The sequence below is a fragment of the Paraburkholderia lebeckiae genome, from assembly GCF_050436325.1.
In the GTDB taxonomy this organism is placed as follows: domain Bacteria; phylum Pseudomonadota; class Gammaproteobacteria; order Burkholderiales; family Burkholderiaceae; genus Paraburkholderia; species Paraburkholderia tuberum.
This window is the reverse complement of record NZ_JBNDLZ010000002.1, coordinates 2,155,750-2,269,373: the sequence shown is the minus strand read 5'-3', so window position 1 is coordinate 2,269,373 and position 113,624 is coordinate 2,155,750. Positions and strand designations below refer to the sequence as shown.

Here is a 113,624-nt window from a genome sequence, read left to right as displayed (position 1 = left end):
GACTGAAATGACCTGTCAAGACGCCTGTCTGTCCACAGGTGCAGCGCAGGCTATTCCGCCATCGCCCACGGATGGTCGACAAGACATCGCATCGCCGAACCTTCCAGATTGAATGGCACATGAACCGGATTCTGGACGGCGTCCACTCTTCGTCAGCCTATGACACGACGACTCTAAATTCGACCCCTGATTCAAAATCCAGCGTCGTGGTCGAAAAGCGGGGATCGTCGTCGAGGTAGTGCTTGTATGGCCGAACGGCGTCCTCGGCTGTGTACATATTGTCGGCGAGAATGATAGATCCGGGACGCAGCAGGCGCTCAATCTGTTTGAACAGCTCCAGATAGGCGTCGGCCCATACGTCGATAAACACCATGTCGAAAGCACCGTCCAGTCCGGCAACGGTCTGGAAGACATCGCCCTCCCGCAGTTCAACATAAGCGCCCACGCCCGCCGTTCCGACGTGGGCCCGAAGTTGTGCGCACTTAACAGCATCGAGTTCAGTCGCTACAACCATGCCACGGCCTAACGTGCGAAGGGCCTCGGCGAAATACAGCGTGGACACGCCGCAGGAACTGCCGAGTTCGAGGATTCGAGCCGGCTTGTGCGAAAGCACCATGTTGCGTAAGAACCGTCCCGTTTCCGCCGACACGGCTAACGATAGAGGAGTGCCTTGTGAGGATTCGAAATCTTCGCTCGATAGTCCGAGCGTTTCGAGAAACCGTCCACGGAGTCGAGGTGCGAGCGTTTCGTATTCCTCCGCGAGAGTCAGAAACTCCTCGCTCGATCCCTGAAATTGCGCCCGTGCGCGGGCTATCACTTCTGTCTGGCTCTGTTCGTGAAGCTGTCGCAGAAGATCCGTGGTTGATGAAGCCATGAGCGCTCCTTGAAGAGATCGATAATACTGACGACGTAGACAACGACCGACCACTGCGCCAGACGGGCTGCGCTTTGCTTAAAACGCGTGACGCTATGCCGTTCTGGCGAGCTTGATCGCGCGTTCAGGGCATGCCGTCACGCAAAGACCGCACGAGCGGCAGGCGTGCGCGTTCGGTGTGTAGGCGACTTTCATTCCGTGCACGCGTAGCTTGAGGCGGTGCATCAAATCGAGGCCGAGATAATCGACCTCATCGATGCGCCGGATCTCAAACACATTCTCGGGGCAGACTTCCAGGCAATCGCCCTTGCCTTCGCAACGTTTCAGGTCGACGACTGGCGCAATCACGCCCGGCTTCTGTTTGCAGTCGTCCGTTGATTTCTCGCGCATGTTCAGTCTCCCACGCGCCGGTCGTGGCCCGATCGCCATGCCGTCCGGAAATGCTCGCGTTCTTCAGGCGTCATCGCTTCCCATTTGCGCCAGTGACGCCGTCCGCGCCAGCCGCCGTGTCCGCGGAATCCGCCAAACAGGATACGGCTCAGAACCAGCAGGCCCAACGCATGCGCGAAGTCGATCGCACGGGCGCCAACGAATAGCGCCGGAATCACCCAATTCCATAGCGTCATGACCACCCACCCGAGCACGGCTATGGCAACCACCACGAGCAGCGCTTTACCCGCGCATCTGATTCGAAACTTCATCCCTCGACTCCTCTATATATCCAGTTCGTCATAAATGGCCTGCAGTCGGGCGCGCAGATGCAAGACCGCGTAGCGTTTGCGCGCGAGCAGCGTATTGAGCGCGACGCCGCTTTCCGCCACCATGTCTTTGAAGGACCGCCCCTCCAGCTCGTGCGCGATAAATACTTCACGTTGATTCGGCGGCAACTCATCGAGCGCATCCTGCAAGGCCTTGAGCAATACAGCGCGAGCGTAGAGGGCTTCGGGGCCTGCATCGTGCGCCGGCAGGGCGAGGTCGAGGCGATATTCACCGCTGGCGTCGTCCTCGGCCTCAGACACCTCGGTCAGCGGCTGCTCCTTCTTCTTGCGAAAACGATCGATGATGCGGTTGCGCGCGGCACGGAAAAGCCACGCGCTCGCCTGTTCGATCGGCGCGGGAAGCCGGTAAGCCTGCACGAATTCGTGGAACACATCCTGCAGGATGTCCTCGGCATCATCCGGGTCGCGTATTCGACGCCGGATAAAATTGACGAGTCTCGTGCGCTCACGCACCACGGTCGCGGTGATCTCGCTGTCTCGGTCGGTCATCGGGTGCGAGGTGGGTGGCGGTTCCATGCGCCTGTAGACGTTTCAGGAGCGCGAATATTGTGGCGAGCGCGAAAAATCTTTCCTTGCGCGACTGCGGGTTCGCTTGAGGCGGTGCGGAACAGAATTGTGGCCATTAAGTAACCGCAAGAAGTGGGTGCGTTTCCGTAGCGATGCCGCGCAATTCAACGAACGTCCATAAGACCGACACCCGATCCAGCATAACCGCGTTCGTTTCGGAGAGAGCCGCCGCAACGACAACGGCGCATGTAAGTAGAATCGTCAACATTCGGCCCTGCATTTGATGGCCGTTCCCAATTGACGAGACACAGCGATGAAGGTAACGATTGCGTACATCGAAGAACCCCCGTTCGGTTGGACGGAAGCAGATGGTACCGCCACGGGCGCTGACATCGATCTGGCCGACGCGGTTCTTCGGGCGATCGGCGTAACCCGGATCGAGCATCATCTGACGTCGTTTAGTGAACTCCTGCCCGGCGTTGACGCGGGCAGGTGGGATATGAACGTTCCGCTGTTCGTCACACGCGAACGCGCCAATATGGTCGCGTTCAGCGTCCCGGTATGGGGAATCGCAGACGGTTTTCTGGTTCGGACTGGAAACCCGAAAGCGCTTGACTGCTACGTGTCGCTTGCCAAACGCGCTGATGCGCGCCTTGGCATCATAGCCGGACAGGTGCAGCACGACTCAGCGAAAGCGTCTGGCGTAAGCGAGGACCAAATAGTCGTCTTCGAGCATCAGGGCGACGCTGTCGAAGCGGTTCTCTCTGGCGCCATCGATGCGTATGCGAGCACGGCCTTAGGGAATCGGATAGTCGAGAACCGGATCGGAGGCTCAATGCTCGAGGCCGTCGAGCACGAACCGGGAACGAAGGGCAAGCAGCAGAAGCCTCCGCTCGGGGCATTCTCGTTCAATAGAAGTAACGGCGATCTGATCCAGGCGGTAAACAAAGTTCTTCGTTCATATCTGGGCTCGCCAGACCATCGTGCTCGCATGGCGGAATTCGGCCTGACACACAACGAGATCGATCCCGCTCTCGCGGGTCGGGTATAAGACGGGCGTCGGCCAGGTGCTGCATCGAACCGCAAAATGCTACGATTGCCCATCGTTATATCCCTTGCGTCTCGCCCACATTCATGATCAAGCCCGCCTCTCTGCTTCTGTCGATCGCACTCGCCACGCCGCTTCCGGCTCTGGCGCTCGGCACCGATAATCCAGACTACGATCAATGCATTCTGGGTTCGCTAGGAAATAGCCAGAGTACTTTCGCGGCACGCGTGATTAACGATTCGTGTAGCGCGCTTTACAGAAATGGCGCACTGCTTCTGCCGCGGGAAAAGTCGTATCACGTGTGTGTGCTGCAGAATGTGCAAACCGTGCGAGGCGCATTTGCAGTTCAGCAGATATTGCGGGCATGCCGGCGTCAGAATCAGATGTGAGTCAGGACAGTCAGGACCTGACATCGCTGGTGCTCGACCACGCGTGGATCTGACGATCGTCACACACACTGCTCGAGCGCACATTGCCTCGCATAAGCAATACCGCCGTTCTCGCTTCGAGAGCGGCGCTTCTCAATTGCGCGCTTAGCGCTACATTCCAACGCTCATGCCGCCGCCCGCGCTTGTGCCGGTGTTCGTACCCGTGTTCGTGCCTGAGCTCGACGTCGTATTCAGATCGATTCTTCCGTAGACGCCATCGGCTTCATCATTCGGCCCCGCCGCGAAGAAGAGTGTGCTGGAAGGCTGATTGCTGAGATCGTTGCCGAACGCGATACCCCACACGCCCTGCTCGACGATCGGACTGCCGTTCGGTCCACTGATCTGTCCCATCGACTGACCGCTCGACGCGTTGAACGCATTGATCATGCCATCGCCGAAATTGCCGATCAGTATTGCGCCGCTCATCGAGCCGAAGTTCCCGGGCGCTTGCGCAATGCCCCACGGCGCGTTCAACGAACCGCCTGTCGCGAAGCGTTGCTTCAGGTTGCCCGCGGTGTCGTACACATCGACCATGCCGAGCCCCGCGCCCGGGACATCGTCGTGTTTGGCTGCGTCTTGCATCGCGTAGGTGACGAACAGATTCGAGCCGATCGCCTGAATGCCGAACGGCGCGAAGCCGGCTGGAATCGCCGGGTCCGTGAAGGCGCCGGGCATCGCGACCTTCGTGAACGAGGTATCGAAGACGTCGATCTTGTTGTTATGGAAGTCCGTCGCATAGAGGAAGTTGCCGTTGTTCATCGCGGCGAGCGCGAGACCCTTGTAGACGGCACCGCCCGTACCGTCGTCGTACATGACGAACGCATTGGTCGGCCCTACGGCGGGCGCCCACGCGGTGATGGTGCCGCCTTCGCCCGCGAAGATGAATGCAGCGACTCCAGACTTGCCGTTTTCCGTGACGCGGAAGCTTTGTGTTCCATTGAAAACGATGCCCGTGGGCGATGCGGAGCCGTTCTTGCCGTCGGGTATCGTGACGACCAGCGATTGCGGCACGCCATTGCCGTCATAGAGCGTCGCGACGTCGGTGCCGTTGTCCGCGACCCAGACGAAACCTTTGGGATTGAAGGCCACGCCCCAAGCGTTTTTCAGATTTGCGTCGGTGTGTGCAGCGGGCACCGCGCCATCGGATACGAGGGCCGTCGCTGCGAATGACGACTGGACGGGTGGGTTCGCGCTGCTCGAACTCGAGCCACCGCCGCCACCGCCGCCGCATGACATCAGAGTCGCGATGGCCGCGCCGCATGCAACGACGCCGAATATAGCGAGTAGAGACTTCATGACCGCACTCCTTGTTCTGCCCAAAGGACCTAACGGTCAATGAACGAGAACGTCGCGGGGTTTATTCCGGCGGAGAGCGGCTTATTTCGCGGCAGGTCTCGTGAGATCCAATGGCTGGATTCGCCCCCCACGACCGCCACTCCGTGCGCCGCCGATCGCTTCGCTACCTACAAAAGCACGCGGCACGCTGTTTGCGACATTCCTGTAGCGCAGGCGGCAACTGTCTGCGTCTATCTTCCAGTCCAATTAAGGAGGGGCGGATCATGAGCAAGGCAACCATCACACTAGTCGCGGCCGTCGCCGCACTCTCGCTGTCGGGCGGCGCTTATGCGCAGGCGGCCGGAGGCCAGAGCGGCAGCGGTTCGACCGGCACAGCCGGCAGCACGGCTAGTCCGTCGAACCAGATGAACGGCGCAACAACGGGCGGCTACGGCATGCCAGGCACCACCAACACGGGCAGCGGCATGGGCGCCAAGGCGCCGAACTCGGGCCTGCCGAGCAACGATAGCAGCTCGACGTCTGACACCACCGCCGCTCCCAAGAGCAACAACACGCTAGCGACCCCGAGCGTGGTGTCGCCAGCCGCTAACGGCCATTAACAGCTGGTAAAAATGACCGTGAGCCGCGAATCAGCGCAAGCACGGAGCGCTCCAATCGCAGCGAGGTAGATGTAACTGCGACCGACGCGCAGTTTCCCGGATATCAGGCACTAGCTAATGCGACCGATCTACGCGGTTTCATACGGTCGCTATTCGACACTTCTCCACCGGGAATTACGCGCCGGGTTTCCAGGCAACGCGTGAACTCCCAGGATTTACGGCTCGCATCAGAAGCCGCAGAGCAGGTAGGTCGCGCGTTGCCGGTCACTCGCATGCGGCCCACCGCCTCCCTATTGAAGCCTCATGGAGAGGCTCAAAGCCACGTGCCCCCTTGCCGCGCGCTCGGCTCTTGCGCGAGCGCATCGAAATCGTGAATCCAGTCGAGGTGATGCAGCATGCTGTCGCGCGCCCCTAGCCGCGCGTTGCGTTCCTGCGCGGCTGGGCCGTCCGGCAGATGCAGCACGTCCGCGGTGCTGATCGACGCGTACTGCACTTTGCGCGTGCGGCCTCGGCGCAGACGCTCGTAGGCTTCCTGCGCTTCTCGCCAATTGCCTGGGCCCGCCTTGGCGAGTTGCGCGGCCAGCACCACGGCATCCTCGATCGACTGGTTGGCGCCCTGGCCGTGATGCGGCACGAGCGCATGCGCGGCATCGCCGATCAGCGTTACGCGGCCCTTGCTCCAGCGGCCGAGCGGCGGACGGTGAAACAGGCCCCAGCGCTGACTGATCGGCACGGCCGTGATCATCTGCACGACGGCCGGATGCCAGTCCTTGAACAGGCGCAACTGCTCGCCTTCGGTCGACGGCATGACCCAGTCGCGCGACGGCCACGGCGACGGATGACGCTCGACCAGCAGGAAGTTCTGATCGCCCTTGTCGCCGATCGGATAATGCAGCAGATGGCCGCCCGGCCCGACCCAGAACTGGATCGTCTCCGGATCGGGCAACAGGTCCATGCGCTCGGCCGGCACGATGCCACGAAAGCCCGAGCAACCGGAATACAGCACGTCGTCGTAGCCGAGCATCCAGCGTCGCGTAATCGAGCGTGCGCCGTCGGCGCCGATCACGAGATCGGCATCGATGCGCCGACCGTTGTCGAACGCGAGACTCACGCGCTCGGGATGCTGCACGAGGTCGACCAGCCGATGGCTGAGCTCGATGTGCTCGAGACCAACCGCCTTCGACAGCACCGCCTGCAGATCGGCGCGATGAACGCCCCAGTACGAGCCGCCGAACTGCTCGCGATAGCTGGGCATGCCGCGATGATGTCCAATGACGCTGCCGCTGCGGCCATCACGATAAATGAGCCCGGGTACTTCGGCGCACACGTTTTCGAACGCGGAGCGTAGCCCCATGCGCTCGTAAAAGCGCGTCGCGTTGGCCGACAGTGCGACGGCCGCGCCCACTTCGCGCAACTCATCGGTCTGCTCGTAGAGTTGCGCATCGATGCCATGTTCGCGTAGTGCGAGCGCCAGCGTAAGGCCGCCGATGCCGGCGCCGACGATCGCGATGCTCAGATCCATCCGGTTCATGATTGTGTCTCCGATATGCGGGTTTATCGATTCGGGCCACTCTGGAACGCGCGCCCGGCGCGTCGCATGCGGATACCGTGTTGGTATTTTCAGCACTAGACGGTCATTGCTCAATAAGATGAAATAAATCTTCTTCATCACTGAAATGAATGACCTTAGGTCATGCCGAAGCCATGGAACTGAGCGATCTCGATCTCAACCTGCTGCTGCTGTTCCAGCGGCTGATGCAGGAGCGGCGCGTGGCGAGCGTCGCCGAGCAAATGAACATGAGCCAGCCGGGCGTCAGCAATGCGCTCGCGAAGCTGCGCCGCCTGCTGGGTGATCCGCTGTTCGTGCGGGCGCCGGGCGGCGTGGTGCCTACCCCGTTCGCGCTGCGTCTCGCGGAACCGGTCTCGCAGGCGCTCGCCACCTTGCACGCCGCGCTCAATCCGGTGACGGGCTTCGATCCGCTGCGCGAGATGCGAACGATGACGATCGGCATGACCGACATCGGCGAAGTCGTGTTTTTGCCCGCATTGCTGGAACGATTGTCGCGCGTCGCGCCAGGCATCGCGATGAATACGGTGCGCAATGCGAGCGTCAATCTGAGCAACGAAATGGCCGATGGCCGGGTCGACCTGGCGATCGGTCTGTTGCCGCAGTTGAAGGGGGGTTTCTATCAGCGGCGTCTGTTCGATCAGCGCTACGTCTGTCTGTTCAGACGCGCTCACCCACTCGAGGACGCGCCGCTCACGCTTTCCGCGTGGCGCGAAGCTGAGCATCTGGTGGTGGTGTCGGCCGGCACCGGCCACGGTCAAGTGGACGAGTGGCTGAAACGGCGCGGCGTGCGGCGTCAGGTGCGACTGACGGTGCCGCACTTCATGAGCGTCGGCTACATCCTGCAACGTACCGACCTGATCGCCACGGTGCCCGAGCGCCTCGCTCTGGAGTTGGCCACGCCGTTCTCGCTCAGCCTGCGCGCGCTGCCGATGACGCTGCCCGCCGCGCCGATCCATTTGTTGTGGCACGAGCGCGTCCATCAGGATGAAGGCAATCGCTGGCTGCGCGAGGTCGTGATCGACCTGTTCGCCGATACCGTGGCGCGCGGCAGGCGAGCGCGGGACGTGAGGAAGAAATAGGCCTCCGTTTGTACGCGTCGATCGGAAGCTTCGCGCTTACTCGAACGTTCCGGTTCGGACTTCGCCGTTGCGGGTGTAGCGCGTGATCAGCACGCCGCTGGGGGTGCTGGTCGCGTGTGCCAGCGTGAAGGCGGACGCTTGCGCGTCGTTGCCGAACAGGCGTTTGCCGTGCCCGAGGATGACGGGATAAATCAGGAGTTGGAGTTCATCCACGAGGCCCGCCGCCAGCAGTTGGCGCACCATGTCGCCGCTGCCGAACGTCAATAGATCGGCACCGTCCTGAAGTTTCAGTGCGCGTATCGCGTCGGCAAGGTCTCCGGTCAGCGCATGACTGTTGTGCCAATCGAGCGTATCGGATCGATGCGTGGCCACGTGCTTGCGGACCTGATTGAACTGGTCGGCCATGTCGCGGTTGCGTGAATCGGCCGGTACATATGGCCAATAAGACGCGAATATGTCGTACGTGCAACGCCCTAGCAGCAACTCGAACGGCTGCGCGAGCAGATGGTGCACACTGGCGCCGACCGCTTCGTCGGCGTAAGGGACGATCCAGCCACCCAAACGAAAATCACCACTGGCATCCTCCTCGGGCGCGCCGGGGGATTGAGCGACGCCATCCAGACTGAGGGACATGGAAACGATGTGCTTGCGCATGATGTGCTCCTGGTCGATGAACCTGATCGGTTCAATCTATACGACGAACGAGTCGCGTGCGGATCGACAATCGACGTCCGCACCGGGTGAAGCCGCGCGAGCGAGCATCGCGCGATCGGCGCACAATGACTGGACCCACGGGTGCCTGCGCCGCAGGTGTGAAGGTGCGCACCACTCGCCAGCGCATGGTCGGAAGATCGCCCGACACAGTGATGCGGACATAGCAGCCGGCGTAACGTCCGGTCGCCCGTGGCATTTCGTTCGATGGCCGATGGACAACATCACCAGAAACATGTCCGTACCTTCAGCAACAACCGGATCGCGCGATTCCGCGCGGTTATTCACCCAACCGAAAGTGCTCGTCATTGCGGCGACCGTATGCTGCCTGCTGTGGGGCAGTTCGTACCCAGGAATTAAAATCGGCTATGCGTTGCTCGGAATCACGCAAAACGATATTCCTTCAAAGCTGATCTCAGCGGGCTACCGGTTCGTGCTCGCGGGACTGTCGTTGTTGATTCTTGCTACCCTGTCGAAGAAGCCTGTTTTCGATTTGAATCGGCGCCATAGCGGACAGTTGATGCGATTGGGTTTCACGCAAACGGCCATTCAATATGCTCGGCGCTTGTGGAGTCTTCTGCTGAAATATAACCAGGTTGGCAAAGTCACCGTTTTCAATTTCCTGGTGCCCGTGTTCGGTACCGTGCTATCCGCGATATGTCTGGACGAGAACATCATGGAATTGAAGAATCTCGTCGCGCTGGTGGTCGTATGCGGGAAGATCTGGCTGGTCACGCGGCCGGCGCAACGGAGCGCTGGCTATTCGAAGGCTGGCGCGGCTTTGGGACAAGGTCTAGGCTGTCGCCAAGGCCAAGGCTGAGCTTGTGGGGGTTCCGAAGCGCCGAAGCCCCCCTCAAACACTATCCGACGCAACCGGCAACCCCTCCGTCCTCCACCGCAGCATCCCACCGGCAAGATTCGCCACCTTGCCGAACCCCGCCTTCGTCAGCAACACGCTTGCCTGCGCCGAGCGCACGCCGGACCGGCACACCGCGACCACCGGCCGCTCGCGCTCCAGTTCATCGAGCCGCCCTGTCAATTGCGACAGCGGCACCAGCTTCGCGCCCGGCAGATGACCCAAACGATCGATGAACTCGGGCGCCTCGCGCACATCGACGATCTGAAACGCGGCGCCATGCTCGAGCAGCGCCATCGGCTCGATTTCCCACACGCCGCTAAAGCGCAGCGTCAACGGTGCCCAATCCGGCGTTTCGGTCGCAACTTCGGCGCCGCTTTCCGGCTGCCCGCAACGCATGTTTGCGGGCACCGCGACAGCCATCTGCTTCGGATGCGGCAAATTCAGGTTGTTCATGTACCCGGCGAAATCGCCGACGTCGACGTCGCCGCCCAGACGCGGATTGAAGCGCCGCTCCTCAGTCACGCTCGTCACCGTGATGCCGCGATAATCGTGCGCGGGATAGAGGAGGCAGTCGTCCGGCAGTGACAGGATCTGCTCGCGCACGGACGCGAACAACTGCTGCGGACTGCCCTGCTGGAAATCGGTGCGGCCACAGCCGCGAATCAGCAGGCTGTCGCCGGTAAAGGCCATGCTCAGATCGTCGAGCACATAGGTCAGGCAGCCGTTCGTATGGCCAGGCGTTGCACGCACGGTCAGATGACGCGTGCCGAAGTCGATCCGATCGCCATGTGCGAGCGGTCGCGTGACGCCTTTCGCCTCGACGACCCCGGCAAGCCCGATCTCGCTGCCGCAACGCAAACGCATGCGCCATGCGCCGGTTACGTGATCAGCGTGCACGTGGGTATCGAGCGTCGTGAGCAGCCATAGGCCCAGCTCCCGCAGCAGCGCCTGATCGCGCGGCACCTGCTCGTAGACGGGGTCGATGAGCACCGCCTCGCCGCTATCGCCGAGTAAGTACGTGTAGGTCGACGAAGCAGGATCGAACAGCTGACGAAAAATCATCTGTATCCCTTAGGAAGGTCGGCGAGGCGGCCGCAAGCGGCCGCCGTGCCACATCTGTCAGCCCGGGTTGCTTGGTGGTGCGCAGATACGGTTTGATGGTCTTGAAACCAGGGAAAATCTGCTGCGCCTCTTCGTTGCTGACCGCGGACGTGATGATCACGTCTTCGCCCTGCTTCCAGTTGACCGGCGTCGCGACCCTGTGTTTGGCGGTCAGTTGGATCGAATCGAGCACACGCAGGATTTCATCGAAGTTGCGGCCGGTGCTCATCGGGTAGGTCAGCGTCAGCTTGATCTTCTTGTCGGGACCGATGATGAAGACCGAGCGCACGGTCGCGTTGGTCGCGGCTGTGCGGCCCTCGCTGGTATCGCCCGCGTCGGCCGGCAGCATGTTGTACAGCTTGGCGATCGCGAGGTCGGTGTCGCCGATCATCGGGTATTTGACGGCGGCGCCCTGCGTTTCCTCGATGTCCGCGGCCCATTTTTCGTGGTCTTCGACCGGATCGACCGACAACCCGATCAGCTTCGCGTTGCGCTTGGTGAACTCCGGCTCGATCTTCGCCATGTACCCCAGTTCAGTCGTGCAAACCGGCGTGAAGTCTTTCGGATGAGAGAACAGGACCGCCCATTTGTCGCCGATCCAGTCGTGGAAATCGATGGTGCCCTGCGTGGTCCGCGCGGTGAAGTTGGGCGCGGTGTCATTGATACGAAGTGACATATTGCCGTCCTGTGAAGTCGTGGTTAAGCGGAAGACCCGAGCCAGGCCTGTCTGCAACGGTCCAACACGAGCCCGGTTAATCTCGGGGATCGAAAAATCACTAACGCTCACAACGATAGATGAAGCTTTCGCGGCAAGTAGAGCATCGCCGTGCTGAAGAAGCTCGAGATCGCCGCCTGTCGGGCGAATACGAGCGTTGCCGCATCGCGCAGTGAGAGTTCAAATATAGCGCGTTACGCACAAGCCATGCTGACACCCATCGAAATCAGTCCGGCTTGGCCACTCCGGAACGGCTTGGGGGACGTTTACCGGAAAATCATGGACATTCGACGCGTCGGCGTGTGTTCGATAGCGCACAGATTTACCGGCCCTGGCGTGACCGAGTCCGAGCGCGGTTTGATGCTTTGCACGAACCCGGCGAGGCGCGTCGGAGCGTGCGGTACTGAAGCGCTTGCAACAAACGCAGCTTCCGTCCGCTCGAAAAACATCTGCTGAATGCTCGCCATGATGGCCCGGTTTGGCGGCGGGGTGTGGATATTCGCGATTGCGGCGGGTCAGTCCGCAGTGCCTGGCGAGACAGGCGAAGCCGGTTCGTCAAAGACGACTGCCAGATCGCCTTTATCGATAAACGGTCGGAACATGTCTGGCGAACGCCGCGCATTTTTCGGAGACGGGATAAGCGCCTTTTAAGGTTGCAGGGCGTACCTTCATATCCACGCACTGAATAGCGGGCACCCCGTCGATCGCTATCTGTTCGCGGTCCACCTCAGCGTGAAGAACGACTCGCTTTCAATGCAGCTAGCGTGGTCCATTCTATCCATCGAAATTTGCCTATTCACCAAGGAGCCATCTCATGAAAGTACTTATCGCTCATGCAATCCTTGCAACCACAATCGCCATTCCAGCGCTCTCGTCGGCGCAGCCCCTCACTCGCTCCGAGGTGGAAGCAAAGGTCATCCAGGCGGAACAGAACGGCACGCTCCATCAGTCGAAAGTGCACTATCCGGACGAGGGCAGCCCGCGGCAAGCACACGCGAATAACGACTACGGTTCAGGGCCGGCGGTGAATTCGCAATCCGGACATCGCCTTTCCTTCGCAACGCCCTCAGATAACGCGCTTTTCTCGCATCACTGAAGTGCTGGTGAGCGTTCGACATTCCATACAAGCGCGTTTCGATACTTCCACAGGCCTAATTTCCGGTTCTCATACGGACGTCGCTCGTCCGATCCAACGTCGATATGAAAAAGCTAGTGCGCTCGATTGAGTTCATTCTATTGACCGCTGCGTCGGTGGGCCTCGTCATGTTTGTCGTCTGGCGAGTGGCGACGGTAAAGGGGTGGATTTAGGCTCACGCGAAACGATTGTCCGTTAAAGCATCGCCCCGTGGTTGGCGTTCCGAATCGACATTGCATCAATACCTCGCGAAATGAAACCTTTCGCATGCTTCGCGAATGTGGATGATCCGCAATCAAATACTGAGGAGTTCTGCGATCACACGTCCGGGACGCATGTACTCATGTATTGATTAGCGCAGCTGCGTGGCAGCTTCCACCACCGGCTCTTCCGGGATTCCTGCGAATCGCGCCACGATATCCGATACCGCGTAATCAGTCGCAACAATGCGGTCATAATTCACCCGCACAATCCGACGCGACCAACAACCACAAGAAAGTCTCGTGATGCCTCATTTTCGCGTCCCTCTCCCGCTGCGCCTCACGGTGCTCGCAAGCGTGGTGGCACTAGCCGCGTGCGGTGGTAGCAATGATTCTTCTACGCCGACCGCCTCGAACACTTCGACGACGGCGACGGCCTCGATCCCGGCGCCCCCTGCCGACCCCGGTTTTGTCGACAACGCCGCAATCCCCGACGTGCCCGCGTTCGTCGACACGATTGCGACAAACCAGCGCGGCGATGCGCGATATGCGACGCTCGCCACGAATGCGGGCGTGCGTGTCGTCTCGCGATTCCTCGACATCTGGCAACCGTTGACCGAGATCGTCGATGCGGGCGTCTCCGCGCCCGCCAATGGTTCCTTTCCGGCTGTCGTGCAGTCCACGTGGACAGGACTACCCAATGACGGTACGCCGGGTGGGGCTGTCGTGAACAGTGCCGTCCATGCCGCGAACATTCAATTCGTGGTCACCGAGACGACCAACCGAACTCAGGCACAGGCCGACGCAGCCTACTACGACGACCGGCGCGGCAAAGGTTATAGCGTGACCGATGGCATGGGACCGCTCACCAATGCGTGGCGCGCGGGGGCACAGCAGGTAACGACCATCACGTCGATTCCGGCGGATGCGACGACCGTTCTGTACAACGACAACGGCAACAACATCGGCGTCGGCAGCAGTGGCGGCAACACCAGTTTCGGCCAAGTTGTCGACCTGCTCAACATCATGGGCAACAACGCGTCCACCGAGCCGGCCAAGCGCTTCTACAAATACGCGCGGCCATACCGCTGGAGCACGAGTGTCGTGGTGGATCCGACTCTGGTGCCTGCCGAGAGCACTACGCCTTCGACCGATGGCGGATTTATCAGCGGTCACGAGGCGGAGGCCATGCGCGACGCGATGACGATGGCCTACGTGCTGCCGGAGCGGTTCCAGGAGATGGCGAGCCGCGGCCTCGAACTTGGCGAAAACCGCATTTTCGCCGGTATGCATTCGCCGCTCGACGTCATTGCTGGTCGAATGTTTGCACTTGCGGCGACTGCCGCGAATCTTTCCGATCCGAGCAACGCCACCTTGAAGAGCGCCGCATTTAGCCAGGCGCACACGGCCCTGATGCAGTCGACGAATACCAATTCGACGAGCTTCGCTGCTTTCGCCCACTCCGGCACGGCAGCGACGGACCGCTTCGCCGACTACGCGACGAACAAAGCGGACTTCACTCGCCGTATGACGTTCGGCTTTGCTCCGATCGAATCGACCAATGCGCCTCCCGTTGTGCCGAAGGGTGCGGAGGTGTTACTGGAGACGCGCTTTCCGTATCTGAGCGCTGAGCAGCGCCGCGTGGTGCTCAAAACGACCGAGCTTCCTTCCGGCTATCCGGTCATGGACGATGCGGAAGGGTGGGGCCGCCTCAACATGTTTGCAGCCGGGGACGGATATGGTGCGTTCCATGGCAGCGTCATCGTTTCGATGGATGCGTCTCAGGGCGGATTCAACGCGTCGGATCTGTGGCGCAACGACATTGCCGGCGCAGGGAAGTTGACGCTGCAGGGTAGCGGAACATTGAAGCTCGGCGGCAACAACACCTGGTCGGGCGGCTCGCAGGTAAGTGGCGGCGTGCTCGAGGCCGATTCTCCGAATGCGTTCGGCACGGGCGACGTGTATGTGGGTGCGGGTGGCATCACCATCGCGGCGGCGTCGCCCGTGTCTATCGTCGGCAAGTACACGCAGCTCGCCGGCACGACACTCGAGCTCGACATTGACGGTAAAGGCGCCGGCCAACTGCACGTTGGTAATCAGCTGACCATCGCCGGCGGCACGCTACACGTGAAGTTCGTGAGCGGCTATGCGCCCAAGGTCAGCGACACCATCGATCTGATCGATGGCAACGGGGCGACGAAGCAGTTCACGACGATCACGGTCGACGGCCACAAGGCGACGCCGGTCTATTTGTCGACCGGCGTGTCGGTGCACATCGATTCGTAATCCGGCCATATTGGCGTGGCTATGCGATGCCCGGATAACTCGCTGTCTGTAATGCGGAGCGTCTGGCTATGCCCGTCTGTCGTTGATCGTCTAAAGCGGCGATTCCTTCGTCAAAAACCGCCTGATGGCAATGGAGACGATTTCTGGAAACTCTTCGTGAATCGCGAGCTTGCCCTTCATGACCCATTCAACCTGAACATTTGGCAATTGTCCTAACGCTTCCATTTCGACACGCGATTTCGGCGGCGTCTGATCGCCGTAGATCACGAGGATCGGAATGTTGGCTCGGCGCGCAAGATCAAGGAACGCCGCACGGTTGGCGACCCGGTCTAGCGCACCGGTCACAAAGCGTACCGAACTGTGCCGGGCTCCGGGTGCACGGGTGACGGCGAGTTTGGCCGCGAGACGATCGCCGCCAAGCCAGTCAGGATCGCTGTAAACGTGTTCTCTCGCCATCATGGTGATGACATGGCGGCTGACGTTGAGCCGGTAGAGAAGCGGGCCAGCGAGGGGGTGATCAATGGCAGAGCGCACACGGGAGAACCAGGCCCGCTGGCCACCCATCATCGTCGGCAACGGGCCGCGCCACGTCGGTGCGATGAGGACCAGGCGATCAACGGTACCTGACCGCAAGACGGCCTGGTAAAGCGCATAGGTGGCTGCATGTCCGGCCGCCACAATGGCGTGCGGTGGTGCCACGAAGTCGCTTAAAAACCAGTTAAGAAACTCCGAGAGAAGCTCCGGCGACCATTCTTCCTTTGGCCGCCCCTGATCGCCGAACCCCGGCCAATCAACCGTCGTCACGTGAAACTGAGGCGCGAGCAAGTCGAGCAGCGGGCGCATCTCCAGGCGCGTGGAAATCGTACTCAGGGCCGGCAGGAGGACGACCGAAGCGCCGCTGCCGGCCTCATCCACGTCCAGCGCGATCTCTCCACTGTCCCACTGGCAGCGTATCGTCTTCGTCATTGCCTTTCCAATTTGGCCTTCATACGAATCACGCGGTAGATATTGAGGACCAGTTTAATCAGAGGCCGGTCTCCGGCCATGTATGGATGCGTTTTTCGTGCTGATTGCTGCGCTTGCTAACGGACTGGCCAGTTTCTTTGGATCCGGCCGCCATCCGTGCGATGTTGACGCGCATCTCCAACCAATCTCGGCGACGCCTGGTCGTTCAAAACGTCATCGGCCATCGTCTCATAGCAGACCGAGAGCCGTCGTTCGGGAAACTTATCGCAGTGACAGAAACGCCGATCGCTTTACGCGCGAGCGTGCGCGCGGGGCGTGTAACGCACAAACCAGGAACTGGTTCTGCGCAACATCATTCACTCCATGGGCGCCTTGACGGGCGCGTCGCGTCGGGGAGAGACAGCGCCCTAAGTTGCCGGAGCGCAGGCCGTATCGCGACGTGTTTCGCCTGATCTTTGCTTGACAGCCTTTACCACTTCGAACTCTTTGAACTGAGGATAGCTGGATAGAGCGGGTAGGTGCCGGTATCCGGGCATTCTGAAACCAGCAACCAACCTGTCTTCGAACCGTGACCTGGAGTTATCGCACCTCGGATTCAAAGGCACAGAGCAGATGCTTTGCGGTCTACTAACAGGTTCTTTGCACCAGCCGGTCCGGACGTAAATCCAGGCGCCCACGAACCGGCCCGTTTGGGCATTGGCGCAATGCAGGGATGTCCTCAGAAGCTGCGGCGAGTCTTTGCCGGTTGCCGCCACTGTTCAAGGAAAAACTGCAAGCCGCCCAGTTGCTGTGCGATGTAGCCGCCCGTGGCCATCGATTCCGGTGCGCGCCGGTCGCCTGTAGGCGGGTACTCGGCGGAGAAGTCTGCCGTACCAAACACGATGTCCCAGATCGGGAACACGGCGCCGTAGTTGCAGGAATTCCTACCGGCCGCGCGCAGGCCGTGATGCAGCCGGTGAAAGCGCGGCGAGACGATCACCCGGTCCCCGAGCCAGCCGAACGAAAGCTTGATATTGGCGTGGCTCAGGCTTTCGATGAAGCGCATGAACAGGAACAGCAGCGGAAACTGCAGCGGCGGAATACCGATCGCGAGGCCGACGATGCCGAACCAGATTGCGGCGACCAGGTCGTCAAGCAGATGGTTGCGGTCGTCCGACCAGAAACTCATCTGTCGCTGCGCATGATGCAACGCATGCAGTGCGTACCAGCTACGGTATGAGTGCGACAGGCGGTGACGCCAGTAATCGGCACAGTCCAGAATTAGCGCGTACGCGATGAAGGTAATGACCGGATGTCCGAGAAGCGGCGGTATCAACGTCTCAAGCGTTGGCGGTATATAGCCGTGATCGACCACGAAGCCGTTCACCCACACCTGCACCTGGTAGAACAGCAGGAAACTGACGACAGGCAACACCCCGACGCGGTTGAGGATCGTATAGAACGCGTCGGTTACGACGGCTTTGCGGTCATCCCAGCGTTCGATCGGAAAGAGTGCTTCGAGCGGCCAGCAAACCGCATACGTGACGATAACCGCGAAGAGGCCATAGACGCAGATCAGCGCCCAGTCGAAGGAAAGCTCTTCCCATTGCATCCAGCCGAAGTGATAAAGCAACGGCAGAACGAGATACTGGTCGATTTCACCGGCCAGCATATTGAAGAACCTGTCGAGAAATATCAGCATGATGGGCGTTAGAGCGTTTCGGCGGTAACGAGACCTGCGCGGCTCATTTCGGTGGTGAGGAAGATGCCGTGCGGCGAGCGTCCGACATCAATGGTCTCGTAGTTGCCGCTGGCCGGATCGAGTACGGCGACCTGCTCCCGGAAACGCAGCGTCACCCATAGCTTGCCGTCGGGGCCAACAGCAATATCATCTGGCCCCGCGGCGTGGAACGGATAGGTACGACGAAGCTCGAGGGTGGTTGGATCGAGCGCCACCAGCGAACCGCCGATCCGGTTGCTCACGTAGAGCGTCGCGCCGTCGGGCGTAAGAAAGACATTGTGCGGGCCGACGCCGGTTTTCACCCGCCGCAGCACGTTACCCGTCACTGGATCGACCTCCGCCACATGGTCGCTGCCCATCACGCAGACCAGTACCTTGCCGTTGTGCCAGAGCACGCCGGCGGGGGTCGATCCGACGTTCGACTTCCAGCGGATCGTCAGGTTCGTCAGGTCGAATGAAACGAGCGTGCCGGACTGCTGCATCGAATTGAAGCTCCAGCGCGAGTCCGGCGAGAAGTCGAGGTGGCTCGGCATGCCGCCGGGCGAGAAGCGCTTGACGAGCGTCAGGTCGTCGGGGCGGTAGATGTCGACATAGTTGAGCCGCAGTGCATTGACGACGAGGTAGCGGAAATCCGGCGTGAAGCCAAGCTGGTACGGATCGGCGATCACCTTGTGGCCAAGCGCCAAACCGGTGTGCGGGTCGACAATGAACAGTGCATTGCCGCTGGCGTCGGCAATATAGAGCTTGCTTCTGTCGCGCGAAAGCGCCCAGTGACTGGGTTCGCGCAACGTCGGCAATGTCCGGACGATCTTGTGCGACGCCATGTCGATGACAGAAACGCTGGCTTCGCCGGAATTCATTACGATAGCGAGAGTGGGGAGCGCCGCGCTGGCGATACCTGAACGAAGGGCGAGGAAAGGCGACAGGCCGAGACTCAGGGGAATGGCCAGACTACGGCCCAGTACTTCGCGACGTGAAAGCTTCATGGAGGGCATGCATGAGAGAATTAGCCATTCATTCTGCTGGATGCATTCACCGTCACGCAAGGACGAATTGCGAATGGCGCTGATATGGAGCGATGCTACGGCCGCTTCCTGTCAGTGGCCTAACAAACGTCGGGCGAAGCTGACGATCCGCACACGATTTCGCTGTATTTGACCGAGCTTCCAGGGGGACCCGGGCGCGCTTTGCGCAGCACCCCCCCGATCATCCGCGGAGTTTGGCCGCCCCTGTATATTGCCATCACGCACTAAAGAACCTGGAGTAATAGCATTGCCACGTTCGTCCAGAGAAATCGGGAAGTGTCCATGAACAGCACTACCGGCAAAAATACGCTCACAGATCGCACGACTGTTGCGATTCGCGATGTGCTGGCCGGCAAACGGCGCGGCTTGCGCTCTGCGCTGCTGTTCGCCGGACCCGCAGTGATTGCCTCGATCGCCTACATGGACCCAGGCAATTTCGCGACCAACATCCAGGCCGGTTCCCAGTTTGGGTACACGCTGCTGTCGGTGGTACTGATGGCCAACCTGATCGCCATGCTGTTCCAGGCGCTCTCTGCCAAACTCGGCATCGTGACGGGCCGTAATCTGGCGGAAATGTGTCGCGAGCGACTGCCGCGCAAGACCGTCTTCGTCATGTGGTGTGTCAGCGAAGTGGCTGCGATGGCAACCGACCTGGCCGAATTCCTCGGTGGCGCAATCGGCCTCGCGCTGCTGCTCAAAATGCCGTTGATGGCCGGCATGGCCGTGACCGCCGTGGTGACGTACGGCATCCTGGTGTTTGAAAAAAGCGGTTTCCGGCCGATGGAAATCATCATCGGCGCGCTCGTCGCCGTGATCGGCCTGTGTTACCTGATCGAATTGTTCATCGCGCCCGTTGCATGGGGGCAGGCCGGATTGCACTCGATCTTGCCCTCGATGCCGAACGGGGAAGCGCTGACCGTCTCGGTCGGTATCGTGGGCGCCACCGTGATGCCACATGCGATCTATCTCCATTCCGGGCTGACTCAGAGCCGGACCCCGGCGAGCAACGCGGGCGAGCACCGCGCACTGCTGCGCTTCTCGAATCGGGAAGTCATCGTTGCGCTTTCCTTCGCGGGTCTCGTCAACATGGCCATGGTCATCATGGCCAGCGCGGCATTCCATGCCGGCCACCGCGACGTCGCGGAAATCGAAACTGCTTACCATACGCTCACGCCGTTGCTCGGTGCGGGCGCGGCGGCGGTTTTCCTGATTTCGCTCATCAGCTCGGGTATCTCCAGCTCCGTTGTCGGTACCATGGCTGGCCAGATGATCATGCAGGGCTTCGTCGGTTTCCGGATTCCCATCTGGGTGCGACGTTTGGTGACCATGGTGCCGGCGTTCGTGGTGGTCGGCCTCGGCGTGAACGCCACCCAGGCGCTGGTGGTCAGTCAGGTTGTGCTTTCTTTTGCGTTGCCGATCCCGATGGTGGCGCTGGTGCTCTTCACTCGCCGCAAAGACCTCATGGGCGAGTTCGCCAATGGCCGGATCACGGATATTGCGGCGATCGCCGCGACGGTCATCATCCTCGCGCTGAATGCGGTGCTACTGCTTCAGACGTTCGGCGTCAGCATTCCGGGCATGCCTGCACGCTGATGCAGTCCACCCGGACTCGCTCGGGATGGGCCTCTGCGCCCGGCTCGCTTCTGCTTCGGCCGCGCTGCCGGAGCGATGGACGGCGAAGTTTGTTCGCTAGCCATCGACTGACGTCGCAGCAGGTAAGCAATCGCGGCGAAGCTTAGTGCGACAGTCAAAGGTGCTGTTGCATGCGAAGTTCATTCGGCCGTTTGTCCAGACGAACAAGACCGACGCGGCGGATGCGCGGGCGATCTGGACGGCGGTGCAGCAGCCGGGGATGCGAACGGTAGCGGCAAAGACGGAAGACCAGCAGGCGATGCTTGGCCTTCACCGGATGCGCTCGCTGCTGATCAAGTTCCGCACCATGCAGGTGAACCAGTTACGAGGCCGCCTCTACGGGTTCGGCGCTTCATTTCGGGCAGGACGCGTAAGCCCGTTCTGCCTTGCACCGGCAGCCAGCCCCGAAGACCTCGCAACGCGCGCTGTTCCGTCCCCAAGACGGACTTCACTCTCTCCAAGACGGACTTTATTACTTTGGATCAACGTCGCAGAACACGACTCGATACCCGCGCTCGAAGTTTACTTGACATCTAAACTATCAAAACCTAAATTAATCCCACCGCGGAGTTCATTTTGGGGAACCAGCATGCGCATAGTCTGTATCGGCGGCGGTCCGGCCGGTTTGTACTTCGGTCTGTTGATGAAACAACGCAACCCCGGCCATGAAGTCATGGTGATCGAGCGCAACCGCCCCTACGACACTTTCGGCTGGGGCGTCGTGTTCTCCGACCAGACGCTCGGCAATCTGCGCGCCGCCGACGCCCCGAGCGCCGAGGCGATTCTCGACGCGTTCAATCACTGGGACGACATCGAGATTCACTTTCGCGGCCGCAGCGTGCGCTCATCGGGCCACGGTTTTTGCGGCATCGGTCGCAAACGTCTGCTGAATATCCTGCAAGCGCGCTGCGAAGAACTCGGCGTGAAGCTCGTGTTCGAAACCCAGGTCGTGGACGACAGCGCGTACGACGCGGACCTGATCATCGCGAGCGACGGCCTGAACAGCCTCGTGCGCCAGAAATACGCGGGCACCTACCAGCCGGACATCGACGTGCGCGACTGCCGCTTCGTGTGGCTCGGTACGAAGAAGCTGTTCGACGCGTTCACGTTCGCGTTCGAGCAAACCGAATTCGGCTGGTTCCAGGCGCACGCCTACCGCTTCGACGATCAAACCTCGACGTTCATCGTCGAAACACCGGAACGCGTGTGGCGCGCCGCCGGTCTCGACGAAATGAGCAAGGAAGACAGCATCGCGTTCTGCGAGAAGCTGTTCGCGAAGTACCTCGACGGCAACGCGCTGATGTCGAACGCGGCGCATCTGCGCGGCTCGTCGCAATGGATCCGTTTTCCGCGCGTCGTCAACAAGGAATGGGTGCATTGGCGCAGCAACGCGAACGGCACACGAACGCCGATTGTGCTGATGGGCGACGCCGCGCACACCGCGCACTTCTCGATCGGCTCGGGCACCAAGCTCGCGCTCGAAGACGCGATCGAACTCGCGAACAGCATCAGCGCGCACCCGGGTTCGCGCCTGGACGATCTGGCCGCCGCATTGAAGCACTACACCGAAGTACGCAGCGTCGACGTGCTGCGCATCCAGAATGCCGCGCGCAATTCGACCGAATGGTTCGAGCACGTCGATCGTTATACGTCGTTCGAGCCGGAACAGTTCGCGTATTCGTTGCTCACGCGCTCGCAGCGCATCTCGCACGAGAACCTGCGCGAGCGCGATGCGCAGTATCTGTCCGGTTTCGAGGACTGGCTCGCGAAGCGCGCGGGTGTCGAGCGCGCCGCTGACAGGCATTCGATTCCGCCGATGTTCACCCCCTTGAAGGTGCGCGGCGTCACGCTGAAAAATCGCGTGATGGTGTCGCCGATGGCGCAGTACTCGGCGGTAAACGGCGTGGCCGGCGACTATCACCTGATGCATCTCGGCGCGCGCGCGATGGGCGGCGCAGCGCTCGTGATGACCGAGATGACCTGCGTGTCGCCCGAAGCGCGTATCACGCCCGGATGCCCGGGCATGTACGCGCCCGAGCATCTGGTCGCGTGGAAACGCATCGTCGATCTGGTCCATCTGCAATCGGATGCGAAGATCGGCATCCAGCTCGGCCACTCGGGCGCGAAAGGTTCGACGCGCGTCGCGTGGGAAGGCATCGATCAGCCGCTCGACGAAGGCAACTGGCCACTCGTTTCGGCGTCGCCACAGCAGTATCTGCGCGGCATCAGCCAGCATTCGCGCGAAGCCACACATGACGAGCTGCGCGCCATCGAGCAGCAGTTCGTCGAGGCGACGCGCATGTCGATCGAAGCGGGTTTCGACTGGCTCGAACTGCACTGCGCGCACGGCTATTTCCTGTCGAGCTTCCTGTCGCCGCTCACGAATCACCGTACCGACGCATACGGCGGTCCGCTCGAAAACCGTCTGCGTTATCCGCTGCAGGTATTCAGCGCGATTCGCGCGGTGTGGCCGCAAGACAAGCCGATCTCGGTGCGGATTTCGGCGCACGACTGGGTCGATGGCGGCAACACGCCCGACGACGCCGTGAAGATCGCGCAAGCGTTCAAGGCGGCCGGCGCGGACATGATCGACGTGTCATCGGGCCAGGTCAGCAAGGAAGAAAAGCCCGTGTTTGGCCGCATGTTCCAGACGCCGTTCGCCGATCGCGTGCGCAACGAAGCCGGCATCGCGACAATCGCGGTCGGCGCGATTTCGGAAGCGGACCACGTGAACAGCATCATCGCGGCGGGTCGCGCCGATCTGTGCGCGATCGCGCGTCCGCATCTCGCGAATCCGTCGTGGACATTGAACGAAGCGGCAAAGATCGGCTATCTCGACGTCGCGTGGCCGAAACCCTATACCGCCGCGAAAATGCAGCTCGAACGCAACCTCGAACGCGAGCGTGCGCAGGCCATCGCCAACGCCGGCCTCACGGCGCAACAACGCGCGCAACGCGCCGAAGGAACCGTGTGAACACCTCAGACACTTCTCTCGCCGGACAACACGCGGTCGTCACCGGCGGCGGCAGCGGCATCGGCTCGGCCATCGCGCAGGCGCTGCTGCGCGCCGGCGCGCGCGTCACGCTGATGGGCCGCAACGCGCAACGCCTCGACGCGCAGCGAGAGCAATGCGAGGCGCTCGGCGACGTCGCGTGTATCAGCGTGGACGTCACGCAAGAAGATTCGGTGGCGCGCGCATTCGAGCAGGCGGGCACCGTCGATATCCTCGTGAACAACGCGGGCCAGGCGCAGGCCGCGCCGTTCACGCACACCGATATCGCGCTGTGGCAACGCATGCTCGACGTGAATCTGACTGGTGTGTTTCTCGGCACGCGCGCCGTCCTGCCCGGCATGCTCGAGCGTGGCTATGGCCGCATCGTCAATGTCGCGAGCACCGCGGGGCAGATCGGCTATGCGTACGTCGCCGCGTATTGCGCCGCGAAGCACGGCGTGATCGGCCTCACGCGCTCGCTCGCGCTCGAAACCGCGACGCGCGGCATCACGGTCAATGCGGTGTGCCCCGGCTACACCGAAACCGAGCTGCTGCATGCCTCGCTCGAACAGATCACGAGCAAGACCTCGCGCACCGAAGCACAGGCGCGCGAAACGCTGCTGCGCTCGAATCCGCAGCGCCGCTTCGTGAATCCGGAGCAGGTCGCGAACGCGGTGTTATGGCTGTGCCGCCCCGGCTCGGATGCGATCACGGGGCAATCCATTTCCATTTCGGGTGGAGAAGTGATGTGAGCAAATCAACGCAAGCAAAAAAGTCGGCGGCGGCATCGGATGCGAAGCTGTCGCGCAAAGGCGTGGCTCAACCCGCGGAGAACGTCGTGGACCTCGAAATGAGCACCGGTGCGGACAGCCACATGGGCCTGCGTTTGTGGCTGCGCATGCTGACCACCACCAACCTCGTACAGGCCGAATTGCGTAGACGTCTGCGCACCGAATTCGACACCACGCTGCCGCGATTCGATCTGATGGCGCAGCTCGAACGACATCCCGATGGCCTGAAGATGACCGAACTGTCGCGCCGTTTGATGGTGACGGGCGGCAACGTCACTGGCATCACCGATCAGCTCGAAAAAGAAGGGCTCGTCACGCGCGACACCGATCCGAACGACCGCCGCTCGATCAGCGTGTGCCTGACGCCCGCTGGCCGCAAGGCGTTCGACAAAATGGCCGTCGCGCACGAGCAATGGGTCGTCGAACTGTTCGGAGGTCTGAGCCTCGACGAAAAGATGAAGACGCATCAGGACCTCGGCAAGCTCAAGCAGCATCTGCTCGACAGCCTGAGAGGCTGACTTCGCACTGGAGGAATACATGACACGATCAAACGCCGATGCACTGTTGTCCGGCAACCGCCTGACCCTGGCGGGCCACGAGGCGAAGCATTTCGGCTGGTCGGTGAGCGACAAGGTCGCGACGATCACGCTGAACCGTCCCGAGCGCAAGAACCCGCTGACCTTCGAATCGTATGCGGAGCTGCGCAACCTGTTCCGCGATCTCGCATACGCGACCGACGTGAAAGCCGTCGTGCTGCACGGCGCGGGCGAAAACTTCTGCTCGGGCGGCGACGTGCACGACATCATCGCGCCGCTGATCGATCTGCCGATGCCCGAGTTGTTGATGTTCACGCGCATGACCGGCGACCTCGTCAAGGCAATGCGCCATTGCCCGCAGCCGATCATCGCAGCCGTCGACGGCGTCTGCGCGGGCGCCGGCGCGATCCTCGCGATGGCTTCCGATCTGCGCCTCGGCACCGCGCGCAGCAAGCTCGCGTTCCTGTTTACGCGCGTCGGCCTCGCTGGCTGCGACATGGGCGCGTGCGCGATGCTGCCGCGCATCATCGGCCAGGGACGCGCCGCCGAACTGCTGTTCACCGGCCGCTCGGCAACGGGCGACGAAGCTCACGCCTGGGGCTTCTACAACCGCCTGTGCGACCCGGCCGCGCTCATCGAAGAAACACAGAAGCTCGCCGCCGATCTCGCGGCCGGCCCGAGCTTCGCGCACGGCATGACGAAGAAGATGCTGCACCAGGAATGGAGTATGAGCATCGACGAAGCGATCGAGTCCGAAGCGCAGGCGCAGGCGATCTGCATGGGCACGCGCGATTTCGAGCGCGCGTACAACGCGTTCGCGGCGAAGACGCGTCCGGTGTTCGAAGGAGACTGAGTTGAACGCCGATCATCAGAACACCCCGATCGATTTGCACAGCCCGCTCGCTTGGCCGTTTTTCGAGCCGCGTCATCGTGACCTCGCGGCAGGCATCGACGCATGGTGCCGCGCGCATCTCACGCATGACGAGCATGGCGACACCGATGCGACCTGCCGTCTGCTGGTGCGCGAACTCGGCCACGCCGGCTGGCTGAAATACGGCGTCGGCGGCATCGCCTATGGCGGCCATGGCGACACGATCGACACGCGTGCCGTATGCCTGCTGCGCGAAACGCTCGCGCGCTATTCGGGCCTCGCCGATTTCGCCTTGGCGATGCAAGGCCTCGGCTCGGGCGCGATCTCGCTCGCGGGCACGCATGAGCAGAAATCGCGTTATCTGCCGCGCGTCGCGAGCGGCACTGCGATCGCCGCGTTCGCGCTGTCTGAGCCGCAAGCGGGCTCGGACGTCGCCGCGATGGCGCTCGCGGCTCGCGAAGAGGGTGAGCACTACGTGCTCGACGGCGAAAAGACGTGGATTTCGAACGGCGGCATCGCGGACTTCTACGTGGTGTTCGCGCGCACCGGCGAAGCGCCGGGCGCGCGCGGCATCAGCGCGTTCATCGTGGATGCGCAGACGCCGGGCCTCGACATCGCCGAGCGCATCGACGTAATCGCGCCGCATCCGCTCGCGCGCCTGCGCTTCACGAACGCGCGCGTGCCGAAGAGCCAGATGCTCGGCGCGCCCGGCGAAGGCTTCAAGATCGCCATGCGCACGCTCGATATTTTCCGCACCTCGGTGGCGGCCGCGTCGCTTGGCTTTGCCCGTCATGCGATGGCCGAGGGCCTCGCGCGCGCGGCGTCGCGCAAGATGTTCGGCCAGACGCTCGGCGACTTCCAGTTGACGCAGGCGAAGCTCGCGCAGATGGCGTTGACGATCGACAGCAGCGCGCTGCTCGTCTATCGCGCCGCGTGGCTGCGCGACCAGGGCGAAAGCGTCACGCGCGAAGCCGCGATGGCGAAGTGGCAGGCGAGCGAAGGCGCGCAGCAGGTAATCGACGCGGCAGTGCAGCTTTATGGCGGCATGGGTGTGCGAAGCGGCAGCGCGGTGGAGATGCTGTACCGCGAGATCCGCGCGCTGCGCATCTACGAAGGCGCGACCGAGGTGCAGCAGCTGATCGTCGGCCGCGATCTGTTGAAGGCGCATGCCGCCGCGAACGGGAATGCGCAATGAGCACTTCGTTCGAGCGGCCCATACGCATCCGCTTTTCGCACTGCGATCCCGCGGGCATCGTGTTCTTTCCGCAGTACCTCGTGATGACCAACATGCTCGTCGAAGACTGGTTCAACGAGGGCATGCGCATTGACTACGCGCACATGATCGCGCGGCGCCGCATCGGCCTGCCGATCGTCAAGCTTGACTGCGAGTTCTCGCGGCCGAGCCAGATGGGCGAAACGATCCTGCTCACGCTCAAGGTCCGAACCATCGGCCGCAGTTCGGTCGGCATCGAGATTCACGGCCATTGCAACGGCGAGACGCGTTTCCGCTCTAAACAGGTGCTCGTGTTCATATCGTTCGACAGCGGCAAGTCCATCGATATTCCCGGCGACGTCGCGAGCGCGCTCGCCGCGTATGCTCCATCGCCCCCCTCCATCCAGGCGCATCGCTCATGAAACAGGCTCTCCTTCCCGCCGGCTGGGTCAAGCCGCGCGGCTATGCGAACGGCGTCGCCGCGAGCGGCACGCAGGTGTTCATCGCCGGCCAGATCGGCTGGGACGAACAGGCGCAGTTCCAGTCCGATGACTTCGCGCAGCAGTCCGAGCAGGCGCTGAAGAATCTGCTCGCCGTGCTGCGCGAAGCGGGCGGCAAGCCCGAACACCTCGTGCGCCTCACGTGGTACGTGACCGACAAGCGCGAGTATCTCGCATCGCTGAAGGACATCGGCCGCGCGTTTCGCGAGCTGATCGGCGACTACGACATCGCGATGAGCGCGGTGCAGGTCGTCGCGCTCATGGAAGACCGCGCGAAGGTCGAGATCGAAGCCACCGCGGTGATTCCGCACTGAACGTCGTACAGGTATCGAACGCACAGGCAAGCCCTTCACACCGAACGAAGCGCATTTTCCGGCTCAACGCCTCGGGAGACCACGATGGAACCGTCAGTACACGTCGATACTTTCGCGCGCGACAATCTTCCGCCGCAGGATCAATGGCCCGTCTTTCTGCTCGACAATCCGGACGTCGCCTATCCGCCGAGGCTGAACTGCGCAACCGAACTGCTGGAGCGGACCATCGAGGCGGGGCATCGCGACCGGCCGGCGATCTGGTCCGACGTGGACGGCAAGCCGCAAGCCACCACGTACGGCGAACTGCTCGCGCTGGTCAACCGTAGCGCGCATGTGCTCGTCGATGAAATGGGCTTGCGCCCCGGCAACCGCGTGCTGCTGCGCGGACCGAACACATTGCAGATGGCCGTCGCCACACTCGCGGCGCTGAAGGCCGGACTCGTCGTCGTGCCGACCATGCCGCTGCTGCGCGCGAAGGAGCTCAAGCAGATCATCGAGAAGGCGCAGGTCAGCGCCGCGCTTTGCGACGCGCGCCTGAGCGCGGAACTCGAGCGCTGCACGAATCCGCGGGACGAGTTCTACTGCGCCATGCTGAAACAGACCCGCCGCTTTCACGACGACTCCGCCGATTCGCTCGACACGCTCGCCGTCAACAAACCCGAGCACTTCACCGCCAGCGACACCGCCGCCGACGACATCTGCCTGATCGCGTTCACGAGCGGCACGACCGGTGCGCCGAAAGGCTGCATGCATTTCCATCGCGACATGATCGCGATGTGCGACCTGTTCCCCCGTCATGTGCTGAAGCCTTCCGCGAACGACATCTTCTGCGGCACACCGCCGCTCGCGTTCACGTTCGGGCTCGGCGGGCTGCTGTGCTTTCCGCTGCGCGTCGGTGCCTCGACGGTGTTGGTCGAAAAGCTGACGCCGCAGACCCTGCTCGAGGTGGTCGAACGATTTCATGCGACCGTGATGTTCACCGCGCCGACGTTCTATCGGCAGATGGCGCCGCTCGTCGCGCAACATGACCTTTCGTCGTTGCGGAAGACCGTGTCGGCCGGCGAGGCGCTGCCCGATTCGACGCGGCGCCTGTGGCGCGAGGCGACCGGCATCGACATGATCGACGGTATCGGCGGCACCGAGCTGATCCACATCTTCGTTTCGTCGCAAGGCGCGGAGATCCGGCCGAACGCAATCGGCCGCGCGGTGCCGGGCTACGTCGTGCAAGCCGTCGACGACGATATGCAACCCGTGCCGCCCGGCACGATCGGCAAACTCGCGGTGCGCGGCCCCACGGGCTGCCGCTATCTGGCCGACGAACGGCAGTTACGCTTCGTGCGCGACGGCTGGAACCTGCCGGGCGATTCGGTCTATCTCGACGCGGACGGCTACGTGTTCTACCAGGCGCGCGCCGACGACATGATCGTGTCGGCCGGCTACAACATCTCCGGTCCTGAGGTGGAAAGCGTGCTGATGCAGCACGAGGCGGTGGCCGAATGCGGCGTGATCGGCGTGCCCGACGAAACGCGTGGGCAAATCGTGCGAGCCTTCGTCGTGGTGAACACGGGCTACACCGCCGACGATAAACTGGTCGCGCAACTGCAGGATTTCGTTAAGAATAACGTCGCGCCGTATAAGTATCCCCGCGTCATCACGTTCGTCGGCGCGCTGCCGCGCACCGAAACCGGCAAGCTCAAACGTTTCGAGTTGCGCATGATGACGTAACCCCTATCTTTCGTGAGACTGGAGGCAGACTGCATGGCCGGCTCTTTCATCGAAGTCGTCGCCCATGATGGCGGCCGTTTCAACGCATATGTCGCGCGGCCCGCGCAGGGCTCGGGCCCAGGGCTCGTGCTGCTGCAGGAAATCTTCGGCGTCAACGACACGATGAAAGCGAGCGCCGATCGCTACGCCGAAGAAGGCTACGTCGTGCTCGTGCCCGATCTGTTCTGGCGCATCAAGCCGGGCATTTCGCTTGGCTACGGCGACGCCGACATGAAACAGGCGCTCGGCTATCTGGCGCAGTTCAACGCCGATCTCGCGGTCAAGGACATCGCCGCCACCATCGCCGCGTTGCGCGAACTGCCCGAGCAGGCCGGCAAGGTGGGCGTGCTCGGCTACTGCCTCGGCGGCAAGCTCGCGTTTCTGAGCGCGGCGCGTACCGACGTCGATTGCGCGGTCAGCTATTACGGCGTGGGCCTCGAAGCGCATCTCGACGAAGTATCGGCAATCAACTGCCCGATGGTGTTCCACTTCCCTGAAAACGACGCGCACTGCCCGCCCGAAACGCGCGAACGCATCAGCGCCGCGCTGCGCACGCGACCGCAAATCGAGCAATACGTGTACCCCGGCTGCGATCACGCGTTCGCCGCGCAGCAGCGCAAACAGTACGACAAGCCCGCCGCGATGATGGCGTACTCGCGCACGCTCGCGCTGCTGCGCAAGGTGCTCGGTCCGGTCTACGATCTGAACGCGCTGTGGGAAGCGCATTGCTATCACGAGTTCGCGACACGCGACGTCGACGCAGTGATGCCGACGATGGTCGCCGAGCCCTACGTCAATCACGTGCCGACGATGACTGGCGGCGTCGGCCACGACAATCTGAAGCGCTTTTACACGCATCACTTCGTCAACTCGAATCCGCCCGACACGAAGCTGATTCCGATTTCGCGCACGATCGGCTCGGATCGCGTCGTCGATGAATTCATTTTCAGCTGCACGCATAGCTGCGAAATCGACTGGTTGCTGCCGGGCGTCGCGCCGACCGGCAAGTACTTCGAGGTGCCGATGCTCGCCGTGGTGTGCTTCCGCGGTGACAAGCTTTATAACGAGCATATCTATTGGGATCAGGCTTCGGTGCTCGTGCAGGTGGGGCTGCTCGATCCGGAAGGCTTGCCGGTGGCGGGGATTGAAAGTGCGAGGAAGTTGCTCGATGAGACGTTGCCGTCGAATGGGTTGATGGGGGGTAAGTCGAAGGTTTGAGGAAGTGGTGCTGCCGTCGCTGTGCATCATTCGAATGACTCGCGCCGGCAGCACGTATTAGTCGCGGCGTGCAGGACGGAGGTGTGTCCTCGCTCGACCAGTCGGAAAAGCAGCTCAACCGCCAGCTCATGCGGCACTATCATCAGTACCGCTATGAGCGGGAAATGCGCGCCGCCTGGCAGGAACTCGGGGCATTCCTGGAGAAGACCTGCAGGGGCGAGATACCGCAACTGCCGAATCCCGACTACGACGCCTACGATCTCGGAGCCAATGATGACACGCGCTCACTACCCGAGGCGGCGTAAAAATCAAAGGGTGTGATTTACGGGCGGACGACCGGCGACTACCAGGCCAGTGCATCATCCATCAACTCAAGGGCAGGTACGAAATGCCATTGTCGGAACTCGGGATCGAACAGGGCAAACTGATCGAAATCGGGAGCGGCATCATCAACTTCCATAACCGGGGCTTGCGCCCACGCCTCCTGCACAAGAACCGCAAGCCTTATTTCCGCCCAAGCGTGGAAGGTCTTCACCGTTTCCTTCCACGCAAACAGGCCCGCCCGCTCGTGAACCTCATCAACCAGCCGTGCAATGCTGCCTGTCAGCAAGGCAGTGTCTTCCCGTGAATCAGATCGCGACGGCACAAACATGACTGCTTGCGGTGCGCCGTCTGGCCGCAGCAACACCCGCAAGCCATGAAACAATTTAAGTGGAAATGCTGTTATCAGTCGAAACGGTGTTGCACTTCAGATTTGAGGCCGCCGTCATATAAATTTATTAAACTTAGGCGCATTGCGATTACAGATCAACGTATCGCGGCAACAAATTCTGATCGGCACGGCGTCATTTTGCAGAAGTGCCGTTGTATATATTCAAGGTAGTACGGTTGCACCGATGCACTCGGTTTAGCACCGGGAGTTGCGGCAACATCCTTCGTCGCTCCATACCCCATGACATTGCTGTCGGAGCGGATCTGCCAGACCTGCTGCCCCCACAAGCCGCCCCCTTGGAACAGCCGTCCAGAACTAGCACACTGCTGTGCGCGTTTAACACGCTTTCGACATGCTGCCTACGCGTCGGCACGTCGAATGTTGTATCCGGCCCGTCTCGGTAACGCGCCACATAACCGCCTGCAACCGGCGTATCGACCGTCACACCATACCGGCCATGCACATCATGGTCGTACGGGACCGACTGCTTTTTCCCGTCTGGCCCAAGCAGTTCTCGACCGGTCGAGTCAGCTTTGAACATATCGACCGGCACGATCTTTACCCGCACCGTTGCCGTCAGTACTTTCTTCTGACTGTCATAGGCCAATTCGAAGGCCGTTGGAAACTTGTAGCCGGCGAGAAAGCCCATCTGCGAGTTATCGGCGCCGGTCGGCGGCTGCGTACTCGACCCGTTCATGGGATCGGGTTCAAGTGGTGTCGCGGCGTTGCAGACCGAGCGGCGCTTCATCGGTATCGAGCTGGACCCCGTGCATTTCGATAACGCTTGTGAGCGCATCAGCGACGCGCACCGCCAGGGCGTGCTGTTCGACCATGCCGACACGGCGCAGGAACAGGCGTGCTTGACGCTCGAATAAAAACCCCCGCCGAAGCGGGGCAGGAGCTACGAACGCCAACGTTATACGCGACCGTTTACCAGGTTCGCTTTTTCAGCGTATAGCCATACAGGCCGTACTGTGTATTTGTGGCAGCGTCAAAATAAACACCTTGCGTGATACCGTCATCGGTCTCGGTCCACGATTTGCCGTAGTCCTTGGTGGCAAGCGTAATGTCGCGCGGCGCACCTTGCCCGGTGGCATCCGTCGCATACACAAGCAGTACGCCACGCTTGCCCACGCTGAGTCCGTCCAGCGTCAGACGTGCATCAAAGGTATGGTGTTGTTCGACTGTCTGATTGCCGCGATTTCCCCACGTCGATAGCGCACCACTTCGTCGCCCGTTGTCACTCAAGTCTTTCCAGTCGCGCGGCGGCCCAAGCCGGGATAGCGCATAAACCGAATAGCCGTAATCGGGCGGCACCGGCTCGGACTGGAGCGAAACGACTACCTGGTTAGGGAGCTTCACGTCAAACTCGAACGCATCGCTATCCCATTTCAGCCGGTCAACGATGCTTTCAGGTTGTATATCCTCCATTTCTTCCGGCACGTAGTAGGCAACACGCAGCGTGCCGTCCGGACCAAGGTCCACGGCATCAAAGGTCTTTCGCGGCGCGTCGTCCTCGGTTGCGTGGAGCGGAACCTTAATCGCTTTCCATGTGTGCCCGCCATCCACCGTGCGCCAGACACGTGGTCCCCAGCCAACCGCGTACCCCCGGTCAGAATCAAGGAAAAGTAGCTGGCCGATATTCCGGCTCTCCGGCCAGTCGAGTTGTGTCCAGGTTTTGCCGCCGTCGCGCGAGCGCCAGAGCTTCGTGATATGCGGTGACAAGCCATTTTTTGGTTCAGGAAGCTTGTAGTCCATCCAGTCCGTGCTGATGTACTGCGTGCTCCAGTCCTTCGAATACCACCAGGCCGCGTCCTGTCCCGGCTGCTGGAAGTAGCGCGTCAGCCCGACGTCGATTGTGCCGCGGAAGAAACTAACGGTATTGCGGTTTAGCGTTTCCGCCGTATTACTCATCCAAGCCTCAGTGGGTTCCGCAACCTGCGGGTCCTTCAATTGTTCAACTGGCTTGAAAGTGATTACCGGGTCAGCAATCTTGAGGCTGATAACCTCATTCCCGTTGATCCGAGAATTGCCGCCCCCATACGGCTTGTCGTTCTTCATGAACGTCGTTGAAATCGTCTGCCAGACTGGAGTCGTCATGCTGTGATATCCGTAAGTTGCGATGGCGGCCAGGAGAAGGCTGCCGAAAATGAATGTCCTGTGCCTGGGCATTCGCATGTCACTTCGCATCCATCAGTCGCCCGAGCGCCTTACTCACCAGGTCGTCGATATCGGCTTTCGTGGCATCCCACGCATCGCCGATGGTGTCGCGTGCAACCACCTTGCCGCTGTCCCATACCTGCTGGTAGGTTCGCCAGTCGCCCCATTCTTCCATCGCCGGACCGCCCGTAATCTTCAGCATGTCAGGAGGGTGCAAACCAGCTAGTCCGCCATCAAGATAGGCGAGTGGGTGCGTCTTGAACGCAAAGCTCTTGAACGTATCGCTGTCCAGTTCAAGCTGGTATTGAGGAACCGTCATTTTGAAGCTGCCGTTTCCCGGCTTCACACTGCTCATCTGGATGACATTGCCCTGCATGTTCTGCTGAAGTCCTCTTTCCATATTCTTTTGCAGATACCACCGCGCGCTACGAAGCCATGCCTGCCCTGCGGGGCTAAGCGTTGGAAACAGTTTCGCGCCATAGTTCGAACAGTAGAAGTAACCGTAACTGACGTAATAGCTTGGCGGTTTGTGCCCGCAGCCGATGTGCCGCATCATGAAGTTGCTATGCCGGGACCAGTCGGAGGCGGTGCAATCGGGCTCAATCAATGTCTGCCGCTGGTGCAGCAGACGGGCGGAGACTTCCTTGTCGGTCCACGGGTCCCAGGACGTGGCGAAGGCTTTCACGGTGGCCCATGCGCTGCCCACAGTGACCTTCTCGACTGTTTCTGTGTATTCGCACTGCAACGGCCTGTAGTAGTAATCGCAATTTCCGATTAGCGAATCCGCAGCAGGCGGCACATGATCGTCACAGGCGGTACGCTCCACCCGCGCGCGCTTCGTGTATGACTTCAACGTCATGTACGACTCCGCGTAACCCACATCCTTGTCTTCATCTGCCATTTTTAATTGCCCTTCAACTTGATCGAGACACCTTGAGGAACATGGCTCTTCGCCAGCGACGTTTCGCCGCGCTCATTGGTTGTACCTTCGGCAATCAGCTTGCCCTCAGAGAACATCTGGTAACGCGTATTGGTAATGGGAACTTCTGACCCGGCCCAATGCACAACGAACGCCTCATCAAAAGCCCCCGTCAATTCCGGCAATGGCGGAACTGCGGTTGCCAGCCTCTGCGCGCCTTTCTTCTGGATTGTGATGAACTTCAGAAATAGGTCGAATGGACCACCAAGCGTAATGCTGCCGTCCTTCATGTGGATGAACGCGCCGCCGCATTCGAGGATGATTTCCTTCGCGGCAGACAGATTGACCTTGCCGTTGACACTGGCAACGTTCACATCCTTGTCCGCAATGAGGGACATCGGGCCACTTTGGGCTTGCACCTCGACCGGCCCTTTGGCCGCGAAGATTTTTATCCCAAGCTTCTGCGCGAACAGCGATATCTTTTCACCTGCCGCGACGGTGAACCGCTTCAGCGCGCTCCAGTCGGCATTCTTCCCGGCCACGGCGTTGATGTTCTCCTGCGTCGCGAATTGCATGCCGCCGCCCGCGACAAGCGCAGCCGAAGCCGGCGTGCTCATCAGCAGGCCCGGCTTTTTCAGGCCGTCCAGATCGTCCCTCATCTGCTGTTGCGCGTCGGTGTCGGCCGGTTCGGCCTTGGCGCTGCTGGCCGACGCGGCGAGCGCCCTAGCGGTCGCCAGCGCGCTCTCAAGCTGCGCGATGGTCTCCTGCATGTCGAGCTGCTTGCCGCTCGCGCCAGGGCGATCGTAGGCCGTGAGCATCAGCCCCTTACCTGCGCGATTCACCCCGTAACCGGATGTGCGCGCCTCATAGCCTTCACCACGGTATTCGAGCTTCTGGTTCACCAGGTAGCCGAGATTGAGTTGCGACTTGCCCGAGTGTTCGGTGCTGAGCTTGACGCCTTCCTGGCCCTCCCAGTCTTCCATGCGCAGCTTGTTGTTCTTCTGCGTGCGGATCATGTTGCGCGACAGCCAGCGGCGATCGTTGGTGACGAGGTCGCGCGCCTGGCTGTGGTAATGGAAAGCCGTGATTTCCGGCTTGTCCGGGTCCCCGTCCCTGAAGGAAATCACGGCTTCGTCGTTATCCAGCGCGACGAAATGCATGCCGGTTTGCAGCTTGCCCGCGAACGGCTTGGCCAGGCGCAACGGCACGCTCTCGCCGCCCCTGGGCCAGGTGCCGAAGTCGGCATCGAGCCGAACCACGTAGTAGCCCGCGGCATTCAAATAGCCATAGGTGTATTTGTCCGGGCTGCAAATTCGGGCAGAAAGCGTTCCCGGAATTTTTGCCCAGGTTTCCGGCTTCAGTTCCAGCCGGAAACGCCGGTCGGCAGGGATCGCCTTGTAGCTGTTGGTGTAGGATGCGTCGCGCGCGCCGCTGTGCGTGACCTCGATCACGACCTGACCTTTGGGCGCATCGGGCAGCACGATATCCGTTTCGAGTACGCTCGCGCACTGCAATGCGAGCACGTTGCTCTCGCCTTCATAGACCACCTGGCGGGCAATGGCCGCTTCGTGCCGGAGCTGCGCCTCCCACTTTGCCCCGGCCTGGTCGAGGTGATTCGTGCCATAGAGGTACGGCTGGCCGTAGGTGGTCGGATCGGCAGGCGCGACATTCGCCGTGTCGCGCAAACGCTCCCAGGCGGCGTCCGGGTTGTAGTCCGCCACGATAAACGATTGCGGCACCGTCACGGTATGGGTCCTGATGGCCGTGACAGCTTCCACGCCGTCCGCTTCGAGTCCCGCCGCCTCGCGGTACGGCACGATCCGTTGCGGCTCGTCGTAGCGGTAGTGGTCGATGTCATCGGCGAAAACGGTCATGTCGCCATGTTCCGTTTCCACGATATAACTGTAGATGCCGGCCTTCTGCATCAGCATCTGGACAAAGGCCATATCGTTCACCTGGTACTGGAAGCGCCACGCATGAACCGGATACTGGCGGCGCAGGCCGAACGCCATCAGGTGAGCGGGGATACCGTGCCGGCCCAGGATGGCCTGGATGATCTGCGGTGTCGTGAGGTGCTGGTAGGGTTGGGTGGTCGTGACGGCCTCAAGCCGTCCGAAGTGCGACTTCAGGACCACTTCGTACTTCGTGAAATCCTTCGTGGTCTGCACCGTCGAGAAGCGCTCGATATAGCCCGAGAACTTCCGCACGGTCCCATCGTCCGCCACGATGCTGAAAACCGCATCGCGGTTCAGGTAGTCGGCGCGCGCAAGCTGCTGCGGGTGGGTCAACTCGATATGAACCTCGTTCGGTGCGCCCATCTTCTCAGTTGCTTCGAACGACACGACCGATAACGCTGACGCGCTGTCGGTGCCTGGCACCGCCAGGTGACACGCCTGTCGTCCCGTGATACCCCGGCTTAACGGATCAAACTCTGCCACTCCCGTCTCCTTGAAAAGACCAGCGATGCTGCATTGACTGTAAAACCCGTTAACTGATCATTTAAATTTCGCGAGGTCAACGAAAAGAATACGAGATAGACACGACTTAACAAGATTTGAAGATCATCTCGCGCATCTGATTCATCACGCATCAGAACGGCTTCTGCCGTCGCCTCCCGACAAGTGACTTGTCCTTTCTCGCCGCCTTTCGACAAGAACCGCGATACCCAGCACAGCACAGAACAGCGCCACGCAACCCAGCGCCACGTAGAGATAAAGTACTGATGGATCGTCCATAGGAGAAAACGAGCCCGTCGGGGTGGGCAAACTATAGTGAACGCTGATCGATACCATGAACGGCCACGGATGACGCGTGTCGTCCTCACCAGCTCCGGCAGACAGGTGCAATGCACTGACTGCCACCAGTGAACCCAAGTGTGCGTTCGCTTCAGTAGCACGTTCTTCACAGAATATCTGGAGCGTGGCCGCGAGCAGCGCGCGATCTTTTGCCTGTCCTTCATTCGTAGCCAGCGCGTGCGCCGTGAAGCGCGGCATTTTCCTGCGCGAGCTGGAGACTGGATTCGGTGAGTTCGGCAGGCGTGGCGGAGAGTTCTTTCTTGCTCACGGTGTCCTGTTCCTGTCTGTGAGGAAAAGACCCGCCAGCGCCGCAAGTGACTGGTAGGGTGGGCGGGCACATTGACAGGGTTGGACGACCGGAAACGCGCGTCCGGCGTCACCGCGCAATTGCCCGCGATAAGCGCGTTTTTGCAGCGCATTCACGCGCGGCCCGCGTATCAGCGCGCGCTCGAACGCGGCGGCAAATACGAAATCCTCGGCGGTGATTGAAGCGGAACCGCGCGCCGCTTCGCGCAACGCCGCCGCCCAGGATTTCGTAGTTGGACGCTAAATGCACGGGTGCTAGACTCGAAAACCCATCGTCGGTGATCGACCGAATCCGCGTAAAGAGGCGTCCGCATGACCCATTCCCTCCACGGCAAGCAACGCTGGCTCGCGCTAATCGTGCTCTGCCTCGGCGTACTGATGATCGTGCTCGACACGACCATCGTGAACGTCGCGCTGCCGTCCATCGCAGCCGATCTCGGCTTTAGCGAAACTTCGCTCGTGTGGGTCGTCAACGCCTACATGCTGACGTTCGGCGGCTGCCTGCTGCTCGGCGGACGGCTCGGCGATCTGTACGGACACCGCAAGCTGTTTCTCAGCGGTATTACGCTCTTCACGCTCGCTTCGCTCGCCTGCGGCCTCGCGAATTCGCAGGTGCTGCTGGTCGCCGCGCGCGCTGTGCAGGGCCTGGGCGGTGCGATCGTCTCGGCGGTATCGTTGTCGCTGATCATGAATCTGTTCACCGAAGCCGGCGAACGCGCGAAGGCGATGGGCGTGTATGGCTTCGTCTGCGCGGGCGGCGGCAGCATCGGCGTGCTGCTCGGCGGACTGCTCACCAACCTGCTGAGCTGGCACTGGATCTTCCTGGTCAATCTGCCGATCGGCATTGCGGTGTACGCGCTGTGCCTCGCGCTATTGCCCGATGCGCGCGGCCACGCGCATGGCGAACGGCTCGACGTGGCCGGGGCGCTCAGCGTGACCGCATCGCTGATGCTGGCGGTCTATGCAATCGTCAACGGCAACGAAGCGGGCTGGACTTCGGCGCAAACGCTCGGCCTGCTGTTCGTCGGGCTCGCGCTGCTTGCCGTGTTCCTCGCCATCGAGGCGAGAATCGAACACCCGTTGATGCCGCTCGCTCTGCTGCGTTTGCGCAATGTCGCGACCGCGAACCTGGTCGGCGTGTTGTGGGCGGCAGCGATGTTCGCGTGGTTCTTTATTTCGGCGCTGTATCTGCAGCGCGTGCTCGGCTATCGGCCATTGCAGGTGGGGCTCGCGTTTCTGCCCGCGAACCTGATCATGGGACTCTTTTCGCTTGGATTGTCGGCGCGCGTGGTGATGCGCTTCGGGCTGCGTCGTCCGCTCGCGGCCGGCCTGCTGATCGCTGCTTGCGGGCTTGCGCTGTTCGCGCGTGCGCCCGTCGACGGCAGCTTCGTACCCGACGTGTTGCCCGGCATGTTGCTGCTCGGCTTTGGTGCGGGCATCGCGTTCAATCCGCTGCTGCTCGCCGCAATGAGCGACGTCGATCCCGCCGATTCGGGCCTCGCGTCGGGCATCGTCAATACATCGTTCATGATGGGCGGGGCGCTCGGAATTGCGGTGCTCGCGAGTCTTGCCGCGGCGCGTAGCGAGGCGATGCAGGCGTCGTCGAGTGCGGCGGCCGCGCTGAACAGCGGGTATCACGTCGCGTTTCTGTTTGGGGCGGTTTTTGCGGCGGCGGCCGGCGTGCTGGGTGGGCTGTTACTCAGGCCGGGGCAAGCGGGTAGCGCCGCGGGCGTGCATGGTGACGCGGCGGAATCGTCTCAGCCCTCCGCCGCGACTGCAAAACCGCAAGCGCGATCAAATGCGTGAGTTCGCCGCTGACTATGCTGGCTTCATGCTGACATGAGAGCCGAGATGAACCCGGTTGGAAAAGCGCTCTGGTATATCGAAAGCCACTTCGCCGGCGAGTTGACGCTCGACGACATCGCCCGCTGTGGCTGCGTATCGCGTTTTCACCTCGCGCGCGCGTTCGAAGCGGCCACCGGAATGCCGGTGATGCGCTACGTTCGCGCACGGCGTTTGAGCGAGGCCGCACGACGTCTCGCCGATGGGGCGCCCGACATCCTCGCGGTCGCTCTCGACGCCGGCTACGGCTCTCACGAAGCGTTCACGCGCGCGTTTCGCGAACAGTTCGGGCTCACGCCCGACGCGCTGCGCGCGCGGGGTCATCTCGACAACCTGACCATCGTGGAGCCGATCAAAATGGACGAAACCCTTCTTACCAATCTGGACCCCCCGCGCTTCGAAGACGCGCGAGCGTTTCTCGTCGCTGGACTGAGCGAGCGCTATACGTGCGACAGCAGCAAGGCGATCCCATCCCAATGGCAGCGCTTTGGCGCCTGGTACGGCAGGGTGCCGGGACAGGTCGGCAAGGTGGCTTATGGCGTTGGCTATAACGCCGATGAACTGGGTAACTTCGACTACATGTGCGGCGTCGAAGTCAGCGATTTTTCCGCATTGCCGCCAGAGTTGAGTCGTGTGCGCATCGCCGCGCAACGGTATGCGGTGTTCACTCATCGCGAGCACATCTCAGGCATTCGTCGCACGATGAATACGATCTGGAATCAGTGGTTGCCCGCGTCAGGGCACGTGCCTGCCGATGCACCGCATTTCGAACGGTATGGCGAGCAGTTCGACCCGGTGACAGGAATGGGTGGAGTCGAAGTCTGGTTGCCGCTGAAAAGTTGATGGTCGATTCGGCGGATGGCCGTTGTGGATGGCCGTTGTGCCGGCCATCCGCCTGATCGTTCACGGAGTGGCATGTCCGCTGTCATGCAATGCATGCACGTCGTCGTATTCCCGCGAAATATCCTTATTCGTGTAATCGCCCAATCGCATTGCGGCAGCCACGCTAATCACCGCGCACGCGAAGACATACCACGCCACCGCAAATCCCGAATGGAAGTAAGCATAAAGCGCCGTCGCAATCAACGGTGCCGGACCGCCAGCGATGACGGAAGCCAACTGATAGCCCATCGACGCACCGCTATAGCGCAACCGCCCCGTGAACGATTCGGCGATCAACGCGGCTTGGGGACCGTACATCATCGCATGCGGCACCAGCGAAAGAACGATGGCCGCGAAGATCCACATCGGGTTGTGGGTTCCGACCATGAAAAAGTACAGGAAACCGAATAGCCCGACAGCAGCGGCACCAATCACATACATGCGTCGACGTCCGATCAGATCAGACACGTGACCAAACAACGGAATCGTGAAAAATTCCAGCACTGAAGCAGCCAGCACTGCCGTGAGCAACAGATCGCGTGTGACGCCCAGACTCATCACACCATAGGTGAATATAAAGGCCGTGAAAATATAGAACGGCGCCTGTTCCGCCATACGCGCAAGAGCCGACAGAAGAATGTCTTTCGGCTGCCGGCGCAATACTTCACGCATCGGCGCCTTTTCAATCCTGCGCTCAGCGAGCAGCTTCGCGAAGATAGGCGTCTCGAGGATACTCAAGCGGATATAAAGGCCGATCGCGACCAGCACGATACTGAGGAAAAACGGCACCCGCCAGCCCCAGGTGAGAAACGCGCTGCCGGAAATCTGACTGATGGCAAGCACCACCAGATTCGCGACGAACAATCCCGCCGGTACGCCGAACTGCGGCCAGGACGCGATGAAACCGCGATGCTTGTTGGTACGTGCCCACTCCATCGACATCAGCACCGAACCGCCCCACTCGCCTCCAACGCCCACACCTTGAATGAAGCGCAGCGCCGTGAGCAGGATTGCCCCCCAGATACCGATCGACGCATAGGTTGGAACAAAGCCCACGGCAAACGTCGCGAGTCCCATCAGCAACAGCGTCACGATTAACGTGGCTTTACGTCCGATGCGATCGCCATAGTGGCCGAAAATCGCCGCGCCCACCGGCCGCGCGATAAAGCCGACAGCGTAAATCAGAAAAGCTTGCAGTGTGCCGACGAGCGGGTCCGATTCAGGAAAGAACAGTTTCGCGAATACAAGACCCGTGACAATGCTGTACAGGAAGAAGTCATACCATTCGATTGTGGTACCAATCGTGCTGGCGATGACAGCACGGCGCAACTGGCGCCGAGCCTCCTCATCCGAGAGGGGCACCGCCCCTGATTGCGTGGCAGCCATTTGATATCTCCCCAAAATGGACGGGTGACATCTTTTTTTGACATTTGGGCTATTGCGTGGTTCCAATGGACGCGAGGTACGTGCAGCGAAAACCGAGACATTTCGGAATTGCATTTTTTGCCGAATTGGCAATCCGGCACCCCGCTCAATGCAATTGATACCGATGCCGAAATCGAATTGGAGTTCGAACGAACCGCGGCTTCGGACATGAGCTTTCGCGAAGAATGGAAGCGAGTTGCTTCGCACTAGCAGGCATCTCACATGCTCGTCACACTCTCCCCCAATCACACCAACGGAATGTAGATATCCGTCTGCCACTGATCCAGCGGCGTCTCAGGATAGACGCTCAGGTAGTGGAAAAACAGCGGATGGTCCCGCAACTCTTCCCCACTCGAAGGCAGCCAGTCGCGATAGACCGGGTAGATCGTCTCGCCGATGTGGTCGGTCGATCCCGTGTGCCGAACCACCGCGCACCGTCCACCCGGCATCACGAGCTCGCGCACGCCATAGAGATTCGGCGCGACCGGCTCGTCGATCTCTCCGCAGATATCGAAACGGAATTCATCCGCTGGCACCGTGTCTGGATTGCCGCGCGGGACGCCGAAGGTCCGGCTCGACGCCACCGGTGATTGTCCGCTTTGAATACGCCAATCGATGAACTTACGCGCACTCTCGTTGACGAGTCCGGGCGAACCACAATGTTCGAGCGCGGCAACGCGGGTTTCCGCAAAATCGACGATTTTCACTTGCATGGTCAGTTTCCTCGAAAGATAGGGAATAACAAAACTCGCACTCCAGAATTGCCATGCTGGATGTCGTCGAAACGCGCTCGGCGTCGTGCCGAACGCACGCTTGAACGCACGGCTGAAGGCTTCGGGACTGTCGAAGCCGGCGTCGAGCGCGGCATCGAGAACCGAGCACGACGCCTGCGACGCGAGGCGGCGGGCCGCACGACGCAAGCGCATCAACTGCACGTAGCGTGCGACGGGCACGCCGACATACGCGACAAACTGTCGATGAAAATGGAACATCGAGAAGTTTGCGATGCGGCTTAGCGCGTCGACCGACAAATCGCCCTCGAGGTTTGCATCGATATAGGCGAGAACGGCTTCGAAGCGCTTCGTGTAGGCAGCGGTGGCGTCTGTGTGAGCTAACATGGTCTGGATCGTGCGAGTTTCGATATGGTCGCCGAGGTTGGACACATCTTACCTAGCCGGACTTGCTCGATCTTCAATTGGCTCGCCGCCGAGCCTGGAGAATTTACGTAAACTTATCTTCGTTCACCCGCGCTTCCTGAGATTGTCCGCCGATGCCCTCTTCGATCAGCAATTCGCTCCTGTGGATCTTCGACGCGTTCGAACGCGATCCGACGTATATGCGTCGGCGGATGTTTGGTAGCGACGCTGCGTATATCGATGGGCTGTTGTGCCTGGTTGCCGCCGATCGCGATAAGCCGTGGAATGGGCTGCTCGTCTGTACGTCGCGGGAACGCCACGCTGCTCTGATTACCGATATGCCTGCGTTGCGGCCTCACCCGGTGCTTGGGAAATGGCTTTACGTGCCGCAGGAGGATCCTGCGTTTGAAGACACTGTCGAGCAGGTGACGGCACTCGTGCTGGAGCGGGACCCGCGAGTGGGTGTCGAGCCTAAGCCGAAAAAGCGGCGCGGTAAGTCGGTGTTGCCGGAGGGTTGAAGCGCGGCAGTGCCGTTTCGGTCTCTCTTGCTGTCCGAACGCGCGCTCATGCCGGGCAGATCATCCAATCAGCCGCGAATCGCACGACCCCGTCATACTCTCGCCGACGAACCCGGCAGGGATGTAGAAGGGCATTCGATTGAAGTGGAGTTGCCGCGCTTTCATTGGTGACTACGCGAATTGCGGTCGGGCTTAAAGACCGGAAATAAGACTCGGCTTTGGCATACGCAAGTCGATTCAACCACTTATTCAATGGTCACGCAGTCTGCCGTCATCGCGAACGGTACGGCTTTCGTAGGAACCACATCGAACGAAGAATTGATGGCCGCCTATGTCCCTCCGCCTGCCTGGCAGCGGAGTTTCGGCGGCAGCGTCGTCGCACTCGATGTCGCGACCGGCGCAATCAAATGGCAACACGTGGAATGTCGGCTGCGGCCTCAACGTACCAGGCGTCTTCACCCTTCCGCCGAACGCCAACTGTCCCAATCCGAAAGGTCAAGACTCACAGGCGGTCTTCAGTGGGGATCGGCCAACGATGGCCAGTTCATTTATGCTGCGCTATCGAATAGCAGAATGACCGGAGCGGGAACGACGCCAGGCGTATGGCAATTGGCGAACGGCGGTGGCACCAACACGTCTGGCGGTTGGGCGTCGCTCAACGCGAATTCCGGCGCAGTGACGTGGACCATGCCGGACCCGCTCGGAAGCCGCGCGGAGGCAGCCGTCAGCGTCGCCAATGGCGTGGTCTTCGGATGCAATCTCGACTACACGAATGGCACGATGTACGCGCTCGATTCTTCCAACGGAAAAGTCCTATGGTCATTCAATAGCGGGGGTGCATGCAATGCCGGGCCGGCCATTGCGGACGGCGTGGTGTTCTGGGGCTCTGGCTCGACGAGTGGACCGGGGCCGCTGAAATTGTTCGCCTTCGGTCTGTAGGAAACGCCCGAGGCCCCGTCCGTTCGCGGCGGGGCCCTTGGCTCTTTGCTACGATGTGAGTCTGCTCCGAAGCCGGCGCATTTGGCGCGTACCGCCCGCCGGCCAGGAGTCATCACCGAACTCACCGAGCACTAGACCTTGACGATCCACATCCGCCCCGCCACCGCTTCCGACGCCCCCCTGATCCTGCGCTTCATCACCGAACTCGCGATCTACGAAAAAGCCGGGCACGAAGTCGTCGCCGGCGTCGAAGACATCGAGAAGAGCCTGTTTTCCGAGGGCGCGCCCGCGAAAGCGCTGATCTGCGAAATGAACGGCGAGCCAGTCGGTTTTTGCGTGTACTTCTTTTCGTATTCGACGTGGCTTGGCAAGCAGGGGCTTTATCTGGAAGACCTGTACGTATCGCCCGCATCGCGTGGCAGCGGCGCGGGCAAACAGATGCTGCGCCATCTCGCGCAAATCGCCTGCGAAACGGGCTGCGCCCGATTCGAATGGAGCGTGCTCGACTGGAACGAGCCGGCCATCGGCTTCTACAAGTCGATCGGCGCGAATCCGCAAAGCGAATGGGTACGTTATCGTCTCGCCGGCGACGCGCTCAAAGCATTCGCCGAAGGCGAAACCGAACGGAGCACCTGAGCCCGGTCACTGCGCGGAGGCCGCGACGGGCGCCACCTCGAATGCATCGCCCGTCGCGAAGAAGGTACCGCCGGCCACGTAATGGCATGTGCGCAGGTCGGGATCGTCGCCGAAATGCCAGCGGTTGCGCGAATACACGCGGCTATCCGCATACGCGGCGACCACCTCGCCGATGATCAGATCGTGCCGTTGGCTGTCGTCCGGAATCACCTTGCATTCCATCCAGGTAATGCAGCCGGCCAGCATCGGCACGTCGATTTTTTGCGCGCGGAAGGTCTCGAGATCGAACGCGGAGAACTTGTCGAGTTCGACGCCCGCGTGCGTGCCGACCGCGAGCGTTTGCGCGGCGAAACCGCGGCTCGGCAACTGCAGCCCGAACACGCCGCTCGCTTCGATCAAGCGACGCGTCAGCGTGCGGCTATCCACGACCACCACCACCTTCGGCGGATTGAAGTCGAGCGGCATCGCCCATGACGCGGCCATCACGTTAGATCGACCATCGTGTGCGCTCGTGATCAGCGTGACGGGTCCGTGATTGAGCAGTTGAGTCGCGCGCGACAATTCCACGGTTTCTCGGGTGGCGTTCATAGCATCGTGATGGCGTCGAAAGGGTGACGCTGATTGTAGCGGGGCGGGACAAATGCGGTGCGGCGTAGGGCCGAGCGATACGAGAGCGATTCGAACCACGCGCGGATGGCGGCCGAATCGAGTTGCCGGGCGGCGGCCCACAAGCCGCCGCCCGACCGACTTCAAACGAATTTCAAAGGACCTTCAATGTGGCGCCTTGCCGTTCGGCACCGCATTGAGCGGCTTGTGCTGCTCTTCGCCGAGTCCCGGGAAGAACGCGTTCCAGGCGGCACGCACGCCTTGCGCCGCGGTGGCTTCGGCGCCGACCGACTCGGCCGCGCCGTCCGCGGCTTTCGACGGATCGGCGGACAGGCCGCGCCAGTGCGTGAATACCAGCAACGGCTTTTCGGTCCACACGCCGTCGCCAAATTTCGCAAACGCCGTGTCCCCGCTCGCCAACTGCACTTCGTACCAGCCTTCGCGTACGGGCGTATGGATGGCAAGGTCAAACCACGGGGTCGGTTCGATTTCCTTCATGTCGTCTCCGGTCGGATAGATCGTCATCGATAACCACACTGAACGCATTGTTCGTGCCCATCGCCGGCGCCACACCCGCCGCGCGACGGGACGGGCAACCGCGGCACATGCGGGCAAACCAGCACATCGGACCTGCGAAGTCGCCGCGCATACGACACGATAGCGCGACATGGGCCAGGCGGACAAACGTAAAACTTACATGCCCGGAGTGGCGGGCGTACGGCGTGGCGGGGTGGGTTTTTTGCCGGATCGGACGATGGTTTTTCCGCTCCGTTTTGCCGCGCGCTTCGCAGCCGGTCGCGCCTCGCCCTCCATCTCCCGCACCACCTCCGCCAGCGCTTTCACCGCGGGCCCCAAGCGCTCCGCCCCCGTATTGCCATACCCGATCACGAGCCCGTTCGTCTGCTCCGACGCCCCGATCGAAAACCCCGACAGCGCGCGTGGACTCAATCCCAACGCCTGCGCCCGCGCCGTGAGCGCGCGATCGTCGAGTGACGCCGGCAGCCGCAGCGTCAGATGCATGCCGCAATCGCCGCCAAGAATCGTCGCCGCCGGAAAATGCTCGGCCAGCGCGTCGCGCAGCGCCTGCTGCCGCTCGCGGTACAGCCGCCGCATCCGCCCGAGATGCCGCCCGAATTCGCCGCTTTCGATGAAATGCGCGAGCGCCAGTTGCTCCAGCCGATGCCCGCCGCGCAGCATCTCTTGCAGCGCAACAGCGGCGTGCGCGGCGATCGCGCGAGGCAGCACGACGAAGCCGATGCGCAGCGCCGGAAACATCGTCTTGCTGAACGAGCCGACGTACAGCACGGGCGCCTCGTCGACGAGGCCCTGCATGCTCGCGATCGGCTCGCCAGTGTGACGCACCTCGCCGTCGTAATCGTCCTCGATCAGCCACGCGCCGCAGCGCCGCGCCTCGGCAATCAGCGCAAGCCGCCGCGCCACCGACAGCACCGCGCCGGTCGGATACTGATGCGCGGGAGACGTATAGATCAGTTTCGGCGGATGCGTGTGCCACACGTCGGCCGGCACGGCCATGCCTTCGGCGTCGACGGGAATCGGTAGCGTGCGCAAGTCGCCCGCGTTGAAAGCGGCCTTCGCGCCGCGATAGCCGGGGTCCTCGATCCATGCGATATCGCCGGGATTGGTCAGCAGTCGCACGCACAGGTTCAGCGCCTCCTGCGCGCCCTCGGTGATCACGATCTGCGAACCATCGCAGCGCACGCCGCGCGCCATCCGCAGATGCGCGGCGATCGCGTCGCGCAGCGCGGGCTCGCCGGCCGGCGTGCCGTAGCCGAGCGCGCTCGGTAATGCGCGCTCCATCGCACGTTCGAGCGCGCGCCGCCACGCGGCAAGCGGGAAACGGTCCAGCGCGGGCGTGCCGGGGGTCAGCGCGTACGCGTTGTCGGCGTGCTTGTGCGACGCCGCGAACTGCGCGACGCGCGCCGCGTATACGACCTCCGGCGCGGCCGACGCCGCCGCCCGCTCGCCGCGCGCGGCGGGGCTCGACAGCGGGCTCACGCGCGTGCCCTGGCGATCGGCGATTACGTAGCCGACCGCGGCGAGATGCTCGTAAGCGATCACGACCGTGTTGCGCGACACGCCCATTTCGGCGGCGAGCAGCCGCGACGACGGCAACAGCGACCCGGCCGGCAGACGACCGGCGAGAATCGCCTGCTGCAAACGTTCGATCAGCTGCTTTTGCAGCGGCGCGGGCCGCCTGGCCCCGCTGGCGCCGCTCGCGGCGAACGCGTCGTCCGCATGGACGAGCGGTCCGATGATTTCGATCATGGTGGCTGGACCTATGGAATTAGCGTGTCGTGGATCTTTTGAACATACCACGTTTGCCGTATCGTTCCTGCATCGACACGCATCGGCATCCTCCGGCATCGCCCATTCATCGACAGGAGAACAGACATGGAACCCATACGTAACGCCTACGGGCAGCCAATCGGCGCGCCCGTGCCCGGCTGGCATGGCGCGCAGCCGCCGGGCCGCGAGCCGCTGAGCGGCCGCTATTGCCGGCTCGAAGCAGTCGACGTCGAGCGCCACGCGGCCGACCTCTTCGACGCGTACGGCTCGGCCACCGACGGCCGCGACTGGACCTATCTGGCGGTGGGCCCCTTCGACAGCCTCGCGGCCTATCGCGAGCGTCTGACGCAGATGGCGGCATCGAAAGATCCGCTGCACTACGCGGTCATCGACCTGGCGACGGGCAAGCCGGTCGGCACGCTCTCGCTGATGCGGATCGATCCGGCCAACGGCGTGATCGAAGTCGGCCACGTCACGTATTCGCCGCAGCTCAAGCGCACGCGCATCGCGACCGATGCGATGTACCTGCTGCTAGGCGAAGTGTTCGACAAGCTCGGTTATCGGCGTTTCGAATGGAAATGCGATTCGCTGAACGAGCCGTCGCGCAAGGCCGCGTTGCGCTATGGATTTACGTTCGAGGGGATCTTCCGACAGGCGATCGTCTATCGCGAGCGCAATCGCGACACGGCGTGGTTTTCGATCATCGACAGCGAGTGGCCGGCATTGCGCTCGTGCTATGAGCGGTGGCTCGACGCGGGCAATTTCGATGCGCAAGGGCAGCAGGTCGAGCGGCTCGCCGATCTGATCGCGCAGCGCCGAGCGGCGGACGAGCCCCGGTAAAACCGGACGATCGATAACCAGGCAACAGCGCGACCAGTTCGCCACGCGCGATATGTTCGCCAAACATAAAGCTCCGCCCATACGCGACACCCGCCTGCGCGGCGCCGACGGAGGGAAATGAGAGAGCATGGGTGGGCCCCGGAAACTGGATCACCATGGGTATCCCCAACCGGGCCAGCCGCGTGCCCGAATCCGTGAAATTTTCTTGAGTGCCGCTCCGGGCGTGGCAGACAGCGGGTAGCACCGGCTGCCATCACCGCCCTCCTACGTGATCTCGTATCCACCTTCGTCCGCCAGCGAACGCGAGGTCAAGCGCGGTTCGCGCCGTGCATGGTAAATTCCAGCGTCGGCAAGACAACTCCAAGAACGTTCGGGTGCCCTGAACATCTTCGTCCGGTCCACCCGCCATTGGCGATACAAGGTAGATCGATGATCGACGTGAGTCAGCGTATTGTCTGGCGGCGCCTCTACGTTGCGCTTTGCAGCTGCGTCGCGCTGGCCGGCTGCATGGTCGGCCCCGACTACCACGCGCCGCTCGCGCCGGCCACCGACACCTTCACCACCACGCCGCTGCCGGACCAGACCGCCTCCGCGCCCGGTCCCGCAGGCCTGCCGCAGCGTTTCGCGCCGGCCCAGGACATTCCCGCCGCGTGGTGGACGCTGTTTCATTGCGAGCCGCTCGACGCGCTGATCCGCGAGGCGATCGCCAACAGTCCGAACATGGCCGCCGCGCAGGCGGCGTTGCGACAGGCTCGCGAGAATTACACCGCGCAAGCCGGAGGCACCTTGCTGCCGAGCGTCGACGCGCAACTGAGCGCCACGCGCGAAAAGATCAACGGCATCGCGTTCGGCGAGCCCGGCCTCGTCGAGGAATTCAATCTCTACAACGCGTCGGTCAACGTCTCCTACAAGCTGGACGTGTTCGGCGGCGCGCGGCGCGAACTCGAAGCGCTGCATGCGCAGATCGACTATCAGCGCTTCCAGCTGCAGGCCGCCTATCTCACGATATCGGCCAACATCGTGACCGCGGCGGTCAAGGAAGCGTCGGTGCGCGCGCAGATCGACGCGACCGAGCGGATCGCTACCGAGGAAGAGCAGCAGCTGAACGTGCTCGACCAGCAATTCTCACTCGGCGGCGTGAGCCGCACGGCCGTGCTCGCGCAGGAAACGCTGCTCGCGCAGACCCGCGCGACGCTGCCGCCGCTGCAACAGCAGCTCGATCAGGCGCGCCATCAGCTTGCGGTACTCGCCGGCAAGCTGCCGAGCGATACCTCGGTGCCCGACTTCACGCTCGACATGTTCTCGCTGCCCGACACGCTGCCCGTGAGCCTGCCGTCGTCGCTGGTGCACCAGCGCCCCGACATCCTTGCCGCCGACGCCACGCTGCATCAGGCGAGTGCGCAGGTCGGGGTCGCGACCGCGGCGATGTATCCGCAGATCACGCTGTCCGCGAGCTACGGCGCCGAGGCGTTGACGCCCGCGCAGGTGCTCAGGGCCGGCAGCACGATCTGGAGCATCGGCGCGGGCTTGCTGCAACCGGTCTTTCACGGCGGCCAGCTGAGCGCGCAGAAGCGCGCGGCCGAGGCCGCCTACGAGCAGGCCGGCGCGCAATACCGCGAGACGGTGCTGCTCGCGTTCCAGAACGTTGCGGACACGCTGCGCGCGCTCGAACACGACGCAACCGGCCTCAAGGCGCAGACCGACGCGTCGCGCGCCGCGAGCGATTCGCTCGAACTGACGCGCGGACAGTATCGGGTCGGCGGCGTCAGCTACCTCGCGCTGCTCGACGCGCAACGCCAGTATCAGCAAACGGTCGTGAGTCTCGCGCAGGCGCAGGCCGCGCGTTACGCCGACACGGCGGCGCTGTTCCAGGCGCTCGGCGGCGGCTGGTGGAATGCCGCCGCGCCCGAGTCCGCGGCCGCGCCGGCCGCCGCGTCGGCGAGCGCGTCGAACACGTCGTCGCCACCAGCAACGACGGCAACCGCCGCAACGCCACATTGACCGTGCCCTGACGCAACCCCAGCCCTCGCCCCAAGCCGAGCAAGGACATCACGATGGCCGAAAGAAAACCGATGACAAAGCGGATGGTGATCATGTTGATCTGCGTCGGCCTGTTGCTCGCCGCGCTGGTCGGCTTCAACCTGTTCCGCGCGCACATGTTCGCGAAGTTCATGGCGGCCAACACCGCGCCGCCCGCCACGGTCTCGGCGGTGGTGGTCCACTATCAGTCGTGGCAGCCGCAGCTCGCGGCGGTCGGCAGCCTGCGCGCGGTGCGCGGCGTAGACGTGACGACTGAAGTCGCCGGCCTCGTGCGCGAGGTCGCGTTCGCGTCGGGGCAGGAAGCGAAAGCCGGACAGATCCTCGTGCGACTCAACGCCGACAGCGACGTCGCGCTGCTGCAATCGTTGCAGGCCGCGGCCCAACTCGCGCAGACGGTCTACGAGCGCGACCGCGCGCAGTACGACATCAAGGCGATCGCGAAGGCGCAGCTCGACGCCGATGCTGCCGACCTCAAGGGCAAGAAGGCGCAGGTCGCGCAACAGCAGGCGCTCGTCGACAAGAAGACGATTCGCGCGCCGTTCGCGGGGCGCCTCGGCATCACGACGATCAATCCGGGGCAATACCTGAATCCCGGCGACGCGATCGTCACACTGCAAGCCATCGATCCGATCTACGCCGACTTCTCGGTACCGCAACAACAGCTCGGCCAGCTCGCGATCGGCGCGACCGTCAGCGTCGATACCAACGCGTACAGCGGGAAAACCTTCACCGGCAAGATCCAGTCGATGAGCCCGAAAATCGATAGCGCGACGCGCAACGTACAAATCGAAGCGAGCGTCGACAATCGCGAGCGCAAGCTGCTGCCCGGCATGTACGCGAACGTGAAGATCGACTCCGGCGCCGAACAGCGCTACCTGACGCTGCCGCAAACGGCGATCACCTACAACCCGTACGGCGCGACCGTATTCATCGTGAAGCCCGGCACGCAGCCCAACGCGCAGGGCAAGACGCTGCCCGTCGCGCAGCAGGTGTTCGTAACGCCGGGGCCGACGCGCGGCGACCAGGTGGCGATTCTGAAGGGCATCGACGACGGCACGCGGGTCGTGACGAGCGGCCAGATCAAGCTCAAGAACGGCACGCCGCTGATCATCGACAACCGCGTGCAGCCGTCGGACAGTCCGAATCCGACGCCGCAGGAACAATAAGCGAGGCCGCCCGATCATGTTCACGGACATCTTCATCCGCCGGCCGGTACTCGCTTCGGTCGTGAGCCTGCTGATCCTCGTGCTCGGGCTGCGCGCGCTCGCGGTGCTCAAGGTCAGCCAGTATCCGCAAACCGAAAACGCGGTCGTCACGATCATGACGGCCTACTACGGCGCGAACTCGGACACCATCGCCGGCTTCATCACGCAGCCGCTCGAAGCGGCGATCGCGCAGGCGCAGGGCATCGACTACATGTCGTCGACGAGCATCACAGGCGTGTCGACGATCATCGCGACGCTGCGTCTGAACTACGATGCGAACCGCGCGCTGACCGAGATCAACACGCAGATCGGCTCCGTGCGCAACCAGTTGCCGCCGCAGGCGCAGCAGCCGGTGCTGACGGTGCAGACCGGCCAGACCACCGACGCAATGTACATGGGCTTCTACAGCAGCGTGCTGCCGAGCAACAACGTCACCGATTACCTGCTGCGCGTGGTCAAGCCCAAGCTCGATTCGATCCAGGGCGTGCAGACCGCCGAAGTGCTCGGCGGCCGGCAGTTCGCGATGCGCGCGTGGCTCGATTCGGCGCGGCTCGCCGCGCACGGCGTGAGCGCGAGCGACGTGTACACCGCGCTCGGCAACAACAACTATCTCGCCACGCTCGGCACGACGAAGGGGCAAATGGTCAGCGTCGACCTGGAAGCGGGCACGGACCTGCACACCGTCGACGACTTCAAGCAGCTCGTCGTCAAGCAGAAGAACGGCTCGATCGTGCGCCTCGAGGATGTCGCGAACGTCGTGCTCGGCGCCGACAGCTACGACTTCAACGTCGCGTTCAGCGGCAAGCGTTCGGTGTTCATCGGCATCAAGGTCGCGCCGGACGCGAACATTCTCGACGTAGCCAAGCGCGTGAAAACCGTGTTTCCCGATCTGCAGAAGCAGTTTCCGACCGGCATGACGGGCGACATCGTTTATGACGCGACCGACTTCGTCAACACCGCGATCAGGGAAGTGATCAAAACGCTCGTCGAAGCGCTCGTGATCGTCACCGTCGTGATCTTCCTGTTTCTCGGCAGCTTCCGCGCGGTGATCGTGCCGTTGATCGCGATGCCGCTGTCGCTGATCGGCACGTTCTTCGTGATGCAGGTGCTCGGCTATTCGATCAATCTGCTCACGCTGCTGGCACTCGTGCTCGCGATCGGGCTCGTCGTGGACGACGCGATCATCGTCGTCGAGAACGTCGATCGGCACATGAAGCACGAAGGCAGAACACCGTTCGACGCCGCGCTCATCGCCGCTCGCGAGCTGGGCGGCCCGATCGTCGCGATGACCGTCGTGCTGATCGCCGTGTACGCGCCGATCGGCTTCCAGGGCGGGCTGACGGGCGCGCTCTTCACCGAATTCGCGTTCACGCTCGCGGGCGCGGTGACGGTATCGGGCGTAATCGCACTCACGTTGTCGCCGATGATGTGCTCGCGCTTCTTCCGCGCCGAGCAGGAGTCGGGGCGCTTCGCGCGTTTCGTCGACCGCCAGTTCGAGCGCGTGCATCGCGGCTACGGCCGGCTGTTGCATGCGACGCTCGACACCTGGCCCGTGTTCGTGATCATGGGCGCGCTGCTGCTGTGCGGCACCGTGTACCTGTTCATGACCTCGAAGTCGGAACTCGCGCCGCAGGAAGACCAGGGCGTCGTGCTGTCGCAGATCGTCGGGCCGCCGAACGCGACGATCCAGCAGATGCAGACCTATGCGGACCAGGTGTTCGATGCGTCGAAGACGCTGCCCGAATACTCGCAGATGTTCCAGCTCACGGGCTCGCCGACCATCAATCATGGTATCGGCGGCGTGCTGTTCAAGACCTGGGATCAGCGCGGCAAGAACGCGACCGTGCTGCAGCAGGAGTTGCAGCAGAAGTGGAATCAGATCGCGGGCGCGCGCGTCGCGGCGTTCCAGTTTCCGCCGCTGCCGGGCGCGCAGGGCTTGCCGGTGCAGTTCGTGCTCAGCACGACCGAGCCGTTCGAAAACCTCAACGAGGTGTCGCAAGCAGTGCTGGAAAAAGCGCGCGAGAGCGGCATGTTCTTCTTCGTCGATAGCGACCTGAAAATCGACAAGCCGGAAGTGACGCTCGTCGTCGATCGCGACAAGGTGGCCTCGCTCGGGCTGTCGCAAAGCGACGTCGGACAGGCGCTCGGTTCGGCGCTGGGTGGCGGCTACGTCAACTACTTCTCGATCGCAGGACGCTCGTACAAGGTGATTCCGCAGGTGCTGCAAACCGACCGGCTCAATCCGTCGCAAGTGCTCGACTACTATCTGCGCACGCCGGACGGGAGCGTGATTCCGGCGTCGACGGTCGCGCATCTGCGGCACAGCGTCGTGCCCGAATCGATCAACCACTTCCAGCAGTTGAATTCGGCGACGATCTCCGGCGTCATCGTGCCGGGCGTCTCGCAAGGCCAGGTGCTCGATTTTCTGCGCCAGGCGACCGCGCAGGTCGCGCCCGCCGGCTATTCGGTCGATTACTCGGGAGAGTCGCGCCAGTTCGTGCAGGAGTCGGGCGGCTTCGTCATCACGCTGCTGCTCGCGACGATCATCGTGTTCCTCGCGCTCGCCGCGCAATTCGAGAGCTTCCGCGATCCGATCGTGATCCTGATCTCGGTGCCGATGGCGCTGTTCGGCGCGCTGATCTTCATCAACATCGGCCTGACGACGCTGAACATCTACACGCAGGTCGGCCTCGTCACGCTGATGGGGCTCGTCAGCAAGCACGGCATTCTGATCGTGCAGTTCGCCAACGAATTGCAGCGCGCGGGCCGCGCGAAGCGCGAAGCGGTCGAGGAAGCGGCGGGCGTGCGGCTGCGCCCGATCCTGATGACGACCGCGGCGATGGTGCTCGGTGTGGTGCCGCTCGTGATCGCGTCGGGCGCGGGCGCGGCGGGCCGCAACGCAATGGGGCTCGTGATCTTCACCGGGATGTCGATCGGCACGCTGTTCACGTTGTTCGTCGTGCCGGCGATGTACATGTTTCTGGCCGCCGATCACCAGCGGCATGCTCAGGCGCCGAAGGCCGACGAGGCGGGTCGGGCGGGTTAAAGCCTGGGCGATCGCGTACCCGGCGCGCGGGTTGTCCGAAATCTGAAAGCCGTTGCCCTGATGCCTTTACTCGCGTCACTTAGACTACGGTGCATTCGCTGCGCAACGCGGCGCAACACCAACCGGAGCCACGCACGATGAAAGCGATCCAGTTCAAATCTTTTGGCAACCCCGAAGTGCTCGAATACGTCGATCTGCCGACGCCGCAGGCCGACGCCGAGCATGCGGTCGTGCGGGTCATGGCGGCCTCGGTCAATCCGAGCGACGTGAAGAACGTGTCCGGCCATTTCGAACATACGGTGCTGCCGCGCACGCCGGGGCGCGACTTCAGCGGCGGTGGTGGTGGACGGCCCGGCCGCGTGGCTCGACGCCGAGGTGTGGGGGACCGGCGGCGACATCGGCTTCACGCGCGACGGCACGCACGCCGAGTACCTCAGCATTCCGGTCGCGGCGCTGTCGCGCAAGCCCGTGGCGTTGAGCCACGTCGAGGCGGCGGCGATCGGCGTGAACTTCGTGGTCGCGTGGCTCGGCACCGTCGAATACGCAAAGTTGCAGGCCGGCGAGACCATTGCCGTGCTTGGCGCGGGCGGCGGTGTCGGTGGCGCGGTCGTGCAGATCGCGAAAGCACGCGGCGCGCGCGTGATCGCCGTCGACCGCCGGCCGCTCGATCCCGCCACGCCCGCGGGCCGCCTGATCGACGCCTACGTGGCGTTCGACGAACACGCGGCCGCACGCGTGCGCGAGCTGACCGGCGGCGCGGGCGCGGAAGTCGTGTACGACACGGTAGGCGGTGTCGCGTTCGAGACCGCGCTGAGTCTCGCGAAGCGGCGCGGCCGCGCGCTCGAAATCAGCGGGACCGGCAAGCGCCGCGTCGAGTTCGATCTGATCGACTTCTATCACAACGAGACGCAATTGCTCGGCGTCGACAGCGCGAAGCTCGGCGTCGCGGAATCGGCGCCGCTGATGACGGCGCTCGTCGAGGGCTTCGACAACGGCAAGCTGAGCGGCCCGGCGATCGCGCAGGAATTCCCGCTCGCCCACGCGCGCGAAGCCTACGAGGCGGTCGCCGCTGGCACGCGCGGGCGCGTCGTGATTCGCATGCAATAACCGTCCCTCTGGCACAGTGCGTTGAAGCTGCGGCCTCCGGGCGTCCGCGACACGCTAAGATTGAGGCCGCCGGGCGCCCGCGCCGTCCGGCGAGAACGACAAAAGCATTGCCTCGGAGAATCTGATGTCTGAAGAATATGAAGTACACGGTCCGCACGACCATGCCGTCGAACACGCCGGCCACGCCGCGCATCACGACGCCGATCCGTTCGCGAGCCGCATGGCCGTGATGACCGCGATCCTCGCGACGATCGGCGCGCTGTGCGCGTACCAGAGCGGCAACGCCGAAAACCTCGCGCTGTTCTTTAAGAACGAAGCCGCGATCAAGAAGACCGAAGCGTCGAACCAGTGGAACTACTACCAGGCGAAGGGCGAAAAGGAAAACCTCGCGGAACTCGGCGCGGCGCTGTCGGCGCCCAATAGCGACGCGCACGCGAAGTTCGTCGCCGACGTCGAGAAATACAAGCAGCAGAAGGAGCCGATCCGCGCGAACGCGGAAGCGATCGAAAAACAGGTCGTCGCCGCCGATACGCGCAGCGAAACGCTGTTGCACGGCCATCATCGCTGGGCTCAGGCGACGCTGCTGATTCAGGTCGCGATTGCGCTGTGCGCGATCACGCTGCTCACGCGCAAGAACTGGCTGCGCAATCTGTCGTACCTAGTCGCGGGAGTGGGCGTGTTGACCGCGAGCGCGGCGTTTTTCGGGCTATGAGCGGGATGCTCGCGTTACTTTTCACCCCGAGCTTTGCAATCGGGAGCGTGTCGTGATCGATGGGTCCGCCGTGGTCGGCGTGTTTTCCGTGTATATCGCGGGCGTGGTGAGTCCGGGCCCGAACTTCGTCGCGGTCGCGCACAAGGCCGCTTCGGCGACGCGCATCGAAGCGCTCGCGATGGTCGCCGGCATCGTGCTCGTCAATCTGTTCTGGGCTAGCTGCGCGATTCTTGGCGTCGGCATCGTGTTCGCCGCGTTCCCGTGGCTCGCGCTCGTGGTCAGGATCGTGGGCGCGTGTTACCTGCTGTGGTTCGGCGGGCGGCTGATCTTCAATGCCTCGGCGGCGCGGCAAGCGGTGCTCGTCAAGGCACCGGCGGGCGGCTTCAGGCAGGCGTTCGCGCAGGGCTTCGCGACCAACATCGCGAATCCGAAGTCGATGGCGTTTTTTGCCGCGGTGTTTTCGTCGGCGGCGCCAGCGCATGTGAGCACCGGCACGTTCGCCGCGATGCTCGGCATGGTGTTCGTCGTCGCGAGCGGCTGGTATGGGTTCGTCGCGCTGGCGCTGTCGCATCAGCGCATCGCGTCGGCTTATCGGCGCGGCAAGATGTGGGTGGATCGTGTGTGCGGCGGCTTGATCGTTGCGTTGGGGGTGCGGCAGCTGATTCGTTGAGGCGGCACTGACGTGTGCGTGAGCACCAATGTGCCAGCACAAATGTGCCAGCCTCAATCCGCGAGCCCGCGCGCACGCTCCAGCAACAACTCGCGCTCGCGCGTATTGCGCGTCATCGCCGCGGCGCGCTCGAACTCCACGCGGGCTTCATCGACGCGTCCAAGCTTGACCAGCAGATCGCCGCGCACGCTCGGCAGCCAGTGATAATTCGCGAGCGCCGAACCGGCGGCAAGCGCATCGACGATCTCGAGTCCGGCCGCCGGCCCGAACGCCATCCCCACCGCGACCGCGCGATTCAACTCCACTACCGGCGACGGCGCGACCTGCGCCAACGCATCGTAGAGCGCGACGATCTGCGCCCAGTCGGTGTCCTCGGCGCGGCGCGCCCGCGCATGGCACGCGGCGAGCGCCGCCTGCAACGCGTACGGCCCGCTCGCGCCGCCGAGCGCATGCGCGTTGTCCAGCGCCGCGAGGCCGCGGCGAATCAGCAGCGGGTCCCAGCGGCTGCGATCCTGATCGAGCAGCAGTACCGGACGCCCCTGGGCGTCGGTGCGCGCGTGCGTGCGCGACGCCTGAATCTCCATCAGTGCAACGAGACCGTGGACTTCGCTCTCGTCGGCTACGAGTCCGCTCAACACGCGCCCAAGCCGCAACGCCTCCTCGCATAGCGTCGGGCGCATCCAGTCGTCGCCGGCCGTGGCCGAATAACCTTCGTTGAAAATCAGGTAGATCACCTGCAGCACCGACGCGAGCCGCGCCGCGCGCGCGTCCGCCTGCGGCACCTCGAACGGCACGCGCGCCGCCGACAGCGTGCGTTTCGCGCGCACGATCCGCTGCGCGATGGTCGGCTCCGGCACGAGAAACGCGCGCGCGATTTCGTCGGTGGTGAGGCCGCCGAGCAGGCGCAGCGTCAGCGCGACGCGCGCATCGGTCGATAGCACCGGATGGCACGCGGTGAAGATGAGCCGCAGCAGATCGTCGCCGATGTCGTCGGCGCGCGCGGCGTCGAGCGAATCGACGAAATCGGGCACCACGTGCGCTTCGATCGCGTCGAGATCGTGGCCGAGCTCCTCGCGCTTGCGCGCATGCAGCGCCTCCTGGCGCAGGCGATCGAGCGCGCGGTTCTTCGCGGCCGTCATCAGCCACGCTCCGGGGTTGTCGGGCACGCCCGCGTCCGGCCAATGCTCGAGCGCGGCAACCAGCGCGTCCTGCGCGAGTTCCTCGGCGAGTCCCACGTCGCGCACGATCCGCGCGACGTGAGCGATGACCTTCGCGGATTCGATCCGCCAGACAGCGTCGATCGCACGATGGGTGGCCTGTATCGTCACGGCGTCAGCCTTCACCTGCTGCCGGCGGTTGCGCGTTCAGGACCATGTACGCGGGCTCCCAGACGTAGTCCATCAAATCAGCGGCGATCTTCTTCGAGCTTGTGAAAGCGCTCGACTTCCGGCCCCGGCTCGAAGTCGTCGAGTTCGAACAGCTGCCGCACTTCGATTTCGCCATCGGCGTGCTCACCGAACGGCGCCGGAAAACGCCGCGCCCATTCCATCGCCTCGTCGCGCGAGCGCACCTGGATCAACGTGTAGCCCGCGATCAGCTCCTTGGTCTCCACGAACGGCCCGTCCACGATGCTCCGTTTGCCGCCGCTATAGCGCACGCGCCAGCCTTTCGAGCTCGGCTGCAGGCCCGTCGCGTCGAGCAGCACGCCGGCCTTCGCGAGTTCTTCGTGGTAGGCGCCCATGGCGGCGATCAGCGACGGTTCGGGCATCTCGCCGGCTTCGCTCGCGGCCGTGGCTTTGACGATGATCATGAATCGCATGTCGTTGCTCCTTGTTGTTAGTGGTTGGTCGTGAGTGGATTCTTGTGAATCGCCTGGCGGGGTCGCGCCGGCTCGCCCCTTACTCACACGACGTGCGATGCACGGTCCGATCGACACGCGCGGCGGTCCCGACATCCCAGGGAAAACACCGAAGCTAGTGAAGTGGGAGTCACGCGTGCCTAGATGAAGCACGGTCCGAGCTTGCGCACCTCGACCGTGCACCACGACGCCGCCGGGCAGGTTTGCGCGATCTCCACGGCCTCTTCACGGCTGTCGCAGTTCAACAGAAAGAAGCCGCCGATCATCTCCTTCGCCTCGGCGAACGGCCCGTCGACGAGCTTCGATTGGCCATGGCGGACCTGCACGCGCACGGCGTCCTTCTGCGAAGTCAGTGACTCGACCGCGAGCAGCTTGCCGCGCGCTTTCAGGTTCTCGGAGAAACGCACCATCTGGTCGTAGAGGTCGCGGCCCGCAACTTCGCCGCGCTCCTCGCGTTGGTCCGTGGGTTCGACGATCAGCAGCATGTAGGACATGATGTCTCCGATAGGGCTCGGTTGTGGTTGTATGCGCGGGTCGGCATCGCAACGACGCCAGCGACGCCTGGCCTCGGCGGTATGCAGGAGGTACGCAAGCAGGTAGGCGGCAAGCAGGCGCAGCCAGTCTAGCAAGCGGGAATCGCAGCGGCAAACGCGCCCGGCGAGACTTCTACGGACACTCGTAACAAGCCGCGCCACGCGCATCGGCCGGCCTCGCCCGGGCTCGCCGATAGCGCATTGAGGGCATCGCCGGTGACCCGCGACGCTTTCGAAATGCGCGCCGCCAGATGCGTGCCGCTCAAACCGCCGCTTCCGCCAGCGCCCGCAGTCGCGCGGAACGCATCAAACCTTCGATCATTTTCGCTTCCGCGCTCGCCAGCTCGCTTAGCGACGCCGCCGACAACTGTCCGTCGAAAATCGCTAGCGCCGCGCACAGACGTGCGTAGTCGTCGTCTTCGAGCGACCAGCGACCAGTCTGGCGCTCGCGCACATCGAGCCGCACCATCGCCGCATGCGCGCTTTCGATGTCGGCGCGCGCGTCGGTGCCCAGTCCGGTATGCACAAGTTCCTGCGACACCAGCAAATGCCGGCTCAGCGTCGCGTGCAGAATGCGCGCGCCGTGGCCGCGGCGGAATGCATCGAGCGCGGCGTAGGCCTGCAACAGCATGGTCTGCGTGACCGGCGCGTGCGCGGTGCGGCTCTGGGTCAGAGAACGCAACAATGGGGACATGGCCGTGCGGCCGGGCTTGCGAACTCGCGACTTACTGGACATCGATTCAACCTCCTTCTTTCGGCAGCGTGCCGGACTTCGGCACGCGACGGCGGCAAACGCCGCGCTCAAACGTCCGACGTCTATCGCGCCCGACAGTTCACGCCATGCGACGCGCCCGTTCTTCGAACGTATCGAAGAACGCAGTGTCCGCATATCGGTTCGAAGCCGCCAGAAACAAGAAGCCCGCTTCGTCCGAGATAAAAAAAAGCCCTGTTCCGCGAGGAACAGGGCTGACAGGATGGAACGGCCGAGCAGGCGCGTGGATGCCTGCCAACCTATAACCACCTAACCTGCAAAGCTATTGCTTACGTGTACTGCACCGGCAATTTCTACCGCTCGACAGCAAGCTTCAACTGCCGATCCAAACTACCACTTCAATTGCGACTGCATGTGGGCCGGTCCTCGCTATCTGCTACTTCTGGCCGCTACCCCTGTTGCTTCGCGCTCGTGCTCGATGCATTGCGCGCTTGTATTGCGTCAACTGCGGACTGCCAACTGCCAACTGCCAACTGCCAGATACGCACTGCGAACTGCAGACTACTTATCAACGGTACGGTTCAAATCCGACACGAGGGGAAGATCGCATCGATGGAGGGCGGTGATTCCTCGCTCCATGGAAAAGAGTGTATGCGCGCACGCGCGAAAGCAATTGAGCGAAACGAAGCGCTTTGGCGGGTTAATTTGGCGAATCGATGTAACAGCGGGCCTACGGAGCGCTCGATGTGAGATCAGCGATTGCACCGAAACGGTGCTGCGAAAGCCTGAGAGAAAAACGCGAAGTGCGAAGCCGGCCGCATTCAGGCCGAGCGGAGCCGGTGCCGTCGCGCCCGCGTCATCGCATGTGCAGCTTCGAGCGATGACGCGCGCCACGCCACGCACGTCAACCGCGTGTGGAGAAATCGTCGATCGTCAGCAAGACCTTCTCACCGGGACGCGCGAGCATTTTTCGTTCGGCGATCGCCGTAATACGTTTGCGCCCATCCGCAAACGTCTTCAGAACGCGCGCCTCACCCGCACCGCGTTGCAGCCAGAAGTGTTGCTCGAGCGCCTCGCGCGTGACCGCGCATTCAAGGTCTCGTCCCCGCGACGAAAGCTGGAAAATCACCGCGCGTCCATCTGCCGAGACGCTGGGTACCGCCTCGATCATCGTCATAGCCCACCTCGCAACGTTGATTACGACGTTCGCCGCATAATGCGAACGTCCCCGGATAATCATCTGGACGCTCGCCGCAGCGGGTGACGCGGGAAGCGGACGTTCGCGCGCCAATCGTCGGAGGCCTCGTCTTGTCTGTTCATACGGTGGTGCGGATAGCGCGGCCGCGATGGGTCGACGACCGTGCCCGCGAAAAAGCGAATCAAGCTTTAGCAAAGCGCATGCCACCCAACGCGGCAAGCGGCGCAGCGCACGTTGGCACGAGCCGGCGTGCAGCCGCGCGCGCCGACTCGCCGCATCGAGCGTTCGCCCTGCATCGCAAGGCGAGAAGACTGCAACATAGCCGCGTGGTAAAAAAGCGCAGCCGGCGCGACAATCGACGACAATTCTTACTCGCGCTTCGCACGATCATCGCGCGCCACCACCTTGCCGACATGTCCGCCCAACCGCCCGACCAACGATCCGGGTTGACCTTGCGCCCCGCGCAACCCGACGACGAAGCATTCCTGCTCGAACTGCGCAAGACGACGATGACCGAACACCTGGCGCGCGCCGGCGAGCCGACCGACGACGGCGCGCATCGCGCGCGCCTGTTGCATCGCTACGACGCGGCGCAGGTGGTCTGCATCGACGGCGCGCCCGCGGGCTTGTTGAAGGCGCATCGCAACGACGTCGAATGGTTCGTCGTGCAGTTGCAGATCGCGCCGGCGCTACAGGGTCGCGGCATCGGCGAGCAAGCGCTGCGCACGATCCTGCGCGCCGCCGCGGCCGAAGCGTTGCCGGTCAGCTTGCAGGTGCTCAAGGGCAATCCCGCCAAACGGCTGTACGATCGTCTTGGCTTCGAGATCGTCGGCGAGGATCGGACACAGTTTCACATGCGCCTTGCAGCGCGCGCGCCGGCGGAAAGCGAAGCAGAACGAATGTCGGATAAAGACTGATACGGAACGAGCCTGGCAATGAACTCTGATATGACTTTTCGCGATGCTTCAGCGATACAAAGCTGGCACGCGCACATCTACTTCGACCCGGCGAGCCGCGATGCCGCCTGGGCGTTTCGCGAGCAGATCGACGCGCATTGGGGCGACAAACTGCAGATCGGGCGCTTCCACGAGCGGCCGGTCGGGCCGCATCCGATGTGGTCGTATCAGCTCGCCTTCGCGCACACGCAGTTCGCCGACGTGGTCGGCTGGCTCACGCTCAATCACGGCGCGCTCGATGTCTTTCTGCATCCGAACACCGGCGACGCACTGCGCGATCATCGCGACGCCGTCGTGTGGATCGGACACTCGCACGAGCTCGTGCTGAAGGCGCTGCTATAGCAGCGCTGCGAACGCTACGGCGGCGTGCTCACATATTCGTGTACGCGCTGCACCAGCCGCGCGACGCGACCTGTTTAGTGCCGAACAGCGTGCAGCCGCCGTATGCGTCCGAAGCCTTGCCCTGGAACAGCGAGCAGTTCGCGCACGATTGCCCGGCCGCGAAGTTCGGAAATCTGGCCTTGTCGACCTTCGACGCATCTTCGGTATAGCCGACCGCCTGCGCCTGCGGATCGCTCTCGCTGAGCGTATTGGGAACGGTCGCGGCAAACGCGACCCGAGACAGCGCGAGCGACGAGCCGACGCCCGCGCTGACCAACAGGAAATGGCGCCGCGTAGTTTTCATTTTCGTTTGCCTCTGGGTGGGGACTGAGGGCTGCGTTCAATCGAGAAAGCGCGCGAAGCGCTCGACCGGTTCGCGCTCGGGGCGCAGCGTATTGACCGGCGCGTTGGGGTCGGCGAAGCCGAGCGACATGCCGCACACGAACTGCTCGTTCTCGGGCAGGCCGAGATGTCCGGCAATCAGCCGATGAAACTGCATGAACGCGGCCTGCGGACAGGTGTCGAGACCGCGTCCGCGCGCGGCCGTCATGATCGCCTGCAGGAACATGCCGTAGTCGAGCCAGCTGCCGCGCTCGAGGCTGCGATCGATCGTGAACAGCAGGCCGACGGGTGCGTCGAAGAAACGGAAGTTGCGCGAGTGCTGTTCGTGCATGCGCGCCTTGTCGCCCTTCTCGATTCCGAGCAGGCTATACATATCCCAGCCGATCTTGCGACGCCGGTCGATGAATGGCGACTGCCACTGGCGCGGATAGTACGCGTACTCCTCCTGGTACAGTTCGTCGCGCTGCGGATCGTCGTAGGCCGCGAGCAGATCGCGCGACAGACGCGCGAGCGATTCGCCCGTCAGCACGTACACCTTCCACGGCTGCGTGTTGGTGCCCGACGGTGCGTGACTGGCGGCTTCGAGAATCGCTTCGATGTCGGCGCGCTGCACCGGTGTCGGCAGAAAGGCACGCACCGAGCGCCGCGTGGTCAGCGCGGTGTCGACGGGGTTCGCGGGAGAGGTCATCGGCGGATGGCGGCAGAGCCTGCGAAGTAGGTCTGCGACGATTCTAGCGCGTACCGCTCAAAGCCTGCCCGCCAGTGCGCAGGCGTCGCCCGAAGCGTTGCGCTCCGCCCTTACATCGTCCCCAACACCACTGCCGCCGCAATCGATCCGACCACGAGCGCGAGCCCCACCGTCTTGCGCCTGTTCAACTCGGTCCACAACAGCACGCCCGTCAACGACAGCAGGATCAGGCTGCCCGCGAGCGTATCGATCAGCAGCACCCAACCGACGCTCAAGCCCACACCCTTGTGCATGTTCGTCAGCATCGCGAGAAAGGTGTTCGCGCTGCGCTTGACCGTCACGGTGTGGTTGCCGACCCAGTATTCGGCCGACGTGTTTTCCTTCGGCGACCCGAAACTAAGTTGCCAGTGCTCGGGCTGCACGACGCTGCGATCGCCCCACGCCACCGGATGCTCGGCTTCCTTCTGCACGCGCCCCGGATTGCCGGCGATCTTCAGCTCCTGCTTGAGCCACTTCGCGAGCTCGCGCGGCGTTTGCGGCGCCGGTTGCGGCAGCGGCACCTGCATCACCGAGACCTGCGGCTCGCCGGTCGAGACGCGCAGCGGGCCGCCGCGATGATTCAGGAAGAAGCCCGTCGTGCCGAACAGCAGACCGAGCGCCGCGCCCCACAATCCGACCCAGCCATGCACCTTGCGCAGCCACTTGATGAAGGTCGCGCGACGCGAGCGCTGCTGGCGCGATTTCAGTTCATCGCCATCGAGCCGACGCGGCTCCTGCGCGTCATGTTCGCCGGCAGCGGGCGGTTGAATGTCGACGGTGTCCGATACGCTCACGTTTCACTCCAGGTACGCAGCAGATTGTGATAACAACCGACGAGGCTGCGTCGCGCGGCTTCGTCGGCATGGGTGGCATTGAGCCGTTGAATCGCGGTGTCCATGTCGAACAGCAGCGCGCGATGGGTGTCGCTGCGCACGAGGCTCTGCACCCAGAAGAAGCTCGCCACCCGCGCGCCGCGCGTGACTGGCGTCACCTGGTGCAGGCTCGTCGCCGGATAGACGATCATGTCGCCGGCCGGCAGTTTCACCTGCTGCACGCCGTAGGTGTCCTCGATCACGAGTTCGCCGCCGTCGTATTCGTCGGGCGCGCTGAGAAACAGCGTCACCGACACGTCGGTGCGCAGCTTCACGCCGTTCGGCAGCACGCGCACCGCGCCATCGACATGGCTGCCGAACTGCATGCCGCCCTCGTAGCGGTTGAAGAGCGGCGGATAGACCTGGTTGGGCAGCACCGCGCTGATGAACAGCGGATTGCGTTCGATCGCCGCGAGAATCACATCGCCGAGTTCGCGCGCGAGCGTCGAGTGCTCGGCAATCTGCTGATTGCGCTTGACCGGTGCGCCCTGATAGCCCGCGGTCGCGCGGCCATCGACCCACGCATCGCCGCCTCGATCGAGCCGCTCGCGCATGAAGCGCAATTGACCGGCGTCCAGTACCTTCGGAATGTGCAGCAACATGATGTGTCCTTCGCGTCGGCTTGCCGTTCGCAACAGCGGCAAGCCGTACGCATGCGCTCAGTGCGTATCAAAAGCGGTAGTTGAACGTCGCGAGCAGCGTGCGGCCGATGCCCGGCACCGAACGTCCGCCGTCCGACGGAATCAACGCGTCGTAGTAGTACTTGTTGGTGAGGTTCAGCAGGTTCAGGCGCACGTCGTACTTTTTCGCGTGATAGGCCGCGGTCGCGTCCCAGCGCGTGTAGCCCGGCACCTTTACGTAGTTCGTGTTCGACGCGTAACGTGGCGACATGTAGATCGGACCGCCGCCAATTTCCCAATGCGGCGTGATCGCGTACGTGGTCCAGAACGTCAGCGTGTTGCGCGGCGTGTTGGCCGGCGTGTGGCCCTGCGTGCCGTCGGCCGCTTTCAGGATCGTCGCGTCCATGTACGTGTAGCCGCCGAAAATCTGCCACTTGTCGGTGATGTGCCCGGTCACGCCCGCCTGGAAGCCGTCGACGCGAATGTTGCCGGCCAGCTGGTACTCGGTCGGTGACACCTGCGTGCGCGCGTTGTCCTTTTCCTCGCGGAAGATCGCCGAGGTCACCGAAATGTTGCCGCCGAACAGATCCCACTTGCCGCCGATTTCATACGACTTCGTCGATTCCGGCGCGAGGTTCTGAGTGAGGTTCGTGACCGTCAGGTTTTCGAGCGATGGGTTGAACGACGTGCCATACGACACGTAGTACGACTGCCAGTCGGTCGGCTGGTAGATGACGCCGGCGCGCACGCTCGTGAAGTAGTTGGTCTGGCTCGCGTAAGCCGGCGCGCTGATCGTATTGTGGATTCCCGCCGAGAAACGATCCCAGCGCACACCGCCGATCAGCTTCCAGTGCGGCGTCAGCGTAATCGTGTCGTTCAGGTAAGCGGCAATTTCGTTCGCGCTCGAATCGGCGTAGTTGCCGACCGTCGTCGTCACGTTCGACGGCGTGTCCATGATCGGCGGATTGAGCATCGGCACGATCGGCAGGTTGTTGCGCGTGTACGCCTGGTTCGTATAGCTGTCGTGGCCTACTTCGACACCGGCGATCAGGTCGTGCCTGATCGGTCCAGTGTCGAATTTGTATTCGAGCATCGTGTCGTTGTAGATCGCGTGATTCTGGATCACGCGGTCATGACTTTGCAGCTTGATGAACAGCTGCGACGGCGACAGCGTCGTGAAGTTGCCGTTGCTCAGCGCCGGGCTCGACGCCAGCGGCCCGGTCAGCACCGCTTGCGGCGCGGTTTCGCGCGCGTCGGTCATCGAGTGCGAGATCTGCGTCTGGTTCGTCAGCGTCAGGTTCTCGGAGAACTTGTGCTTGATCGCCGCGGTGAAGATCTGCACGTCCTGAATCGTGCGGTCGCTGGTCAAACCGTAGAACGTGTTCTTCGGCACCGGCGACGGGCGGCCGTTCAGCGCCTGGATGCCGTAGTCGGGCATGTCGTGGTTGCGCTGGATCAGCGCCGACAGCGTGATCTCGGTCGGCGTGCCGATGCCGAAACGCAGTTCCGGCGCGACACCGAAGTCCTTGTTCTTCATCACGTCGCGCGTCGAGCCGAGGGTCTGGCCGAATGCATTGAGACGGATCGCCGAGGTGTCGGTAAGCTTGTGGTTCACGTCGACGGTGGAGCGGTAGCGGTCGTCGGTGCCGATCATGCCGGAGACTTCCGCCGAGTCCGTCAGGTTGGCCTTCTTGCTGACCTGGTTGATCACGCCGCCGGTCGAGCCGCGGCCGAACAGCATCGACGACGGACCGTACAGCACCTCGAGCGATTCAAGATTGAACGTGTCGCGGTAGTACTGGTTGCGGTCCCGAAAGCCGTCCAGATAGATGTCGTTCTGCGCGGTGAAGCCGCGCAGGTTGATGTTGTTGCCGATCTGGCCGCCTTCGGCCGCGCCGATCGTCACGCCGGGCGCGTTGCGCAGCGCGTCCGTAAACGACGTCGCGCCCTGCGAGGCGAGCAGGTCGCGATTGATCACGGTGACGGTCTGCGGAATGTCGCGCAGCGCGGTCGGCGTCTTCGCGCCGACGGTCGCACGGTCGGCCTGGAAGTCCTGCTGAACGGCCTGAGCCTGCACGCCGATGGTCGGCAGCGTCTGCGCGGCGGCGGGTGTGTCGTTCCGTGCGCTGGTTTGTGCGTTCTGCGGCGCGCTTTGCGCGAGCGCCGGGGTCGCCAAAGGAATGGCAAAAGCGAGCGCTAGCGCTGTCGCGAGCGGCGTGTGATTGAGCATGGAAATCCCGTCAGAAATGCGTTTGTCAAATTCGCATCGCTGACGTCGAATTCATGACAAAGCCGCAAATGGCTGGCTGCCGCTCTCCGTTGTGTGAGATGGAGGTGACGGGATGGCTGGCTAGGTTTAAATGAGAATCGATATCATTTCATATCTACTGGAAGTCAGCAATCCCGGCGTGCGTCAGGCACACCGAATCGCGACTCGGTTTATCCTTTTTACAACACCGTAGTTTCATCGCTTCGGCAGCGCTTTCCTTCCCCTCTGGAGTCGAACTTATGCAATATCGCCAATTCGGCCGCACCGGCCTGACCGTTTCGCGCCTGTGTCTCGGCACCATGACCTTCGGGCTGCAAACCGACGAAGCCGCATCGCACCGCATCCTCGACACGGCCGCGGACGCCGGTGTCAATTTCATCGATACCGCGAACGTCTATCCGCTCGGCGGCAGCGAAAATCTGGCCGGACGCACCGAGGAAATCGTCGGACGCTGGCTGAAGGGCAAACGCGAGCGCTTCATCGTCGCGACCAAGGCGGTCGGCAAGATGGGGCCCGCCGCGTGGGACCAGGGCGCGTCGCGCAAGCACCTGCTCGATGCGATCGACGCGTCCTTGCAGCGCCTCGGCACCGACTACGTCGACCTGTACCAGCTCCATTCCGACGACGCGAAGACCCCGCTCGACGAGACGCTCGAAGCGCTCGATGCGATCGTGCGCTCGGGCAAGGCGCGCTATATCGGCGTGTCGAACTTTCTCGCCTACCGGCTCGCTCGCGCAGTGGGGCGCGCGGACGTGCTACGCGTCGCTCGCTTCGTGTCGGTCCAGCCGCGCTACAACCTGCTGTTTCGCCAGATCGAGCGCGAGCTGCTGCCGCTGGCCGCCGAGGAGCAGCTGGCCGTGATGCCGTATAACCCGCTCGCGGGCGGACTGCTGACCGGCAAGCACCGGCTCGACGCGACGCCCGCCGAAGGGCGCTTCACCGAAAGCGTCGGCAAGGCTGGCGCGATGTATCAGGAGCGCTACTGGCATGAGCGCGAGTTCGACACGATCGAAAGGCTGAAGGCGATCGTCGCGCCGACCGGCGAATCGCTGACGAAGGTGTCGCTTGCGTGGGTGCTCGCGAATCCGCTGATTACGTCGGCGATCATTGGTGCGAGCCGCGCGGAGCAGTTGAGCGATACGCTCGCGGCGGCCGGGCTCACGCTCGACGCCGCGATCAAGACCCAGCTCGATGAAGCGAGCGTGCAGTATCGCTGGGGGGACGCGGCGCGCTAGGCGCCCGCCGGCGGATCAAGCGCGGCCCGGCATTCGGCCGCGCGTCTTCATCGTCCGTAGCGCAGCACGATGCTCGTCGCGGCGAGCACGTGGTCCTTGATCGCGGCGTGGAACGCGTCGCGCGTCAAGCCGGCCGGCAACGCGTCGGGCGGCAGATCGAGCGCATAGACCTGCGCCACGTAGTGATGCGGTACCTCGCCGACGGGCGGACACGGGCCGTAATAGCCGGGGCCGCCGGTGCGATTCGTGCCGGCGACGCTGCCCGCCGGCGCGGCTTCGCCTGCGGCGAGTCCGGTCGTGGCAGGCGCGATGCCATAGACGATCCAGTGCACGATGCCGAGGCCTTTCGCGCCGTCGGGATCGAAGATCGTCACCGCGAAACTTTTCGTGCCGGCCGGCGCGTTATGCCATTGCAGCGCCGGCGATACGTTGCCGCCGCCGCAATTATTCGCGCTCGCCGCGTGGCTCGCGTTGAGCGTGCCACCATCGGCCAGTCCCGGCGACGACACCGCGAAGGCCTGTGCCGCATACGCATGCGCGCTCGCGTAAGCGAGCAGCGCGCACGCGCCGACGGAGAGGAGGCGCCGCGCGAGGTTCAGGGGGATGCGAGTCATTGGGAGTCTGCGGGGTTGGACGTGCCGTTGAGAGCTTTGCAGTTCAGAGAGCAACTATTATTGCCACATTGATGTTCGGCGCAGTATCCGGTTTGCCCTTGCGGAATCGGTTCTCAGGTTTGAGGATTGTCCCGCCACTGTCGAGTCCAGGCACGCTGCGATGCCACGCATGATATTCACGGACGCGGCGGCACTCATTACCGCAGCATTCTTCGTGAAGCCGCAAAGGAGCCGATTAACTTCGCGGGCCACTACGTTCTCGCTACCTGGGGATGCGGTGCTGGCTGCGTGATGGCGGCGGCAATCGATACGAACTCGGGCCGCGTCATTTCGCTGCCCTTCACGTTTTCCGATTGGCCGCTGGACATCACCGAACCGCCGCTCGTCATCCGCCCAGCCCACCCTCTCCCTTCGGCTTGAACCGCCCCGTCTTCTGCGTCGCCTCAGGATACTGTCGCGTCTCGCGCACCGACAGCGGATGCCACAATTTCGCGCCGCCCTCGATCCCCGCGTCGTTCGATACGGTCGCCACGTTCGCCGGCAGCGAAAACTTGATGCGCGCCGCGTTGCCGCCGCCGATCCACAGCTTGTCGTAATTGACCAGTGACTCGAGAATGCCGATCACCTTCTCGACACGCCGGCTCCAACGCTTGTTGCCGATCTGCTCGCGCGCGGCCTCGCCGATGTATTCGTCGTACGCGACGCCCTTCTTGCTGACCGGATGATGCGCGAGCTCCAGATGCGGCATCAGCTCGCCATCGCGAAACATCGCGGTGCCGGCGCCGGTGCCGAGCGTCAGCACGAATTCGAGGCCGTGGCCTTCGATCGCCGCGAAGCCTTGCATTTCGGCGTCGTTGATCATCCGCACCGGCAGTCCGCCCAGGCGCTGCGCGAGCGAATCCGCGAGCGCAATGTCGTGCCATCCTTCGATGCCGAAGTGCGGCGCGGTCAGAATGCGGTTGTTGCGCACGACACCCGGAAACCCGATCGAGATACAGACGGGCCGCACCTGCTCGATGAGCGGCGCCACGAGTTGCGCGAGCGCGTCCACCAACTGATCCGGCGTGCACGGATGCGGCGTCGCAACGCGCACGCGCTCGGTTTTCATCTGCCCGTCGGCGTCGATGATCGCGGCCTTCAGGCCGGTGCCGCCGACATCGATCGCGAGAATGTGCTCGCTGCCGCTTTTCGGCGCATTCCGTTTCACTGCGTTCTTGTTGCGTGTTGCCACGATGTCTCCCGATTGTGTTGAGGCGGTTGTGATGCGTGTCTGCGGGTTGGTTCAAAGGTACCGCTACGACTTGCCACCGGGCGCTTTCTGCTGCAACGGGCGCCACGCGTGGCCATCGCGCGCGAGCAGCGCGTCGGCTTCGGCCGGCCCGTCGCTGCCGGCCGCATAGCCGCGCACGGCAACCGCGCCGCCGCTCCTCGGATGCAGCACGTCGTCGACCGCGCACCAGCTCGTCTCGATGCTGTCGGCGCGCTGAAACAACGTCGCGTCGCCAAGCATGCAGTCGTACAGCAGCGTCTCGTAGCCGACGTTCGCGCTTTCCGCAAAGAAGTCGCCATAGTTGAACGACGACTGTACCGGACCGACCTGCATCACCGGCCCCGGCACCTTCACGTTGAAATCGAAGCTCGAGCCGTGCTCGGGATCGATGCGAATGGTCAGCACGTTCGGCGTCAATGCGTTGACCGGCGTATCGCGGAACAGGCGGAACGGCACCGGCTTCAGCTGCACCGAAACCTCGGTGCGGCGCACCCCGAGCCGCTTGCCGGTACGCAGATAGAACGGCACGCCGGCCCAGCGCCAGTTCTCGACGAACACGCGCGCCGCCGCGTAGGTTTCCGTCGTGCTGCCGGGCGCGACGTCGGGCTCCTCGCGATAGCCCACGCCGGCTGGCCCTCTTTCGTACTGGCCGAAGACGACGTCGGCGGGCGTCAGCGGCTGGATTGCGTCGAACAGCTCGGCCTTCTTGTTTCGCACGGCTTCGGCGTCGAACGAATTCGGCGGCTCCATCGCGACGATGCCGAGCAGTTGGAACAGGTGGTTCGGCACCATGTCGCGAAACGCGCCGGTCTGCTCGTAGAACCTGCCGCGCCCCTCGACGCCGATCGTTTCCGCCGCCGTGATCTGCACGCAATCGATGTACTCGCGCCGCCAGATCGGCTCGAACATCGCATTCGCGAAGCGCACCGCGAGGATGCTCTGCACGGTGTCCTTGCCGAGAAAATGATCGATGCGGTACACCTGCGACTCCCGCGCATACGACAGGATGTGCCCGTTCAGATCGCGCGCCGATGCGAGATCGGTGCCGAACGGCTTCTCGATCACGAGACGCCGAAAGCCGCCGTTCGCGCCGTCGCCTTCCTTCAGCAGGCCGGCTTTGCCGAGCCGGTCGGCGATCGGTTGGAAAAAACGCGCGCCGACCGCGAGGTAGAAGATCGCGTTACCGCCTTTCGACTGATCGAGCTTCTGCTTCAGCTTCGCGAACGTATCGTCGGATTCGAACTCGCCCGCCATGTATTCGAGGCGCTGCGCGACCCAGTTCCAAGCGTTGTCGTCGAGCTTGCCGGCGTGAAAGGTGCTGGCCTTGTCGGCGGCGAACGTCTGCAGCGAGGTATGCAGATCGTCGCACCATTCGCGCGTTTCGCGCTCGCCGTGATTGACGCCGATGATCTTCATGCTGTCGTCGAGCAGGCCATCGACCGCGAGGTTGTAGAGCGCCGGCATCAACAGACGTTTGGTCAGATCGCCGCCCGCGCCGAAGATCACGAGCGTGCACGGCGGCGCGGGCTTCTTGCCGGCCGGCGACGACAGGGCGTCGTACCGGTTCGCGCTGAGCTTGCAGCTCAGGGCGGGCGTTGCGTTGTGTTGATCGGGAGAAGCGGAAGGGTTCGGTGTGGTCGACATGGGATTCACTTGGACCTTGGTAAGCCGATAGAACGAACGCGGCGATACATGAAAGACCACGGGCGCTGCCGCACAGTTCAATCGCGTTCGTGCGTGAGCGCGCGGCGTGCTTACTTCGTCGTCGTGGCCGCGAGCGACGGTACCGGTTCTTTCGCCACCGCCGGCGTTACCGCGGATGCGGGAGCCGCCGGCACCGGAATCGGCGCGGGCGCCGGCGCCGGTTCGCCCGCCAGCGGCACGTTGCCCGATGCCGCCATCGCGCGCGGCTGCAACAGCAACGCGACGAGCCCGGTCCAGCCGGTCTGATGCGAAGCCCCGACGCCACGACCGTTATCGCCATGAAAATACTCATGGAACAGGATCAGATCCTGCGAACGCGGGTCCGCCTGCAGCAGCGGATACGCACCCATCACCGGCCGCTCGCCGTTTTTGTCCTTCAGGAACAGCGTGGTCGCGCGGCGCGCGAGTTCGTCGGCGATTTCGCTCAACGAGAACTTCTGGCCCGACCCGGTCGGATACTCGACGCGGAAATCATCGCCGTAATAGCGATGAAACTCGTACAGCGATTCGATCAGCAGATAGTTGACCGGCATCCACACCGGCCCGCGCCAGTTCGAATTGCCGCCGAACACACGGGTATCGGATTCGGCCGGCAGATACTTCACGCAGAAGCTGTTGCCGTTGTGCTGGTACACGAACGGATGATCGCGATGGCAACGCGACAACGCCCGCACGCCGTGATCGGAAAGAAATTCAGTTTCGTCGAGCGCGCGCCGTAACAACGCCTTCATCCGATGCCCGCGCAGCAGCGACAGCAAAAGCGCGTTGCCCTTGCCGGGCTCGTTCCAGCGCGACACCAGCTTCGCGAGATCGGGCCGATGCTCGAGAAACCACACGAGGCGCTCGCGCAAGCCCGGCAGGCCGCCGTGCAGACGCTCCTCGAGCACGTGCACGGCGAACAGCGGTATCAGTCCGACGATCGAGCGAACGCGCATCGGCATGTTGCTGCCGTCGGGCAGGCGCAGCTTGTCGTAGAAGAATTCGTCCTCGCTATCCCACAGGCCCGTGTCGCAGCCGTCGTCGCAACTGACCGCTTCCGCGATGTACAGGAAGTGCTCGAAGAACTTCACACCAATATCGACGAACACATGGTTCGCGTAGGCGAGTTCGAGCGCGATACGCATCAGGTCGAGCGCATACGCTGCCATCCACGCGGTGCCGTCGGCCTGGTCGATGTGCCCGCCGGTGGGCAGCGGCGACGAGCGGTCGAAGATGCCGACGTTGTCGAGCCCGAGAAAACCGCCCTGAAAAATATTGTGGCCGTCGGCGTCCTTGCGATTCACCCACCACGAGAAATTCAGCAGCAGCTTGTGAAACACGAGCTCCAGAAAATCGCGGTCCGCCTTGCCGGTCAGCGCGCGGTCGATCTCGTACACGCGCCACGCGGCCCATGCATGGACCGGCGGGTTCGCGTCGCTCAACGCCCATTCGTAAGCGGGCAACTGGCCATTCGGGTGCTGATAGCGGTCCTTCACGAGCAGCAGCAACTGCTTCTTGGCGAACGCCGGATCGATCAGCGCGAACGCGGCCGCATGAAACGCGAGGTCCCACGACGCGTACCACGGGTACTCCCACTTGTCCGGCATCGACACGATGTCCGCGTTGCACAGATGCCGCCAGTCGGTGTTGCGGCCGTGCTTGCGCGCGGCGGGCGGGCTCGGTTGCAGCGGATCGCCGTCGAGCCAGCGCTGCACGTCGTACTGGTAGTACTGCTTCGACCACAGCATGCCGGCGAGCGCCTGACGTTGCACGAGACGCGCATCGGGGGTGATCTCGTGTTGCAATGCGCCATAGAATTCGTCGGCTTCGGCGAGGCGGCGCGCGATCAACGCGTCGGCATCGAATGGCGCTTCATCGGTCGCCGATTGCGGGTGCCAGCGCAGATACACGACCGCGCGTCCGTGCGGCCCGAGCTCGAGCGCCGCATGCGCGGCGGCCCGGGTGCCCGCGTCGTGACGGATGGCGTTCGCGTCGCCGTGCACGAGGTAGTCGTTGAAGCCGTCCTTGAACGGGCCCGCGCCGTCCATGCCGAACAGCCGCTTCACGTTGGTGTCGTTCTCGCAGAACAGCCACGCGAGTTGCGGCGCGTCCTTCGACCACGCGGTCACGACGATCGGTTCGTGCACATGGTGATGGCCAAGCAGACGCACCGAGCCGTCATGACCGGTACCGGCGACGAGCTTCGGCTTGTCCTTGTTCTCTTTCCACGACCATGAGTTGCGCGCCCAGATTTGCGGCAGCACATCGAGCGACGCCGCTTCGTCCGCGCGATTTTCGATCGTCACACGCATCACGATGTCGTCGGGCGTGTGCTTCGCGTATTCGATCTGGACATCGAAATAGCGCTGATCGTCGAACACGCCGGTATCGAGAACTTCGTACTCTGGCATATCGCCGCCGCGGCGCGCGTTTTCGTCGATCAGGTCCTGGTAGGGATAGGCCGCATGCGGACACTTGTACAGCATGCGCATGTAGGAATGCGTGGGCGTGCCGTCCAGATAGAAGTACAGCTCCTTGACGTCCTCGCCGTGATTGCCCTGCGAGTTCGTCAGGCCGAACAGGCGCTCCTTGATGATCGGGTCCTTGCGGTTCCACAGCGCGAGCGACACACACCAGCTGAGCCGGTCGTCGCCGAAACCGGCGATGCCGTCTTCGCCCCAGCGGTAGGCGCGGCTGCGCGCATGGTCGTGCGGAAACGAGTCCCAGGCGGTGCCGTTCGCGCTGTAGTCCTCGCGCACCGTGCCCCACTGGCGCTCGCTCAGATACGGCCCCCAGCGCTGCCAGTGGCCGCATTCGGGCGAATGCAGCCGGGAACCTTCGATCGTGGCGAGCAGATTGGCAGCGCGCAGCGGTGGCATGAAAACGTCCTTGCAACAGGCCTGGCGGTGGGACCCACATCGTAGCGCGGTTTACGCGCCGTTGTGCTCGAACCGGGCAAGCAGACTTTCGACGCGCAGCAATTCGCCTAGCGACCAGGCCTGGAACGGCGTGCCGGCGGGCGCGTGCGGCGCGTCGCCGGCGGCGATCTCGGACAGGTGATCGAGGCCCGCGTGATCGAGATGCGCGTACAGCGGGGCGAGAAAACGCGCCCTCGCCTGCGCGAGATTATCGGCACTCGCGCCGTTCACTCGCAGCCACGCTTCGACGAACGGGCCGATCAGCCACAACCACGCGGTGCCCTGATGATAGGCGCCGTCGCGTTCGCGCGGCGCGCCGCCGTAGCGGCCGCGATAGGCGGGATCGGACGGCGCGAGCGTGCGCAGGCCGAGCGGCGTCAGCAATTGCGCTTCGACCTGACCCACCACCGCGCGCGCCGCCGCGCCTTCGAGCAGCGGAAACGGCAGGCCACCGACCGCGAAGATCTGATTCGGCCGGATCGAGCGGTCGACCGTGCCCGGCACATGATCGACGTCGACGTTATCGAACAGCGCCTGGGTGGCCGGATCGACGAAGCGCCGGCGAAACGCGAGCGTCGCGCGCTCGGCAGCTTGCCGCCACTGCGGGTTCCATGCTGACGCGATTCGCAGCGCGTTGATCCACAGCGCCTGCACTTCGACCGGCTTGCCGATGCGCGGTGTGACGACCCAGTCGCCGACTTTCGCGTCCATCCACGTCAGTTGCACGCCGGGGATGCCGGCGCGCAGCAGGCCGTCGTCCGTGCACACGCCGATGTTGAAGCGCGTGCCGTTCGTGTAGCCGGTCAGGATCGTTTCGGTGGCCTGCTGCAGATGCGCGCGCGTTTGCGCGCCCGCATGCGGCGTCGCCAGATAGTCGTGAACCGCGACGATGAACCATAGCGACGCGTCGACCGAGTTGTATTCGGGCGCGTCGCCGTAGTCGGGGAAGCGGTTCGGCAGCATGCCTTCGGACAGCGTGCCCGACCATTCGAGCAGGATCGCTTCGGCATCGTCGAGACGGTTCGACGCGATCAGCAGGCCGCGCATCGCGATGAACGTGTCGCGGCCCCAGTCGGTGAACCACGGAAAGCCCGCGAGGATCGTGCGGCCTTCGTTGCGCGTGACCACGTAGGCGTCAGCCGAACGTTGCAGGCGCGAGCCGAGTGCGGCGCGGCGTTGTTGTTCGGTCTGGGCGAGGCGGGCGGCGTGGTCGTTGGTTTGGGCTTTGTCGTTCGCGCATTCGGTGGCGGACGTGCTCGACGCGCTCAGAATCATCACCGCGTCGCCCTCCGCGAGATCGAAGCTGAACACGCCGGGCGTCGCGAGATCTTCGCTGCAATCGAGACCGCGCTCCTGCTCGCGCACGTAGCAGAAGTTGCGATACCAGTCGGGCGCATGCGTATAGGCGCCGTTCGTCGCCGCTCGCACGACCGGCAGTCCGCCATACGGTTGCCAGCTCGCGCACGATTGATCGGCGCTGACTTTCGCGCCGAAGTTGAAGGCCGGATTCTCGTGATGCAACGCATGATAGTCACGGCCCGACAGCAACGGTCTGATCTTCAGCACGGGCGCATCGAGTTCGCCGCCTTCGAGCCGCCAGCGCAATACCGTTTCGCACGTCGCTTTGCTGACGAACACATCGGCGATCATCGCCGCGTGCGCACCGAGTTGAATGCGCCATGTCGGCCACGGCGCGGTGTCGAAGCTGGCAAGGCGGCCGCGTAGATCCGGATAGATCACGTAAGGCCCATAGCGTTGCATGGTCAACGCGAAGCGCTCGCCGCCCGCCTCGACCCACGCCTCGATGCCGTTGACGAGCACCATGCGCCCGCCCGGCGCGCGCGTCGCGGCTAGCAGCAGCGCATGGTAGCGGCGCGTGCGCAACATGCCGACCGTGCCCGAAGCAAAGCCGCCGAAGCCGTCGGCTTCGAGCCATTCGTCTTCGAGTTGCGAGATGTCGATGGGTGAATCGATGCGAGTCATTGAATCGTGCCCATGCGCGAACGATAAAGCAGCAAACATAGCGCAGATGGCAGCGCCATGAACATTGACCTTCCCGATACTTTCCATTTTCTTTCGATCAGCCGACGATTTATCGAAAGTTATGCCGGGCGCAAACGTTTCACAATTATTTCTTGAAAGGAATGGAGACTGCACCCGCTTTCATCGAACCGGATGCAGACATGAGAAAAATCAGTTGCATCGCGAGCGCCGCATTGCTGGTGCTTGCCACGATAGGGTTGAACGGTTGCGGCGCGGACGACTCCTCTTCCACGAGCAACGCGACGACCACGAGCCTTGCGCCGAACGACGCGGCGCAACGACCCGCAATGGCGGCAGCGGCAGTGGCGACTCCCAACGCCTCAGCGCCATTCGCGAACAACACGGCGAACAACACGGCGAACAACACGGCGAACAACGCGGCAAGTGGCGCAGCCGCCACCGACGCGATCACGCAAAACATGCAGGCCAGTCTCGCGGCCGACAGCCAGCAGGTCGCGCCGGTCATGCGCTACGCGCCCGGCGACAGCGCGAACAACTAGTCCGCAACTGATCGTCAAGAGCAATGCGTAACCGACCACGAAACACCCCAAGGCACGCTTACGCGCGCTATTCTTCCCCTACGCAGAAGGTGATATTCGATGACATCAACTAGCCGTCGCCGTTTCCTGCAAACCGTGGCTTCATCCGCGGGCGCCGCCGCCGCGATGACCGCATTGCCCGAGTCGATCCGCAACGCGCTCGCCGTGCCCGCGTTCTCGCGCACGGGCACGATTCGCGATATCGAGCACATCGTCGTGTTCATGCAGGAGAACCGCTCGTTCGACCACTACTTCGGCCATCTGCGCGGCGTGCGCGGCTACAACGACCGCTTCCCGATTCCGCTGCCGAGCGGCCTGCCGGTGTGGAATCAGCCGTCGAAGGAAGACCCGACCAAGCCGGTGCTGCCGTTCCATCTGGACACCGCGACGACGAGCGCGCAGTGCGTCGGCGATCTCGATCACTCGTGGTACAAGACCCACTACGCGATCGACGGCGGCCGCTACGACCAGTGGCCCGCCAACAAGACCGACATGACGATGGGCTACCACCTGCGTAGCGACATCCCGTTCCACTACGCGCTCGCCGACGCCTTCACGATCTGCGATGCGTACTTCTGCTCGTTGCCGGGACCGACGCACCCGAACCGCGCGTATCTGATGACCGGCATGGTCGACCCGACCGGCACGATGGGCGGCCCGCTGCTCGACAACAACGACTGGGTCGACGGCGATGGTCCGCCGAACTATCAGCTGCTGTCGTGGACGACGTATCCGGAGCGTCTGCAGGCCGCGGGCATTTCGTGGCAGATCTATCAGCAGGGCACGTCGGGCGTCGATCCGCTGAATGGCAATTACGGCACCAACATCCTGCAGAACTTCACGAACTTCATCAACGCGCAGCCGGGTTCGCCGCTCTACGAGCGCGCGCAAACCGTGCGCACGATCGACGACCTGAAAGCCGACGTGCTCGCGAACCGGCTGCCGCAGGTGTCGTGGCTGTGCCCGCCGGCCGCCTACTCGGAGCATCCGAGCTACACGCCCGCGTACGGCGCCGAATACACGTCGCAGATTCTCGACGCGCTGACGTCGAACCCGGAGGTGTGGAGCAAGACCGTGCTCTTCATCATGTACGACGAGAACGATGGCTTCTTCGATCACCTCGTGCCGCCGCAGCCGCCGACGACCTCCACCCAGGGCAAGTCGACGGTCACGACCGACGGCGAAATCCACAATGTCGTCAATCCGCTGCGCGGCGGCAGCTACACCGCCGACGGCTATCCGTACGGCCTCGGCCCGCGCGTGCCGATGACGATCGTGTCGCCGTGGACCAAGGGCGGCTTCGTGTGCTCGCAGGTGTTCGATCACACGTCTGTGATCCGCTTCATCGAAACGCGCTTCGGCGTGCATGAGCCGAACATCACGGCATGGCGTCGCGCGGTGTGCGGCGACCTGACCACCGCATTCGACTTCCGCACGCCGGATGCGAAGATGCCATCGCTGCCGGACACCAGCAACTACATGAGCATGGCCGACAACCAGTGCAAGACGCAACCGAAGCCGACCGTGCCGACGACGCCGGCTCCGGTCGATGCGCAGGAAGCGGGCATCCGTTTCGCGCGCGCGTTGCCGTACGAACTGCATGTGAACGGCGCGGCGAACGCGGGCAACGACACGTTCGAAATCACGATCGGCAACACCGGCGACCAGGGCGCGCACTTCTACGTGTACGCGACGAATCGCACCGACGGTCCGTGGCGCTACACGGTCGAAGCGGGCAAGTCGCTCAGCGACACGTTCGACCTGAGCACGACGAACGGCGTGTATGCATTCGACGTGTTCGGCCCGAACGGCTTCGTGCGCAAGTTCGCGGGCAACACCCAGGCGAGCACGCAAAGCACGCAGAATGGCCATGGCAACGCTCATGGCGACAACCAACCGGCGCGGCCTGAAGTGACCGTGCAATACGACGTCGCGAATGGCAACGTGTTCCTGAAGTTCAGCAACAGTGGCGGCGGCATCGCGCATCTGACGGTGATCGACAACGCGTACGGCGCGCGCCCGCGCACCGTGGTCGTGCCGGCCAATGCGCGTATCGAAGAAGGCTGGGTGCTTGCGTCGAGCCATCACTGGTACGACCTGACGGTGACGAGCAGTGACGACGCGAGCTTCTCGCGCCGCTTTGCCGGTCACGTCGAGAACGGCCGGCCGAGTATCAGCGATCCGGCTGCGGTTGCGCCGGTGCTGAGCGCGAGTTGAGGCAACAACCGCCAGCGCCGCTTACTCGCAGCGAGATTCGGCATCCTGTCCCGCCAACGTGGCAGACAGGGTGCCGATGTTTTTTGAGGCTCGTATTGAAACGCGGTGCTTAGAGACCGACGTCCGGCAGCGCCGGACGCGTGGCGAGCGCCCTGGCGACGATGTCTTTGACTTCGGCGAGCGCGTCGCATTGCAGCGCGAGGCGCGGCGGACGCGTGACGGCGCTGCCGCGGCCGAGCAGTTCCTCGCACAGCTTGATGCATTGCACGAGGTCGGGGCGCGCATCGAGGTGCAACAGCGGCATGAACCAGCGGTACAGCGACAGCGCTTCATCGAAACGCTTCTGCGTGGCGAGGCGGAACAGCGTCTCGCCCTCCTTCGGGAACGCGTTCGACATGCCCGACACCCACCCTTGCGCACCGACCGCGATGCTTTCGACGACGACGTCGTCGAGGCCGGCGAACAGCACGAAGCGGTCGCCCACCGCGTTGCGCAGATCGATGAAGCGTCGCGTATCGCCCGACGAATCCTTGAAGCAGACAATGTTCTCGCAGTCCTGCAGTGCGATCAGCACGTCCGGCGTGACGTCGTTCTTGTAGATCGGCGGGTTGTTGTAGATCATCACCGGCAGATCGGTGCTGGTCGCGACCGAGCGGAAATGCGCGGCGGTTTCGTGCGGCTTCGCGGAATAGACGAGCGCCGGCATGACCATCACCCCGTCGACGCCGACACGCGCGGCTTCACGCACCGTCTGCCGCGCGAACTCGGTCGTGAACTCGGCGACACCCGCGACGACCGGCACCTTGCCGCCAGCCGCATCGCGCGCGGCCTCGATCACCTGCAGTTTTTCCGACGTGCTCAGCGAGGTGTTTTCGCCAACCGTGCCGCAGACCACCAGACCCGACACCCCGTCCTTGACGAGATTGCTGACCACGCGGTGCGTCGCGTCGATGTCGAGCGAAAAATCCGGCTTGAACTGGGTGCTGACGGCGGGAAACACTCCGCTCCATTGGATAGCCTTGCTCACTTTGTCCGTCTCCTTCGAAAAGCCGGCCGCGCCGACACACGTTGAGTATGACGACGAGTATCGGCCTTTATCCGGAGGCGGGCTTGGGCTTTTTCGTGGCTGAAAGAGATTAAATCCGCACAACAGGCGAGGCGTCGGATCGCCGGCCGGGCGGTGCCGGCTACTTCGCGGCAAGGCGGCTGAGGCGCACGTCAGCGCCGTCGCGCGAGGCTTCGAGGCGGCCCCTGGATGCCGAGTCCGGCATAGCCGTTACGCGATCAGGCGCCCAGCAAAACGCCCGTTCGGATCGGCCGCGTGCCGGTCACGCGGCCGAGCGGCGCACCGGCCGTCACGAAGCGGATCGCGCGCCGCATGTACAGCACCCCTTCGGTCTGGCTCGCGATCGTGGTCGTCTCGTCGGTCAGCGGATCGACGATATCGAACAGCGGCTGGCCCACGCGGATCTTGTCGCCGATCTTCGCGCGGTGCACGAGAATCCCGCTCAGCGGCGCATAGAACTGCTCGCTGCCCGCGAGCGGCGTCGCCGGCGACAGCAGCGGCGGCAACGGCTTGGCCTCGCCCCGAATCGCGCCGCGCCACACCAGATAGTCGACGAGCGCGTCGGCATCCTGTTGCGCGACTTCATACGACACGTCGCGCTGGCCGCGGCATTCGACCGTCACCGCGATCGAGCCGGTCGGCACCGGCTTGCTCGCCGGCATCTGCTGCTGCAACGTCCACCACAGCAGGCTGTGGGTTTCGTCGAACGCGCCGCCGCCCGAATCGGTCGCGAGCAACGACGCCTCTGCACCGAGATAGCGCGACAGCGGCTCGAACTCGGCCCAAGCGGATTCGCTCGTGTACACATGCATCGCCGCTTCGAGCGAGCAATGCAGATCGATCACGACGTCCGCGTCGCACGACAACTTCAAGAGCGCCAGTTGCAGCGACTCGAATTCGGTCAGCGGCTTCTGTTGCGCGAGTTCGGCCGCGAGCAGCTCGCGCACGATGCGGCGGTTCTCGTTCGCGTCGGCGCCGAGCGCCTCTTTTGCATTCGCGACGAGCTTTGCGAACTGCACGAAATGCCGGTTGAAGTTCTTGCCACTGCCGAGATCGAAGCGGCCGATGAACTGCCCGAGCACGTATTGACTGAGGCCGACCGGATTTGACACCGGCACGAGCACGATTTGCGCGTTCAGCGCGCCGGCTTCCTCGAGCTCCCGCAGACGCCGCTTCAGCAGCACCGTGGTCAGCATCGCGGGCGTTTCGTCGGCGTGCAGCGACGCCTGGATATAGATCTTCTGCCCGCTATTGGCCGGGCCGAAATGAAACGAAACCAGTTCGCGGTGCGTGCCGATTGCTGGCGACAGAAGCGGAATCGATTGCCTGTTCATGAATGGAAAGCCGCGAAGATAATGTTGGAAATCTGGATCAATTGCCGTACGGATCGAAGTCGAAATACTTCTTCGCGATCTGCGCATAGGTGCCGTCTTTGCGCATCGACGCGATCGCCGCGTTGATCGATGCCTGCACCGCGGTTTCGTCCTTGCGCAAGCCGATGCCAACGCCGCGATCTCCCATCGAAAGCGGCTCGCCGACAAACGCGAAGCCCTTGCCCGCAGGCGTGCGCAGGAAGCCGTAATCGGCCTCGACGGTGCCGAGCAACGCGCCGTCGAGCCGGCCGTTCCGCAGATCGGCGAACACCTCGTCCTGGCTCTTGTAAGCGACCACGTTCGCGCCGAGCGGCGTCCAGTTCTTCAGCGCGTAGCCCTCGAACTGCGTGCCCGACTGCACGCCGATCTGCTTGCCGGCGAGTCCGCTCGCCGTAGGCACGAGCGACGAGCCTTGCCGAGCGATCAGCCGCGACTTGAACTGGAACAGCTTCGACGAAAACAGAATCTGCTGCTCGCGCTTCTCGGTGATCGCCATCGACGACAGCACCGCGTCGATCTTGCGCGCCTGCAGCGCCGGAATCATGCCCGAAAACTCGAGTTCGACCCACTGACAATGCGCGTGGATGCGCCGGCAAATCTCGTTGCCGAGATCGACGTCGAAGCCCTTCAGGCTGCCATCGGGAGCCTTCGAGTCCATCGGCGGATAGGTCGGATCGATGCCGAGGCGCAACGTGTTGGCGTCAGCGGCGAACGCGCCGCTGCTGAAAGCCAGCGCGGCGCAGAGAGTGATCAGTAGCGTTTTCATGGAAGGCGACGATGAGCGGATCAGGACAGCGTGATCCTAAGCCGCTGTGGCGCCTCAAAGAAGTCCTGTTCGGACTATCATGATCACTTTTACCGATCACCAAACCTGTCGCCATGGCACTGACGATTTCTCAGCTGCGCGCGTTCACGGCGGTCGCCGAGCATGGCAGCATCCGCGCGGCGTCGCGCGCGCTCGGCATCGCGCAAAGCGGCATCACGCAGCAGTTGCAGAACCTCGAATCGATGCTCGGCGCGATGCTGTTCACGCGCACGAATCGCGGCATTGCGCTGACCGCGCTGGGCCAGCGGCTGCTGCAGCGGGCCGGCGCGATCCTCGGTGAATGCGAGCGTGCCGAAGAGGACGTGCGGCAACTGCGCGGCGACTACGTGGGCGAGGTCACGTTCGGCATGACGACAGAGCCGCTCGTCGACGCGTTCGCGCCCGTGCTGATGGAATTTCGTGCGCGCTTCGAGCGCGTCGCCGTGCATCTGCGCACGGGCACGTCGCGCATGATGATTTCGTGGATCCGCGAAGGCACGCTGGATTTCGCTGTCGCGCTCGTATCGAAGCAGACCGACACCGCCGATCTGTCGGTCACGCCGCTCTATCCGTCCGACCCGGTGATCGTGTGCCGGCGCGGTCATCCGAAGGCGCGCGCGAAGTCGCTCGCCGAACTCGTCGGTTGCACGTGGGTGACGACGCGCTCGCCGAATCTGACCGAGGAGCCGCACGTCAACCGGTTGAGCCATCTGTTCGATAGCTACGGCTTGCCGCCGCCGAAGATCGTCGCGACCGTCGAGGGCTTGTACGAGACGCTGCACCTGGTAGCCGCGACTGATTGCCTGTCGCTCGAATCATCGGTCATCGCGAAGCGCGGGCCGTTCGCGGACGTGCTGACGACGATCCCCGTGCGCGAGCGCGCGTTGCAGCAGAACGTCTGTCTGCTGCAACGCGCCGCGATTCCGCTGACCCCAGCCGCGCAAGAGTTCGCGACGATGATCGCGTCGTACACGCGCACGGTGCGGGCGCATTGAGCGTTGAACTCCAACGCGCCGCTCAAGCCGCCGTTGCTTCGAGCGCTATCAATTCTTCGATGCGCTGCCTGCGCCGGATCAGCCGCGCGTTGCCACGCTCGATCAGCACCTCGGGCGCGAGCGGCCGGCTGTTGTAGTTCGATGACATCGACGCGCCGTACGCGCCCGTGTCGTGGAACACGAGCAGGTCGCCCATTTGAGGCGCGGGCATCGACCGGCTCGTGACGACACCGCCTTGCGCCTGCGTGAACACGTCGCCGGCTTCGCACAGTGGCCCCGCCACGCTAAACGAGCCGGCCGGCGCATCGCTCGGCGTGCCGTTGCGCCGAAGCACGCTGATCTCGTGATAACTGCCGTAGTACGACGGCCGCACCAGGTCGTTGAAGCCCGCATCGAGCAACGCGAATTGCCGCGACGGCCGCCGGTTCAGCGCGTGCACTTCGGCGACGAGCACACCTGCTTGCGCGACCAGAAAGCGCCCCGGTTCGATTTCGAGTCTCACGCGATGCCCGACGCGTGCTTCGATGCGGCGCCGCGCGTCGTCCCACAGCCGGAAATAATGCGCGGTATCGACCCTCAGCTCGCCATCGCGATACGGCACCGACAAACCACCACCCGCGGAAATCGCCTCGATATCCTGATCGAGTTGCGACACCGCATCGACCATTGCATCGCACACTTTCGCGAGATGCGCGTAATCGACACCCGAGCCGATATGCATGTGCAGCCCGACGAGCGTCAGCCGATAGTGCCGCACCAGTTCGAGCGCGCGTGGCAGGTCATCGCGCCAGATGCCGTGCTTGCTGTGCTCGCCGCCTGTGTTGGTCTTGCTGCTGTGGCCGTGGCCGAAGCCGGGATTGATCCGCAGCCACACGCGATGGCCTTCGCTCGCGTGTCTCCCGAGACGTTCGAGCATGTCGGGCGAGCCGGCGTTGACCGTGATTCGCTCGTCGAGCACGGTGGCCAGCGTCGCGTGGTCGAGCACGTCGGCGGTGAAGACGACGCCTTCGGGCCCACCGTTCGATGCGGGTTGAGCCGCATAACCCGCGGCAAAACTGCGCGCGAGTTCACCCAAAGAGACCGCATCGACCATCAGGCCTTCGTCGCGCATCAGCTTCAGGATGTGCACGTTCGAACAGGCCTTCTGCGCGTAGCGGATCGTGTCGAAACTGCGCAACTGCGCGATGCGCTGGCGGATCGTGTCGGCGTCATAGACCCATAGCGGCGTGCCGTGCTGGCGCGCGAGGTCGGCGAGTTGATGGGAGTCGAATGGCGTCATGGTCGGTTGCATGTCGAAGCTTTGCGAAAGCGATAGCCGACATGATGATCCGCGGCGATCATTCAGTAAAATACCAATCTATCGCTCACCTATTCACTTTTGATATAGCACGGACCCACCATGGCGCTCACGCACCGGCACATCGAAATCTTCCGCGCGCTGATAACGGCCGGCAGCGTGACCAAGGCCGCCGAGATGCTGTTCACGTCGCAGCCCACCGTGAGCCGCGAACTCGCGCGCATGGAACAGAGCATCGGCTTCGCGTTGTTCGAGCGAGTGCACCTGCCGGGCGCCGTCAAACGCTTTCAAGACGTGCAGCCGGGCGTCAACGTATCGATCGCGACGCAGGAGTCGCCGTTTCTCGAAGAATGGCTGAGCGCGCAGCGCTACGACCTCGGTCTCACCGAGCACGACGCGCCGCCGCCCGGCACGCGCCTCACGCCGCTCATCGCCGTCGATGAAGTGTGTGTGCTGCCCGACGCTCACCCGCTGCTCGCGAAACGCGTGATCGCATTGAAAGATTTCGCCGATCAGGCGTTCATCAGCCTGTCCGCGAACGATCCATACCGGCTGCAAATCGACGAAGCGTTCGCGCGAGCCGGCATCGCGCGCCGCCTGCTGATCGAAACGCCGACCGCGGTGTCCGTGTGCAGCTTCGTGCGGCACGGGCTCGGCATTGCGATCGTCAATCCGCTGACCGCGCTCGATTTCGCGGGCCACACTCTGCATATCCGGCCGCTCGCGTTGTCGCTGCCGTTTCGCGTCAGCGTGATCCGTCCCGAGCACCGGCCCGCGCATCCACTCGCGGACGCGTTCGTCGGCGCGCTGCAAAGCGAAGCCGCCGCGCTGCGGCTACAATTGAAGCGCCACACCAGCCCCAAGCGGTCATCGCATTCATAGCAGTCACGGCGGCGTCCCCGCTTCATCGCCCGGCGAATCCGCGCAGCGCCACGCGCGTTCGCGCGGGGCCACCGCCCGAACCGTCCGCCGCGCGAACCGGGCACGCTTCGAGCTGACATCACCCGCATACCGATTACCGACGCGCCGCGCGTCTGCGCCGCATCGGGGCGCCGTTGTTAGCGCCGTTTTCCAGGCTTCACGTCAGAGACCCTCAACAGGAGTGTTCCAAATGATGAATCGAGACAATCCCGTCTGGCTGATCACAGGCTGTTCCACCGGCTTCGGCCGCGAGCTCGCGAAGCTCGTGCTCGAACGCGGCTGGCGCGCGGTCGTCACCGCGCGCGATGCATCGAAAGTGAAGGACATCGCAGAGGGGCACGGCGAGCGCGCGCTGGTGCTACCACTCGACGTGACCAATCGCGCGCAGATAGAAACCGTGGTCGCGCAGGCGAAGCGCCATTTCGGCCGCATCGACGCGCTCGTCAACAACGCGGGCTACGGTTATCTGGCCGCGATCGAGGAAGGCGAGGACAGCGAAGTCCGCGCGATGTTCGAGACCAACGTGTTCGGCCTCGTCGACATCACGAAGGCCGTGTTGCCGATCATGCGTGAGCAGCGCAGCGGTTTGATCGTCAACGTGTCGTCGATTGGCGGGATTGCGAGTTTCGCGGCGACCGGCTACTACCATGCGACGAAGTACGCAGTGGAAGGGCTGTCGGAATCGCTCGCGCTGGAAGTGAAACCGCTCGGCATCGGCGTGCTGATCGTCGAGCCTGGGCCGTTTCGCACCAACTGGGCGGGTCCGTCGATCAAGCAGTCGGCAACGTTGATCGACGACTATGCGTCGACCGCCGGTGAGCGCCGCAAGCAGACCGAAGCGCGCAGCGGCCAGCAGGCCGGCGACCCGGTGCGAGCCGCGCAGGCGATCATCGATGCGGCGTTGTCGGACGCGCCGCCGCTGCGGCTGCTGCTCGGCAAGACCGCGCTCGATCTCGCGTACAGGAAGCTCGACTTTCTGCGCGGCGATTTCGACACCTGGCGAGCGACGAGCGAGGGGGCGGATTATCCGGAAGGGACGGCGTAGAGCGGGTTTATCAGGCGAGCCTCGGCCCGCCGCTTAAAACTCCACCAGCGCAAAATCTTCCTTGCCCACATCGCACAGCGGGCAGCGCCAGTCGGCCGGCACATCGGCCCAGCGCGTGCCCGGCGCGATGCCCTCTTCCGGCACGCCGGCGGCTTCGTCGTAGACCCAGCCGCAGATCACACAGACCCATTGCTTGAAGTCGTCGGTTGTGGCGACATTCGCGACCGACGGCGCATCGGGCGTACCGGTCGCAGCGGCATCCGCCGCGCACGTGCGCGCCGTCGCATCGAGGCTCACGACGAGCGGCGCAACCGTGCCGCTACCGGTTCCCGCAAGCCGCGCCTTCAGGCTGTCGAGCAGGCGCTGCGCTTCGTCGTGGGTCAGATCGATCCAGTACGGATCGCCGGCGCCGTCGTTGAGCCGCTCGGGGGAAAACTGGATTTCTACGGCTACGCCCTTCTTGTACATGGCAATCGGAATCTAGAGAAAGCCGGCGACGCGCGCCGGCACAAGGCTGCCCGCGCGAGGCGGGCGCTGCTTCAGTGCGCGTGGACCAGCAGATTCAGCGCGATCGAGGCGATCAGACCAGCGGCGCCGATCAGGCCAAGCAGTTGCAGCAGAGTGAGGGATTTACGCGAGTTGGTGGGGGTTTGTTGCGTGGTCACGAGCGAGTCTTGAAGTTCGGAAAAAGCGCAATGGTACACGGGTGCGGACGCGACGAATGTCGATTGGCGCAAACTCGCGAACAACGAAAGTACCGGGCGATATTATCGCCGCTTGCGCGCCGCGCATTGTCTACCGTGGGGAGATGGATTAATTCCGGGCGAGGGGGAAAGCCGTGGCGGGACTGGGTGCGCGGCGCCGGTGAACACCCGCGCCGCGCCGCGCTCAGGTCTTGGCGAGCGGATCGCCGTGACGCGAATCCCAGAAACGGATCACCGCCGTATCGCCGGTGCCCGCGCCGACCACCTGGTCCGGCGCGCCGCACTCGCGCAGCAGCGCGCGCAAGTCGTTGATGACCGGGAACACCTCGTGATTCCAGTCCGCTCCCTGCGAATCGTGGGCGCGCTGCTCCGCCTCGACGATCTCGCGATCCTCCTTGAAAATGCGCTCGGTGAACCACACCAGCAGCGGCCATGCGAGATTCATCACACCCGGAATGCCGGGCTTGCGGATCGACAGCAGCCCAAACGTTCGGTTGGTGCGCTGCTCGCGGTCGAGCGGCACATAGACGATCCACAGGTCCATCACCAGCGTCTGCTCGTCGTTGCGGATTCGCAGGGTCTGGTATGGGTATTCGGTGCGGATCGTCATGACGTCTTTGTCGCCGGAGCCACCGGTCTTGCGCCTCTCGCCGAACACCATCGCCTCGCCTAGCGGCTGCTGCCCCTCCATGCGCGCAAACGTGTAGTCGACCTCGACCCAGCCCTCACCGCGTCGCCGCCCGAGCGAACGCGCACGCATGCGCCCCATCTGGCGGCGATGCAGGAACTGATGATTCATGTCCATCAGGTTCTCGTGCATGAACGAATAATGACACTTGACCGGACGGCCGAAGCGGCGCGTCTTGTACTTCGGGTCGGACACCGAGCGAAAGCCCGGCAACGGCCGCTCCTCCGCGAGCGCGGCGTCGCCCGGAAACACGAAGATCAGCCCCTCCACTTCCTGACACGGATACGAGCGCACCCCGTTCGGTAGACGATCGCGGCCGAGGTACGGCACGTCGATGCACTTGCCCGAGCAGTCGTAGGTCCAGCCGTGATAGCCGCAGCGAATCGATTCGCCGTCGACCACGCCCTGATGCAGCGGCACCTGCCGATGCGCGCAGCGATCTTCCAGCGCGAACACTTTGCCGCTCTCGGTGCGCGCGAGTACGATCGGATCGCCGGCGAAGGTCACGCCGAACGTCTTGCCGCGCTTCACTTCATGCGACCACGCGAGTGGGTACCAGTAATCCGGATGAATGGCGACGCGGCGCAGATCGCGCACCGGCGCCTCGTGAGTGGCTTGAGCAGGCGCGGCAGTGAGCGTTGCGCCTGCGTATTCCTGTTCCTGTTCGAGCGGGGGAACTGCATGCATAGGTCAAAGCCTCCGTGCACCAGCGGATGGAAGGTTGCCGCGCTGCATCGCAGTGCGGCGTCTTCACCAGTCTACTTGATGCAGCCGCCGCATGGCACTTTCGCCGACATGCGCGATGCGTCGCAGCACACTTTGCGCAGCAGCGCGCATCAGGGTGACCGAGCCCACCTTTACCACACCCGCCCTACAGAAACATTGACCTGCGCTTCGAACTGCTCAATCCTCGTCGACCGCGACGAGCCCGGATCGCCTTTGCACGCCCCACGCGCGGCCGCCGCGCAGAAAATGCAGCCAACCGAGCGCGGCGCCCAGATGACGCGCGAGCTGGAACGTGAACGGCTCCGCAACGGCCGCGAGCATCCCCATGCCGAGACTGTTGCCACTGCGCTCGCCGGTCCAGCGCCGGTAGAGATGAATGCTCCACAGGTAAAACGCCAGATCGATCGCCGTTTTCAGGCCGATCACGCTGAAGATCGACACGACGATCGCCCCGTGTCCGCCGAACAGAAAACCGAGTAGCAATGCGAATGCCGTGAGGCCGTAAATCGGCTGCATCGTGTCGATTGCCTTGACTGGCAGCATCAGCATGCCGAGCGTGCCGTAGCGCCGATTGCCGGTCATGTCGCGGTTCCAGTACTGCGTCTGCAGGAAACCCGCGAACCAGCGGCGGCGCTGCCGCAGAAAGCTTGCGAGGGTGTCGGGCGCATCGGTGCGCGCATGCGCTTCGCCTACCACGCGCACGTCCCAGCCGAGCGTGTGATCCACCGAATAGCGGCGCAGCCGGTGAATCAGTTCGTAATCCTCGACCAGACACTGCGGATCGAAGCCGCCGACCGCGACGAGCGCATCGCGCCGGAACGACGCGAATGCGCCCGAGATCAGCAGCAGGCTGTCCGCGCGCATCCACGCGAAACGCGCGATGAAGTTGCGCATGTACTCGTAGGTCTGGAACCACTGGAACACGCGGCCCGACAGCGACTTGCCGCAGACCGGCACGAGAATGCCCGCTGCCGCGACGAGCGACGGCCCGCTCGCGAACGCGGCGCGCATCGCGTAGGTGGCGTCGTCGTCGAGCAGCGTGTCGGCGTCGACGGTCATCACGGTGTCGGTCGTCATCACGGTGATCGCGGCGTTGAGCGCGCGGGCCTTGCCGCCGTGCGGCACGCGCAGCCAGAACAGGTTCGGATGCAGCGAGCTCGGCGCGCTCAGCACGCCATCGGCGGCGGGCGTGAGGCCGAAGCGTTGCGTGAGCAACTCGGCGGTGGCGTCGGTGGAGCCGTCGTCGGCGATCACGATCTGCGCGGGGCCGTGCATTTGCCGCAGCAGCGCGGCGAGCGTAACCGGTAACACGGCCGCCTCGTTACGCGACGCGACGATGACACCCATGCCCGGCAACTCGCGCCGTTCGTGGTCGGCTTCGAGCGGCGCCGCGCGGCGCGTGAGCGGCAACGACTTCCACGTGACGAACGCGAGCAGCAACGTGTCATATACGACATACGCAATTCCGGTCGACCACGCGAGCGCGCCACGCAGAAAACATGCTCGCGCGAACAGCAGTGCCCACAGCACGACGACGCTGGAATGGATCAGCGTGCTCGATAGCGTCGCGCGACGCGGCAGAATGCGCGGCGACGCGACAGCAAGTGCCTGTTCGAGGGTCTTCTTCAAGGCGCGTGTCTCAGGTTCAGCTGGGTTGCGGTTAGTTGGCGAAGCGGCGGCGGCTTCACGGCGTCATGCGCTTCAACACCGATTTGCGATCGAGCCACTCATGCTTGAGCGCGCCGCCGATATGCATCGCCAGCAATGCATAGAGCGCATAGCCGAGCCACGTATGCAGCGCGCCGAAGCGATCGTGCAACGTCTCTTTCAGTGTCGGGTCGAGTTGCATCACATAGCCGATGCGCGGCCATTGGAACAGGCCGAACCACCGCATCGGATGCGTGGCCGCGTCTTTCCACGCGGAATCGTGCAGCCAGCCGGATAGCGGCAACGCAATCATCAGCAAATACAGCGCGAAGTGCGCGAGTTGCGCGGCAATCATTTCCCACGACGGAAACTCGCGCGGCAACGGCGGCGGCTTGTGCGACACGCGCCACAGGATGCGCAGCAGCGCGAGCCCGAGCACCGTGATGCCGATCGATTTGTGCGTGTCGATCACCGGACGCACCCAGTCGTCGGGCAGCGAATCGGCGGACAGAGCGAGCACGACATTGGCGCACATCAGCAACGCGATCAGCCAGTGCAGCGTCATCGCGGTGCGCGTATAGCGCGGCGGGCGAGAGGCATCGGTCGAATCGGTCAGGGAATTCGCTTGGGTGTTCATGGGTGTTCCGTTTGCGAAGGCGATGAATGCCGCGAAAGCTGTTTGAAAATCGACGCTACCGGTATCAGGCAAACGCGCTAGTGTGCCGTTTTATTCGGCAAAGCGCTTAACCTGCGTGTTTCAGTTTGTTTCGGGCTTTGGATGCACGACGCGCGCGCAAATCGCACTCGCGTGGCCGCTTTTTAGCTGGTGTTTTGGCCCATGTTCTGGCTGGCGTCCCGCGGATCAGCGCGGGACTCACGGCAGCATCGAATTCGCCTTGCGCTTGCGCGAACGTGACGAGGCCAGGCGCGATGCAGCGATCAAGCGAGTCCGATTTCTATCCGATCAATTCGCCAGCGCCCTTTTGAGCGCCTTCTGGTCACGTTCGAGCTGCATTCTCATGTGCCGCATGAACTGCCTCGCGGTTTCCGTGAGCGGGGTACCAGGGCGAAACACCAGCACTCCTGTGAACATTACCTCGATGTCGATCGGCTTCACGACGAGCCCCCGCTCTGCGAAGTCCAACGTCACGAGCGGATGAGCGATTCCTATACCGACTCCCGCGAGCGCCAGTTCGCAGATCGTGTGCGAATACGGCGTCTCGACGACCGGTTTGAGACGGATTTCGCGTGCCGTGAGTTGCGTCTCCAGGCGTAGCCTGGTGCTGTCTTCGGGATTCAGCGCGATGAAAGGAAATTCAGGCAGATCCGCGACAGCGATGACAGGACGCGCGGCCAAAGGATGATGTGAGTTCATCACTGCGACAGCCCGCATACGCGCGAACACCGAGTGTTCGAGGCCGGCCATCGACATCTCGTCGGACATCAGGCCGAAATCCACCTGTCCAGCCGAGACCTTCTCATGCACTTCGCGCGAACTCATCACCTGTAGCGAAATTTGCACGTTTCTGGACGGGGCATCGAACGCCGCAATGACACGTGGCAGAAAGCCTGTGCCCAGTGCCGGCAGAGAGGCGATCGCCATCCGGCCCAGTCCGTAGGACCGCAAACTGCGGATTCGATGCTCGATGACCTCGAATCCGCGGAAGTACTGGTCAACCTCACGCATCAGGGCGACGGCTTCCTGGGTGGGAACGAGCCGGCTGCGTATCCGCTCGAACAGGGCGAAGTCCGCCATGGTTTCCAGACGCCTGATGGCCTGACTGACAGCCGGTTGCGAAATGCCGAGCAGGGCCGCCGCCTTGCTCGTGCTTCCTGCGTTCATGACCGCCCTGAACACTTCAATATCCCTGATTCGCATAACCTAGACTTATTGACCTAATTATTTCCGATGTTGATGCAATCCCGGGCGAAAGTAAACTTCGATCATCAATCCACCACGAGGCATCACCGGGAGCAAGATGACAAGCAATCCCCAGAAAGCGCCGCAGCCGTTCCGCAGCCTGTCCCCTTCCATCATCCGGGCATCGACCGTTGTATTCGATTCTCTGGCCGATTTTTCGCGCCGCAAGGAGCGGCAACCGGACGGTTACAGCTATGGCATCACCGGAACGCCAACGGCTCGTGAACTGGAGCACCGCATCGCCGAGCTCGAAGGTGGCGCGCATTGCGTGGTGACGCCGTCCGGTCAATCCGCGCTGATGACGACCGTGATGGGCTTCGTGCGCGGCGGCGATCACCTGCTGGTGTCCGCTGCCTGCTACGGCGCGCTCAAGACATTCGCGCATAAGTGGCTGGCGCACTTCGACGTCGAGGTCGAACTGTATCCGCCGGCAATCGGGGCTGCGATTGAAAAGTACATCAAGCCCAACACCCGCATGATTTGCATGGAGTCGCCGGGGACGGTGACGATGGAGATGCCCGACATTCCGGCGATCGTCGAAGTCGCGAAACGTCACGGCGTATTGACGATGATGGACAACACCTGGGCAAGCCCGCTCGCTTTCAAACCGCTCGAACACGGTGTGGATTTCAGCGTCGAAGCCGCGACGAAATTTTTTGGTGGTCATTCGGATCTACTGGTGGGCTGCATCAGCATGAACGACGCGGGTTACTACGCGACTTTGCGCGAGACGCAGAGCGTTCTCGGCCAGCAGACCAGCCCTGATGACTGCTTCCTCGTCATGCGCGGCCTGCAAACCCTCAAGGTCCGTTTCGCCGCCCAGAGCGCCTCAACGTTGCAGATTGCGAGGGAACTCGAACGTCACCCGGAAGTGAGCAAGGTGCTATTCCCGGCACTGCAGTCCGATGCCGGTCATGCCATCTGGAAGCGGGATTTTGCGAGCAGCGGGTGTCTCTTCTCCCTGATCCTCCAGCCCGCGGCGGAGGACGCGTTCAACGCATTCTTCGATACGCTCCAGTATTTCCCCATCGGGGCGAGCTGGGGAGGCGTGCATAGCCTCGCTGCCTACTACCCGGCCCCGTTGCAGGCCGAGCGTGCGTTCCCGCTTACCGACCAGCCTATCGTGCGCCTTTCGATCGGGTTGGAAGACCCGGCGATGCTGCTTGCGGATCTGAATGCCGGTCTTGACGCATTCAGACGCACCCGAACAACCGCTGCGTAGATTTTTTAATTCAATTTACCTGGATGAGCGAGTACGAGATGAAATCAATCAAGGGATGGGGACGCTTTGTCACGATAGCGAGTTTCGTGACGCTTTGCGCGGCATTCATTTCACCGGCTACTGTGCAGGCCGCGGATCTTCTCGCGCAGGCGAAGGCGAGTGGCACATTGCGCGTGGCCAACACCCAGAGTAGTCCCCCATGGAGCATGCTTGACGAAAACAACAAACCTGTCGGCTATGACGTTGCAATTGCAGAGGAAGTCGGCAAGCGCATTGGCGTGCCGAACGTAGTATTCGTCGCCGATTCGTTCAAGAACTTCGTGGAAGGGTTGAAGACGGGCAAGTACGACCTTGTGATGAACGATCTCACACCTACACCTGAACGGCAACAACAGGTTGATTTCGGCGATCCATACGGCGTGGAGGATTTCCGCATTTTCGTACCTGCCGGCAACACAGACATTAAGGGCAAGGAAACCCTTAAAGGCAAGCGAGTGGGAGTGGTCACTGGCTCAAGCAATGAAACATGGGCACGAGCACACCTGCATGACTCCGACATCCGTTCGTACGATAACGGGGGACTCGTCTTCAGCGATCTGGGCAACGGACGTATCGACGCGGTAATCATCTCGCACTTCGGCGGCATGAAGTACGCCAACGTCAACCATTTACCGGTCAAGGAAGTGGGCGAACCCTTGATCTACCAGCTATCAGCGCCGGCTTTGACGAAAGGCCAACCGGCCCTGCTCGCAGCGGTCGACAAGGCCATTGCAGACATGATGGCTGAGGGGACGATCGAGGCCATTGCCAGGAAGTGGGTCGGGCGGGATTACGATATGCCCGGCACGATCACCAAAGCGAAGGCGCACAAGGAGTAGTCATGATCGAGCTTTTCATGCGCTCGCTTCCGCTGTTAAAGAGTGCGGTGCTGATGACACTCTTTCTCGGTTTGTTGTCGTTTGTGCTCGGTTCGACGCTAGGGTTGCTGGTCGCCTTGGCTCGTATCTCCAGCATAGGTGCACTACGCGCGTTCGCATTCGCATATGTATCCATCTTCCGTGGCACGCCGCTGCTCGTGCAGATACTGCTGATCTATTTCGGTTTGCCCCGGTACGGTCTGACACTTGAACCGGTTCCCGCCGCGCTCCTCGCGCTCACGCTGTTTTCGGCCGCGTATCTGAGCGAGAACTTCCGTTCCGGCATCAACGCGGTGGACAAGGGCCAGTGGGAAGCTGCGATGTCGCTGGGCATGGGTTACTGGAAAGCCATGTCGCGGGTTATTCTCCCCCAAGGACTACGCATCGCCATTCCGCCTGTCGGCAGCCGCATGATTGCACTAATCAAAGATACATCCCTCGCTTCGACAATCACGGTGGTGGAACTGACCCGCGTCGCCGACCAGGTCGGCGCCTCCACCTTCCGCTACATGGAAATGTTCCTGATGGTCGGCCTGATCTACTGGGGCATCAACCAGATTCTCACGATAGTCCAGACGGTCCTCGAGAATCGCATTTCGAGGCGTTTTGTATGAATACTGATATCGGGACGATTGAAGTCCGTGGACTTTCGAAGGCATTTGGCGAGAACCAGGTCTTGCGCGGCGTCGATTTCAGCGTATCGAAAGGCGAGGTTGTCGTTGTAATGGGTCCCTCCGGGTCGGGCAAGACCACGCTGCTGCGCTCACTGAACTTCCTGGAGGTACCGGATGCCGGCGGCGTGACAGTATGCGGCATCGATGTCGAATGCAACGGTTTGTCAAAACCGTCACGCCAGAATCAGAGGAAGATCCGCGCGATCCGCCAGCGCACCGCGATGGTGTTCCAGTCGTTCAACCTCTTTCCGCACAGGACAGCACTGGAAAACGTGATGGAAGGTCCGGTCAGCGTCAAGGGTGTCCCTCGTGCGCAAGCGTCGGAACGCGCAATTCACCTGCTGACACAGGTTGGCCTGGCCGCAAAAGCCAACGAATATCCGGCACGGCTGTCCGGCGGTCAGAAGCAGCGCGTAGCGATCGCGCGGGCGCTCGCGATGGATCCAGAGGTCATCTTCTTCGACGAGCCCACATCCGCTCTCGATCCAGCGCTGCGGGAGGATGTCCTTACGGTCATGCGCGACGTTGCCAAAGCGGGCATGACGATGCTGATCGTCACGCACGAAGTGCGGTTTGCGCGAGATGTAGCGGATCGCATTGTTTTTATGGATGGCGGCGTGGTTGCCGAAGACACGACACCGCAAGCCTTCTTTGGTGAAGGCAGCAGTCCACGGGTAAGGCAGTTTTTGCATCTGATCGAGACCTGAGCGTTGAGTACGCCGCGACACCGCCTTGAATCACGCGTAGGGCTTCCGTTGCAAAAGCGGCGGAAAGCGTCGGCGACGTAATACAGCCCACTAGCTCAACCGCAAACTCCGCAATACGTCGAGCACATGCTGAGTCGGACTCTCCACCGGACCCGCGCGAAAGGCCAGGCCCAACTGCCGCCATAACGCCGGGCGCAGCGGACGTGTGACGATGCGCGCGTCGGTCGCCGCACGGCTCGCTTCCTGCGGCAGCAGCGCGGCGCCGTATCCCGCTGCCACTAGACTCTTGATCGCATCCGAGTAGTTGAGCTGGATGCGCGGCGTGGGGTGCTGCCCCGCCGCGCTGAACCATTCCGTCGTCAAACGGGACAGCCGCGTGGTGGCGTCGTTCAGGATCAGCGGTTTCGCGGCGATCCATCGCGGCGTGATGCGAGCCGGACACGCCCACCCGGCCGGCATGAACGCGACCACCGGATCGCGGCGCCATGTTTCGATCGATAGCCCTCGTAGCGGCGCTTGCGGCAGCGCCACGATGCCCACGTCGAGCGACTCATCGGCGAGTCGCGTCAGCGTTTCCTGCGAAGTCAGCACGGCGATTTGCACATCGATGCCGGGATGCCCGGCGGCCAGTCGTTCCAACGCCTGCGGCAGCAGATTCGCGATGGCCGCGGTGGAAGCGCCGAGCCGAACCCGTCCGCCGAGCCCTTCCACCTGTCGCCGCACGTCCTCCAGTGCCTGCTCGGCATTGGCCAGCATCTGCCGCGCATAGGCCACCAGCGTCTCGCCGATCGCCGAGGCCCGCACCTGACCGCGTTTGCGCGACAACAGCGGCGCGCCGACGCGGCTCTCGAGATCCGCGATATGAAGACTGACCGTGGGCGGCGCGAGATGCAGAACGCGAGCGGCCTCGGCGAAAGAGCCGAGGTCGGCGACGACGACAAGGGTGCGCAGGCGGTCGAGACTGATTTCTCTCATCGGAATGGGAATCGGAATGGCATTGGTCAGAAAAGCTGAATCGCGTGGTCAGTAAACTCAACTTTTCCAATCTTACGTGCAGACGGAAGATGGTGGCGCTGGTTTTTTCAACGCTCACCATCGGGCCGTTAACATGAACTCATCTTCAACCAGAAGTCGCGAGCCGCGGGAGGCTTCGCATCGGCTAGACGCAATCTCGGACGACGCCAGGTCGTTACTGCTCGGGCTCGTCTTTACAGGCGTCGTGCTGGCTTTCGCCGTGATGGCGATGATCTGGACGGCGTCGCGCCCCCCGCTCAAAGGCAAGGACTGCTCCGGCCGCATCGCAAACGACGAGCATGCGAGCTTCGTCGCGTTCTTCCAGGACCCGGCAGACCAGGGCGCGTTGCTGCGGTCGATCGAGGACTGCGCGAAATGAGCCTCGTTGCGGCGGGATAGCGCGCCCGTCGGCCGCGCCATCCCACACCCCCGCCAGGGACTATCCCACTTCCTGCCATACCACGGGCACAATACCCGGCGATAATGCCGCGGGCATTCGCCTTTTCCGTTCGATATCCGAACCCAATGATGCCCGCGCCGCCAGTATTCCCTTTCGATGCACCCATGAGCCACGCCACCGCCGACCACCCCGCTTCCGCCGACTCCGCCCCGAACTCGCCGCGCTTCCTGCTATTCCTGATCTGCCTGTTCGCTTCCGCCGGACAGCTCGCCATCGACATCTACGTGCCCGCGCTGCCCGCGATGGCGCGCTACTTCGGCACCTCGCCACAAGCGATCCAGACCAGCGTCACCGGCTACATGGCCGCCTACGCGCTCGGTCAGCTGATCTTCGGTCCGATCGCCGACGCGTATGGCCGCAAGCGCGTGCTCGCGTTCGGTCTGACGGTCTACACGGTCGGCTGCCTGCTGTCGCTCGCGGCGCCCAATCTCGAGACGTTCATCCTCGCCCGCGCACTGCAGGGCTTCGGCATCGCGAGCACGAACCTGCTGGCGAAGGCGATCATCACCGATTCGTTCGCGGGTCAGGCCTTGCTGCATGCGTTCACGTACATGGCAATCGCGTGGGGGCTCGCGCCGATCGTCGCGCCGGTGATCGGCGCGCATCTGCAGACCGCGTTCGGCTGGCGCGCGAGCCTCGTGTTTCTGCTGATCTATTCGCTGGTGATGTGGGCGCTGCTGTGGCGTTATCGCGAGACGTTGCCGAAGCCCGTCCATCTCGAACCGCGCACGCTGACCGCGAACGCGCGCAAAGTGCTCGCGAGCCCCGTGTTCCAGAGCTGCTTCCTCGCGCAGGGCCTGTGCTACAGCATCCTGCTGGTGTTCAACATCGTCGGGCCGTTCATGGTGCAGACCACGCTGCACAAGCCGCCGACCTTCTTCGGCTACCTCGCGCTCGGCATCGGCATGATGTACTTTCTTGGCGGTCTGTCGAATCGCCTGCACGGTCCGGGTCTGCCGAGCGCCGAGCAGCGGCTGCGCATCGGCGCACGGGTGATGGCGGCCGCGTCGCTTGCGATGCTGCTGCTCGCGCTGACGGTCGGTCTGCGCGTGTGGACGCTCGCGACGCCTGTGCTCGTGATGGGCTTCTGCGCCGGCGCGATGTATCCGACGCTGATGGCGAAGGGCAACTCGCTGTTCCCGCACATCGCGGGTCTGACGAGCGCGATTCTCGGCTGCGCGCTGCTGCTGGTGTCGTCGGCGATGATGGGGTTGGCCGGCTTCGTGTCGGTGCAGGTGCTCACACCGCTCGCGCTGTTCTTCGTGGTCCTCGCGTTCGTCGTCGTCGTGATGGTGACGAAGCTGCTGCGCCATCTTGAGCAGGTACAGCCTGCGGCCGCGGCGACCGCAAGCGGCAAGGCTGCGTGAGCCGGCACATGAGCTCGACCGAACGCCAGACCTTCATCTGTACACACGCGGACCGATGAACGGCATGCGCGAGCGCGCCTCCGCATCCGCTTCCACGCGGATCGATCCGACCGTGTGGAAAGTCGCGGCGGTCGTGTCGATCGGCTCGTTCATGTCGCAGATGGACTCGACGCTGGTCAACGTGTCGCTGTCGGCGATCGGCCATACGCTCGATGCGTCGATCGCTACCGCGCAGTGGATCGTCAGCGGCTACCTGCTCGCGATGGCGTTGATGTTGCCGCTCAACGGCTGGCTGGTCGACCGCATCGGCGCGAAGCGGCTGTACCTGTTCTGCTTTTCGACGTTCACGATAGCGTCGATGCTGTGCGGCGCGGCGCAGACGATCGGCGGGCTGATCGGCGCGCGCATCTTGCAGGGCCTCGTTGCCGGTGTGCTCGTGCCGATGGCACAAATGATGATCGGACGCGTGGCCGGCAAGAACCTCGAGCGGGTGATGGGCTACACCGCGATACCGATTCTGCTCGGTCCGATTCTCGGCCCGGTGCTGGCCGGCCTCGTGCTCGCGCACGCGAGCTGGCCCTGGCTGTTCTTCGTCAATGTTCCGGTGGGCGCTTTCGGCGTCGCGATGGCGGTGTTGCTGCTGCCGCGCGATGCCGCCGGGTCGCAGAAGCGACCGTTCGATTTCACCGGCTTTGCGTTGATCTCCCCTGTGCTCGTCGCGCTTGTCTATGGACTTCAGGACGCGTCAGGAGCGGTGGGCCTGGCGTGTCTGCTCGCGGGCGTCGCGTTTCTCGCCGGCTTCGTGCTGTACGCGGCGCGCAAAGGCCATACCGCGCTGATCGACGTGCGCATGTTTGCGATACGTACGTTCTCGGTCGCCGCACTCGCGCAGTTCTTCGCGAACGGGATCATGTATGGACGGCAGCTCGCCGTGCCGCTTTTTCTGATCGCGGGCTGCGGTTTGTCGGCCGCGCACGCGGGCGGCCTGCTCGCGGCAACCGGCGTCGGCATGATGTGCTCGTTTCCGATGCTCGGATGGTTGACCGAGCGGCTCGGCTGCCGCGCGCTCGCGGCGGGCGGCGCACTGCTGGCGTTTCTGAGCACGCTCGTGTTTCTGTGGCTGAGCGTTGATTCGTTCTCCACCGGATGGGCCGCGGTCGGTCTGTTCTTTGCGGGCGTCGGTCAGGGGACGATCAGCGTGCCGTCGATCTCGGCCGCGTATTCGTCCATCGAGAGAGAAAGGCTCGCGGTTGCGAATACTGCGTTGAACATCGCGCAGAGAGTGGGCGGTCCGTTCGCGACGACGCTGCTTTCGATGGTGATAGCGTCGACGTTGCACGGTGTTTCGGGTGCACAGCCCGGCCGATTTCTGCCGACGTTCGTGGCGCTGGCCGGGCTGCATTTGTTGTGCTTCGCGGCGGCGATGTTTCTGCCGGATCGCGTGCAGCGGACGAAGAACGCCTGACCACGCATTCCCGCACCCGTGCTTCACAGTAGCCGCAAGCCGCCATCACACTCGATCACCGCCCCCGTCATAAACGTGTTCTCCAGCAGAAACTGCAGCGCGTGCGCGACATCGTCGGCCTGCCCGACGCGCCGCACCGGCAACGTTTCGCTTTGCTGCCGAAACAGCTCACTCTTCACGCTCGCGGGAAATCTGTCCCACCACGGCGTATCGATCACACCCGGCGACACCGCGTTCACGCGCAGCGGCGCAAGCTCGCGCGCCAGCGTGCCGATCATGCTTTCGAGCGCGCCGTTGATCGCACCCAGACCTGCCGTGCCCGGATTCGCGATGCGCGCCGAAATCGCGGTCAGAAATGTCACGCTGCCGTCGCGACGCAGCGTGGGTAGCGCGGTCTGCGCGGCTTCGAGCTGCGGCCAGAACTTGGCCTCGAAGCCACGCCGCAGCGCGGCCAGATCCAGTTCGGCAAACGGCCCCGCGCCTTCGCCGCCCGACAGCGTCATCACCAGATGATCGATCCGGCCGAGCCCGCCGAAGAAGTGTCCGAGCGCCGCGCGATCGGCGCAATCGAGCGCCTCGCTCGTCACCTGTCCACCGATGCCAATCAGCGCATCGTCCAGTTTGGCGCGGTCGCGCCCCACAGCGACGACGCTCGCGCCAGCCGCCACGAGCCGCTTCACCATCGCGAGCCCAATGCCCGACGAGCCACCTAGCACCACGACCTTCTGATTTTGCCAGTCCATGTCATTGCTCCTGAGTGTGAACGGAAGACCCCGTGGCAGTAGAATGCGCGGTGTGAGCCCATCACTCAAATCGTTTAATGTCATGGCCAACATCATTGAAAATGATTTTCGGCGCTTCGACCTGAACCTGCTGCTGACCTTCCGCGCGCTGCTGGAAGAGCGCAGCGTCACGCGTGCCGCGCAGCGGCTGTTTCTTGGGCAACCGGCCGTCAGCGGCGCGCTGAAGCGCTTGCGCGAGACGTTCGGCGACGAGTTGTTCGTGCGCACGCCGCAAGGCATGACGCCGACGCCGCGCGCGCTCGAACTCGCGCGGCAGATCGAGCCGTTCCTGCAATCGCTGCATCAGGCGCTCACGCAGCCGTCCGTCTTCGATCCGGCCCGCGCGCAGCGGGTGTTCCGCATCGGCCTCAGCGATTCGCTCGAACTGCTGCTGATGCCGGAGATCATTGCGCGCCTCGCCGACACCGCACCCGGCGTGAAGCTGATCGCGCGCTCCACAGATTCGACGCGCGCCGCCGCGATGCTCGACGATGGCGCGATCGAACTCGCGGTCGGCGTATTCCGCGAATGCGTGCCGTGGCAGCGACTCACGCCGCTGTTTTCATGGCGCTTCGTCAGCGTCTACAACCCCCGGCTCGTCAGGACGCGCCGCAAGCATCTGTCGATGGACGAGTTTCTGCGCCACCGCCATGTGCTGACTTCGTTCAGCGCCGAGCTGCGCGGCTTCATCGATGAACGACTCGAGATGCAGGGACTGAAGCGCGACGTCGTGTTTTCGAGCTCGAACTTCGCGACCAGTCCGTTCATCGTGCAACGCACGGCGGCGATCGCGACGGTGCCGGAGTTCATCGGCCGCGTCTGGCGCGATACGCTCGGTCTCGCGCTGAGTCCGCTGCCATTCGAAGTGCCGGGCTACGAGGTTTCGCTGATGTGGGCCGCGGCGCACGACCAGGACCCGGCGCTCGCGTGGTTGAAGCGCGAGTTCGCGGACGCGTTCGGCACGGCTGACAGTACTGCGCGTGCAGCGCCCTGACAGCGACGTGTGCTACGGTTCGGAAGCGTCACGGTTCGTTTCGCCGCTTCGCCGTCGCCCGTTCAAGCCAGGAGGAAATTCCGATGACTCACCACGTCGCAAAAGGCACCTTCATCGTCTCCCTTCAACCGATGCCGTTCGAAAACGCGGAGGCCGAATCGAAGCTCGGCCGCATGTCGATCGACAAGCAGATCTCCGGCGATCTCGCCGCGACCACCCAAGGGCAAATGCTGAGCGCGATGACGAACGTCAAAGGCTCGGCCGGCTACGTCGCGCTCGAACAGGTAACTGGCACGCTGGCGGGCAAGCAGGGCACGTTCGTGCTGCAGCATATCGGCGTGATGAATCGCGGCGCTGCGGCGCTGGCGGTGACGGTCGTGCCGGATTCAGGCACGGGCGAGCTGAGCGGCATTGAAGGCGAGTTCAAGATCGACATCGTCGACGGCGCGCATTCGTACGAGTTCGCTTATCGTCTGCCTGGCGACTAACATGCCGAACGCGTGCCGGCGGGATACGGCGCTCGACCCCGTACCCCGCTACCAGCCTTTCCAGTTCAAAACCTCAGCGCTCAATGCCCCGCGATCGTCACCGACGCCGTCAACGCATTCGGATCGCGCGAAGAAGCCCCCGCGATCATCTGATAGACGCCGCCGTTGAGCTTCCACACGTGGTTGGTCGCGTCCCACGTCGACAGCAGCTTCGGCGCAATCGATACGCTGACCTGCTGCGACTGCCCCGCCTGCAGCGCGACCTTTTGCCAGCCGACCAGACGCTTCGGCGGCTCGCCCAGACCGCTCGGCAACGCGGCATAAACTTCGGCGATTTCCGCGCCCGCGCGCGAGCCGGTATTCTTGACGGTAAAGGTCACGCTCACGTTGCCGCTCGCATCCACTTGCGCGTTGAGGCCCGAGTAGCTGTAGCTCGTATAGGACAGCCCATAACCGAACGGGAACAGCGGCGCGATCTGCTTGCCGTCATACCAGCGATAACCCATGAAGAGGCCTTCGCTGTAGGTAACGGTGGTATCGGTGGCCGAGATCGTCGGTTGCGGAAGATCCGCGTCCTGCATCGGGAAGGTGATCGGCAATTTGCCGGACGGGTTCACGGCGCCGAACAGCAGATCGGCAATCGCCTGGCCGCCCTGCACGCCCGGATACCACGCTTCGAGCACGCCGTGCACGTTGGATAGCCACGGCATCAGGACCGGGCTGCCGTTCTCGAGCACGACGATCACGCGCTTCGCTTGCGCCGCGACCGCGCTGATCAGCGCGTTCTGATCGTAGCTCTGGTTATAGGTGTCGGTCGTATTGCTCGGCAGGCTCAGGCTCGGCAAATCCGCGCCCTCGCTTTCCCATTGCGTCGCGAACACGATCGCCACGTCCGCCTTCGCGGCGGCGGTCGCCGCTTCCGCCGCGTTCGTGCCGTCGACGAAGGTCACGCTCGCGTTCGGCGCCTTCGCCTGGATTGCGGCCAGCGGTGCCGACTTGTACCACGTCGCGCAGGTACTCAACAGCGGCGACGGCGACACGCAACCGGAGACCGCGTTGCCCGCGGCCGCCGGCACCGCGCCCGAGCCGCCGCCCGACAGCACGCCCGCATCCGCGTGGCCGCCGATCACCACGATCGACGACAGCCCCGCCGCGTTCAGCGGCAGCACCGGTTGCGAATCGCCGCTCGCCACCGCGTTCTTCAGCAAGACCGACGATTGCTGCGCGACCTGCAACGCGAGCGCATTGCCCGCGGTTTGATCGACGCTTCCTCCGGTGGTTGGCGGCGAATCGAAGACGCCATAGCGAATCATCGTGCGAAGCTTGCGCTGAACCATGTCGTTGAGTCGGGACATCGGCACGCTGCCGGCGTTGACTGCGCCCGTCAGCGCGGTGTTGAAATACGACGTCAGCGTAAAGCCCGGAATCGACGCTCCGCCGCCGAGATCGCCAGGCTCTTCTTCATCGAGGCCAGCCAGCGCCGAGGCGACGGTACTATGCGTGGCGGTCCAGTCCGACTGCACCACGCCCTTGAAGCCCCACTCGTTCTTCAGCACGGTGGTCAGCAGATACGGGTTTTCGCACGCATACACGCCGTTCACCAGGTTGTACGAACACATCACGTTGCCGGGCGTTCCCTGCGTGACGCCGAGCTCGAACGCGAGCAGTTCGGTTTCGCGCATCGTACGTTCGTCGACGACCGAGTTGCTGGTCATGCGGTTCGTTTCCTGATCGTTCATTGCGTAGTGCTTGATCGTCGCGATGACGTTCTGCGCCTGCGTGCCGATCGTGCGCGCGGCGCTCAGCGTGCCGGTCAGTACCGGATCTTCGCCCATGTACTCGAAGGTGCGGCCATTGCGTGGTTCGCGCGCGAGATTGACGCCGCCGCCGAGACCTTCGCCATAACCGAGCACGCGCAGTTCGGTCGCGATACGCGCGCCGTATTCGTTCGCCAGCGTGGGGTCCCAGCTTGCCGCGAGCGCCACCGGCGCAGGCAGCGCCGTCGCGTTCGAGTTGACGACATTGACGCCGCCGGCCGAATCGGCCATTGCAAGGCCCGGAATGCCGAGCCGCGCGATGCCGGGAATGTAGCCGGCTCCGTTGACGCCGGCCGGATACGGACCGCCGAGTCCCGCGTTGGGGATACCCACGCCGTGCACGAGCTGAATCTTTTCGGCGGTCGTCATCTTCTGGACGAGCGCGGCGGCACGCGCATCGGCGCGCGCATCGGGATCGGACGGCAACGGCGGGTCACTGATGTTGCTGCCATTGCCGCAGGCGGCGAGTACCAGCGCGACACCGCAGGCGATGGCGCTTGCGGCAAAGGGTATCGTCAGCATCCTTCTCATCATCTCGCTCCGTGTTGTCGTTGTCGGTCATGTGATTTGCATTGCGTCACGTTGTATCGACGCGCTACCGGCACGTGACGCGTCCTGTTACGCTAAGCGCTCGTGGTAATGCGCCGAAAGAAATTCTAGGGATGCGCCCGAAACGCGCTTGACCGATAGGTGCAGCACTTGACCGATGAAGAGTCAGGAAAACCCGCAGACAGGTTTCGACCGGAGGAGGCAAAATGGATTTGCGTCAGAAGTCCGTTTCAGCGCGCATCTATCGAGGATTGCTCGACGCGGCGGAGCGTGAGGGCCTCGATCGCACCAAAGTGGCCCACGATATCGGCATCGACGAGGCCGACATCGCCGCGGCCGATGCGCGAGTGCCGGGCGACAAGCACGTCGCGATGCTCCAGCTTGCGGAAAGCTGCCTGATGCGCGGCGCGCCCGAGGGCGGCGTGCTCGATGGTCTGCTGTATTTCCCCGAGCTTGCGGGCGTGCTCTGCAATTGCCCGACGCTGCGCGATGCATTGCGCAATTACATCACGTACCGCGACCTGATCGGTAATGTCGACTGGCTCGTCATGCAGGAGCACGGCGACGAAGTCGCATTCGAATACGTGACGGAGGGCGAAGGGCGCAACGCATCGAGCGCGCTCGGCAACTTCGCGCTGATAGCGGGTGTGGCAAAGCTCTACGACGTGCGACTGCGCGTGCGCGACGCGGGTGTCACCGATGCGCGGCTCGGAGCGATCGCGGCGCTGAGCGGGACGTTGGGCGTGCGCGTTCAACTCGATCAGGCGTGCAATCGGATGGTGTTGCAGTCGTCCGCGCTGGATCGCGCGTTCGAGGTCTACAACGCGCCGCTCTCGAAGATTCACATGCATGCCGCGCATGGAATCTTGCAGCGGATTCGCGAGCAGGGCCGCTTTTCACCGACGGTCGAGCGATGTCTGCGTGACGTGCTGCGCGAGCAAGTGGATGCGATCGAGCCGAAGAGCCTGCAGACGATCGTCTGCGAGCGGCTGTCGCTGACGCGCTGGACGTTGCAACGCAAGCTCGCGGCGGAGTGCAAAACCTTCAGCGAGGTGCTGACGCAAACGCGCGTCGACGAAGCACGCACGCTGCTCGCACATACGCCGATGTCGATCAGCGAGATCAGCGAGCGGGTCGGCTTTGCATCGACGACCGCGTTTACGCGGTTTTTTACGCGAGCGTGTGGAGCGCCGCCCGCGCGGTATCGGGGACGGTGCCGGGCGTGATCGACCCATGATGAGCATCGATCGGGACATGACTCGACTGTTCGGCGTCATGGGGGCGATCGTTTCGCTAGTCGCGTTTCTGCCTTATGGACTTGCGATCTGGCGCGGCACCGTACGCCCTCATCTGTTCACGTGGCTGATCTGGTCGGTCGTCACGGCGATCGCGGCTGTCGGCCAGTTCGTCGCCGGTGCGGGTCCTTCGGCGTGGTGTACCGCGGCGATCGCGGCCACCTGCTTCTTTGTTCTCGTATCGAGCGTCTTTCGGGGTGAACGGCAGCGGACCGCTTTTGATTGGCTTTGCCTTGCCGCTGCCTTGTCGGCTATTCCGCTCTGGATACTCACCAATGATCCGACGTTGTCGATCTGTCTTGTGACGCTGATCGAACTCGTCGGCCTCGCGCCGACGGTTCGCAAGACTATTCGTGATCCGTGGAGTGAGAGTCTTTTGTACTTTGCGCTCTGTGTTTTTAAATACGCGCTCGCGATTCTTGCGCTGCCGAAATGGAGCGTGGCCGTGGCGTTTTATCCGGCCGTGAATATCGTGGCGGCAAGTGGAGTTTGTTTGCTGATGGTGGTGCTGCGTCGACGGGTGCGAACGTATTCCGAGGAAAGGGTTCGGTGAGGGGCTCCCGAAAGACAGTGCGACGATTCGCAGCGCGCGATCTGAATGTGCCTCCCTTTTGTCCGATATTCATCAGGTCGCCGCAAGTAGCATCGATTACACTGGTTTTCGCTATGCGACTTTCAGGCGTGGCTGACCCACGAAGTCACCATTGCGCGGACTTTCGTGCATCCCTTCCGCACGTATCCGCCGACACCGAGCGAAATACGACTGCTTGGTGAAAGCGTTTCGCCATTCACCACTTTGGCCCGCCCCTGGTCCCTCACACGACGGCGACCAGGTATCGCCGCGGCCATTTCACATCGACTATTTTCGCTTGATTGAATCAGGCGCCTGATCCGGCAGCCGATAGACCCCTTGCACGGCGCGATTTCACGCGCCTGATTCGCTGACAAGGAGATGAAGATGAAGACCCGCCAATTGAGCATTTGGTCGGCTGTAGCCGTTGCACTTCTGTCGCTGAGTGGCACCGCGCAGGCCGGTGGTGATGACGGCGACCGTGGCCGTGGCGGTGGCGGCGGTCTTTGCTCGAACGCAACGCTAAAAGGACCCTTTGGGTTCATCGGTCACGGCGTGATCCTTGGGTTGCTGGATTCGAGCAACGTGCTGCATCCGTTCGCCACCCAGTCGATCCTCGATGACGTCGCCCTCGTGACATTCGACGGCAACGGCAAATTTACCCGCACCGATTTCGGGAGCATCAACGGCGTGCCGAAAGGTGGGCAGACAACGTTCAATCCGCACCAGAAAGGTACTTATAAGGTGAACTCCGATTGCACCGGCACGATGTCGGTCGTCTATATCCCCGGAGGACCCGTGCCAGCCGGCGTCGAGACCGATCTGAACATCGTAGTCACTTCGGACGGGACGCAGGTCGAATCCGTCGTTTATCGGGCGAGCATCCCGTCGGCCGCGTCGGCCCCCGACGGCTACAGCTGCCCGATGGATTGCGTGCAAGGTGTACAGGAGGCGTTTGAAGGGAAGAAGGTTCTGGTCTACGGCTTCCGGTAGTCGGGTACTGACGTATAGGATGAATTCACGCTGAACCATTTCGTCTGTTCACTGGGCTCCTTTGGTCAACAAACCTGGAAGGTTATTTCGATGACTGCCCCCACATATTCAGCCTGCGTGACCCAACCCGCTGGGACCTACATGGACTGCCAGACGACTCCACACTGAGAGCGGCGGCAATCCGTCTGCCCCGCCTCTGAGAACGCCCGCGCAACTGGCGGGCGTTCTCGGCAGACAGCCTAAAGCACAAGTAAGCCAGTCTTTTCGTACGAGAAAAAGACGCTCGCAGCGGGGCGGGCGTTAAAGACAGGCGGCGCCCTGAGAAAGGTTAAATGCCGTCTTTTCCGGGCACAACGAATGGACTGCCGGTCAGAACTGCGCGGTCAACTGGAAACCCAAAGTGACCCGAGCAGTGGGAAAGCCCGAAGGTTTGTAGATCGGTGTACCCGCGAACAAGTCATAAGCGAGCGCGCCAGCCTTCGCCGATGCGCTACCGCGAAGGCCGATCACCGCGCCCGCCAGTTGCGTCCCGACGAGAAAAGCCGCGCTCGGCCCGAACACATGCCCGTAGTCGATGCCCGCATAGAGTGATTGGTCCGTTGATCCGATAGGTAGCTGCAGTTCATTGCGCTAGAAAAACCCGCGCTCGGCTGCCAGCATCGTTTCGCCGTCGAAGCCGCGCACCGTGTAGCGGCTTCCAATGGTCAGGTCATCAATGTAGTTAAGCGTGTTATTGGTGAACTGCCCGTGAACGGTTGTCACGTAGCGCAGCAGCTGGGTCGCAATGGCAAATGGGACGGACAGGTTCGCATCGAGTACGGCCATGTGAAAGCGGTAGGTCGGACCGCTCGCGTAAAAGTAAGGTGTCGCCCCGAGGCCGCCGACGCCCTGACGATAAGCCGAGCGTGCCGTCGAACTGCGACGCGCCAAAGTAATGCCGGTCGGTCAGCCCGGCTTCGACGAACGTGTTGTTGCGTCGCTGCTGCGGGATATCCGTGTCCTCAATAAAGCTTTCGCCGAAGCGCTTCGTCAGGCCGAACTGCGTGCCGAGCACGTCATTCCGACTGCGCATGAGGACACGCTGTAGTTTGAAATCAACTGTCTGCGAATTGCCGCTGGATACGAAAGTTGTGTTCGCGCCTGCTATCTGCTGATAGTAGGTGTTCGTGTAGCCCGACAGCGTCCCTGTCCAGTAGCCCCAGGGGATCGAGTAGGAGCCGTTCCATCCATGCGAGCCAAGCCGCCTGTCACCGAATTCGAGGTCCTGGCTAACGCCACGTTGAAGATATCGTTCAGGCCGAGCGGGATGTCGATGCCAAGGCTCAGGTTGCCTTGCAGCCTGCCCGTCGCGCGTGTGCCCGAATTGTCCACCGAGGCGACCGCAGTCCACGGCTTCGTGCGCTTTACCGTAACGACAACAACGCTTTCCCCGGGTACGTCAGCTGGCTCGATTTTCATGTCCACGTCCTGACTGCTGACGCGCTTCATCTGTTCAAGTCCCTGTTCCAGATCGCGCAGTTCAGCATGTCACCATCGCGCGCCGGGAAAGCGGATTTCCATGTGCCGCGCATGGACGGATCGGCAAAGCGGATCGCGCGCACCACGCCCGGCACCAGTGCAAACTTCAGCATGCCGCTGGACAGGTCCTGTTCGGGTGACAGCACGCGCGTGGTGATATAGCCGCGACCGAGGATAATCTGCTGCAATCCTTTGGAGAGTGTGTCGAGTCCCGCCTTGCCGACGCATTGGCCCGTGTAATGGTCGAGCCATTCGCGCGCGAAGGCGAAGCGTCTGCCGTTCCCGAACACGGTCGCCCAGGAGCGCGTGCAGGCCCGACAGCCCGAACTGGCGAAGGCACGCTAGGGCTGAATGGGCTTCTGCGTAGCGCTTATGTACTGCTTGATTTCTGACGTTCCAAAGGCGATCAGGTTAAGCATCGCAACGCCGAGGCGCCTCGCAAACTCACTCGTCCAGCTCGAGTTTCAGCACATATCCCGAAAACATAGCCTTCCGATGATCTGCTAGGTTTACGCCGTCACACGGATAGAGACCATCGTATGCCCTGGAACACGCTAGAAATTCCGCTGGAGTGCAGCTGGCAGTGCACGCTGCATGCGGCCAGCCAGTATCACAGCATGGAGCGAGAACGGCGCAGCAGCCTGTTTTGGGATCGAGATAGCAGCCGCTCGCGAGGCTGGTCGTCGTTCATGAGGGATGACAGGCGGGACGAAGAAGAAGACGCGCGCAGGCAGCTTGAACAGGACCGGAAAGACTTCGACCGGTATTTCCGGTCACGCTGGGATCTGCGAACGATCACGGGCGGTCAGGCTCTACGCGAAATCCAGACCTATGTCAGGGATGCGCTGGGTCTCGCGCACTGGAACCTGCCGACCGACAACGCGAGTATCGAGCGCGTTCTCAGGCAGGCGGTGAAAGATGGGCGGCTCGTCCCGGTGGTCCACCGTGACCGGCGTTCCGCGCTGGGGCATGTGTACAGCCCCACCCCTGCACCGCTGCGCTGGCCGTCATCAGGGGGTGGAGGTGGAACCTACTGGAGCCGCTCACCCAATCTGTTCCCGCCCGGCATCACCTCATTCAACGGCGAGCCGGTCCTGTCAGGCCCGTACGATCCGACCACGTGGGAATCGCGACTGGTCGCCGCGCGCGCTGCGATGGGCGGCAGTAGCAGCGGCGGCGCCCTGCTTGGGGTAGTCGAGGCCGTGGCCGGTGCACTTGTCGGCGGCAACGCGGACATGGGCGAAGGTGACGGTGTGGCCGAGGGGTTCGCTGAATCGGCCGAGGGTACATCGACGCCGTTCAGCGGTGCGCATCCGTTCGAGTACGGCGACGACGCTGTGTCCGGTGATTCCTTCGATCTTGCGGGCAACCTGACGCCTAACAAGGGCGCGGCCGGCAGCTGGTACACGAACCCCGGCAGCGGCCAAATGCGGATGTACGGGCAAGACGGTTTTCCAGTCGTTGATTTTGATTTCGACCACGACCACGGGCAAGGCATCCCACATGCCCACAATTGGGAGGACGCGGGCGGCCCCTTTCCCATTCGCGGGCCGGGGGTGCGGGTTTCGCCGCTACCCTAAAAACTGCCCCAGCCGACCATCCTGCAAGCGATCACACCCTTTCCTACCTTTGCCACTCATGAAAACCAGACATAGCTATCACGACGCCGAGCTGGTCGGCTGCGCATACTCGCGCACGGATTCCTCTCTGCTGCTCAGTTTCGAATGCGCAGACGGCGCTGTGCCGAAACTATTGTTCTCCGGAGTCTCGGCCGTACGTATCAACGATTTCTGCCAGCAGAATGTAGTGTCGCGCCTGCTCATTTCGCCGTCGCATGCGTTCGCGCCCGATGAGATTCGCGCCTATGTAAATTGGGCAAACAGCCAGCACGACTATCGCGCAGCGATGACGGACGAGAAGGCGCAGACAATCGATGCAGCCATTGCTGCAAAAAAGTCCGTCCTGTTCGTACTGGAGCCGTCCGTCGGTGCGGAAGTCGTCGCGGTGTGCCACGGGATTCAGGAGATTGGTTGACCTCCCTCGCGTCGCGAGAGGGCGGCGCTGCTTCGAACCGGGGAAATCCCGCTTCTAAAGATCAAGCGCGCCGCCGGCCGGGTCCGAAACCGCTTCGATGCCGTCACACATTGACCGATACGAAGGAGTAGCCAATGTCTCTGCTGAAAAGCCGCATTACCGCGACCGACAGGAAGCTCGACGAACTGAAGCAGGCCCGCAAGGTCGCTGACAAAGCGCGCCGCCAGGCGCACAAGCAGACGAAGGCCGACCGCGAGCGCAAGGTGCTGCTCGTCGGCGAGGCCGTTCTCAGGCGTGTGGATCGCGGCGAGTGGGATGAGGCGCTCGCCAATCCGATCGTGCGCGCCACAATTGATCAACGCTGCGACGCCGCGCGGCCGAAACATCACGCAGCATGACGAGCAACGAATGCAGACCTAACCGGCAGCCCATGGCCGCATGGCGCGCCTATGTCCTTGCCGCCACCTTTTTATCGTTGATCGCTATCGGCGCGTCTACGGCTTCCGGTAGTCGGGTACTGACGTATCAGATGAATTCGCGGTTGCCGCCGGCTTTTCAACCGGCGGCGCGCTCGCTTCATCGGTGCTTCGCTCAATGCCCCGGCCGTTCGCCCACTGCGACCGGCGCATGCTTCGTCTGTCGGCTCAACATCAGCGTCACGACCGCCGACACCGCCAACGTCGCCCCGACCACGTAAAGCCCCGCCGTATAGCCGCCCGTTACTTGCTTGAGCCAGCCGATCGCAAACGGCCCGACGAAGCCGCCGAGATTGCCGATCGAGTTGATCATGGCAATGCCCGCCGCCGCCCCGGCACCCGACAGGAACATGCTCGGCATCGCCCACAGCGGCGCCTTCGCGGCACTGATTCCGACGTTCACGACCACGAGCGCAAGCACGATCATCAACGCAGTAGTCGCATTACCGGCGAACACGAAGCCGACGCACGCAAGCGCGCACGGAATCACGACATGCCACGTACGTTCGTCGGTGCGATCCGAGTGCTTCGCCCATAGCACCATCGCGATCACCGCGAGCACGCTCGGCACACC

General features: G+C 63.1%; 104 protein-coding genes and 5 pseudogenes (1 of these 109 running past the window's edge). 56 read left to right on the top strand and 53 right to left on the bottom strand.

Features of this window, described 5'->3' with window-relative positions:
- Window positions 1-157 precede the first annotated feature (157 nt).
- The 4 genes from OKW44_RS13600 to OKW44_RS13585 form a co-directional block, all read right to left on the bottom strand.
- Window positions 158-874: an O-methyltransferase gene (locus OKW44_RS13600; RefSeq protein ID WP_018423852.1), complete on the bottom strand. Its 717-nt coding sequence runs from the start codon at window positions 872-874 to the stop codon at window positions 158-160.
- Between the two features lie 93 nt (window positions 875-967).
- On the bottom strand, window positions 968-1,264 hold the full coding sequence (locus OKW44_RS13595) for a 4Fe-4S dicluster domain-containing protein (RefSeq protein ID WP_018423853.1): 297 nt from the start codon (window positions 1,262-1,264) through the stop codon (window positions 968-970).
- A 2-nt stretch (window positions 1,265-1,266) separates the two neighbouring features.
- A complete protein-coding gene (locus OKW44_RS13590) occupies window positions 1,267-1,575 on the bottom strand; it encodes a hypothetical protein (protein ID WP_018423854.1) in 309 nt (102 codons plus the stop codon).
- 12 nt (window positions 1,576-1,587) lie between these two features.
- Entirely contained in the window at window positions 1,588-2,169 is a 582-nt protein-coding gene (locus OKW44_RS13585; protein WP_026226416.1) for an RNA polymerase sigma factor, read from the bottom strand.
- A 304-nt stretch (window positions 2,170-2,473) separates the two neighbouring features.
- Between OKW44_RS13585 and OKW44_RS13580 the strand changes: the two genes are divergently transcribed.
- Together OKW44_RS13580 and OKW44_RS13575 are read left to right on the top strand one after the other, a co-directional pair.
- Complete coding sequence (locus OKW44_RS13580; RefSeq protein ID WP_018423857.1) at window positions 2,474-3,211, top strand: transporter substrate-binding domain-containing protein; 738 nt, start codon at window positions 2,474-2,476, stop codon at window positions 3,209-3,211.
- Window positions 3,212-3,294: 83 nt separating this feature from the next.
- Window positions 3,295-3,597 (top strand): VF_A0006 family four-cysteine protein, encoded by a 303-nt coding sequence (locus tag OKW44_RS13575; RefSeq protein WP_018423858.1) that lies wholly within the window; start codon window positions 3,295-3,297, stop codon window positions 3,595-3,597.
- Between the two features lie 150 nt (window positions 3,598-3,747).
- Here OKW44_RS13575 and OKW44_RS13570 read toward each other — a convergent pair whose 3' ends face one another.
- Window positions 3,748-4,932: a TIGR03118 family protein gene (locus tag OKW44_RS13570; RefSeq protein ID WP_018423859.1), complete on the bottom strand. Its 1,185-nt coding sequence runs from the start codon at window positions 4,930-4,932 to the stop codon at window positions 3,748-3,750.
- A 263-nt stretch (window positions 4,933-5,195) separates the two neighbouring features.
- Here OKW44_RS13570 and OKW44_RS13565 point away from each other — a divergent pair, with 263 nt between their 5' ends.
- Window positions 5,196-5,531 (top strand): hypothetical protein, encoded by a 336-nt coding sequence (locus tag OKW44_RS13565; protein WP_018423860.1) that lies wholly within the window; start codon window positions 5,196-5,198, stop codon window positions 5,529-5,531.
- Window positions 5,532-5,844: 313 nt separating this feature from the next.
- On the opposite strand, the gene OKW44_RS13560 is transcribed toward OKW44_RS13565, so the two are convergent.
- The gene (locus OKW44_RS13560; protein WP_026226417.1) at window positions 5,845-7,062 is read right to left on the bottom strand and encodes an FAD-dependent monooxygenase; all 1,218 of its coding nucleotides are present in this window, start codon (window positions 7,060-7,062) and stop codon (window positions 5,845-5,847) included.
- 173 nt (window positions 7,063-7,235) lie between these two features.
- On the opposite strand from OKW44_RS13560, the gene OKW44_RS13555 reads away from it, so the two are divergent.
- On the top strand, window positions 7,236-8,180 hold the full coding sequence (locus tag OKW44_RS13555) for a LysR family transcriptional regulator (RefSeq protein WP_018423862.1): 945 nt from the start codon (window positions 7,236-7,238) through the stop codon (window positions 8,178-8,180).
- 36 nt (window positions 8,181-8,216) lie between these two features.
- Here the strand turns inward: OKW44_RS13555 and OKW44_RS13550 are convergent, their stop codons facing one another.
- Window positions 8,217-8,834 (bottom strand): dihydrofolate reductase family protein, encoded by a 618-nt coding sequence (locus tag OKW44_RS13550; protein ID WP_018423863.1) that lies wholly within the window; start codon window positions 8,832-8,834, stop codon window positions 8,217-8,219.
- Between the two features lie 292 nt (window positions 8,835-9,126).
- On the opposite strand from OKW44_RS13550, the gene OKW44_RS13545 reads away from it, so the two are divergent.
- On the top strand, window positions 9,127-9,711 hold the full coding sequence (locus tag OKW44_RS13545; protein ID WP_026226418.1) for a DMT family transporter: 585 nt from the start codon (window positions 9,127-9,129) through the stop codon (window positions 9,709-9,711).
- A gap of 33 nt (window positions 9,712-9,744) precedes the next feature.
- Here OKW44_RS13545 and OKW44_RS13540 read toward each other — a convergent pair whose 3' ends face one another.
- Window positions 9,745-10,812 carry a rhodanese-like domain-containing protein gene (locus OKW44_RS13540; protein ID WP_018423865.1) on the bottom strand — a complete coding sequence of 356 codons (1,068 nt, stop codon included), beginning with the start codon at window positions 10,810-10,812 and terminating at the stop codon, window positions 9,745-9,747.
- A 61-nt stretch (window positions 10,813-10,873) separates the two neighbouring features.
- A pseudogene (locus OKW44_RS13535) lies at window positions 10,874-11,527 on the bottom strand (peroxiredoxin); the annotation flags it as partial.
- 853 nt (window positions 11,528-12,380) lie between these two features.
- On the opposite strand from OKW44_RS13535, the gene OKW44_RS13530 reads away from it, so the two are divergent.
- Window positions 12,381-12,662: a DUF4148 domain-containing protein gene (locus tag OKW44_RS13530; protein ID WP_018423868.1), complete on the top strand. Its 282-nt coding sequence runs from the start codon at window positions 12,381-12,383 to the stop codon at window positions 12,660-12,662.
- 545 nt (window positions 12,663-13,207) lie between these two features.
- Entirely contained in the window at window positions 13,208-15,187 is a 1,980-nt protein-coding gene (locus OKW44_RS13525) for an acid phosphatase (protein WP_018423870.1), read from the top strand.
- A 90-nt stretch (window positions 15,188-15,277) separates the two neighbouring features.
- Here OKW44_RS13525 and OKW44_RS13520 read toward each other — a convergent pair whose 3' ends face one another.
- The 3 genes from OKW44_RS13520 to OKW44_RS13510 form a co-directional block, all read right to left on the bottom strand.
- Window positions 15,278-16,153: an alpha/beta fold hydrolase gene (locus tag OKW44_RS13520; RefSeq protein WP_018423871.1), complete on the bottom strand. Its 876-nt coding sequence runs from the start codon at window positions 16,151-16,153 to the stop codon at window positions 15,278-15,280.
- Window positions 16,154-16,871: 718 nt separating this feature from the next.
- Complete coding sequence (locus OKW44_RS13515) at window positions 16,872-17,834, bottom strand: sterol desaturase family protein (protein WP_018423872.1); 963 nt, start codon at window positions 17,832-17,834, stop codon at window positions 16,872-16,874.
- Between the two features lie 8 nt (window positions 17,835-17,842).
- Entirely contained in the window at window positions 17,843-18,859 is a 1,017-nt protein-coding gene (locus tag OKW44_RS13510; protein WP_204357175.1) for a YncE family protein, read from the bottom strand.
- Window positions 18,860-19,180: 321 nt separating this feature from the next.
- Between OKW44_RS13510 and OKW44_RS13505 the strand changes: the two genes are divergently transcribed.
- From OKW44_RS13505 to OKW44_RS13450, 12 genes and pseudogenes are all read left to right on the top strand, one after another.
- Complete coding sequence (locus tag OKW44_RS13505) at window positions 19,181-20,491, top strand: Nramp family divalent metal transporter (protein WP_018423874.1); 1,311 nt, start codon at window positions 19,181-19,183, stop codon at window positions 20,489-20,491.
- A gap of 163 nt (window positions 20,492-20,654) precedes the next feature.
- Window positions 20,655-20,900 (top strand): annotated as a pseudogene (locus tag OKW44_RS13500) (IS110 family transposase); the annotation flags it as partial.
- Window positions 20,901-21,119: 219 nt separating this feature from the next.
- On the top strand, window positions 21,120-23,504 hold the full coding sequence (locus tag OKW44_RS13495; RefSeq protein WP_018423875.1) for a bifunctional salicylyl-CoA 5-hydroxylase/oxidoreductase: 2,385 nt from the start codon (window positions 21,120-21,122) through the stop codon (window positions 23,502-23,504).
- The gene (locus tag OKW44_RS13490; protein ID WP_018423876.1) at window positions 23,501-24,274 is read left to right on the top strand and encodes an SDR family NAD(P)-dependent oxidoreductase; all 774 of its coding nucleotides are present in this window, start codon (window positions 23,501-23,503) and stop codon (window positions 24,272-24,274) included. Before OKW44_RS13495 ends, OKW44_RS13490 begins: the two co-directional genes overlap by 4 nt.
- Window positions 24,271-24,831, top strand: coding sequence for a MarR family winged helix-turn-helix transcriptional regulator (locus OKW44_RS13485; protein ID WP_018423877.1), 561 nt, complete (start codon window positions 24,271-24,273; stop codon window positions 24,829-24,831). Before OKW44_RS13490 ends, OKW44_RS13485 begins: the two co-directional genes overlap by 4 nt.
- 19 nt (window positions 24,832-24,850) lie before the next feature.
- Window positions 24,851-25,702: an enoyl-CoA hydratase family protein gene (locus tag OKW44_RS13480; RefSeq protein ID WP_018423878.1), complete on the top strand. Its 852-nt coding sequence runs from the start codon at window positions 24,851-24,853 to the stop codon at window positions 25,700-25,702.
- Window position 25,703: 1 nt separating this feature from the next.
- Complete coding sequence (locus OKW44_RS13475) at window positions 25,704-26,915, top strand: acyl-CoA dehydrogenase family protein (protein WP_018423879.1); 1,212 nt, start codon at window positions 25,704-25,706, stop codon at window positions 26,913-26,915.
- Window positions 26,912-27,355 (top strand): acyl-CoA thioesterase, encoded by a 444-nt coding sequence (locus OKW44_RS13470; protein WP_018423880.1) that lies wholly within the window; start codon window positions 26,912-26,914, stop codon window positions 27,353-27,355. The genes OKW44_RS13475 and OKW44_RS13470 overlap by 4 nt, the downstream gene beginning before the upstream one ends.
- Window positions 27,352-27,747 (top strand): RidA family protein, encoded by a 396-nt coding sequence (locus tag OKW44_RS13465; protein WP_018423881.1) that lies wholly within the window; start codon window positions 27,352-27,354, stop codon window positions 27,745-27,747. The genes OKW44_RS13470 and OKW44_RS13465 overlap by 4 nt, the downstream gene beginning before the upstream one ends.
- 84 nt (window positions 27,748-27,831) lie before the next feature.
- Entirely contained in the window at window positions 27,832-29,472 is a 1,641-nt protein-coding gene (locus OKW44_RS13460) for an AMP-binding protein (RefSeq protein ID WP_018423882.1), read from the top strand.
- A 33-nt stretch (window positions 29,473-29,505) separates the two neighbouring features.
- Entirely contained in the window at window positions 29,506-30,729 is a 1,224-nt protein-coding gene (locus OKW44_RS13455) for a dienelactone hydrolase family protein (RefSeq protein ID WP_018423883.1), read from the top strand.
- Window positions 30,730-30,812: 83 nt separating this feature from the next.
- Complete coding sequence (locus OKW44_RS13450; protein ID WP_018423884.1) at window positions 30,813-31,034, top strand: hypothetical protein; 222 nt, start codon at window positions 30,813-30,815, stop codon at window positions 31,032-31,034.
- A gap of 38 nt (window positions 31,035-31,072) precedes the next feature.
- Here the strand turns inward: OKW44_RS13450 and OKW44_RS13445 are convergent, their stop codons facing one another.
- Complete coding sequence (locus tag OKW44_RS13445) at window positions 31,073-31,381, bottom strand: hypothetical protein (RefSeq protein WP_018423885.1); 309 nt, start codon at window positions 31,379-31,381, stop codon at window positions 31,073-31,075.
- Window positions 31,382-31,574: 193 nt separating this feature from the next.
- Window positions 31,575-32,138, bottom strand: a complete 564-nt coding sequence (locus OKW44_RS13440) for a hypothetical protein (RefSeq protein WP_018423886.1) — start codon at window positions 32,136-32,138, stop codon at window positions 31,575-31,577.
- Here OKW44_RS13440 and OKW44_RS13435 point away from each other — a divergent pair.
- Window positions 32,137-32,316 (top strand): hypothetical protein, encoded by a 180-nt coding sequence (locus OKW44_RS13435; protein ID WP_018423887.1) that lies wholly within the window; start codon window positions 32,137-32,139, stop codon window positions 32,314-32,316. The two genes, OKW44_RS13440 and OKW44_RS13435, sit on opposite strands and share 2 nt — an antisense overlap.
- A gap of 55 nt (window positions 32,317-32,371) precedes the next feature.
- On the opposite strand, the gene OKW44_RS13430 is transcribed toward OKW44_RS13435, so the two are convergent.
- The 4 genes from OKW44_RS13430 to OKW44_RS13415 all read right to left on the bottom strand — a co-directional run bounded on the left by OKW44_RS13430 (window position 32,372) and on the right by OKW44_RS13415 (window position 37,513).
- Window positions 32,372-33,541: a WD40/YVTN/BNR-like repeat-containing protein gene (locus OKW44_RS13430; protein ID WP_026226422.1), complete on the bottom strand. Its 1,170-nt coding sequence runs from the start codon at window positions 33,539-33,541 to the stop codon at window positions 32,372-32,374.
- A gap of 79 nt (window positions 33,542-33,620) precedes the next feature.
- Window positions 33,621-34,502 (bottom strand): hypothetical protein, encoded by an 882-nt coding sequence (locus tag OKW44_RS13425; RefSeq protein ID WP_018423889.1) that lies wholly within the window; start codon window positions 34,500-34,502, stop codon window positions 33,621-33,623.
- 2 nt (window positions 34,503-34,504) lie between these two features.
- The gene (locus tag OKW44_RS13420; protein ID WP_018423890.1) at window positions 34,505-36,898 is read right to left on the bottom strand and encodes a type VI secretion system Vgr family protein; all 2,394 of its coding nucleotides are present in this window, start codon (window positions 36,896-36,898) and stop codon (window positions 34,505-34,507) included.
- Between the two features lie 204 nt (window positions 36,899-37,102).
- On the bottom strand, window positions 37,103-37,513 hold the full coding sequence (locus OKW44_RS13415; protein ID WP_162634085.1) for a hypothetical protein: 411 nt from the start codon (window positions 37,511-37,513) through the stop codon (window positions 37,103-37,105).
- A gap of 174 nt (window positions 37,514-37,687) precedes the next feature.
- Between OKW44_RS13415 and OKW44_RS13410 the strand changes: the two are divergent.
- From OKW44_RS13410 to OKW44_RS13400, 3 genes and pseudogenes are all read left to right on the top strand, one after another.
- Window positions 37,688-37,804 (top strand): annotated as a pseudogene (locus tag OKW44_RS13410) (glutathione S-transferase); the annotation flags it as partial.
- Between the two features lie 129 nt (window positions 37,805-37,933).
- Window positions 37,934-39,427: a DHA2 family efflux MFS transporter permease subunit gene (locus OKW44_RS13405; protein ID WP_018423893.1), complete on the top strand. Its 1,494-nt coding sequence runs from the start codon at window positions 37,934-37,936 to the stop codon at window positions 39,425-39,427.
- A gap of 45 nt (window positions 39,428-39,472) precedes the next feature.
- Window positions 39,473-40,306, top strand: a complete 834-nt coding sequence (locus OKW44_RS13400; protein ID WP_018423894.1) for an AraC family transcriptional regulator — start codon at window positions 39,473-39,475, stop codon at window positions 40,304-40,306.
- Window positions 40,307-40,366: 60 nt separating this feature from the next.
- Here the strand turns inward: OKW44_RS13400 and OKW44_RS13395 are convergent, their stop codons facing one another.
- On the bottom strand, window positions 40,367-41,731 hold the full coding sequence (locus tag OKW44_RS13395; protein ID WP_026226424.1) for an MFS transporter: 1,365 nt from the start codon (window positions 41,729-41,731) through the stop codon (window positions 40,367-40,369).
- 284 nt (window positions 41,732-42,015) lie between these two features.
- On the bottom strand, window positions 42,016-42,888 hold the full coding sequence (locus tag OKW44_RS13390) for an AraC family transcriptional regulator (protein WP_026226425.1): 873 nt from the start codon (window positions 42,886-42,888) through the stop codon (window positions 42,016-42,018).
- A 152-nt stretch (window positions 42,889-43,040) separates the two neighbouring features.
- On the opposite strand from OKW44_RS13390, the gene OKW44_RS13385 reads away from it, so the two are divergent.
- The 3 genes from OKW44_RS13385 (at window position 43,041) to OKW44_RS13375 (ending at window position 44,999) form a co-directional block, all read left to right on the top strand.
- Window positions 43,041-43,424: a hypothetical protein gene (locus OKW44_RS13385; RefSeq protein ID WP_018423898.1), complete on the top strand. Its 384-nt coding sequence runs from the start codon at window positions 43,041-43,043 to the stop codon at window positions 43,422-43,424.
- A 573-nt stretch (window positions 43,425-43,997) separates the two neighbouring features.
- Window positions 43,998-44,363, top strand: a complete 366-nt coding sequence (locus OKW44_RS13380) for an outer membrane protein assembly factor BamB family protein (RefSeq protein ID WP_018423899.1) — start codon at window positions 43,998-44,000, stop codon at window positions 44,361-44,363.
- 138 nt (window positions 44,364-44,501) lie between these two features.
- Window positions 44,502-44,999: a GNAT family N-acetyltransferase gene (locus OKW44_RS13375; RefSeq protein ID WP_018423900.1), complete on the top strand. Its 498-nt coding sequence runs from the start codon at window positions 44,502-44,504 to the stop codon at window positions 44,997-44,999.
- Between the two features lie 6 nt (window positions 45,000-45,005).
- Here OKW44_RS13375 and OKW44_RS13370 read toward each other — a convergent pair whose 3' ends face one another.
- The 3 genes from OKW44_RS13370 to pdxR form a co-directional block, all read right to left on the bottom strand.
- Window positions 45,006-45,587 (bottom strand): flavin reductase family protein, encoded by a 582-nt coding sequence (locus OKW44_RS13370; RefSeq protein WP_018423901.1) that lies wholly within the window; start codon window positions 45,585-45,587, stop codon window positions 45,006-45,008.
- A gap of 183 nt (window positions 45,588-45,770) precedes the next feature.
- Window positions 45,771-46,103: a hypothetical protein gene (locus OKW44_RS13365; protein WP_026226426.1), complete on the bottom strand. Its 333-nt coding sequence runs from the start codon at window positions 46,101-46,103 to the stop codon at window positions 45,771-45,773.
- A gap of 195 nt (window positions 46,104-46,298) precedes the next feature.
- Window positions 46,299-47,891 (bottom strand): MocR-like pyridoxine biosynthesis transcription factor PdxR, encoded by a 1,593-nt coding sequence (gene pdxR, locus OKW44_RS13360; protein ID WP_018423903.1) that lies wholly within the window; start codon window positions 47,889-47,891, stop codon window positions 46,299-46,301.
- 126 nt (window positions 47,892-48,017) lie between these two features.
- Between pdxR and OKW44_RS13355 the strand changes: the two genes are divergently transcribed.
- The 7 genes and pseudogenes from OKW44_RS13355 (at window position 48,018) to OKW44_RS13325 (ending at window position 57,532) form a co-directional block, all read left to right on the top strand.
- Window positions 48,018-48,752: a GNAT family N-acetyltransferase gene (locus OKW44_RS13355; protein WP_018423904.1), complete on the top strand. Its 735-nt coding sequence runs from the start codon at window positions 48,018-48,020 to the stop codon at window positions 48,750-48,752.
- A gap of 429 nt (window positions 48,753-49,181) precedes the next feature.
- A complete protein-coding gene (locus tag OKW44_RS13350) occupies window positions 49,182-50,753 on the top strand; it encodes an efflux transporter outer membrane subunit (protein ID WP_018423905.1) in 1,572 nt (523 codons plus the stop codon).
- A 53-nt stretch (window positions 50,754-50,806) separates the two neighbouring features.
- Window positions 50,807-51,958 (top strand): efflux RND transporter periplasmic adaptor subunit, encoded by a 1,152-nt coding sequence (locus OKW44_RS13345; RefSeq protein WP_026226427.1) that lies wholly within the window; start codon window positions 50,807-50,809, stop codon window positions 51,956-51,958.
- 16 nt (window positions 51,959-51,974) lie between these two features.
- Window positions 51,975-55,043 carry an efflux RND transporter permease subunit gene (locus OKW44_RS13340; protein WP_018423907.1) on the top strand — a complete coding sequence of 1,023 codons (3,069 nt, stop codon included), beginning with the start codon at window positions 51,975-51,977 and terminating at the stop codon, window positions 55,041-55,043.
- 137 nt (window positions 55,044-55,180) lie between these two features.
- Window positions 55,181-56,150, top strand: a pseudogene (locus OKW44_RS13335) (quinone oxidoreductase family protein).
- Between the two features lie 124 nt (window positions 56,151-56,274).
- On the top strand, window positions 56,275-56,862 hold the full coding sequence (locus OKW44_RS13330; RefSeq protein ID WP_018423909.1) for a DUF4337 domain-containing protein: 588 nt from the start codon (window positions 56,275-56,277) through the stop codon (window positions 56,860-56,862).
- 52 nt (window positions 56,863-56,914) lie between these two features.
- A complete protein-coding gene (locus OKW44_RS13325; RefSeq protein ID WP_018423910.1) occupies window positions 56,915-57,532 on the top strand; it encodes a LysE family translocator in 618 nt (205 codons plus the stop codon).
- 53 nt (window positions 57,533-57,585) lie between these two features.
- Here the strand turns inward: OKW44_RS13325 and OKW44_RS13320 are convergent, their stop codons facing one another.
- The 5 genes from OKW44_RS13320 to OKW44_RS13300 form a co-directional block, all read right to left on the bottom strand.
- Entirely contained in the window at window positions 57,586-58,860 is a 1,275-nt protein-coding gene (locus tag OKW44_RS13320; protein ID WP_026226430.1) for an RNA polymerase sigma factor, read from the bottom strand.
- Window positions 58,861-58,937: 77 nt separating this feature from the next.
- Window positions 58,938-59,351, bottom strand: coding sequence for a YciI family protein (locus OKW44_RS13315; RefSeq protein WP_018423912.1), 414 nt, complete (start codon window positions 59,349-59,351; stop codon window positions 58,938-58,940).
- 179 nt (window positions 59,352-59,530) lie between these two features.
- Complete coding sequence (locus OKW44_RS13310; protein WP_018423913.1) at window positions 59,531-59,884, bottom strand: YciI family protein; 354 nt, start codon at window positions 59,882-59,884, stop codon at window positions 59,531-59,533.
- Between the two features lie 301 nt (window positions 59,885-60,185).
- A complete protein-coding gene (locus OKW44_RS13305; protein ID WP_026226431.1) occupies window positions 60,186-60,659 on the bottom strand; it encodes a hypothetical protein in 474 nt (157 codons plus the stop codon).
- An 880-nt stretch (window positions 60,660-61,539) separates the two neighbouring features.
- Window positions 61,540-61,812 carry a DUF1488 family protein gene (locus tag OKW44_RS13300; RefSeq protein ID WP_013092747.1) on the bottom strand — a complete coding sequence of 91 codons (273 nt, stop codon included), beginning with the start codon at window positions 61,810-61,812 and terminating at the stop codon, window positions 61,540-61,542.
- A gap of 434 nt (window positions 61,813-62,246) precedes the next feature.
- On the opposite strand from OKW44_RS13300, the gene OKW44_RS13295 reads away from it, so the two are divergent.
- Together OKW44_RS13295 and OKW44_RS13290 are read left to right on the top strand one after the other, a co-directional pair.
- Window positions 62,247-62,750 (top strand): GNAT family N-acetyltransferase, encoded by a 504-nt coding sequence (locus tag OKW44_RS13295; RefSeq protein ID WP_026226432.1) that lies wholly within the window; start codon window positions 62,247-62,249, stop codon window positions 62,748-62,750.
- A gap of 30 nt (window positions 62,751-62,780) precedes the next feature.
- A complete protein-coding gene (locus OKW44_RS13290) occupies window positions 62,781-63,131 on the top strand; it encodes a DOPA 4,5-dioxygenase family protein (RefSeq protein ID WP_018423919.1) in 351 nt (116 codons plus the stop codon).
- A 28-nt stretch (window positions 63,132-63,159) separates the two neighbouring features.
- On the opposite strand, the gene OKW44_RS13285 is transcribed toward OKW44_RS13290, so the two are convergent.
- The 5 genes from OKW44_RS13285 to OKW44_RS13265 all read right to left on the bottom strand — a co-directional run bounded on the left by OKW44_RS13285 (window position 63,160) and on the right by OKW44_RS13265 (window position 67,961).
- Window positions 63,160-63,474, bottom strand: coding sequence for a high-potential iron-sulfur protein (locus OKW44_RS13285; RefSeq protein ID WP_018423920.1), 315 nt, complete (start codon window positions 63,472-63,474; stop codon window positions 63,160-63,162).
- A 36-nt stretch (window positions 63,475-63,510) separates the two neighbouring features.
- Window positions 63,511-64,200, bottom strand: a complete 690-nt coding sequence (locus OKW44_RS13280) for a nitroreductase (protein WP_018423921.1) — start codon at window positions 64,198-64,200, stop codon at window positions 63,511-63,513.
- A gap of 110 nt (window positions 64,201-64,310) precedes the next feature.
- Entirely contained in the window at window positions 64,311-65,033 is a 723-nt protein-coding gene (locus OKW44_RS13275; protein ID WP_018423922.1) for a PepSY-associated TM helix domain-containing protein, read from the bottom strand.
- The gene (locus tag OKW44_RS13270; RefSeq protein ID WP_018423923.1) at window positions 65,030-65,713 is read right to left on the bottom strand and encodes a Fe2+-dependent dioxygenase; all 684 of its coding nucleotides are present in this window, start codon (window positions 65,711-65,713) and stop codon (window positions 65,030-65,032) included. The genes OKW44_RS13275 and OKW44_RS13270 overlap by 4 nt, the downstream gene beginning before the upstream one ends.
- A gap of 67 nt (window positions 65,714-65,780) precedes the next feature.
- Entirely contained in the window at window positions 65,781-67,961 is a 2,181-nt protein-coding gene (locus OKW44_RS13265) for a TonB-dependent receptor (RefSeq protein WP_018423924.1), read from the bottom strand.
- A 278-nt stretch (window positions 67,962-68,239) separates the two neighbouring features.
- Here OKW44_RS13265 and OKW44_RS13260 point away from each other — a divergent pair, with 278 nt between their 5' ends.
- Entirely contained in the window at window positions 68,240-69,235 is a 996-nt protein-coding gene (locus OKW44_RS13260) for an aldo/keto reductase (RefSeq protein ID WP_018423925.1), read from the top strand.
- Window positions 69,236-69,282: 47 nt separating this feature from the next.
- Here OKW44_RS13260 and OKW44_RS13255 read toward each other — a convergent pair whose 3' ends face one another.
- The 5 genes from OKW44_RS13255 to OKW44_RS13235 all read right to left on the bottom strand — a co-directional run bounded on the left by OKW44_RS13255 (window position 69,283) and on the right by OKW44_RS13235 (window position 77,703).
- On the bottom strand, window positions 69,283-69,849 hold the full coding sequence (locus OKW44_RS13255) for a YbhB/YbcL family Raf kinase inhibitor-like protein (protein WP_018423926.1): 567 nt from the start codon (window positions 69,847-69,849) through the stop codon (window positions 69,283-69,285).
- Between the two features lie 385 nt (window positions 69,850-70,234).
- Window positions 70,235-71,080, bottom strand: a complete 846-nt coding sequence (locus OKW44_RS13250; protein ID WP_018423928.1) for an ROK family protein — start codon at window positions 71,078-71,080, stop codon at window positions 70,235-70,237.
- A 63-nt stretch (window positions 71,081-71,143) separates the two neighbouring features.
- Complete coding sequence (gene zwf / locus OKW44_RS13245) at window positions 71,144-72,763, bottom strand: glucose-6-phosphate dehydrogenase (RefSeq protein WP_026226433.1); 1,620 nt, start codon at window positions 72,761-72,763, stop codon at window positions 71,144-71,146.
- A gap of 110 nt (window positions 72,764-72,873) precedes the next feature.
- A complete protein-coding gene (locus OKW44_RS13240) occupies window positions 72,874-75,681 on the bottom strand; it encodes an MGH1-like glycoside hydrolase domain-containing protein (RefSeq protein WP_018423930.1) in 2,808 nt (935 codons plus the stop codon).
- 51 nt (window positions 75,682-75,732) lie between these two features.
- On the bottom strand, window positions 75,733-77,703 hold the full coding sequence (locus OKW44_RS13235) for an amylo-alpha-1,6-glucosidase (RefSeq protein ID WP_026226434.1): 1,971 nt from the start codon (window positions 77,701-77,703) through the stop codon (window positions 75,733-75,735).
- A 200-nt stretch (window positions 77,704-77,903) separates the two neighbouring features.
- Between OKW44_RS13235 and OKW44_RS13230 the strand changes: the two genes are divergently transcribed.
- Window positions 77,904-78,263, top strand: coding sequence for a hypothetical protein (locus OKW44_RS13230; RefSeq protein ID WP_051103838.1), 360 nt, complete (start codon window positions 77,904-77,906; stop codon window positions 78,261-78,263).
- A 99-nt stretch (window positions 78,264-78,362) separates the two neighbouring features.
- Window positions 78,363-80,519, top strand: a complete 2,157-nt coding sequence (locus tag OKW44_RS13225) for a phosphocholine-specific phospholipase C (RefSeq protein ID WP_026226435.1) — start codon at window positions 78,363-78,365, stop codon at window positions 80,517-80,519.
- A gap of 109 nt (window positions 80,520-80,628) precedes the next feature.
- Here OKW44_RS13225 and OKW44_RS13220 read toward each other — a convergent pair whose 3' ends face one another.
- The 3 genes from OKW44_RS13220 to OKW44_RS13210 all read right to left on the bottom strand — a co-directional run bounded on the left by OKW44_RS13220 (window position 80,629) and on the right by OKW44_RS13210 (window position 83,724).
- Complete coding sequence (locus tag OKW44_RS13220) at window positions 80,629-81,546, bottom strand: dihydrodipicolinate synthase family protein (RefSeq protein ID WP_035471748.1); 918 nt, start codon at window positions 81,544-81,546, stop codon at window positions 80,629-80,631.
- Window positions 81,547-81,803: 257 nt separating this feature from the next.
- Entirely contained in the window at window positions 81,804-82,919 is a 1,116-nt protein-coding gene (locus tag OKW44_RS13215) for a succinylglutamate desuccinylase/aspartoacylase family protein (RefSeq protein WP_018423935.1), read from the bottom strand.
- 37 nt (window positions 82,920-82,956) lie between these two features.
- Window positions 82,957-83,724 (bottom strand): transporter substrate-binding domain-containing protein, encoded by a 768-nt coding sequence (locus OKW44_RS13210; RefSeq protein ID WP_018423936.1) that lies wholly within the window; start codon window positions 83,722-83,724, stop codon window positions 82,957-82,959.
- Window positions 83,725-83,837: 113 nt separating this feature from the next.
- Between OKW44_RS13210 and OKW44_RS13205 the strand changes: the two genes are divergently transcribed.
- A complete protein-coding gene (locus OKW44_RS13205) occupies window positions 83,838-84,758 on the top strand; it encodes a LysR family transcriptional regulator (protein ID WP_018423937.1) in 921 nt (306 codons plus the stop codon).
- Window positions 84,759-84,780: 22 nt separating this feature from the next.
- Here OKW44_RS13205 and lysA read toward each other — a convergent pair whose 3' ends face one another.
- Entirely contained in the window at window positions 84,781-86,037 is a 1,257-nt protein-coding gene (gene lysA / locus OKW44_RS13200) for a diaminopimelate decarboxylase (protein WP_018423938.1), read from the bottom strand.
- A 120-nt stretch (window positions 86,038-86,157) separates the two neighbouring features.
- On the opposite strand from lysA, the gene OKW44_RS13195 reads away from it, so the two are divergent.
- Together OKW44_RS13195 and OKW44_RS13190 are read left to right on the top strand one after the other, a co-directional pair.
- Complete coding sequence (locus tag OKW44_RS13195) at window positions 86,158-86,937, top strand: LysR substrate-binding domain-containing protein (protein WP_018423939.1); 780 nt, start codon at window positions 86,158-86,160, stop codon at window positions 86,935-86,937.
- Between the two features lie 229 nt (window positions 86,938-87,166).
- Window positions 87,167-88,021 carry an oxidoreductase gene (locus tag OKW44_RS13190; protein ID WP_018423940.1) on the top strand — a complete coding sequence of 285 codons (855 nt, stop codon included), beginning with the start codon at window positions 87,167-87,169 and terminating at the stop codon, window positions 88,019-88,021.
- A gap of 33 nt (window positions 88,022-88,054) precedes the next feature.
- Here OKW44_RS13190 and OKW44_RS13185 read toward each other — a convergent pair whose 3' ends face one another.
- The 6 genes from OKW44_RS13185 to OKW44_RS13160 all read right to left on the bottom strand — a co-directional run bounded on the left by OKW44_RS13185 (window position 88,055) and on the right by OKW44_RS13160 (window position 93,665).
- Entirely contained in the window at window positions 88,055-88,489 is a 435-nt protein-coding gene (locus OKW44_RS13185) for a rubredoxin (RefSeq protein WP_018423941.1), read from the bottom strand.
- 71 nt (window positions 88,490-88,560) lie between these two features.
- On the bottom strand, window positions 88,561-88,686 hold the full coding sequence (locus tag OKW44_RS13180) for a hypothetical protein (protein WP_260327592.1): 126 nt from the start codon (window positions 88,684-88,686) through the stop codon (window positions 88,561-88,563).
- A gap of 223 nt (window positions 88,687-88,909) precedes the next feature.
- A complete protein-coding gene (locus OKW44_RS13175) occupies window positions 88,910-90,100 on the bottom strand; it encodes a Rieske 2Fe-2S domain-containing protein (protein WP_018423943.1) in 1,191 nt (396 codons plus the stop codon).
- Between the two features lie 216 nt (window positions 90,101-90,316).
- The gene (locus OKW44_RS13170) at window positions 90,317-91,768 is read right to left on the bottom strand and encodes a glycosyltransferase family 2 protein (RefSeq protein WP_018423944.1); all 1,452 of its coding nucleotides are present in this window, start codon (window positions 91,766-91,768) and stop codon (window positions 90,317-90,319) included.
- A 55-nt stretch (window positions 91,769-91,823) separates the two neighbouring features.
- Window positions 91,824-92,423 (bottom strand): cytochrome b, encoded by a 600-nt coding sequence (locus tag OKW44_RS13165; protein WP_018423945.1) that lies wholly within the window; start codon window positions 92,421-92,423, stop codon window positions 91,824-91,826.
- Between the two features lie 327 nt (window positions 92,424-92,750).
- The gene (locus tag OKW44_RS13160) at window positions 92,751-93,665 is read right to left on the bottom strand and encodes a LysR substrate-binding domain-containing protein (protein ID WP_026226437.1); all 915 of its coding nucleotides are present in this window, start codon (window positions 93,663-93,665) and stop codon (window positions 92,751-92,753) included.
- A gap of 100 nt (window positions 93,666-93,765) precedes the next feature.
- Here OKW44_RS13160 and metC point away from each other — a divergent pair, with 100 nt between their 5' ends.
- From metC to OKW44_RS13140, 4 genes are read left to right on the top strand one after another with little or no spacing between them, the layout of a single operon-like run.
- Complete coding sequence (gene metC / locus OKW44_RS13155) at window positions 93,766-94,929, top strand: cystathionine beta-lyase (RefSeq protein WP_018423947.1); 1,164 nt, start codon at window positions 93,766-93,768, stop codon at window positions 94,927-94,929.
- A 38-nt stretch (window positions 94,930-94,967) separates the two neighbouring features.
- The gene (locus OKW44_RS13150) at window positions 94,968-95,807 is read left to right on the top strand and encodes an ABC transporter substrate-binding protein (RefSeq protein ID WP_113062018.1); all 840 of its coding nucleotides are present in this window, start codon (window positions 94,968-94,970) and stop codon (window positions 95,805-95,807) included.
- Between the two features lie 2 nt (window positions 95,808-95,809).
- The gene (locus OKW44_RS13145) at window positions 95,810-96,460 is read left to right on the top strand and encodes an amino acid ABC transporter permease (protein ID WP_018423949.1); all 651 of its coding nucleotides are present in this window, start codon (window positions 95,810-95,812) and stop codon (window positions 96,458-96,460) included.
- Window positions 96,457-97,227, top strand: a complete 771-nt coding sequence (locus OKW44_RS13140; RefSeq protein ID WP_018423950.1) for an amino acid ABC transporter ATP-binding protein — start codon at window positions 96,457-96,459, stop codon at window positions 97,225-97,227. The genes OKW44_RS13145 and OKW44_RS13140 overlap by 4 nt, the downstream gene beginning before the upstream one ends.
- A gap of 90 nt (window positions 97,228-97,317) precedes the next feature.
- On the opposite strand, the gene OKW44_RS13135 is transcribed toward OKW44_RS13140, so the two are convergent.
- Window positions 97,318-98,202, bottom strand: coding sequence for a LysR family transcriptional regulator (locus OKW44_RS13135; protein ID WP_018423951.1), 885 nt, complete (start codon window positions 98,200-98,202; stop codon window positions 97,318-97,320).
- 133 nt (window positions 98,203-98,335) lie between these two features.
- Between OKW44_RS13135 and OKW44_RS13130 the strand changes: the two genes are divergently transcribed.
- From OKW44_RS13130 to OKW44_RS13120, 3 genes are all read left to right on the top strand, one after another.
- Window positions 98,336-98,620 carry a hypothetical protein gene (locus OKW44_RS13130; RefSeq protein ID WP_239499232.1) on the top strand — a complete coding sequence of 95 codons (285 nt, stop codon included), beginning with the start codon at window positions 98,336-98,338 and terminating at the stop codon, window positions 98,618-98,620.
- 185 nt (window positions 98,621-98,805) lie between these two features.
- The gene (locus OKW44_RS13125) at window positions 98,806-100,068 is read left to right on the top strand and encodes a multidrug effflux MFS transporter (protein WP_018423953.1); all 1,263 of its coding nucleotides are present in this window, start codon (window positions 98,806-98,808) and stop codon (window positions 100,066-100,068) included.
- Between the two features lie 55 nt (window positions 100,069-100,123).
- Window positions 100,124-101,533 (top strand): DHA2 family efflux MFS transporter permease subunit, encoded by a 1,410-nt coding sequence (locus OKW44_RS13120; protein WP_018423954.1) that lies wholly within the window; start codon window positions 100,124-100,126, stop codon window positions 101,531-101,533.
- Window positions 101,534-101,556: 23 nt separating this feature from the next.
- On the opposite strand, the gene OKW44_RS13115 is transcribed toward OKW44_RS13120, so the two are convergent.
- Complete coding sequence (locus OKW44_RS13115; protein WP_018423955.1) at window positions 101,557-102,276, bottom strand: SDR family oxidoreductase; 720 nt, start codon at window positions 102,274-102,276, stop codon at window positions 101,557-101,559.
- Window positions 102,277-102,358: 82 nt separating this feature from the next.
- On the opposite strand from OKW44_RS13115, the gene OKW44_RS13110 reads away from it, so the two are divergent.
- Together OKW44_RS13110 and OKW44_RS13105 are read left to right on the top strand one after the other, a co-directional pair.
- The gene (locus OKW44_RS13110) at window positions 102,359-103,309 is read left to right on the top strand and encodes a LysR family transcriptional regulator (protein WP_018423956.1); all 951 of its coding nucleotides are present in this window, start codon (window positions 102,359-102,361) and stop codon (window positions 103,307-103,309) included.
- Between the two features lie 83 nt (window positions 103,310-103,392).
- Window positions 103,393-103,797: a DUF3224 domain-containing protein gene (locus OKW44_RS13105; protein ID WP_018423957.1), complete on the top strand. Its 405-nt coding sequence runs from the start codon at window positions 103,393-103,395 to the stop codon at window positions 103,795-103,797.
- An 80-nt stretch (window positions 103,798-103,877) separates the two neighbouring features.
- Here the strand turns inward: OKW44_RS13105 and OKW44_RS13100 are convergent, their stop codons facing one another.
- On the bottom strand, window positions 103,878-106,136 hold the full coding sequence (locus OKW44_RS13100; protein WP_018423958.1) for a beta-glucosidase: 2,259 nt from the start codon (window positions 106,134-106,136) through the stop codon (window positions 103,878-103,880).
- 233 nt (window positions 106,137-106,369) lie between these two features.
- On the opposite strand from OKW44_RS13100, the gene OKW44_RS13095 reads away from it, so the two are divergent.
- The 3 genes from OKW44_RS13095 (at window position 106,370) to OKW44_RS13085 (ending at window position 109,022) form a co-directional block, all read left to right on the top strand.
- Entirely contained in the window at window positions 106,370-107,389 is a 1,020-nt protein-coding gene (locus OKW44_RS13095; protein WP_018423959.1) for an AraC family transcriptional regulator, read from the top strand.
- A 7-nt stretch (window positions 107,390-107,396) separates the two neighbouring features.
- Window positions 107,397-108,011 (top strand): hypothetical protein, encoded by a 615-nt coding sequence (locus OKW44_RS13090; protein WP_018423960.1) that lies wholly within the window; start codon window positions 107,397-107,399, stop codon window positions 108,009-108,011.
- Between the two features lie 405 nt (window positions 108,012-108,416).
- Complete coding sequence (locus OKW44_RS13085; RefSeq protein WP_026226438.1) at window positions 108,417-109,022, top strand: hypothetical protein; 606 nt, start codon at window positions 108,417-108,419, stop codon at window positions 109,020-109,022.
- A 369-nt stretch (window positions 109,023-109,391) separates the two neighbouring features.
- On the opposite strand, the pseudogene OKW44_RS13080 reads toward OKW44_RS13085, so the two are convergent.
- Window positions 109,392-110,812, bottom strand: a pseudogene (locus OKW44_RS13080) (ShlB/FhaC/HecB family hemolysin secretion/activation protein); the annotation flags it as partial.
- A 267-nt stretch (window positions 110,813-111,079) separates the two neighbouring features.
- Between OKW44_RS13080 and OKW44_RS13075 the strand changes: the two are divergent.
- The 3 genes from OKW44_RS13075 to OKW44_RS13065 all read left to right on the top strand — a co-directional run bounded on the left by OKW44_RS13075 (window position 111,080) and on the right by OKW44_RS13065 (window position 112,972).
- Window positions 111,080-112,120 (top strand): hypothetical protein, encoded by a 1,041-nt coding sequence (locus tag OKW44_RS13075; RefSeq protein ID WP_018423965.1) that lies wholly within the window; start codon window positions 111,080-111,082, stop codon window positions 112,118-112,120.
- Between the two features lie 58 nt (window positions 112,121-112,178).
- Window positions 112,179-112,574: a hypothetical protein gene (locus tag OKW44_RS13070; RefSeq protein ID WP_018423966.1), complete on the top strand. Its 396-nt coding sequence runs from the start codon at window positions 112,179-112,181 to the stop codon at window positions 112,572-112,574.
- A gap of 134 nt (window positions 112,575-112,708) precedes the next feature.
- The gene (locus tag OKW44_RS13065) at window positions 112,709-112,972 is read left to right on the top strand and encodes a hypothetical protein (RefSeq protein WP_018423967.1); all 264 of its coding nucleotides are present in this window, start codon (window positions 112,709-112,711) and stop codon (window positions 112,970-112,972) included.
- A gap of 193 nt (window positions 112,973-113,165) precedes the next feature.
- On the opposite strand, the gene OKW44_RS13060 is transcribed toward OKW44_RS13065, so the two are convergent.
- On the bottom strand, window positions 113,166-113,624 hold the final stretch of the coding sequence (locus OKW44_RS13060) for an MFS transporter (protein WP_018423968.1). The gene runs 852 nt beyond the window's last position; the window shows 459 of its 1,311 coding nt (coding positions 853-1,311); its start codon lies off the right edge, out of view — the gene reads right to left on this strand; it ends in the stop codon at window positions 113,166-113,168.

Coding starts and splice junctions, on each gene's coding strand:
- OKW44_RS13600 (WP_018423852.1), bottom strand. CDS start 874: ATGGCTTCATCAACCACGGATCTTCTGCGACAGCTTCACGAACAGAGC.
- OKW44_RS13595 (WP_018423853.1), bottom strand. CDS start 1,264: ATGCGCGAGAAATCAACGGACGACTGCAAACAGAAGCCGGGCGTGATT.
- OKW44_RS13590 (WP_018423854.1), bottom strand. CDS start 1,575: ATGAAGTTTCGAATCAGATGCGCGGGTAAAGCGCTGCTCGTGGTGGTT.
- OKW44_RS13585 (WP_026226416.1), bottom strand. CDS start 2,169: ATGGAACCGCCACCCACCTCGCACCCGATGACCGACCGAGACAGCGAG.
- OKW44_RS13580 (WP_018423857.1), top strand. CDS start 2,474: ATGAAGGTAACGATTGCGTACATCGAAGAACCCCCGTTCGGTTGGACG.
- OKW44_RS13575 (WP_018423858.1), top strand. CDS start 3,295: ATGATCAAGCCCGCCTCTCTGCTTCTGTCGATCGCACTCGCCACGCCG.
- OKW44_RS13570 (WP_018423859.1), bottom strand. CDS start 4,932: ATGAAGTCTCTACTCGCTATATTCGGCGTCGTTGCATGCGGCGCGGCC.
- OKW44_RS13565 (WP_018423860.1), top strand. CDS start 5,196: ATGAGCAAGGCAACCATCACACTAGTCGCGGCCGTCGCCGCACTCTCG.
- OKW44_RS13560 (WP_026226417.1), bottom strand. CDS start 7,062: ATGAACCGGATGGATCTGAGCATCGCGATCGTCGGCGCCGGCATCGGC.
- OKW44_RS13555 (WP_018423862.1), top strand. CDS start 7,236: ATGGAACTGAGCGATCTCGATCTCAACCTGCTGCTGCTGTTCCAGCGG.
- OKW44_RS13550 (WP_018423863.1), bottom strand. CDS start 8,834: ATGCGCAAGCACATCGTTTCCATGTCCCTCAGTCTGGATGGCGTCGCT.
- OKW44_RS13545 (WP_026226418.1), top strand. CDS start 9,127: ATGTCCGTACCTTCAGCAACAACCGGATCGCGCGATTCCGCGCGGTTA.
- OKW44_RS13540 (WP_018423865.1), bottom strand. CDS start 10,812: ATGATTTTTCGTCAGCTGTTCGATCCTGCTTCGTCGACCTACACGTAC.
- OKW44_RS13530 (WP_018423868.1), top strand. CDS start 12,381: ATGAAAGTACTTATCGCTCATGCAATCCTTGCAACCACAATCGCCATT.
- OKW44_RS13525 (WP_018423870.1), top strand. CDS start 13,208: ATGCCTCATTTTCGCGTCCCTCTCCCGCTGCGCCTCACGGTGCTCGCA.
- OKW44_RS13520 (WP_018423871.1), bottom strand. CDS start 16,153: ATGACGAAGACGATACGCTGCCAGTGGGACAGTGGAGAGATCGCGCTG.
- OKW44_RS13515 (WP_018423872.1), bottom strand. CDS start 17,834: ATGCTGATATTTCTCGACAGGTTCTTCAATATGCTGGCCGGTGAAATC.
- OKW44_RS13510 (WP_204357175.1), bottom strand. CDS start 18,859: ATGAAGCTTTCACGTCGCGAAGTACTGGGCCGTAGTCTGGCCATTCCC.
- OKW44_RS13505 (WP_018423874.1), top strand. CDS start 19,181: ATGAACAGCACTACCGGCAAAAATACGCTCACAGATCGCACGACTGTT.
- OKW44_RS13495 (WP_018423875.1), top strand. CDS start 21,120: ATGCGCATAGTCTGTATCGGCGGCGGTCCGGCCGGTTTGTACTTCGGT.
- OKW44_RS13480 (WP_018423878.1), top strand. CDS start 24,851: ATGACACGATCAAACGCCGATGCACTGTTGTCCGGCAACCGCCTGACC.
- OKW44_RS13470 (WP_018423880.1), top strand. CDS start 26,912: ATGAGCACTTCGTTCGAGCGGCCCATACGCATCCGCTTTTCGCACTGC.
- OKW44_RS13465 (WP_018423881.1), top strand. CDS start 27,352: ATGAAACAGGCTCTCCTTCCCGCCGGCTGGGTCAAGCCGCGCGGCTAT.
- OKW44_RS13460 (WP_018423882.1), top strand. CDS start 27,832: ATGGAACCGTCAGTACACGTCGATACTTTCGCGCGCGACAATCTTCCG.
- OKW44_RS13455 (WP_018423883.1), top strand. CDS start 29,506: ATGGCCGGCTCTTTCATCGAAGTCGTCGCCCATGATGGCGGCCGTTTC.
- OKW44_RS13445 (WP_018423885.1), bottom strand. CDS start 31,381: ATGTTTGTGCCGTCGCGATCTGATTCACGGGAAGACACTGCCTTGCTG.
- OKW44_RS13435 (WP_018423887.1), top strand. CDS start 32,137: ATGGGATCGGGTTCAAGTGGTGTCGCGGCGTTGCAGACCGAGCGGCGC.
- OKW44_RS13440 (WP_018423886.1), bottom strand. CDS start 32,138: ATGAACGGGTCGAGTACGCAGCCGCCGACCGGCGCCGATAACTCGCAG.
- OKW44_RS13430 (WP_026226422.1), bottom strand. CDS start 33,541: ATGACGACTCCAGTCTGGCAGACGATTTCAACGACGTTCATGAAGAAC.
- OKW44_RS13425 (WP_018423889.1), bottom strand. CDS start 34,502: ATGGCAGATGAAGACAAGGATGTGGGTTACGCGGAGTCGTACATGACG.
- OKW44_RS13415 (WP_162634085.1), bottom strand. CDS start 37,513: ATGCCGCGCTTCACGGCGCACGCGCTGGCTACGAATGAAGGACAGGCA.
- OKW44_RS13405 (WP_018423893.1), top strand. CDS start 37,934: ATGACCCATTCCCTCCACGGCAAGCAACGCTGGCTCGCGCTAATCGTG.
- OKW44_RS13400 (WP_018423894.1), top strand. CDS start 39,473: ATGAACCCGGTTGGAAAAGCGCTCTGGTATATCGAAAGCCACTTCGCC.
- OKW44_RS13395 (WP_026226424.1), bottom strand. CDS start 41,731: ATGGCTGCCACGCAATCAGGGGCGGTGCCCCTCTCGGATGAGGAGGCT.
- OKW44_RS13390 (WP_026226425.1), bottom strand. CDS start 42,888: ATGTTAGCTCACACAGACGCCACCGCTGCCTACACGAAGCGCTTCGAA.
- OKW44_RS13385 (WP_018423898.1), top strand. CDS start 43,041: ATGCCCTCTTCGATCAGCAATTCGCTCCTGTGGATCTTCGACGCGTTC.
- OKW44_RS13380 (WP_018423899.1), top strand. CDS start 43,998: ATGACCGGAGCGGGAACGACGCCAGGCGTATGGCAATTGGCGAACGGC.
- OKW44_RS13370 (WP_018423901.1), bottom strand. CDS start 45,587: ATGAACGCCACCCGAGAAACCGTGGAATTGTCGCGCGCGACTCAACTG.
- OKW44_RS13365 (WP_026226426.1), bottom strand. CDS start 46,103: ATGAAGGAAATCGAACCGACCCCGTGGTTTGACCTTGCCATCCATACG.
- pdxR (WP_018423903.1), bottom strand. CDS start 47,891: ATGATCGAAATCATCGGACCGCTCGTCCATGCGGACGACGCGTTCGCC.
- OKW44_RS13355 (WP_018423904.1), top strand. CDS start 48,018: ATGGAACCCATACGTAACGCCTACGGGCAGCCAATCGGCGCGCCCGTG.
- OKW44_RS13350 (WP_018423905.1), top strand. CDS start 49,182: ATGATCGACGTGAGTCAGCGTATTGTCTGGCGGCGCCTCTACGTTGCG.
- OKW44_RS13345 (WP_026226427.1), top strand. CDS start 50,807: ATGGCCGAAAGAAAACCGATGACAAAGCGGATGGTGATCATGTTGATC.
- OKW44_RS13340 (WP_018423907.1), top strand. CDS start 51,975: ATGTTCACGGACATCTTCATCCGCCGGCCGGTACTCGCTTCGGTCGTG.
- OKW44_RS13330 (WP_018423909.1), top strand. CDS start 56,275: ATGTCTGAAGAATATGAAGTACACGGTCCGCACGACCATGCCGTCGAA.
- OKW44_RS13315 (WP_018423912.1), bottom strand. CDS start 59,351: ATGCGATTCATGATCATCGTCAAAGCCACGGCCGCGAGCGAAGCCGGC.
- OKW44_RS13310 (WP_018423913.1), bottom strand. CDS start 59,884: ATGTCCTACATGCTGCTGATCGTCGAACCCACGGACCAACGCGAGGAG.
- OKW44_RS13305 (WP_026226431.1), bottom strand. CDS start 60,659: ATGTCCAGTAAGTCGCGAGTTCGCAAGCCCGGCCGCACGGCCATGTCC.
- OKW44_RS13300 (WP_013092747.1), bottom strand. CDS start 61,812: ATGACGATGATCGAGGCGGTACCCAGCGTCTCGGCAGATGGACGCGCG.
- OKW44_RS13295 (WP_026226432.1), top strand. CDS start 62,247: ATGTCCGCCCAACCGCCCGACCAACGATCCGGGTTGACCTTGCGCCCC.
- OKW44_RS13290 (WP_018423919.1), top strand. CDS start 62,781: ATGACTTTTCGCGATGCTTCAGCGATACAAAGCTGGCACGCGCACATC.
- OKW44_RS13285 (WP_018423920.1), bottom strand. CDS start 63,474: ATGAAAACTACGCGGCGCCATTTCCTGTTGGTCAGCGCGGGCGTCGGC.
- OKW44_RS13280 (WP_018423921.1), bottom strand. CDS start 64,200: ATGACCTCTCCCGCGAACCCCGTCGACACCGCGCTGACCACGCGGCGC.
- OKW44_RS13270 (WP_018423923.1), bottom strand. CDS start 65,713: ATGTTGCTGCACATTCCGAAGGTACTGGACGCCGGTCAATTGCGCTTC.
- OKW44_RS13265 (WP_018423924.1), bottom strand. CDS start 67,961: ATGCTCAATCACACGCCGCTCGCGACAGCGCTAGCGCTCGCTTTTGCC.
- OKW44_RS13260 (WP_018423925.1), top strand. CDS start 68,240: ATGCAATATCGCCAATTCGGCCGCACCGGCCTGACCGTTTCGCGCCTG.
- OKW44_RS13255 (WP_018423926.1), bottom strand. CDS start 69,849: ATGACTCGCATCCCCCTGAACCTCGCGCGGCGCCTCCTCTCCGTCGGC.
- zwf (WP_026226433.1), bottom strand. CDS start 72,763: ATGTCGACCACACCGAACCCTTCCGCTTCTCCCGATCAACACAACGCA.
- OKW44_RS13240 (WP_018423930.1), bottom strand. CDS start 75,681: ATGCCACCGCTGCGCGCTGCCAATCTGCTCGCCACGATCGAAGGTTCC.
- OKW44_RS13235 (WP_026226434.1), bottom strand. CDS start 77,703: ATGACTCGCATCGATTCACCCATCGACATCTCGCAACTCGAAGACGAA.
- OKW44_RS13230 (WP_051103838.1), top strand. CDS start 77,904: ATGAGAAAAATCAGTTGCATCGCGAGCGCCGCATTGCTGGTGCTTGCC.
- OKW44_RS13225 (WP_026226435.1), top strand. CDS start 78,363: ATGACATCAACTAGCCGTCGCCGTTTCCTGCAAACCGTGGCTTCATCC.
- OKW44_RS13215 (WP_018423935.1), bottom strand. CDS start 82,919: ATGAACAGGCAATCGATTCCGCTTCTGTCGCCAGCAATCGGCACGCAC.
- OKW44_RS13210 (WP_018423936.1), bottom strand. CDS start 83,724: ATGAAAACGCTACTGATCACTCTCTGCGCCGCGCTGGCTTTCAGCAGC.
- OKW44_RS13205 (WP_018423937.1), top strand. CDS start 83,838: ATGGCACTGACGATTTCTCAGCTGCGCGCGTTCACGGCGGTCGCCGAG.
- lysA (WP_018423938.1), bottom strand. CDS start 86,037: ATGACGCCATTCGACTCCCATCAACTCGCCGACCTCGCGCGCCAGCAC.
- OKW44_RS13195 (WP_018423939.1), top strand. CDS start 86,158: ATGGCGCTCACGCACCGGCACATCGAAATCTTCCGCGCGCTGATAACG.
- OKW44_RS13190 (WP_018423940.1), top strand. CDS start 87,167: ATGATGAATCGAGACAATCCCGTCTGGCTGATCACAGGCTGTTCCACC.
- OKW44_RS13185 (WP_018423941.1), bottom strand. CDS start 88,489: ATGTACAAGAAGGGCGTAGCCGTAGAAATCCAGTTTTCCCCCGAGCGG.
- OKW44_RS13175 (WP_018423943.1), bottom strand. CDS start 90,100: ATGCATGCAGTTCCCCCGCTCGAACAGGAACAGGAATACGCAGGCGCA.
- OKW44_RS13165 (WP_018423945.1), bottom strand. CDS start 92,423: ATGAACACCCAAGCGAATTCCCTGACCGATTCGACCGATGCCTCTCGC.
- OKW44_RS13160 (WP_026226437.1), bottom strand. CDS start 93,665: ATGCGAATCAGGGATATTGAAGTGTTCAGGGCGGTCATGAACGCAGGA.
- metC (WP_018423947.1), top strand. CDS start 93,766: ATGACAAGCAATCCCCAGAAAGCGCCGCAGCCGTTCCGCAGCCTGTCC.
- OKW44_RS13150 (WP_113062018.1), top strand. CDS start 94,968: ATGAAATCAATCAAGGGATGGGGACGCTTTGTCACGATAGCGAGTTTC.
- OKW44_RS13145 (WP_018423949.1), top strand. CDS start 95,810: ATGATCGAGCTTTTCATGCGCTCGCTTCCGCTGTTAAAGAGTGCGGTG.
- OKW44_RS13140 (WP_018423950.1), top strand. CDS start 96,457: ATGAATACTGATATCGGGACGATTGAAGTCCGTGGACTTTCGAAGGCA.
- OKW44_RS13135 (WP_018423951.1), bottom strand. CDS start 98,202: ATGAGAGAAATCAGTCTCGACCGCCTGCGCACCCTTGTCGTCGTCGCC.
- OKW44_RS13130 (WP_239499232.1), top strand. CDS start 98,336: ATGAACTCATCTTCAACCAGAAGTCGCGAGCCGCGGGAGGCTTCGCAT.
- OKW44_RS13125 (WP_018423953.1), top strand. CDS start 98,806: ATGAGCCACGCCACCGCCGACCACCCCGCTTCCGCCGACTCCGCCCCG.
- OKW44_RS13120 (WP_018423954.1), top strand. CDS start 100,124: ATGAACGGCATGCGCGAGCGCGCCTCCGCATCCGCTTCCACGCGGATC.
- OKW44_RS13115 (WP_018423955.1), bottom strand. CDS start 102,276: ATGGACTGGCAAAATCAGAAGGTCGTGGTGCTAGGTGGCTCGTCGGGC.
- OKW44_RS13110 (WP_018423956.1), top strand. CDS start 102,359: ATGGCCAACATCATTGAAAATGATTTTCGGCGCTTCGACCTGAACCTG.
- OKW44_RS13105 (WP_018423957.1), top strand. CDS start 103,393: ATGACTCACCACGTCGCAAAAGGCACCTTCATCGTCTCCCTTCAACCG.
- OKW44_RS13100 (WP_018423958.1), bottom strand. CDS start 106,136: ATGCTGACGATACCCTTTGCCGCAAGCGCCATCGCCTGCGGTGTCGCG.
- OKW44_RS13095 (WP_018423959.1), top strand. CDS start 106,370: ATGGATTTGCGTCAGAAGTCCGTTTCAGCGCGCATCTATCGAGGATTG.
- OKW44_RS13090 (WP_018423960.1), top strand. CDS start 107,397: ATGATGAGCATCGATCGGGACATGACTCGACTGTTCGGCGTCATGGGG.
- OKW44_RS13085 (WP_026226438.1), top strand. CDS start 108,417: ATGAAGACCCGCCAATTGAGCATTTGGTCGGCTGTAGCCGTTGCACTT.
- OKW44_RS13075 (WP_018423965.1), top strand. CDS start 111,080: ATGCCCTGGAACACGCTAGAAATTCCGCTGGAGTGCAGCTGGCAGTGC.
- OKW44_RS13070 (WP_018423966.1), top strand. CDS start 112,179: ATGAAAACCAGACATAGCTATCACGACGCCGAGCTGGTCGGCTGCGCA.
- OKW44_RS13065 (WP_018423967.1), top strand. CDS start 112,709: ATGTCTCTGCTGAAAAGCCGCATTACCGCGACCGACAGGAAGCTCGAC.